This is a genomic window from Ensifer adhaerens, assembly GCF_013283195.1.
Classification (GTDB): domain Bacteria; phylum Pseudomonadota; class Alphaproteobacteria; order Rhizobiales; family Rhizobiaceae; genus Ensifer; species Ensifer adhaerens_G.
The window spans coordinates 57,672-172,539 of the sequence record NZ_JABEKT010000003.1 but is presented as its reverse complement, the minus strand read 5'-3'; the positions used below and the strand labels follow the sequence as shown (position 1 = coordinate 172,539).

Below are 114,868 nucleotides of genomic sequence, written 5' to 3'. Positions count from 1 at the left end.
GATCCGCGCAGCGCAACGGCAGAAAAGGGCGAGCGTTTCCTCGACCTGCAGGCGGGCGAACTCGTGAAACTGATCCGCAACGATGTGCTTTGGACCGCACCCGATCTCGTCTGGGCGCCCGGCCGCGGCCTCGGCACGACTGCGGGCAAAGCTGATTGACCTGCCGGCGAGACATTTGCCGGACATTTCGCATTCCATTCCCGAGGGAGGATACGTCAATGACTCTGAAATTCGCGCGGACGCGCAAGACCGTTGTTTCTCTGTTTGCTGCAACGATGCTTTCGGGCCTCGCCCTGACGCCGGCCATGGCCAAGACACTCGTCTATTGCTCAGAGGGCGCGCCCGAGGGCTTCGATGCAGCGCTCTATTCGGCCAACAGCACGTGGGACGCTTCGGCGGAAACGATCTATGATCGCCTCACCGAATTCGAAAGCGGTACGACCAACGTCGTTCCGGGCCTCGCCGAAAGCTGGACGATTTCCGACGATAATCTCGAATACACGCTGAAACTGCGTGAGGGCGTGAAGTTCCAGTCGACGGACACCTTCACGCCGACGCGTGATTTCAACGCCGACGACGTGCTCTTCACCTATCATCGCCAGCTGGACAAGACCGATCCGTGGAACAGCTATTTTCCCGGTGCGAACTGGGAGATGTTCAACGCGATGGACATGCCATCGGTGATCAAGGACATCGTCAAGGTCGATGAAAAGACCGTCAAGTTCGTGCTGAAGCAGCCGGACGCGTCGCTTCCCGCAAAGCTTGCCCTGAACTTCGGCTCGATCATGTCGAAGGAGTATGCCGACAAGCTGGCGGCTGAGGGACGGCGCGAAGACCTCGACCGCAAGCCGGTCGGCACCGGGCCGTTCCGATTTGTCGACTACCAGCAGGACGCAGCAATTCGCTTTGCGGCCAATGCGGACTATTGGGACGGCGCGCCGAAGATCGACAACCTCATCTTCGCGATCACCACCGATCCGACGACACGCATGCAGAAGCTCCAGGCGGGCGAATGCCATGTCGCGCCGTACCCGGCGCCGGCCGACATCGCTGGACTGAAGGCAAATGCGAACCTGACCGTGTTGGAACAGCCTGGTCTCAACGTCTCCTATCTCGCGATGAACACCCTGGTCGCGCCGTTCGACAAGCTGGAGGTGCGCCGCGCCATCAACATGGCGATCGACCGCAAGGCCATTGTCGATTCCGTCTATCAGGGCATGGGACAGATGGCCAAGAGCGTCCTGCCGCCGACGATGTGGGGCTATAACGGTTCGATCGACGGCTACAGCTACGATCCGGAGGCGGCAAAGAAGCTGCTCGACGACGCCGGCGTCAAGGATCTGAAGATGAAGATCTGGGCGATGCCCGTCAGCCGTCCCTATATGCCGAACGCGCGCCGTGCGGCAGAACTGATGCAGGCGGATCTTGCCAAGGTCGGCATCGGCGTCGAGATCGTCTCCTACGAATGGGGCGAATACCTCAAGAAGTCGCGGGACAAGGCGCGCGATGGCGCCATCATCCTGGGCGGCACCAGCGACAACGGCGATCCTGACAATCTGCTCAGCTACTTCTTCAGCTGCTCCGGCGTCGGCGGCAGCAACAATGCCAACTGGTGCTCCAAGCCGCTCGACGAGATCTTGCAGAAGGCGCGTACCAGCGCGGATCAAGGCGAGCGGACGAAACTCTACGAAGAGGCACAGGCCATCATCAGCGACCAGGCGCCCTGGGTCCCGATTGCCCACTCCACCGTTGTGCTGCCGATGTCGAAGAAGGTAACGAACTATGTGATGGAGCCCTTGGGCTCGCACCGCTTCGAGAAGGTCGACATCGAGGAATAAATCTCCGCAAAACGGCCCGTAGCCCCGGCTACGGGCCGAACTTCGAACAAGTCCTCCGCGTGAATCGCATTCGTGGCAACTGTGGCGATCGAGATGATGGCCGGGATCGAAACTATCAAAGGCCGATGCGAGACCCGAAAATGTTGCGCATGAATGCTGGCGGTCGGCACGAAGGAGACCACGGTCGACGCTCCCATCTGCCACTCGTTGCTGTAGAAAACATAACGAAGGCAGCAATCGCGAGCGTAAAACTATTGCAACAGACGCGCCTTTATCGCCTGCCCAACGAGGGTCAGTTGCAGCAGCGGCTCGCCATGCACGGAGCTCTCTTCGACGAGGTCCAACGTAGGTGAGGGGCGGAGAGCCGGGTTGCGTTTGGTGCGATCCCTAGCGAGATGAAGATAGACTACATCGAGGCATGTTCGCTGGATGCTGATTGGTACCTCAAGGCGCCAGAAACGCACACGGGGATCGGCAGGGTTTAGAAAACCCCACTCCGGACCATCCTGAGATTGGGACACGTGGCTGATGGAGCGTCGCCACATGACCGTCTCAGTGGTAACATGAACCAGCACGGGCGTGGTGTCAGGCCCCCGGATGGTGCATGTCGCGTCAATCGCCTGGGCTTCATGCGGCGGATCTCCTGAGGGGAGACAGCCATGGCAACTGCAAGAGCAGAGCGGCGGCTGGCCGCGATCTTGGCCGCTGACGTCGTCGGCTATTCCCGCCTCGTCGAACATGACGAGCCTGGGACGCTATCTGCCCTCAAGGTTCTGCGCCGGGAGGTGATCGATCCGCTACTGGCCGACCATCGGGGCCGTATTGTCAAGCTGATGGGCGACGGTGCGCTCGTGGAGTTCGGCTCGGTCGTCGATGCCGTCGCGTGCGCGGTCGCCGTTCAGAAGGGGATTGCCGAAAACCAGGCGGATATCCCGACGGAGCAACGCATCATCTTTCGGATCGGCGTCAATCTCTGTGATGTGATCCATGAGGTTGATGGGGATCTCTACGGCGAAGGCGTCAACATCGCGGCCCGCCTCCAGACCTTGGCGGATCCAGGCGGCATTTGCATTTCCGGCACGGCGTACGATCACCTCCAGGGCAAGCTCGACTGCGACTACGAGTACCTCGGCGAACGCGCGCTCAAGAACATGGAGCGGCCCGTGCGACTGTACCGCGCGCTTTTGGGAAGGACGACAGCAGGAACGGTATCGCTAAGGCCCGCACTTCCGGACCGACCATCCATTGCAGTGCTGCCGTTCAACGCCATGAGCCCCGACCCGGAGCAGGACTTCTTCAGCGATGGGCTCACCGAGGACATCACCACCGCGTTATCCAAGCTCAAGGGCTTCTTCGTGATCGCCCGCAACACAATGTTCACCTACAAGGGAAAGCCCGTGGATGTGCGCGCCATCGGGCGCGAACTCGGGATCCGCTATATTCTCGAGGGGAGTGTCCGCAAGTCCGGCAACCGGATGAGGGTGACCGCGCAGCTCATCGATGCGGCCTCCGAAGTCCAGCTCTGGGCCGAGAGGTACGACGGCGACCTTGGCGACATCTTCGTCATTCAGGACGAAATCACCGCAAGCGTCGTCGGTCGCATCGGGCCGGAACTCCTGGTGGCAGAGCATGCCCGCGAAAGCCCCAAGCCGCATCGTGGCCTTGATGCTTGGGAATGTGTCGTACGGGCGATGTTCCTGTGTTCGCAACTGTCTGAGGAGAGCAGCGGCAAGATGCTCCCTTTGCTCGATCGGGCAATCGGACTGGCTCCCGGTTATGCCCAGGCGCTCGCCATGAAAGGTTGGATTACCATGTGGCGCGCGTTCCAGGGGTGGGAGGACATGGGATTCGCCATGGCCCTAGCCAGGGATTTCGTCCAACAAGCCATTGCCGCGGACGATAAGGAACCGTGGGCGTACCTTGCGCAGGCGATGATAGCCTTTGCGACGCGCGACAATGTCCTGGCGATGGCAGCGATCAGCCAGGCTGTCGCCATCAACCCCAACTCCGCGTTTGCCCATGGCCAGTTGGGACTTGCGCATGCCAACGGGGGCCGCGCGGCGGCCGCCATTCCATGCATCGACTACGCCCTCAGACTGAGCCCGCGCGAGGCTTTTCTCGGCGACTTTCAGTTTTACTATGCCATGGCTTATTTCCAGGGCGGCGATTACGAACTCGGATTGAGCTACGCACGAGAGGCGCATCGCTTGCGGTCCGGCCACGCGGTCCCACTGGTCATCGGCACGGCCTGTGCCGGACTTCTGGGCAATGAGGAGGCTGCCACGGACTTGCTCGGACGCCTCAAGTCGCTCGTCCCCGACATCTCACGGCACGCTGTCGGAGCTACATCTTCTTTCGTGCGCGCCGAGGATCGGGCGCGCCTCATCGAGGGGCTTGCCCGGGCCGGCCTGAATTGACGGGTTGGATTGGCCCCGAAAACCGATCGCCTACCGCAGAAGCGCGTTCCTGGCAGCACGCCGCGACGATCTTCGAGATCGTGACTTGGTCATCCGCTGGCTTCCCCAATGCTTCTGCGAAACCCAACCCGAACTTCGTTCCGGTTGGCGTCGTGGGCGAGGCGATGACGAAGGACAGGCGCACGGGCGACCGTGATTGGCGTCATGCCTCAGCCTGTTAGGTGGACAGTCAATCGCCGGTCAACGCCATGACCTCCGCATGCGAGGCGACATAGAAGTCGCCTTCTTCGGTGACCCAGCCACGGAACATCCCGTCGGTATTGTAGGGTGCGGCGACGGTGCCGTCAGCGCCGACGGCGACCAGGCCGGCGCCGATATTATGTGGCTTCATGTCCTCGATGATGACTTTTGCCGAAGCCGTCCTCACATCCTCGCCGAGATAGGCCATGCGCGCGGCGACCTCGTGGCCGACGACATGGCGGATGAAGAATTCGCCCTTGCCGGTGCCGGAGACGGCGCAGACGCCATCACGCGCATAAGTGCCCGCGCCAATGACCGGGCTGTCGCCGATCCGTCCGTCGGGCTTGTTGTTGTAGCCGCCGGTCGAGGTCGCGGCGGCCAGGTGGCCATGCTGGTCAAGTGCAACCGCGCCCACCGTCCCGTGCTTTTCCGACTCGCTGGCGGCAACCTGGGTGCCGGCGGCAACATGTGCCTTCATCGCCGCCAGCGCCTGTTTGCGCCGCTCGGTGGTGAAATAGGCCTGTTCCTCCACTGCCAGTCCCCTGGCCTCGGCAAAACGATCCGCCGCGGGGCCGGCAAGCATGACCATGTCTCCGTGTTCGAGGACGGCGCGCGCCGCAAGCACCGGATTGCGGATGCGGCGCGACGCGCAGATCGCACCGGCGGCCAGCGTCTTTCCGTCCATGATCGACGCATCCAGCTCATGGATGGCGTTCTCGTTGAGTGCCGCACCATGTCCGGCGTTAAAATGCGGGCTGTCCTCCATGACGACGACGGCCGCCTGCACCGCGTCGATGGCGTTTCCGCCGCGTTCCAGGACAGCGTAGCCGGCCTTCAGCGCGCGCCCGAGGTCCCGGCGGGCCGCAATCCATTCGGCCTCGCTGAGGTCAAGCTTGGCCATCACGCCGCAACCCCCATGGATGGCAAGGGCGAATTTCGTCATGGGACTCTCCGATTTCTACGAGAAAGGGCACCGGCCTTTGACCGGTGCCCCAAAAGCAAGTTGACGGGATTACTGCTTGGGATGGACATCCATCGCCAGCGTGTCCTCGTCCGAGCGCGGATCGTAAGTCACCGTGTCAGCCTTGGCGCCCCAGGCGGAGAGGTTCGTGGCCAGCGGCAGATCCGGCCGGTCGCTCGCCACCAGCAGGTTCGCATCCTCGAGCATGGCACGGCGCTTACCCTCGTCCATCTCGACCGCAGCGCCCTCGATCAGCTTGTCCATTTGCGGATTGGAGTAACCGCGCACGTTGAAGGCGCCGAGCGACTTGGCCGCGTCGTTGGTGTGCATGAGGGATGACAGCATGTAGTTGGCTTCACCCGTGAGCGTGCCCCAGGACGCCATGTAGAGCGAATATTCGCCACGCGTCTTGGCCGGATTGAACACTGCCGCCGGCACGCCCTGTACATCGACAGTCACATTGATCGCCGCCAGCATCTGGGCGACGGTCGGGCCAAGCTCCGTCGGCATCCGATCGTTTGCATAGCTGAGCGCAACCTTGAAGCCATCCGGGTATCCGGCCTCGGCCATCAATTTGCGCGCCTTCTCGACGTCGAAGGCCGGCGCAGCGATCGTCTTGTTGTAGCCGAAGATGTTGGGGCTGACGAGCTGTGTGGAGACGACGCCCATGCCCTCGAGCGCAAATTCCACGATGGTTTCACGGTCGAGCGCCAGGTCGAAGGCCTCACGCACCTTCGCATCGAGGAAGGGGTTCTTGTCGAGCTTCTTGCCACCATTGTCCCATACCTGCGGGGAGTCCTTTCGGAAGTCGAACTCCAGATAGGGGATGTAAATCGATTCCGTCTTGATCACCTGCAGTGCGGAATCGGACTCGATGCTGGCGAGATCGGTCGCCGGCACCTTGGAAATAAGGTCGACCTGGCCGGCCTTCAGCTGGGCGACGCGGGCAGCGTCGTTCGGGATTTCCTTGCGCACCACCTTGTCCCAGGGCTGGGGGCCGTCCCAGTAGCCGTCGAATTTCTCGAGCACCAGGTCCTGCGTCGGCGCCCAGCTGACGAATTTGTAGGGGCCAGTGCCAATCGTCGCCTTGCCGGTGTTGAAGCCTTCGGCGGAACTGTCCTTGGTCGAGTAGTCAGCGGCGGCCTTGTGGGAAACGACGAACAGGCGAATGAAATCGTTGGGCAGCGTGGGTGCGGGACCGTTGGTCTTCACGCGCACCGTGTAGTCGTCGACGATCTCGACGGTGGCCACGCGCCGCACGTAGATGGTCGAGGGGTTCGGCCCGGTGACGTTGGGGATGCGCTCGATGGAGAACTTGACGTCCTTGGCAGTGAAGTCGGAGCCGTCATGGAACTTCACGCCCTGACGCAGCTTGAACTCCCAGGTCGTATCGTCCAGCGCCTGCCAGCTGGTGGCCAGCGACGGCTGGATCTCAAGGTTGTTGCCGGAGCGCAGGAGCGTGTCGAAGATATGCTTGGTCGCCTCGGCATTGGCGGATGTCGCGGTGAAGTGCGGGTCCATGGAGGCTGGGCCGTTCTTCGTCGCGATCACCAGGTCGGCGGCAAGTGCTGCGGCGGGTGAGGACAGGATGGTGGCCACCAGGGCCGCGCGGAGTATGGATTTTATTGGCATTGTGTTCCTCTCTCATTGTAATTTGGTTGGTGCGGACGTGTCCGTTCGACCTCGAGCCCGATCTTCTCGCTGATCACAGGTCCCCGTCCGGTTGGTCGCCATCGATCATTTGCGGCCACTGTCCCGATGCAGTGACGAGCTTGGTCAGAATTTCGGAAAGGTTCAGCCGCTCGGCGGGGCTGAGGCACTCCAGCATGCGCCGCTCGTGCTCGATCATCATGCCCTTGGTGGCGTCCACTGCTTCCCGGCCCTTTTCGGTCAGATCGAGCGTGATGCGGCGCTGATCGTCAGGGTCGGTCTGGCGATCGATCATGCCCAATCGTGTCAACTTGTTCGCCGCACGGCTCAGCGTGTTCTTCGGGAAACCGGAAGAGCGCACGACATCGGTCATCGTCGAGCTTCCGCCCAGATGGAGCGACCACAGCACCACGAAGTCGGGCCGAAGCAGGCCCAACTGCTGCTGAATATAGCCGTAGACCGGGTTGTTGAAATGAAGAGCCAGAAAGTTCAGCCGGTACGAGAACCAGCAGGGATTGTCCCAAAGCTTCGCATGCATGAGGGCGTCGATCTTCGTGTCGGGCGTGACCAAGGGTTCCTCCCGGCCGGCCCGTCCCTCAAACAGTGCCTGACGCATCGCCTCGTCCATGCCGCCATCCCATGCAAAATAGATATTGATCTCAAATGGAACCTTATTTGGCGTAAAACCCTTGCGTCAACCGTAATTTTTGATCCATAAAGAACTAATTCAGGAAGAGGCTTCCCATTTGATGGCCAGGATGGGCGACGTCCTGAGGGTGTGGCCGAGCAGCGAAAAGGACGGACTATGCGCATTCAGGACATGCATTGGAGCCAGGTGGAGGAGCGGGTGAAGGAGGATGATCGGTGCGTTCTGCCGGTTGGCTCCATCGAGCAGCACGCTTACCTCAGTCTCGCCACCGACATGATCCTGGCCGAGCGTGTCTCCGTGGAAGCGGCCGCGCCGCTCGGGGTGCCGGTCTTTCCATGCCTGCCCTACGGCATGGCCTCGGGGTTTGCCGATTTCCCTGGCACGGTGACCCTGTCGCTGCGCACCTATATCGGCGTGTTCGAGGACATGCTCGACAGCCTTTATCGGTCCGGCTTCCGACGCATCCTCGTCGTCAACGGGCATGGCGGCAACACGCCGATCAATCCGGTGATCAGCGAATGGCTGAACCGCAACCGTGACTGCTCGGTCAAGCTGCATGATTGGTGGCGTGCGCCCAAGACCATGGCCAAGGTGCTGGAGATCGATCCCGCGGCCTCACATGCGAGCTGGATGGAGAATTTCCCCTGGACCCGTCTGGAGGGTGCGCCCATCCCGAATTTCCAGAAGGAACGGATCGACTTTGCTGCCGCCGCGCGCGTCGATGCGGGCCGCAAGCGCGAGCGTATCGCTGAAGGCAACTACCACGGCGTCTTCCAGCGGCCTGACGCGGAGATGCTGGCGATCTGGCAGGTGGGCGTCGAGGAGACGCGCCACGAGATCGAGCACGGCTGGCACTGAAACCTCGGGGGCGTCCAGCTCCCTTATGCATCCACCCAGAGGCAGACATGGCATCCTTTATATTTCGCAGGTTGGGACAGGCGTTCTTCGTGCTGCTGATCATGTCCATGCTCGTCTTCATGGGCGTCTACGTCATCGGGAATCCGGTTGACGTTCTGATCTCACCCGACGTGACGCAGGAAATGCGCCAGCAGGTCATCGCGCAATATGGGCTCGATTTGCCCCTGTGGGAGCAGTATTTCCAGTTCCTGCAGCGTCTGTTGACCGGCGATCTCGGGCGATCCTTCGTCTTCAATATGCCGGTCGTCACACTGATCGCGCAGCGCCTGCCGGCGACGCTGGAGTTGACGCTGATCGCGGTGCTGTTTGCTTCCCTGATCGGCATTCCGCTCGGAGTCTATGCCGGCTACAAGCCCGACAGTCTGCTCTCCAAGGCCATCATGGCGGTGTCGATCCTGGGCTTTTCGGTGCCGAGCTTCTGGATCGGTTTGATGCTGATCATGGTTTTTGCCGTGCAGTTCGGCATTCTTCCAGCCGGCGGACGCGGCCAAACGGCGGATCTGTTCGGTATTCCGTTTTCCTTTCTTACCCTGGACGGCTGGTCGCATCTCATCCTGCCGGCCCTCAATCTGTCGCTGTTCAAGCTGTCGATGATGTGCCGGCTGGCTGCCTCCGGTACGCGCGAGGTGATGCTGACCGACACGATCAAGTTCGCGCGCGCCGCCGGCATTTCCGAGGGAACCATCCTGCGCCGACATGTGCTCAAGCTGATCTCGATCCCCCTGGTCACCGTGTTCGGACTGGAGCTCGGGTCGACGCTTGCCTTCGCGCTCGTCACCGAAACGATCTTCAGCTGGCCCGGGCTTGGCAAGCTGATCGTCGATTCCATCACCTCGCTCGACCGGCCTGTCATGGTCGCCTACCTGATGCTGGTCTCGGCGCTGTTCGTGGTCATCAATCTATGCGTGGATCTCGCCTATGCGGTGCTTGATCCACGCCTGCGGCAGGGGAGACGCTGAGATGTCGATGGAAGCCAGTGCGGTAAGATCCGTCTCGCCGCTCGCCGAGTTCTGGCGCATGTTCCGCCGCAACAAGGTTGCGGTCGCCGCCCTTGCGGTGGTGGTTGCCATCATCCTTTTGGCGATCTTCGCGCCGTTCCTCGTGCCTCAGGACCCCTACGACCTGAAGGCGCTGGTGCTGCGCGATGCCCGCCGCCCGCCGGGCTATGTCGGGTCCACCGGCATCGTGCATTTGCTGGGCACCGACAGCCAGGGGCGCGACCTGCTTTCGGCCATCGTCTACGGCCTGCGCATTTCCCTGCAGATGGGTCTGGTGGCCGGTGCCATCGCCTTCTCGATCGGGGCAGTGGTGGGGTGTTTTGCCGCTTATGTCGGCGGGCGCACAGAATCCGTCATCATGCGCATCGTTGACATCCAGCTTTCCTTCCCGGCGATCCTGCTGGCCTTCGTCGTGGCAGCGATCCTCGGCCAGGGCAAGTCGCAGTTGATCCTCGCCCTGGTCTTTGCCCAATATGCCTATTTCGTGCGAACGGCCCACGGCGCGGCGGCGGCCGAGCGCCAGAAGGACTATGTCCAGGCGGCCCTTTCCGTTCCGATGAGCGGCTGGTTCGTCATCACCCGCCACATTCTGCCGAACTCGTTGCCGCCGCTCATCGTGGTCGCCACGGTGCAGATCGCCTCCGCCATATCCCTGGAAGCTACCCTTTCTTTCCTGGGCGTCGGTCTGCCGCCGACGGAACCGTCGCTCGGCATGCTGATCGCCAACGGCTTCCAGTACCTCATGTCCGGGCGTTACTGGATCGCGATCTATCCCGGCGTCGCACTGATCGCCCTGATCATGGCGATCAACCTCGTCGGCGACCAGATCCGGGACCAGCTCAATCCGAGGCTGCGCAAATGAATGATCTTCTGGATGTCCGCAATCTGCGGACCTATTTCGAGACCGAAAAAGGCACCGTCAAGTCGGTGGATGACATCTCCTTCACGCTGAAGCGTGGCGAAGTCATGGGGCTGGTTGGCGAAAGCGGTTCGGGCAAGTCGATCACCGGCTTCTCTCTGATCGGCCTGCTGGACGAGACCGGCCGCATCCAGCCGGGCAGTTCCATCCGCTTCAACGGACGCGAACTGGTCGGCCTCCATGAAAAGGCGCTGCGCAAGATCCGGGGCAAGGACATCTCCATGGTGTTCCAGGACCCGATGATGACGCTGAACCCGGTGGTCAGGATCATCGATCAGATCGGCATGGCACTTCGTGCACACGAGAAGGTATCGGACGCCGACATACGCCGCCGCGCGGTCGAGGCGCTGGCGAGGGTCAAGATCGTCGATCCGGAAAGCAAGGTGGACCAGTACCCGCACGAGTTCTCCGGCGGCATGCGGCAGCGGGTCGCCATTGCCATCGCTCTTCTCCATCGTCCGCAGCTTGTGATTGCCGACGAGCCGACCACCGCGCTCGATGTCTCGGTGCAGGCCGAGATTTTGCGCATGGTGAAAGCGCTGGTCGCCGAGATCGGAATATCCCTGATCTGGGTCAGCCACGACCTGGCCACCGTCTCCACGATTGCCGACACCATAGCGGTCATGCGGCGCGGCAAGATCGTCGAGCAGGGCCCCGCGCGGCAGGTCCTGCACAATCCGCAGCATCCCTATACGCAAGGTTTGCTGGACGCGTTGCCGTCACGTTCGAAGCCCGGCGAGCCGCTGGCGTCCGCTGCGACCGAGGCAGCCGGCCCGATGGATTTGAGCGGGCTTGGCGGCGCTGCCATCGGTGCTGCAGCCGATACCGCCTTCTTGCGGGCGGAGGCGGTCGGAAAGGTCTTTGCCCCACCCATTGGCTACCTGCGGGCACTCGCCATGCGCTGGGGGCTGGCGCGAGACCTCCGTCCGGTCCATGCGGTGATATCCGCAGACCTCACCATCTCCCGCGGCGAGATCCTCGGCCTGGTCGGGGAATCCGGATCCGGCAAATCGACGCTCGGACGCATATTGTGCGGCATCTATGCGCCGACGTCAGGGACGATCAGCATCGGTGGCAAGCCCGTGCGCTCGGCGACGGGCAAGCTCGGCACCCACGTGCAGATGATCTTCCAGGATCCTTTCGCCTCGCTGGATCCTCGCCGTACGATCTTCCAGTCGTTGGCCGATGGGCCCATCGCGCACGGTTTCTGCACACGCAGCGGTGCCCGCGACTACGTCAACAGGTGGCTGCGCGCCGTCGCCTTCGATCCGGCGATGGCGGATCGCTATCCGCACCAGTTCTCGGGCGGTCAACGTCAGCGCATAGCAATCGCCCGGGCGCTCGCAATGCAGCCCGAGGTCATTATCTGCGACGAACCCGTCGCCTCCCTCGATGTGTCGATCCAGGCACAGGTCATCAATCTGTTGATGGAGCTGCGCCAAAAACTCAACATCACACTTCTATTCATCAGCCATGATCTGTCCGTCGTCCACCATCTGTGCGACCGCGTCGTGGTGATGCGTCATGGGGAGATCGTGGAACAGGGGACCGCGACCCGAATCTTCACCGCGCCCCAGCATTCCTATACGCAGATGCTCCTCGACGCCGTTCCGATGTTGGAGGCCCAGCCGCAGGGCGTTCGGTGAGGGGACGCTGAATATTTCAATACGGGGTATTGGCAAAATACCTGGACGCTAGGTGGACACACTGCATCGATATTAGCATCAATGATTCCGCTTTGTTCGCTGGGCGTATTTCGTCCTGCTTGCCTGCACGCGCGTGTCTCTTCGGAAGACGAAGAACGGTATGGAACTTCGCCAGCTGAGCTATTTCGTGGCGGTTGCCGAGGAGCCGCATTTCGGTCGCGCCGCGGCACGGGGGGCATATCGCCCAGCCGGCCTGTCAGATCCAGTCGCCGGAGAAGGAACGCGGCGTGCAGCTGTTCCATCGCTCGACCCCGCGGGTGGAACTGACAAGGGCAGGGGCGGTCTACTACGACCGCTGTGTCAGGATCCTCGGCGATGTCGACCTGTCGGCCGAGATGCTGCGCTCGGCGGCTGGCAAGGTTCACTTCACTTTTTTACACGTGGCGACGGGTGCGGAAAGAGCAGAATGGAGGGACAAGTGCGCAGAGGATAACCCGACGCGGCATCAGCATGACCTCGTTAACCGGTGGAGGCATAGCTCGTTGCCTTGCCGTTTCGTGTTCGTCTGGTGGCTCGGTCCTCCGTCAATGTTGCGTTAATGACACGCGATTCTAGAAAAAGACTGTGACCCCCAGGAGTGCTCACCGTCCGAAAAACCAGGTCGGATGGCTATCGAGTTGATAAACATGACAAAAAGACACATGTTTTAATCGATCGGGTATCTCCTGGCGAAACCGCGCGGTAACTAATGGTTCTTGCTAGGTAATTCGGCTTCTGGCTTAAGAAGGGCCAGTTCGAAATGTGATGATCGATGCCCAGGTCTCTGCAAATGCATTCTTACACGCAGCCAAAACCGATGCCCGAACGGCAGTGCGACGGCTCTGCGACTTCGTGCAGCCGCAACCCCGAGCCGACGTGCGGTTTCGCCTCACGGGGACGTTTCTAATTGGCCTGGGATATTCATAATCTTTTCCGGCGGCATGCACGGGAACTCGCGGGTTCCTTGCGCCGGCGCGGACTGTCGGAAGAGACGGCGGCAGACCTGACGCAGGACACGTTCGTACGGCTGATGGGCGCAAACCCCAAGGGCAATCAGAACAATCCCAGAGCGTATCTGTTCAAGATATCCCGCAATCTGGCGATCGATTACCATCGCCGCGAGCAGGCTGCACCGGTCGATCACATTCCCGATGCGGAGTTCACGGCGATTGCCGATCCCAGGCCATCGGCGGAAGCAGCGCTCTACGACAAGCAGCGACTGGCGCTTTCCGATGCGGCTCTTGCCGAACTGCCCGAGCGCACTCGGCGGGCTTTCGAACTCTACCGGCTGGAAGATCTGACGATCGCTGAAGTCGCTGAAAAGATCGGTCTTTCAACCACGCGCACATGGGCACTGATCCGGGATGCCTACCGGCATGTGCGTATCAGGCTGCAGGATCTATAGAATTCCCGGCGGCACTGTGAAAATCCTTCACGCTGCCGCGTTTTCGTATATGGGCGCGGTACAAGGGCGACCCGATGCGGTGATGGAGGCACGCAAATGGAGGATGACGTGTCCGAAGAGGACAGGCTTTTCGATGAGGCGGTGGATCTCCTGATCCGCATTCAGAGCGACCCGGAAAACCCGGTTGCCCTCGACGTTGCGCGTCGTTGGCTGTCGCGCGGCCCCGCACAGGAGAAGGCGTGGTCGGAAGCTCTGGAAATCCACGGCATGACCGGCAAGATTCTCACGGATCGACGAAGGGCCGATCGCAAGGCCGCCTTCTCGATTTCCCGGCGCGTGCTGATGGTCGGCAGCTTCGTTGGCGCCGCCGGACTTGTCGCTGCAGCCTCTTCCGGCCCACGCCTTATCCTTCAAGCGAGGGCCGACGCGATGACCGCGACCGGCGAGATCCGTCGCCTCGAATTGCCTGACGGCAGTTTCGCCACACTTGGACCGAACAGTGCTATCACCCTGACGGTTACAGCGCAGCGGCGAGAGATCGAACTGCTTCAGGGCATGGCATTTTTCGAGGTAGCGCCGGACGAAACAAGGCCGTTTCGCGTCACCTCGGCAGGCGTGACAGCCACTGCGCTCGGTACGGCGTTCGATGTGAGCAGCGATGCGGACTGTCTGACCATAGCTGTTGACCACGGCCTCGTGGGCGTGGATCTGCCGCCGGACAACGCAATCGCGCCTGCGTATCTGGCGCAAGGCGAGTGGCTGACCTTTGCCGAAGGCGATCAGTCCGTATCGATCGGCAAGAAGGATCGAAGCCAGATTGCCAGCTGGCGGCACGGGATGGTCGTCGTCGAGCGCGAGACTGTCGCGGCCGTCGTCGCACGCATCGCACGATGGAAGAAGGGCGAGGTCGTGATAACCAGCCCTTCGTTTGGCAGACGTCTCGTCAGCGGTGTCTACGATCTGCGCGATCCTGTGTTGGCGCTCGAAGCCGTTGTCCAGCCTCACGGCGGCAGGGTACGCAGCGTTACCCCCTACCTGACGGTCATCTCACCGTTTTAAAAAAACTTGAGAAAAAAGTGAAAATTTTCTGGTGGCCGCCGTTTTCCCTATCAGAGGGTGCCGGCACGTCGTTCGAATGCTCGGCCTTCTGAGCGAAAGCGTAGTGAGAAGAGGGCAGAAAATGGGGCGTTTGGGCAAGAACAACAAGCGGGCAGGCAGAGCGTTTGCCGCTGCGTTATTGATGTCGACGGCAGTGGCCGGCGGCACTGCGGTGGCGCCGCTGCCGGCACAGGCGCAGTCGACCGAGGCCAGTTTTTCGATCGCGGCCGGGCCGCTCGGTGACGCGCTCGCCAGGTTCGGTCGGCAGGCCGGCATTCAGGTCACCTATGTGCCGTCTATCGCTTCGGCCAAACACACCTCCGGCATTGTCGGTCGCGCAACGCCCGAGGTGGCGATTGCAAAGATCCTCGCCGGCTCGGGATTGACTTACACCTTCACTAATCCGCGGACCGTTGCGATCTCCGAGCCAGGCGCCGTTGGCGGCGGCGTTACCGTTGACGGGGCGACGGCGTTGCAGACGATCAGCGTGACCGGTCAAAATCCATGGGGTCCGGTTGACGGCTTTGTTGCCACCCGCGGATCGACGGGCACGAAGACAGATACGCCCTTGCTCGAAACGCCGCAGTCGATTTCGGTCATCACGCGCGATCGCATCGATCGGCAGGCCGCAAACAGGCTGGACGAGACGTTGCGCTACAGCGCAGGCGTGCGCTCGGATTATGGCGGCGCCGTGGTCGCGGCCGACAACATCTTTATCCGAGGCCAGTTCGCCAATACCTATCTTGACGGCCTTCGCAACACGCCGTTCAGCTACTTCGGTATCATGGCGGCCGAGCCTTACGGTTTGGAGCGCGTGGAGGTCCTCAAAGGTCCGGTCTCAGTGCTTTATGGCCAGAACCAGCCTGGCGGCATGATCAATATGATCTCCAAGCGTCCAACGGAAGACGCGCGCGGTGAGGCTCAGCTTTCGCTCGGTACTCAGAGCCACAGGCAGGCAGCCTTTGACGTCAGCGGCCCGCTTGATGCCGAAGGTGCAATCCTCGGACGTTTCGTCGGACTAGGTCGCCTCGCCGACGGCAACGTCGAATACACGGATGACGATCGCCTGCTGCTCGCTCCCAGCGTCACGCTGAAGCCGGACGAGGGGACGTATCTCACGGTGCTTGGCTCTTATCAGAAAAACAATGCGCTTGCCGTTACCAATTACCCGTGGGCGGCGGTCAACGGCACCAGCCCCTATGGTCGGATGCCGATGGAACGCTTCCTGGGGGAACCGGATTTTGACCGGGAAACGCAGGAGCAGATCAATTTCGGCTACGAGTTCTTCCACGAGTTCAATGCTGATTGGAGCTTCAAGCAGAACGTCCGCTATTCCAACTTCGAGAACCAGGAGAACTATCTCGCGCGCAACAGCGGCCTGCTGTTCAGCCCACAGACGGGAGGCAACACCGCCATCGCGAGAAACTGGCAGCTCCGGCATGCCTTCGGCGACACAGTCGGCATCGACAACCAACTGAACGGCAAGTTCGAGACCGGTGCGATTGGCCATGATGTCCTTTTCGGCTTCGACTATGCCTGGAGCCGGGCGACGCGTGACGAGAAATGGGGAACAGGCCCTCGGATCGAGAACATTTTTGCGCCGACCTACGGAAGCCCCATCGACTTCTCGAGATGGAACACCTGGGTCGACGCCGAGACCACGACAAACCAGTTCGGTCTCTACGCGCAGGATCAGATCGAGTACGAAAACTGGCGACTGACCCTTGGCCTTCGGCACGACTGGGTTTCGGCAAAGGTGGATGATCTGTGGAACGGCGATCCGGGTATACCGACCAATCCCAAGACGGCAACGGCCCTGCAGGACAGCGATTGGTCCGCTTTAACCGGACGCGCCGGTCTGACATATGTCTTCGACAGCGGCATCGCACCCTATGTCAGCTACTCGGAATCTTTCAATCCGGTCGTCGGCGAGGATCGTTTCGGCAAGGCGTTCGAACCGGAAAAGAGCAGGCAGTACGAGGTTGGCGTGAAGTTCCAGCCGGAGGGTTGGGACGGCTTCTTCACCGTCTCGGCCTTCGATCTCACGCGGGTCAACGTCACGACTGCCGATCCGGCCGATATCACCAAATCGGCACAGATCGGTGAAGTCAGGTCACGCGGTCTGGAGTTCGAAGCCGTTGCCGAGTTGACCGATGGCCTGAGCCTCATCGGCGCCTATACCTACCTCAACTCGGAAGTCACCAAGGCGACGGCTGAAGGGAGCTATGCGACCGAGGGCAAACAGCTCATTCGCGTGCCCGGGCATATGGCGTCCCTGTGGTTGGACTACCAGGTGGAGGCTGGCCCGCTCGAAGGAGTGGGGGTCGCCGGCGGCGTGCGTTACACCGGCGCGTCATGGGGCGATGCGCTCAACACCTTCAAGGTACCTTCCTACACGCTCTTCGATGCGGCGCTCAGCTATGATTTCGGCAAGCGCAATCCAGAGCTTAATGGCCTCAGTGCCAACCTGAACGTCACCAACCTATTCGACAAGTCCTATGTCGCGAGCTGCTTCTTCACCCTCGCCTGCAATATGGGAGAAGGGCGCACGGTGCTGGGGACCTTGAAATACAAGTGGTGAGAAAGATGCCGGGAGACCTTTGCGCGAAGGGGTCTCCCGATCTGTGCTCCAGAAAGGATCGGGCGACAGTCTTGCCGATAACCCGCCGGACATTGCTAAGGGCAGCGTCGCTCATTCCATTGGTTGCCGGCGACGTGGCTGCGCAGCCGAACGCTGTTCCTGCTCGCGTGGTTGCGCTCGATTGGGCATCGTCGGAAACGCTGCTTTCGCTTGGGGTGGCGCCGATCGCCATCACTGAGCGCGATCGCTTTCTTTCTGCCAACCCGGCTTTTGCGGCGCGGGCTCCTATCCACGATCTTGGTGCGCCCTGGGAGCCGAACCTCGAGTTGATCGATGCCCTTGCCCCCTCGATCATCTACACGAGCAGCTACACCAAAATGGTCGAACCACAGTTGCGCCGAATTTCCAACGTCGTCGTCACCGATCTTCATGGTGGCCGCCGCGATCAGCTCGCTCGGTGTGCGGGCTTTGCCCGAACCGTCGTCACGGCGTTTCCCGGCTTGGCTGACGGCAGCCTGCTGGCGGCGATGGAACAGACGCTCGCCCGCAACCGGGCTGTTTTGTCCGCGCCGCGCCACCCGCCTGTCCTCTGCGTCTACCTCCACAGCAATGGCCGCTTTGCGAATGTCTTCGGATTGAACAGTTTTGCCGGCAATGTCGTGGCCCATGTCGGGCTTGCAAACGCATGGGCCGCACCGACCAACAGCAACGGCTTCGACTATGTCGGCATCGAGAAGCTCGCGGCGATCGCTTCTGCTCGCATGCTCGTTCTCGGCGACGGAGCGAAGACGGAGCGCGCCCTGAAAACCCTGAAGACAAGCGCGCTTTGGAACGCCATTCCCGCAGTCAAGGCCGGGGAGGTCAGGCTGTTTCCCGATGTCGCCATGTATGGGGCGCTTCCGACGGCCGTGCGTTTCTCACAGATGCTTGTCGATGAATTCGCACGTGAAAAGCCCGATGCCGGTTAACATCCTTCCAACTCGCAACGACAGGGTTTTGCGCGTTTCCCCCGGTTTGCTCGTTCTATCAATGGCCGGGCTGGCACTGTTGTTCAGCGTTCGCTTGCTGACCGGTCTGGTGCCGATCGCGGAGTGGCCGGACGCGATTTGGGCAGCGGACGGAGGGGATGTTCCTTCGCTGTTGTTCGTCTATTCCCATCTGCCGCGGATCGCGATCAGTATCCTGGCGGGCGCCGCGCTCGGGCTCGCCGGGACCCTCTTGCAGCAGGTCCTGCGAAACCCATTGGCGGAGCCGACGACGCTTGGCATCTCGACGGGCGCGCAACTCGCTCTCGTCATCGCACTCCTATGGCAACCCTGGCTTCTGGATCATGGCCGGGAGACGGTCGCCATTGCAGGCGCCTTGCTTGCGGCCGCCGCGGTTTTTGCCGTAGCCCGTTCAGGCCAGAGTTCGCCACTCTCGCTTGTGATGGCGGGGCTGGTCGTCAACATGACGCTCGGGGCCATCTCAGGCGTCGCGGTCCTCTACAATCATGAATATCTCTCCGAACTGTTCGTCTGGCAGTCCGGTCGGCTCGAACAGAGCGGGTGGTCGCAGGTTCTGTTCCTCGCCCCGCGCCTGGTGTGTGCGTTCATCGTATCGCTGCTTCTCACGCGTCCGCTGGCCTTGATGGAACTCGGCGATGAGGGGGCGCAATCTCTCGGGCTGCGAATGGCTGGATTTCGGCCAGTCGCCCTTCTCGTTGCCGTGGCGCTGTCCGCCTCCGTCGTCGCAGCCGTTGGCGTCATCGCCTTTGTTGGCCTCGCGGTCCCCACGCTTGTCAGCCTCGCCGGCGCAAGGCGGCTGAAGGAGCGTTTGCTGTGGGCGCCTGCCTTTGGAGGTAGCCTGCTTTGGCTGGCTGACCAATTGGTGCAGCAGGTTGCAATCGGTAACACGACGCTGCCGACCGGGGTCGCCACCGCGTTGTTGGGCGCGCCGCTCCTTCTCGTCCTCCTTCCAGGACTGAGAAACGCTGCCGCTCCACCAGCGGTGTCGTTCGCCGCAGCCCGCAGGCTCGATCGCCCGTGGCTGGCAGTTTCGATGGGGCTGGCTGTCCTTGGGTTGGCTTTGCTCGGAGCGCTTGCTGTGGGAAAGACAATGGGCGGCTGGACGGTCGCGGGGGTCGACGCTGCCGATTTCGTTGCGCGATGGCGGGGCGCGCGCGTTCTGGCGGCGCTATCGGCGGGAACCCTTCTTGGTCTGGCCGGAACGATGATCCAACGGATGACGGGCAACGCGCTCGCAAGTCCAGAAATCCTCGGCATATCCTCCGGCGCAAGCCTCGGCGCAATCGCTCTCACGGTGGTGCTGCCCGGCTTCGGTCTTGCTTCGCTAACGGCCGCAACCACAGCTTCGGCCGGGTTGAGCCTGATCATCATGTTGGCCGTCAGCCGAACAACAGAGTTTTCGCCGCAAAGGTTGATCCTTGCCGGCGTGGCGCTCGGAACGATCGTGGCCGCGCTCAGCGAAATGCTCATTGCCACCGGCGGCTCGTCACGGACATTTCTGCTCTCCTGGATGTCCGGCTCCACCTATCGCGTGACATGGGACACCGCTATTGCCGCTGCATGTATCGCCACGGTCTCGCTGTTTGCCTCTCCGCTATTCGCGCGCTGGCTTGATGTCTTGCCGCTTGGGGAGAGTTCCGCGCGCTCGCTCGGAATGAATATCGGCCAGGCCCGTGGCTGTATCGCTGTCGCCTGCGCCTTGATGACGGCCGGTGCAACGATTGTGATCGGCCCGTTGAGCTTCGTCGGCTTGGTTGCTCCCCACCTGGCGCGTGCCGTCGGTATCAGCCGCGCCTTGCCACATCTTGTCGCCGCGGCCATTGCCGGCAGCACGATCATGGTGCTGGCGGACTGGCTGGGTCGGCTGCTGATCTTTCCCTGGCAGATCCCGGCGGGGCTGCTCGCGGCGCTGGTCGGCGGTCCGTATTTTCTCGTGCTGATGTGGAGGCGCGCATGACTGTTTGCTTGAGTGTCCGTGAGGCGTCCGGCGTCTGTGCAGCGCCCTGCTTCAAGGTCGAGGGCGTCTCATGCCTTGTGGGCGGCCGGCAGATACTCGGACCAGTGTCCCTCGCGTTGAAGGGGCCGCAGGTTCATGGGCTGATCGGCCACAACGGCTCGGGGAAATCGACGCTTCTGAAAATACTGGCGCGCCAGCAGCGACCGAGCCACGGCAGCATCCTCTACGACGGGGTTGCCCTGGACCGATTGGACAGTCGCATCTTCGCCCGCAAGGTTGCGTATCTGCCGCAGCAGACGCCGTTCGCTCCGGGCCTACTCGTCAAGGAACTGGTCGCCTTTGGGCGTTATCCCTGGCATGGGGCTCTCGGTCGCTTCGGCAGCGACGACAGGCGCAAGGTCGATGAGGCGATCGAGATGACGGGGATTACAGCCTTTGTAAACCGCGCGGTCGACACGTTGTCCGGTGGCGAGCGGCAGCGTTGCTGGCTGGCGATGCTGGTGGCACAGGACGCAGATTGCCTGTTGTTGGATGAACCGATTGCAGCCCTCGATATCGCTCATCAGATCGAGGTTCTTTCTCTTGTTCGACGACTTGCGAAAGCACGCAGCATCAGCGTTGTGGTCGTGCTGCACGATATCAATATGGCAGCCCGCTTCTGTGACGAAATCGTCGCGCTTCACTCAGGTAAACTGCTTGCGCAAGGCGGACCTTCCGAAATCATGACGCCGGACAGCCTGCGCCGCATTTACGGCATCGACATGGAGGTCTTCCGCCAGCCCGGCGGGGGATTTGCGGCGCTGCCGGAACCAGGCGCCTCAGGGCAGGGAGCGCCGCGATGAATGCGAGTTTTGCTGCAGAGGTCGTCTCGATTGAGCGGCTCTCGCCGTCGGTTGTCCGCATCGAGCTTGGTGGCGGTGATATCGCACAGTTCACATCGACCGGCTTTGCCGACGAATGGGTCCGTCTCGTCTTTCCCAACGCGTGCGGCGACATCGCCTTGCCAGGGCAGGTCGATGGCAAGTGGGGAACACCGGAAGGCGTTCCGAAGTCGCCGATGCGTCCCTATACGGTGCGGCGGTGGGACGCCGATAGGGCGCGCATGACCGTGGATTTCGTGGTCCATGATGGCGGTGTGGCGGCGAGCTGGGCAGCCGGAGCCGACGTTGGCGATAGGATTGGTATCGCCAATCCCGATGGCCGTTTTCGGCCGCCGGTGGACGCGGAATGGATACTCCTGTTGGCAGACATCACCGGCCTTCCAGCTGTCGGGCGGATCGTCGAGGAAACACCGCCGACACTGCGGACGTTTGCGCACCTCGAGGTCGCTGTCGCAGGCGACGAGCAGCCGCACATCACGGCTGCAACTGCGGTGGCAAGATGGCATACCGGATTTGGCGCCACGCCAGAAATCACACGCCTTGCCGAGATCGCCCGCTCGATCGACCTGCCAAAAGGTCAGGGATACATCTGGATCGCAGGCGAAGCGCAAGCCGTAACCGGGGCACGTGAGCATTTCCGTGATCGGATCGGGTTCGACAAAGACCGCATCACCGCCATCGGTTATTGGTTCCTGGGCAAGCCGCGCGGATAACAAATGCGCCCATTTCACGCTAGCCTATACCTGCGGCGAAACCTTCTCGCTGGTCTCGCCCGGCCATTACATTGGCTCACTTGGGCCGGTCGGCAGATCAGCGACAGAGTTTCGCTTCTTCCATTTGGCAACGGCTTCAGGTTGACGCCGTAGCGCTTGGCCAGTGATCTCAGGCTCTCTTGACTATGTTGTATCGCTCGACGGACCGCCTCTGTCATGGTGGCGCTCCCATGAAGAAGCCGGCCCATAGTGCCTCCCTCCATTCAATGGAAAATACTGCACCATCAAAGCATGGGACTAAACACCTGGATTGGCCCCTTGGTAAATCGCCAATTGATTGCTTGCTGTCTTACGCTTCCGGTCTCCCCCGGCGTAGCGCTTCCGTCGTTACAAGCCCGGCTCGCTTCCCTGTTTAGGCATCGATCGAACGCCTGCTATGAGAACTGGAGGAGAACGGTCGTAACAGCGAAGCCAGAGCTTGGACGCCTGGGCTCTCTGGTGCTTCACATGGGTATGCCGGTGGAGGCGTTTGTCCAGACTGGAGAGTGCGCCGCACTTTCATATCTCAACAAGCCGCTTGCTAATCAGATCGCACGTGCGAAGCGCGAGGAGTAACTGGATGTCCTGCGATCGAGACGAGCAATGAGCAAGAGGGTAGGTGAAGTGTACTCCGCGCTGCGGTGGACTGCACAGTTTGCGTGAAACCAATGCTTGGACACGTTCCTGGCTCCCTACGAGATTTCGTCGGCAGGCAGGAACTTCGTCTGTTCGACTGCGAGCAGGAAACGTGTGCGTTCCTCATCGGTCATATCGATGCGGCGGAGGTCCTTATCCATGAGTATTGGTGTCTTAAGCGCCCCGCAACCAAATCAAAAAAAAAGCCCGTCAGACCGAAAGGACGGTGGGCTTTTCTGCGTTCTGGAGCCAGGTATGAGACCCATCCTACGCGGGTGGCGGTTCCGCATCGTTTCCTCTTCTGTCCGGCCGAGGGGAAAATGCAAATCTCAGCCACGCTAGGCCGTGCGCCAGGAAATCGATGCCGAGCAAGAGTGCCAACATCCACAGACTTAGCTTTGGGAACTCGGACAAGATGGCGAATCCTGCCCCGGCGCCAAAGGCTCCTGACAGCATCATGGTCCATCCTGCCTGACGCCAGTGGCTTAGGCTGAGCAACATCCTGACGATCCCCGACAGGGCGAACAACAGGCCGATCACGTAGGTTTGCAACAACTCTTGTGTGCGCCCGGATCGGGCCACGATGTTTGTCAGGATCTCCATCACGCTCGAACCCACTGCATCGGTGAGCATCAGGCCCAAGGCGATGTAGAGAAGTCCCAGCAGCATCTGCCATGACAGGGCGCTCCAGCTTCTCGCCCACAAGGCGTGGACGATTTCGAATGTGCCGACCAAAATGGCAGCGGTTCCGATGAAGCCCGGAGTAACGACCGACGCAAACGCCACATCCGTCAGGACGACCAATCCGGCCAGAAGCATCACTCCGCCCAGCACGACGCGAACCGACGTCGGGGGGCCGGTCGTATCGCCACCTGCGTTGCGCGGCCTGGTGTCGTGAAGTGTCATGGGTTCTCGTCACTCCCACTACTCGTTGTGACTGCGATGCTCCGACCAGCGGAGGGGGCCTGCCCAAGAATGTTCGAATGCGCTCAGAAGCTGCGCCCACAGCGCAGCCGCATCGATCTACCGGACACAGCACGTGAGTGTGCCTTGCGCCTGCAGAGCGCATGGCGGCAACAACGCTACCGCCGTTCATTCCGGCGCAGGACGTGACCGATGATGAAAACTATCCCGATGAGCAGCAAGATCACGCCTGCCAATCCGAACCCAAAGGAGCCATAGCGGTAGCCGGACGCCACGACCAGGAAGCCAATAATGATACTGGCGAAGCCAATGAGCTTCATCTTCATCAGGTTGAAGTTTGTACCATATCCTGCCATGGATTATCCCCATTATCAGAAGTATACGCGAGTGGAATGAAAGAAACTAATCTTGGCGTCCGCTCTCTACTACATCGAAGCGCCGCGTGTTCAACGGAAAAGCCGACTGCGTCGCGTGAAAGAGGTCGTCCTGTTCTGGAGTCGCATACTAAAGACTGCTTAGATTAAGCGCAATGATAAGGTGTAATGCTCGACTTTGCTAGAGGGAATCGATTGACGGATGGCTCCGGCGGGTATCGGCGACCGCGACGGTCGTGCCTTTGGTGCGGCGATAGACGATCCAGAAAACTTTAAAGCGCCGCGCTCGGTCAACGCCTGAATTTAATCCTCCTCGCCGCCGTTCTTGGATTGCACCCAGCGCTTCACATTTGGTGACGTCACCGAACCGGAGATCCGGGCTGCCTTCTCAATGACGACGTTCGCCTTTTCCCAGCCACCGGCGCGGCCAAGGCGGCGCGGGAACAGCCGCAAAATTTCCAGAAAGACTTCGACCGTGGCGCTTGCTTACCTGAGTAGGCCGGGCGCCTTCAGTTCGGCATCCAGCCGATTGTAGGCCGCCTGGACCATGTCGATGTCATTCAGGTGGCTGACGGCGGCGACTTCCATCATCACATTTGCAACAGCCGCTTCGACCCGCAAGCGTGGGGTTTGCATGCCTTCCTCTATTAGATCGGTTGCGGTCGTATCGTCGCCGCCAAGTGCGAAATAGAGTTCGAGTGCTCGCCTCAAGAAGAGTGTGCCACGGGCATGGGGCGGTTGCGAAAAGAGATCGCCCTCGTTCTGGGTCAGAAGGGCTACCGCTTTGTTCTGTATCTCGCTCATTTCACGTTTCTCGCAGGTCAATTGTTCGAGTGGCGGCGAAAACTATCGTCCGATAGCACAACCGCCCCCTGAAACGCTACTTAGCTCGACCAACCTGAATTGAAGCTGGCGCCGTTCGAATGTGTTTCGCCATCCAGGTCGAGCCGAGCTGCCTGTTATGTGGACTGACGCTGGTTTAGGGCCTCAAGCGGCATATGACGGGTGTGCTCTCTTGCAACCCGATGCTGCAGATGAACGTTCCCGACGGCGCGTTGCTCATGTGGAAAGGGCGATGGAGGCTTCATGGGCTGGCGCGGCCCGATGGGAAGCACACAGGGTCCGTCATCGGTTGCGAGGACTCTCGCCTCGACATCGTAGATGGCGGCAACGTTTTCGGCGGTGAGCACTTCGGCGGCAGTTCCCCATGCCATCAGCCGCCCTGCCCGTAAAAGCAGGAGAATGTCCGCTGCCCTTGCCGCAAGGTTCAGGTCGTGGATTGCCATGAGCACCAGCGCACCGGTCCGCGCCACATACTTCCTGAGAATGTCGAGGACAGTGAGCTGATGGCGGATGTCGAGCGCGCAGGTCGACTCGTCGAGGATGAGGAGCTTCGGGCGCCGCATCAACCTCTGAGCGAGCAACACGAGTTGCTGCTGGCCGCCCGAGAGCGTTCCAACCTGACGGCGTGCGAGCGCCTCGAGGCCGAACTCGTGGAGCATCTCGCTGGCCTGCTGAAGCTCGCCTTCTCCGACGCGAAAGCCGAGCTGCTCGTGGCATCCGAGCAGAAGAGTTTGCAACACCGAGAGATCCGCCTTGGTGCAGCAGTGTTGCGGCATGAAACCGACGCTCCGGGCGTTCAGCGGCCCCGCGCCCCACCGCACCGATCCCGAATGGGCGAGCCTTCCGGCGATGGCGCCCAGAAGCGTGGACTTTCCGGCGCCGTTGGGACCGGCAAGGGCGACGATCTGGTTTGCGGGAAAGGACAACGAGAGCGAATCGACGATCGTCATGCGTCCCCGCCTGACGCTGACTCGATCGAGGATGAGTTCTTCCTTCATGATATTTCACTTCCTCCCCGACGAACGATAACGAGGAACAACATGGGGATGCCGGCAACGGCAGTGATGATGCCGACCGGGATGACCGAAGCTGGCGAGAGCAGTTTGCCGAAGACCGAAGCACCAATCAGGATGATCGCGCCTGCAATTGCGGCAAAAGGAAATGCAAAGCGATGATCTTCGCCCACTGCGGTGCGGGCAACATGCGGGGCGATAAGGCCGACGAAGCCGATCGTGCCGACGAAAGAGACGGCGGCCGCGGTCAATAGCGCGACCAGGACGAAGCTGCGCTTGCGCAACGCACTCACCGAAAGGCCGAGGCTGGAGGCGTTGGCCTCGCCAAGACGAAGCACTGTCAGCCTCCAGCAATCCCGCGCGACAAAGGGCAGGCAGGCCGCAAGGATCGCTGCGGTGACCGTGACCGAGGTCCAGTTCGCCTTCAGAAGGCTGCCAAACAGCCAGAACACGATCTGCTGGAGCACTTCCGGCGAGGCCAGGAATTGCAACAGCGATTGCATCGACTGAAACAGGAACAGGACTGCTATGCCCGCCAGAACGAGGATTTCTGGTGTGGCTCCCCTGAGTTGCGCCACGAAATAGACGAGCGCGCAGGCAAGGAGGGTCATGGCAAAGGCCATCGCTGGGACAACGATGAAACCCGGAAGCGGAACGAGGCCGCCGAACATGATGGCAAGCGCCGCCCCAAAGCCTGCGGCGGCGGAGAAGCCGAGGGTAAACGGGCTTGCCAGAGGATTGTCCAGGATAGTCTGCATCTGCAGTCCCGCGATCCCAAGGCAGGCCCCGACAAGCGCGCCCATCAGGGTTTGAGGCATGCGTAGCTGCCAGAGGATGGTCGCGGCCGCAACGTCGTCGCCCTTCGGGCCGGCCAGAAGGGCGGACCACACGTCGAACAGCGACATGCCGGACGGCCCGGTCAGAAAATCCACCAGGACCAGGATCAAGAGGGCTGCCAGCCCGACGCCAATGGCGCCGAGCCGCCTCGCCGTGGCTCGCCGGTAGTCGGCGACCACATGTGCCGTCTCAAAGACAGCGCCGGTCATTTGACGCTCGCTTCGTAGGGAAGGACGAACACGCCGTCTGCCTTGATCGGCATCCAGGTGTCGTAGTAGCGCCGGATGTCTGCGACAGGATCGACGTCTTTGAAGGCGTCGGGATAAAGCTGTTTTGCAATGTACTCCGCGTAGACAAAGTCGGACAGGGTACGCGTACCGCCATGATAGATGGCATGGACGCCGCCGTTCTGGACCGCCGGCAGCGTGCTCCAGCCGGGACGTTCGACATAGGCCTCCATCCGGTCGCGCACCAGTTCTTCGGAGGCGCCAAACCCGACCGAGACCGACAAGGGCTTGTTCGCCCATTCGGATCCGGCCAGGAACACCAGGTCGGGCTTCTGGGTGAGCACATATTCCGGGCTCAGCGGGCCCCAGTTCTCAACCTGGTCCTTTGCGATATTGATACCGCCGAGCTCGTCAACGAGCGCGCCCCACATCGTCTTGCCATAGCTGTTGCCGACGTCCTGCGCACCCTTCTGGGCAAGTTCGACATAGACCTTCTTGTTGCTCGGCGGAGCCGATTCAATTCGCCGCTTGATGTCGTGCATCGCGTCTTCGTACTGCTTTGCAAGCTTTTCCGCCCGCTCTTCGCTGCCCATCACCCGGCCGAGGACAAGGGTAGACTGGACGTGCTTCTCGACCGTCTGCGAATTGTAGTCGAGCGTGACAACCGGTATGCCTGCCGAGGTGATCTGGTCGACCGAGGCCCCCAGAGAATCGAAGGCCCACGCCGAGAGGATCACGAGGTCGGGCCTCGTTGCGATCACTTTTTCAACCGAGAAGGTGCCGTTTTCCGTGTCGCCAATGTCGGGGATCGTGGGCAGCGCGGGGATCGCCTTTGCGTAGGCTTCGAACTGATTGGGACGCCAGTCTTTCCAGGTCGACAGCGATAGAGCTGCGACCTTGTCCATCGCGCCGGGACCGACGACTGCAATGAAATCCTCGTAGTAGAAATTGAGGATCACGCGCTTTGCCGGTGCGTCCAGGATGACCTCCCGTCCCTTGACATCGACAACCCTGATTTCTGCGTGGCTCTGGCCGGCAAGTGCGAGTGCGGCAGTGGCGAGGAGGGCGGTGGTTTTGAGTGTATTGCGCATGTGGTTTCCTTGCGGCGGCACCGAGCACGGAATACGTGTCGTCGTGCGCCTGCCTTTGTTTTTCAACTGATTGGTGGGGAACTGAGAGCGACCGCCCACTCTGCCGTTGGCTTGACGGGCAGGATCGTGCATGGCGATGCGTTGTCGCATCGACCTGGGTCGTGGTGCCGGCTCTCGACATGGTCAGGGGGCGTTTTGCAAGCAAACCGCTCTGGTATTGATCCATCGCAGCGACGACGAAGCGCCTCGGCTGATCACGTGGCCGTTAGCGTCGGGGGCCCTCGGGCGGAAACGCCATACGCCAGCGACCGCTGCCGGAGCGTCTGGCAGGTGGTGATGAATGGGGGAGTGGCTTCCCGGAACGAAACCGGCGCGCCGATCGTGTCGGCTGGGTCGGGAAGCAATGTGTTTGCGGCCAACCGGCATGTTTCGCATCCGGCTGCAGGTTTGGACTTGTGATCCTCACCGGTGCCCAGGCATTGATCCGGCATTGAGCCGTCGGGCAGCATATAGCTTGCTTCGGCCGTGGCCTGTGAAGGCAGGTCGGCGCGCGGCGGCGCATTGTGGATGAGACCGATCGAGATCAGCGTCAGAACGCACAGGATGCGCAGGGACATCGCCCAAATGCCGCCAATCCGTTTCAAGGCGCAACTCCCCGATTCGATCCCTTGTTCGATTGGATGTTAAGCCATCCTTTCCGTTCTGATTTGCGCCAGGTCAAAGTTCGTTGGAAATTATCGTTGCCAACCAGCTGTTGACGGACCGGCATGACCCGGAAGACGCGAGCGATCTCGTTTGAATCGTCCCGGCAGGCTTTCGCAAAGCCGTGCCGCAACCGCGCCAGCATGCACGGCGAAATCCACGGTCATGCCAACTCCATCGGCGTCCCATCGCCGTATCGAGGACGGATCGGAGACTTTGGAACCGAACACGGATGGCGCCGATAAAACCTTCAAGTTTTAGTCATCTTATCGGCATTGTTTGCGCTGGCGCAAAGTCGGTCATCGGGTGATCGCCGATATCCCTTTCAACATCAGGGGTTGAAAGGACAGGGGCATGCAAAGGGTGGGCTGGCAAGCTTTAGTGATGGGCGGTGCGTTGGCGACGGGTGTGTCAAACCTCGCGTTAGCGCAATCGGCGACGCCAGGCGCCACAACGACGTTGCAAACCATAACCGTGACTGGCAGCAGGTGGGCGGATACGGCCGATGAAGCGGCGCGTCGACTGCAGGCTCTGCCTGGGGGCGTGGCGTCAGTCGACGTTGACGCGACGCCCGCGCCTGCAATACCGACCGTTGCCCAGGCGCTGGAGGCCGTGCCCGGCGTGGTGGTCCAGCGGTTTTTTGGCGGCAATGATCAGCCGCGCATCCAGATCCGGGGTTCGGGGCTTCAGCAGAACCCGGTCGAACGCGGCATTCTCGTGCTCAAGGACGGACTTGCGATCAATCGCGCCGACGGATCTTACATCGTTGGTCTTGCAAATCCTGGCGAAGCCAGCCTGATCGAGGTCTATCGCGGCTACCTTGCCAATCGCCTCGGCGCGAGCGTGCTCGGCGGCGCGATGAATTTTGTTTCGCCCATCGATGACGAAACCGTGCTTGCCACCGGTGGTGGAAGTTTCGGGCATGCGGACGCATCGGCGCGAACAGGGTTCGATGGCGAGCGCTTCGCCGCAGGTATTTATGCCGATATCAGCCGCCGTGACGGGTTCCGCGTTTATAACGGCTCGCAGCGTGTCTCCTTAGGCGGCGCGGTTGAGCTGGAGCTTTCCGATACCGTTTCGACGCGGCTCTTCGCTGGCTACACCGACCTATCCTTCGACGTCGCGGGGCCACTGAACCGCGAGGCGCTCAATGCGGATCCGCGGCAGGTTTCTTCCGGCCCGCCGTCAAGCATAGGGCCGAATGTCTTGCGCGACCGGCCGCGACGCGAAGCCAGCCAGTTTCTCATCGGTTCGCGCACCTCGATCGTGCTCGAAGAACACCTGTTCGATATCGGGCTCGGATATACCTACACCAGGGATATGTTTCGCTTTCCGATCTCGAGCGGTGTGCGCAGAACGGATGGTGGCGATCTGACGGCGCAGCTCCGTTATGCCTATCAGCCGGACGAGATTGCAGCGCTGCCTCTGTTCGAGGCCACCGCGCAATATGTGGTTGGATCATCCGATCGGACCTATGCGATCAACCGCAACGGCACGGCGGGCGCGCTCTTTGGTACGAACGACCTGGATGCCTCGACGCTATCGCTGACCGGCGGCTTCAACATACCGCTTTCAGACGCGGTAACGCTTTCTCCGTCGCTGTCCTACACCTACGCTACGAGGGACAATGACGATCAATGGTCCGCGGCGTCGCGTCCAAGGCTCGCGTTCGGTCCCGGTGGAGCGGTGAATTCCACCGTTCCGGCGGCGGACACGAGCTACGGGCGGGATTATGGCGGCTGGAGCCCGGCGCTGGCGGTAAGCTGGCGGCCGAACGAAGATCAGATGTTGTTCGCGGCACTCAGCCGCAGCTTCGAGCCGCCGACGCATGACGATCTTCTGGGCACGACCGGCGGCACGCCCAACGCGTCGCCCAGCGGTTTCTCGACGCCTGACCTGGATGCTCAGACGGCCACCACCCTGGAGGCCGGGTGGCGCGGCCAGCAGGGGGCATGGTCCTTCGACGCTGTGACCTATTACTCCTGGGTGCATGATGAATTGCTGAGCCTGCGCGATGAAAGCGGCTCGCTGCTCGCGGCGTTCAACGCTGATAGGACCACCCATTTCGGTGTGGAATTCGGGCTTTCCCGGCCGATCACCGACAAATGGAGCGCGCGTCTTGCCTATACCTACCAGGACTTCCGCTTTGATGATGATCCGCTGCGGGGTGACAACAGGCTTGCGGGCGCACCTCGCCAGGTCGTGCATGCAAGCCTTCAATACGCGGCGAACGAAGACTGGGATCTGATCGCAGCACTGCAATGGGTCCCGTCGAAAACGCCCGTCGACAACATGAACACCGTCTATGCCGATCCCTATGCGGTCGTCGACCTTAGGACTGAGTACCGCGTCAATGACGTCTTCTCGTTCTACGGCGAAATCACCAACCTCTTCGACAAGACCTACGCGTCATCGACACTGATCGTCGATCAGGCGAGCGCCAACCAGGCGGTTTACCTGCCAGGCGATGGTCGCGGCTTTTACGCCGGTCTCAAGGCGCGCTTCTAGCACAAGGAAAACACCGATGGTTGTTCTTACCCGCCGCAAGGCATTGGCCGGCCTGTCCGTCATGGCGCTTTCGGGCCTCGGTGCGCCGCCGATAGTGCGTGCCCGCGAGGTGCCGACGATTTACGGCCCACCGGCTGCGCCAAGTGCGGTGCTGGCGCATGCGATCAAATCAGGCCTGCTTGCCGATGTCATGCCGGGTGCCGTCTTTAAAGCGTGGAAATCGCCTGATGAAATGCGTGCCGCAGTGGCGTCGGGGAACATGGGTGCCGTGGTGATGCCGAGCTACGGTGCCGCAAACCTGCGCAACCGCGGCCTGGACATAGGCCTGCTCAACATTCTCAGCAATGGCCTGCTCTATATCGTCTCCAAGGACGAGACGCTGACGACGCTTGAAAGCTTGAGAGGCAAGTCTCTCGCGCTTCCGCTTCGAAACGACATGCCAGATCTCGTCATCGGCCGGCTCGTTCAGGAGGCGGGGATGGAGCCATCGGCGATCCGTCTGGAATATGCGGCGACACCGCCCGAGGCCGTTCAACTGCTCCTGACTGGCCGGGTGGATGCAGCGCTGCTCAGCGAACCGGCGGCGACCGGGGTGATCCTGAAGGCCAAATCCCTGTTCATGGATGTGCACCGGGTGATCGACGTCCAACAGGAATGGGCGAAGTTTTCGGGAAAGCCAGCCATTCCTCAGGCAGGCCTGGCATTGACACGTGAGATGTGCGACCGGATCGGTTCGTCAGGGGTGGAAGGGCTTCAATTGGCCCTGGAAAAGGCACTTGAGCAAGTGCTTGCCGATCCGCTGACGGCCACCGCCAGCGCTTCGGAAGCCCTGGGCTTCCCGCCCGAGATCATCGCTGCGTCCTTTCCCACAAGCCATCTGGTTGCTTCCCGCGCACGCGCGGCGCGACCGGATCTGGAGCATTTCTACGAAATTCTTGCGCAGACCAACCCCGCGATCATCGGCGGAAGGCTGCCAGACGACGGTTTTTATCTGCTGTGACCCTGCGCACAAACTGCCTTGCGGCCGGGAGCTGGCTTGGACGGTACCTTTGGTCCGCCTGGGCCGGCGCTGCCGGGATCTGCTGTTTTCTCGCCGCGTGGCAGGCCGGTCACGAGATCTATGGCTCTTTCATCCTCCCGTCTCCATTGGAAACGGTTTCGGCGATCATGCGGATTGCAGAGGATCCGCTGTCTCGATCCATTATCGCGCAAAGTGCCGGGCGCGCGCTGACAGGCTTCGCACTGGCGGCGGTTTTCGGAACCGCTCTCGGTCTTGCCGCAGGCTATTCCTTCGCGGCGATGCGGCTGCTGAAGCCAGTGGTCACCGTCATGCTCGGGGTTCCGCCGATCGGGTGGATCGTGCTGGCGCTGATCTGGTTCGGCTCATCCGGTGGCACCGCCGTCATGACCGTGGTCATCGCCTCGCTGCCGGTCTCCTTTGCCGGCGCGCTTGAGGGCGTGGCCAAGCGTGACCGCCAGCTGGAGGTCATGGCTAAGGCGTTCGGTGCGTCTCGCTTCTACCAGCTGCGCACGGTCACGGGGCCGCATGTCCTTTCCTATCTGTTTCCCGCCTGGACAACGACCGCCGGCAGTGCCTGGAAGGTGACTGTCATGGCCGAGCTGTTGTCGAACTCCGGCGGGATTGGAGGCGCGCTGGCGGAGGCTCGCGCGCTCTTCGACATTCCACAGGTCACGGCCTGGCTGGCGATCACCGTGGTGCTCGCACTTCTGACGGACTATGGCTTCCTGCATCTGCTGCGCGAAGCACTGGAGCGGTGGCGCGCCGCCGGTTTGCCCTGGGGGGTGAAGCGATGAAGCTGACGATGAGCCGCGTCGGACATGCATTTCTCGGACGCACGGTGTTTGAGAATTTCGATCTGTCGATCGACGGCGGAGAGATCGTAGGCCTGCTTGGCCCCTCGGGATGTGGCAAGACCACGCTTCTCCAGATTGCCGCCGGCATCGTCGAGCCGGCGAAGGGAAGGGTCGTGCGGACCTATCGGCGGCATGCGGTCGTGTTCCAGGAACCGCGCTTGCTGCCCTGGCTGACCTTGCTCGACAACATCGCTTACGGGCTGGCCGCTGATGGCGTGCGTTTGTCCGAGCGACGCAAACGAGCAGGCGAATGTGCGCTCGGTGTTGGGCTTCGCGAGACGGATTTCGGCAAGTATCCCTCGGAGCTTTCTGGCGGCATGCGCCAGCGGGCGGGTGTTGCCCGGGCGCTCGCGGTCTCTCCCGACATGATGTTTCTCGACGAGCCGTTCAGCGCGGTCGATGTCGGGCTGAGGCGACTTCTTCAGGACCAGATCATGACGGCTGCGCGCCAGCAGGGTTTCGGCGCTCTTTTCGTCACCCACGACCTCGCAGAAGCATTGCGCATCTGTGATCGCCTGCTCGTGTTGTCGGCCAGGGATGGATCCGTTCTCACGCACAAGACCATCGAGGGCCGGCCGGGCGAGCGCTCCGATCTCGAAATCTTCCATCGCCTAACCCAATGGACACAGGATCGGGACTTCGCCGAGCTTTTTTCTGCCGAGGAAAGATCGACATGAAGACGGCGCCTGTATTGAAAGAGGCATTGCGCCTTTTCTTCCCGCTTGCGGCCGCGCACGGCGCGTTATGGCCAGTGCTATGGGTCATCGTCGACGCCTACGACCTGCCGCTTGCAACCAGCATTCCTTCGTCGCAATGGCACGCGCACGAGATGCTCTTTGGGACTTACGGCATGGCTTTGGCGGGCTTTCTCGCATCGGCGGTGCCGGAATGGACGGATACGAACCCGACAAGGTCCCGCGCCCTTGTCATGTTTGCGCTACTCTGGCTGCCAGGACGTATCGTCGGTGTTGTCGGGTGGGATGCTCTAAGTCTGTTTGCCGGATTGACGGACATGGTGTTCTACTGTGCGCTTCTGGTCGTGATCATCAGGCCGATGATCGCCCGCCGAACCACCAATCATCTGTCGTTCGTGTTCTGGCTCAGCGCATTCGTGTTTGCCGAGGCGGGTATCCGTATCGCGTGGTTTCTGGGTGAGTACGAGCTTTCTGCGCGGTTTATCGATGCTGCGCTGTCCATTTTCGTGGTGTTCTTTTCCCTTTCGGCCGCGCGCATCAGCGTCGTCGTCATCAACCTCGCCCTGGACCCGACGGGGGCAAGCTCGCCCTACCGTCCGCATCCGGGTCGCCGGCATGCGGCAAGCGCCATGGTGTCGGCCTACATCGTTTTGTCATTGCTTCTTCCCCACTCCCTCGTGCCGGGCTGGATCGCCTTGGCAGCGGGAGCGGCCTTTTTCGATCGGCTGGCCGAGTGGTTCATCGGTCGCGCCGTGCTCAAGCCAGAGGTGCTGACGCTTGCAGTGGCCAATATGTTCGGGGGCTTGGGTTTCCTGGCGCTCGGCGCTGCGCGTCTTGGTGCGGATGTGCCCGTACTTGCGGGATTGCACCTGCTCGGCGTCGGCACGCTCGGGCTTGCCGTCATCGCAGTCTTCATCGTCGCAGGGCTGCGCCATACTGGCCGGGATCTCGTCGCCTTGCCGTGGCAAGCCTATGTCTCAATTGGGCTTGTGGCCGCGTCGGCCGTCCTGAGGGTTCTGCCGGAGTTCGGCTTTGTACCGGAATTCTACGGCGCCCATCATGCGGCAAGCGCCATTCTGTGGTCGGCCGCCTTCGCCATATGGCTGCAGGGCTTTGTTCCATTCCTGGTTCGGCCGGGCCTGGCGGACGGCGCCTGCCGGTAAGCTGGCGGAAACGTCGTTGAAAATGTCCAATCTACAGGTGCCTCGTGGGCAGCTTGAGTGCGTTCGGTCCGATGTTGAGACCGATCTGCAGACTCTCGGCGATCCGCCTTGCACGGTCGAGAAAGAAGTCTGCCGCCTCACCGGCGCAATGTTGGGAAACGGTTGCCTCGAACATTTTGAGCCAGTGCTCGAAGTGTTCGGGTGTAACGTCGAGGCCTTGGTGCACGACGTGAGGCTTGCCGCCATAGCGGCCCGTTTTCAGGGCGATGGACGACCAGAAGTCGACGAGCGTTGAAAGATGCAAATCCCAGTGTTCGCCGATGCGCGCGTTGAAGATAGGTCCAAGCACGGAGTCGCGACGGATACGGTCGTAGAAGTCGTGAACAATTGCCGTGATCAGGTCTTCGGATATGCTGGTTGGAAGCAGCGTCGCACCCATGATGTTTCCATCAATGTCTTCTGATGGTGCATTCCATAGGCCTCGAGAACGACGCTGTAAATCGGCGGACATGCGGCATGCTGTCGTAGCGGCGACACCGAGGTGAGACGTGGTGAACATCGAAAGCTTGCGTCAGCGCAACGAGGGCGTGTCGCTGCGAGCCTAACAAGGAACGGACAGGTACCCCGACGAACGTCCATCTGTTGGACGATCGAGCACAGCGGAGGATCAGCGTGATGATCGATATGGAAGTAAAAGATCCGACATTGTGCGATTGCACGGTCGAGGTCGCCGAACTGCTGGCGAGCATGCCAGCCGCCGGCGTCGGTGACGGTTCCTTGTTCGATCTTCTTGCCGTCCGCCTCGAGACATCACGTGACCGCCTCCACTGGACCGGACCCTTCGCGAACGAAAATGCGTTATCGGAAAGAGCTGTCCAATGCTGACATTGACAAGCCGGCGAATTCTGCGCGTCGAACGCGATGCCGGTGGCGATTTTTCCGTGCCGGCTGCAACCATGTCATCGGCGCTGCGCCTACCGCCGACGGAGCTGCGGAGCCGCCTCAACCGTGGCGAAGTCAGGAGCCAGGTTGAGATCGGTCAGGGGGAGCACCTGGGAACATTCAGGCTGACGCTGCGGTGCGGCGGTCGCCTCTGGACGGCGACGGTGTCTGCCGACGGTACGGTGATCGACGAAGTCTTCTCGTTTGATCGAGAGCGCCTGGCCAACTGGCGCCGCCGCCACGGCAACGCCGGCTAGGATCCTTCGGATATTCAGATCGTCTGCGGTTGCGATCTCTCCTGATAGAAGTTGCGTTTCAACAAAGAACGATCAGTCAAAACGGCTCAGTTTCCCAACTGATCAGCGGGTCATAATCTTGTCCCGTCTTAACTTCGCCCGCGGTTGATCACCGCCTGAGGCAGTAGGGAGAACACATTGACTGACTATAACCAGGACACTTCCGTCGGAGCGTTTGCATGCGAGCTTCCGGGGGCTGCCGAACTGCTCAGGCAGCACGGTATCAACTTTTGCTGCGGCGGCGAGGCGTCGCTTGCCGAGGCGGCGGCAGATGCCGGCGTCGATGCGGTTCACCTGCTCGCGCGTCTCCAGGCGCTCGAGCTCGCGGCAAGGCGCGAAGCGCCGGGTGAGACCAGTGAGCTTATCGCTCATATCCTGGAGCGATATCATCAGACACACCGCAACGACTTGGAATGGCTGATCCCGCTCGCCCAAAAGGTAGAACACGTTCACGGTTCGCATCGCTCGGCGCCGCTCGGCCTTGCAGAGGCGCTCGCCGAACTGAAGGATCACCTCCTTCCCCACATGGCGCGAGAAGAGCTCGCTCTGTTTCCCATGATGCGGCATGAGCCGGATCCGGATATCGGGCATTTGATCGCAGGCATGCGGGACGAGCATACAATCGAAAGTAGAAGTCTCGCCGTGATCGAGCATTTGACGCATGGCTTTGCGCTTCCGGGCGACGCATGTCGGTCCTGGACAGCTCTCTACATCGGCGTTGAAAAGTTCTGCGACGATCTTGTCACGCATATGCATCTGGAAAACGAGGTTCTGTTTCCTCGTTTTCCAGGCGTCGAAGCGGCCCAGTAGCCCGGTTCACCGACGGCAGTTCGGTTGGGAGGGTCTTCCCAACCGAACTACCCGGCAGTTTTTCTGTTTCTTCACTGGCAACGCCTAAGTCTCTGTTCAAATTCGTTAATCAACCCAATGCCTGCCTGGAGACGCCTGCATCGTGCGAAGGCGACGCCGTCAATGACCCTCTCGGGCATGGCGGCGGCCAATCTCCATAGCCAACCGTGCAGCCGGCCATCCGCTTGCAGTCACAGTATCGTGGGTGGGTAGGAGAAAAGCTCCACATCCCGCGTTCGAGTTCATTTCTTCTCGCGCCAGTTACCGGAGAAGCGACGCAAATCTTCCTCTGGGCGTCCTGAAACGCGGTGTGCGCAATGAATTTTGCTTCGGTCTCCAACTTCGGCCCGACAAGCAGCGGTTGTTTGAGCCAGATCAACGACCATCCTTCACCAACGTTCCATTGGTCCTGCAACGATTTGCGGGAAACGCCCTGGAATGAAATTCGTCCGTCTTGTCCTTCTGCTCTGCGTCAGCCTGTGCGGCGCCGTATCCGCCAGCGCGGCAACGGTGCTGCAGGAGTTTTTACCGGCCGCAACGGCCTCGGACATTGTGCCGGGGGCGGATGGCTTCGGCGCTGTGCGCGACGATCTCGCGGTGGCCCCGGTGCTGAAGGGCGGCCAGACGGTGGCTTGGGTCTTCATGACCTCGGATTTCGTCGGGACGACCGGCTACTCCGGCAAGCCGATCCATACCCTTGTGGCGGTGGACAAGGACGCGAAGATCGTCGGCGTCCGGCTGGTGAAACACTCGGAGCCCATCGTCCTCATCGGCATCCCGGATGCCAAGGTAAAGGCCCTCGTCGCCGGTTACGCCGGCCTCGATCTCGTCGCCGAGGCAAAATCCGGTGGCACGACCCATGAGGTCGATATTATCTCGGGCGCGACAGTGACGGTCATGGTCATCGACGATTCGATTGTCCGTTCCGGGCTCAAGGTCGCGCGAGCGCTCGGCCTCGGCGGACTTGCGCCGGAAAAGGCCAATACCGGCCCGCGCTTCGAAATCGATCCCGCAGCCGCCGCGCCGTCCGACTGGACCGAGGCAGAGGGTGACGGCACGCTGCGTCGCCTGTCGCTCGACGTGGCTCAGGTCAATGCTGCTTTCGCCGGCCATCCCGATGAGCGCGCCCGCGAGCGCGCCATTGCGCAAGCGCCGGAAACCACGTTCATCGAGATGCAGGCAGCGCTGGTCTCGGCGCCCCCCATCGGCAGGGCGCTTCTCGGGACAGCCGAGGAGAAGAACCTGGAGGCATGGCTCGGCGAGGGTGAGCACGCCATCGCGCTCGTGGGGCGCGGCCTCTATTCCTTCAAGGGCTCGGGCTATGTGCGCGGCGGCATCTTCGATCGCATCGTGCTGATCCAGGACGATGTTTCCGTTCGTTTTCGTGATCGCGACCATCGTCGGCTGGGAGCCATCGCGCTTTCCGGTGCGCCGGAATTCAACGAGATGGACCTGTTCCGCATCCCGGCGGGCCTCGGCTTCGACCCGACGAAACCCTTCCGCATCCAGCTCCTGGCGCAGCGTGAGGTCGGGCCGATCGAGAAGGTCTTCCATACATTCGATCTGGGCTATCAGCTTCCGCAGAAATACCTGCGCGCCATCGCGCCGCCGGCAAGGGAAGTTGCTGCTGTTGCCGACCGTGGCGAAGTGGCCGCCCAGGCCGATCTGTGGAAGCGCATCTGGGACGACTCGAAGCTGAAGATTGTGGTGCTCGGCGCCATGCTCGTTGTGCTGACGGGCGTGTTCTTCTTCCAGACCTATGCGGTCAGGAATGCGAAGGGGTTCTATGTCTTCCGCATCATCTTCCTGACGGTGACGCTGGTTTTCCTCGGCTGGTACGCCAACGCGCAGCTTTCCGTCGTCAATCTGATGGCTCTGTTCGGGAGCTTCGTCAGCGGCTTCAGCTGGCAAGCTTTCCTGCTGGATCCGCTCACCTTCATCCTGTGGTTTGCCGTTGCCGCGGCACTCCTGTTCTGGGGACGGGGAGCTTATTGCGGCTGGCTCTGCCCCTTCGGCGCCCTGCAGGAGCTGACCAACCAGGTCGCGCGCAAGCTGCGCATTCCGCAATGGACGCTTCCCTGGGGGCTGCACGAACGGCTCTGGCCGATCAAGTACATGATCTTCCTTGGTCTTTTCGGGGCATCGCTGATCAGTGTCGAGCAGGCTGAACATCTGGCCGAGATTGAACCGTTCAAGACTGCGATCATCCTGAAATTCATCCGCGCCTGGCCGTTTGTGGCCTATGCCGCAGCACTTCTCGTCGCCGGGCTCTTCGTCGAGCGGTTCTATTGCCGCTACCTGTGCCCGCTGGGTGCGGCGCTGGCGATCCCCGCGCGTATGCGCATGTTCGACTGGCTCAAGCGCTACCACGAATGCGGAAACCCCTGCCAGACCTGCGCCATCCAGTGTCCGGTGCAGGCGATCCATCGCACCGGCGAAATCAATCCGAACGAGTGCATCAACTGCCTGCACTGCCAGGTCCTCTATCAGTCCGAAAGCGTCTGCCCCGTCGTGATCAAGAAGATGAAGTCGCGGGCAAAGCTTGCGGCAAGCCCGGGCGGCGCGCCGCCCCCGCAACCCGCAGCCAAAGTTTAAACGAAGCCAAGGTTCAAACAAAAAGGAACCCGATCATGGAATCAAAGGAAAACAAGGGACTGAGCCGCCGGGCTCTCTTCAGCGCGACGGCAGGCAGCGCCATTCTGGCCGGCACGGTGGGGCCCGCCGCACTGGGCCTCGGAGCTGTCGGGCTGGCCACTCCGGCCCGTGCCGCGACAGGTGCCGACGGCTCGGTCGCACCGGGCAAGCTCGATGACTATTACGGCTTCTGGTCCTCGGGCCAGACCGGCGAAATGCGCATTCTCGGCATCCCCTCGATGCGCGAGCTGATGCGGGTGCCGGTATTCAACCGTTGCTCGGCCACCGGCTGGGGCCAGACCAATGAATCGATCCACATCCACCAGCGCACGATGTCGGAGAAGACGAAGAAGCAGCTTGCCGCCAACGGCAAGAAAATCCACGACAACGGCGACCTGCACCACGTCCATATGTCCTTCACCGACGGCAAATATGACGGCCGCTACCTGTTCATGAACGACAAGGCCAACACGCGCGTGGCGCGCGTGCGCTGCGACGTGATGAAGACCGACGCCATCCTGGAGATCCCCAACGCCAAGGGTATCCACGGCATGCGTCCGCAGAAATGGCCGCGTTCGAACTATGTGTTCTGCAATGGCGAGGACGAAGCGCCGCTCGTCAATGACGGCTCCACGATGACGGACGTGTCGACCTATGTGAACGTCTTCACCGCTGTCGATGCCGACAAGTGGGATGTGGCCTGGCAGGTGAAGGTCTCGGGCAATCTCGACAATTGCGATGCCGACTACGAGGGTAAGTGGGCGTTCTCGACCAGCTACAACTCCGAAATGGGCATGACGCTGGAGGAAATGACCAAGTCCGAGATGGACCACGTCGTCGTCTTCAACATCGTCGAGATCGAGAAGGCCATTGCGGCCGGGCAGTATGAGGAGATCAACGGCGTCAAGGTGGTGGACGGGCGCAAGGAGGCCAAGTCCCTTTTCACCCGTTACATCCCGATCGCCAACAACCCGCACGGCTGCAACATGGCGCCGGACAAGAAGCATCTGTGTGTTGCCGGCAAGCTCTCGCCGACCGTCACCGTGCTCGACGTGACGAAGTTCGACGCCCTGTTCTACGACAATGCCGAGCCGCGCAGCGCGGTGGTGGCGGAGCCTGAACTGGGCCTCGGTCCGTTGCACACGGCCTTCGACGGACGCGGCAACGCCTATACCTCGCTCTTCCTCGACAGCCAGGTGGTCAAGTGGAACATCGATGAGGCCATCCGCGCCTATGCCGGAGAAAAGATCAATCCGATCAAGGACAAGCTCGACGTTCAGTATCAGCCTGGCCACCTGAAGACGGTGATGGGCGAGACGCTGGACGCCACCAACGACTGGCTGGTGTGCCTGTGCAAATTCTCCAAGGACCGGTTCCTGAATGTCGGTCCGCTGAAGCCGGAAAACGATCAGCTGATCGACATTTCCGGCGACAAGATGGTGCTGGTGCACGACGGCCCGAACTTCGCCGAACCGCATGACGCCATCGCGGTCGCCCCCTCGGTCCTGCCGAACATCCGCTCGGTCTGGGATCGGAAGGACCCGTTGTGGGCCGAAACACGCAAGCAGGCCGAGGCCGATGGCGTCGACATCGACGAATGGACGGAGGCCGTGATCCGCGACGGCAACAAGGTTCGCGTCTACCTGACCTCGGTCGCGCCGAGCTTCAGCCAGCCAAGCTTCACGGTGAAGGAAGGCGACGAGGTCACGGTCATCGTCACCAATCTCGACGAGATCGATGACCTGACCCACGGTTTCACCATGGGCAATCACGGGGTTGCGATGGAGGTCGGGCCGCAGCAGACGAGCTCCGTCACCTTCGTCGCGGCCAATCCCGGCGTCTACTGGTACTATTGCCAGTGGTTCTGCCATGCGCTGCACATGGAAATGCGCGGACGCATGTTCGTGGAACCGAAGGGCGCCTGATCGATGCGTCTGTCCGTTCTCCTCATCGGCATCCTTATCGCCTCGCCGCTCGCAGCGGCGGAGCGCGCGGTCATGCCGGGTACGGGCAGCCTCGAAGCGGCGATCGCCGGAGCTCAGCCCGGCGATGTCCTGACACTGACGGACGGGGCCTATACTGGCCCCGTCACCATCGACCGGTCCATCACGATTGTCGGCAACCGCGCGGCAATCGTGGATGGGCTCGGGCAGGGCAGCGTTGTGACGATCACCGCGCCGGACGTGACCTTGAAAGGGTTCACCGTCACCGGCTCGGGCCGCGTGAACCAGGACCTCGACGCCGGTGTGAAAATCGTCCAAGGCGCCGACCGCGCCCGCGTCGAAAATCTGCTTGTCCGCGACAATATGCACGGCATCGACGTCCATGGCGGTCGCAATGCCGTTATCGCGGCGAACGAGATCGTCGGCACGCGGAGCGCCCGCATGAACGAGCGGGGCAACGGCATCTATGTCTGGAACAGCCCGGGCACGCTGCTGGAAGGCAATACCATTCGCTACGGTCGCGACGGCATTTTTTCGAACGCCAGCGCCGACAGTGTTTATCGCGGCAACATCATGCGCGACCTGCGCTTCGCCGTGCACTTCATGTACACCCGCAACACCGAGGTCTCCGGCAATGTCTCGGTTGGAAATCATCTGGGCTTCGCCATCATGTTCTCCAACCGTGCCAAGATTCTGAACAATCTCAGTCTCGGTGACCGTGAGCACGGGCTGATGCTGAATTATGCCAACAATGCCGACGTGTCGGGCAATCTGGTACGTGGCGGTACGAAGAAATGCCTCTTCATCTACAACGCCCACAAGAACCTGATCTGGGGCAACCGTTTCGAGAACTGCGGCATCGGCATCCATTTCACCGCCGGCTCGGAGAAGAATGTGCTGACGGACAACGCCTTTATCGCAAACCGCGAGCAGGTGAAATATGTCGGCACACGCAACATGGAATGGAGCCATGATGGCCGCGGCAATTTCTGGTCCGACCATCCGGCCTTCGATCTCAACGGCGATGGCATTGCGGATAGCTTCTACCGCCCCAACGACCTGGTGGACCAGATCCTCTGGTCGCAGCCGGCGGCAAGCCTGCTGATCGGCTCGCCCGCCGTGCAGATCGTACGTTGGAGCCAGAGGGACTTTCCCGCCACGCTGCCCGGAGGCGTGCGCGATAGCGCGCCGCTGATGCGCCCCCTGACCATCCCTGTCCCCCTCGAAATCCTTGGCCATGAGGCCGAGGCAGCCGAGCGCTGGACTGAAGGAAATTACGATGACACCGACGCTGACAATCTCCAGGCTCACTAAGCGCTTCCAATCCGTGGAAGCGCTGAAGTCCGTCTCCCTGACGCTGGAGCCGGGACGGCGCGCGGCGCTGCTCGGCCATAACGGTGCGGGCAAATCGACGATGATGAAGATCGTGCTTGGTCTCATCCCCTTCGACAGCGGCGAGGTCTCGGTCTGCGGCACGGCGCCTGGCTCGCCCGCTGCGCGGGCGCAGGTGGCGTATCTGCCGGAAAACGCCGCCTTTCATCCGGCCCTGACCGGAGAGGAGCAGCTTCGCCACTACCTCGCGCTGCGCGGCGAAAACCCGCGGCAGGCGATAGAACTTCTTGCACGGGTCGGGCTTGGCCATGCCGCGCGGCGGCGGATCGGCACATATTCCAAGGGCATGCGCCAGCGTGTGGGGTTGGCTCAGACGCTGATCGGTCGTCCCCGCCTCCTGGTGCTGGACGAACCGACATCGGGCCTCGACCCGGTGTCGCGACGGGATTTCTACGATCTGCTCGACGGGTTGGCCGCGGAGGGTACCGCCATCCTGCTCTCTTCCCACGTGTTGACCGAGGTGGAGGCTCGCACCGATCGCATCCTGATCCTTTCCGGTGGGGAACTGGTGGCGGAAGGTACGCTTGCCGATCTTCGGGCGCGCGCAGCACTCCCGGTCGCCTTTTCCGTTCGTGCCGCACCCGGCCATTCGGCGGCGCTGGCGGCAACCTTTCCTGAAGGCGCCCAGGGTGGGGACGGTCTCGTGCGCCTTTGCTGCGCGCAATCGGAAAAACTGCCGCTCCTTGCCCGCATTGCAGCGCTTGGGAACGCCGTTATCGATCTCGACGTGATCCCGCCTAGCCTCGAGGATATCTACAGCCATTTCAGTCGGAGGGACGGGCAATGAACCGCATCCTTGCCACCGCTACGAGCGAGTTCCGCATCGCTTTTCGCAATCGTTGGGTCTCTATCGCCACTGGCATGATGGTGCTGTTCGCTCTGGTGCTGGCCGCCGCCGGCTCGGCCCCGACGGGCGATGTCGGCGTTGACCGGCTCTCGGTCACGGTCGCCTCGCTCACTTCGCTTGCGGTCTATCTCGTTCCGCTGCTGGCATTGCTGATGAGTTTCGACGCGGTGGCGGGCGAGGTGGAGCGCGGCACGCTTCCGCTTCTGCTCACCTATCCCGTCTCGCGCCTGCAGATCCTGCTCGGCAAGCTGCTGGCGCATCTCGCAATCCTCGGCCTTGCCGTGACGCTCGGTTACGGTACGGCGGCCTTGGTAGCCGTCTGGTCCGATCCGGAAGCCGTCAACGGGTTCGGCGCGTTATGGCGGCTGATCTGGTCCTCCGTCCTGCTCGGCGCGACATTCCTTGGCACGGGTTATGCGCTATCAGCGCTGGCGCGGCGGCCGTCAGGCGCAGCGGGGCTGGCCATCGCCCTATGGCTGGTGGCAGTGGTGCTCTATGACCTCGCCCTGTTGGCGCTGATCGTTACGGATGGCGGTGGGGCCTTCACCACACAGGCATTGCCCGTCGCTTTGCTCGCCAACCCTGCCGACGCCTTTCGCGTCTTCAATCTTTCGGCCGCACAAGCCGTTGCTGCCGCCGGCGGCCTAGGTGGGGCTGCGGGCGCGATTCCGCTCTGGCAATCGGCAGCTTCCCTTTTCTTCTGGCCGCTTGCCGCCATTGCGCTAGCTGCCGCAGCCTTCCGGAGGGTGACGCCATGAGGAGCCGACTTCGCTTCGTCCTGCTCGCTGCCGGGCTGGCGCTGCTTGCCGCCTGCAAGGAGGACGTTGCCCAGAGCATTGCGCCCCTGGACATGACGCCCGAGACCCTCGGTCATTACTGCCAGATGAACCTTCTGGAGCATCCCGGGCCGAAGGCCCAGATCTTTCTTGAAGGAAACCCGGCGCCGCTTTTCTTCAGCCAGGTGCGCGACGCTATCGCCTACGCTCGCGGGCCGGAGCAGATTGCGCCGATCCTCGCCATCTACGTCAATGACATGGGGGCCGCAGGGGCGACGTGGGAGCAGCCCGGTGACGGCAACTGGATTGTCGCCGGCAAGGCCTTCTACGTCGTTGGCTCCACCCGGCGAGGTGGCATGGGCGCGCCCGAAGCCGTGCCCTTTTCGAACCGAGATGCGGCGGCGGCTTTCGTCCGTGTTGAGGGCGGCAAGGTGCTGGCGCTTGCCGATATTACCGACGCCATGGTTCTGACCCCGGTGGAGACCGGCTCGGAACAGGGTGCGGGCGACGACGATTATCTCGGCCGTCTGCGTGCACTGCCCCATCCAGCCGGAGGTTGATCCCATGATGCTGACCCGACGCCGCCTGATCGCAATTTCCGCAGTCCTGGCAACTGTGCCCGCTGTCGCCCACGCCAAATCGGCAGCCCGCTTCTGGACAGGTCAGGCTCTTGGCGCGCGCGCCTCTATCCGGATTGATCACCCTGATGCTGACGCCATCGTCACGCGCGTCATGGCAGAGATCGATCGCCTGGAAAATATCCTCAGTCTCTATCGTCCGCAGAGCGCGCTTTCACGGCTGAACCGCGATGCTCACCTTGATGCCCCACCCTTCGAGCTGCTGGAATGTCTGTCACTGGCCGGTGCCGTGCATCGGGCGAGTGGCGGGCGGTTCGATCCGACGATACAGCCGCTCTGGAAGCTCTGGGCAGAATCCGCCGCAAATGGGAAGCAGCCTGATGCAAGGGCCGTCGAACGTGCGCGGGCCGATACCGGCTGGGGCAAGGTGAGGCTTGAAGCTGCAGCGGTCACCCTGAACCCGGACATGGCGCTGACGCTGAACGGTATCGGTCAAGGCTATGTCGCAGATCGGGTCGCCGTGTTGCTCGAAGCCGAAGGTCTGACAGACATCCTGATCGACACCGGCGAGCTCCGTGCGCTCGGGGGACGGCCAGGGGGCGGCGAATGGCCGGTGCGATTGGAGACGGGGGAGCGCCTGGCATTGCGCCAGCGCGCACTGGCCACGTCAGCGCCGCTCGGTACAACCTTTGATCAGGCCGGAAGAGACGGTCATATTCTCGATCCCGCGACCGGGATGCCCGCGCCCGCCAACTGGCGCTCCGTCTCGATCTCTGCCCCTTCCGCCGCCATGGCCGACGCACTCGCGACAGCCGCTTGCCTCTTGCCGGATGAAGGATCGATCCTCGCTATGATCGGGCGTTTTGAGGGCGCGCGCTTGGAAGGGATATCTCGTGTCTTCTGATGCGCTGCCGCGGCAAGATCGAGCTTGAGCGCCGCCTCGCTCGGCCGCATTGACCGCGGTGCTTGGAGACCCCGTCGTTGCGAGCTCGGGATTCTGGTTTCCGCTGGTTCCGATTGCGCTGAATTCCTGCCTGCTTGTTGGGCTCGGCGTTCTGTTTCACAAGCTTGCGAAGCGCAACTACCCGCACGTCCTGATGCCCGTTTCAAACGGGCATCAGACGGTTGAGCCACCCTCGGACCGACGTGTCGCCTATCTATCGCGCTTCTGGGGGCAATCACCGGTCACAGGAGGTCGTAGCGGCGCAGAATGCCCGCGATCTGGGCGTCCTGATCCTTGTTGGGCAACAGGGCCGGCTGGCGGCTTGCGCCGACGGAGGCGTCCTGCAGATAGAGCGAGCGCTTGACCATCGCCGGCGCGAAGCCGAGGGCATAGAGATCCGTGCGGAAGGCGGAATAGATCGCCTGCTGCCTCTCGGCTTCGGCAATGTCGCCGGTGTTGAAGGCGTTCAAGATGCCCGCGAGGACGTTGGGCATGGCATTGCCAAGACCCGAGATGCAGCCGGCCGCGCCGTTCTGCAGGGCCCACAGCACCAGATGGTCGGGACCGGAGTAAACTTCGAAGCCCTCCACGTCCTTAGCCACCGCCAGATAGGCCTCCAGCGTCTCCTTGGCGCCGCCGGAATCCTTGATGCCGGCGATGTTGCCGTGACGTGACAGCGTGCGCGCGGTCTCCGGCTCGATGTGGTTCTGGGTGCGGGCCGGAATATCGTAGAGATAGACGGGTGTTTCGACCGCGTCGGCAACGGTCGAGAAGTGACGGATCAGGCCGTCCTGGGTGCAGGCGATGAAGAAGGGCGTGATTACGGCGATCCCGTCAACGCCGATGCGGTCGAATTCACGCGCGAGCTTCAGCGTTTCGAACGTGGCGGGCATGCCGGCATTGACGATAACCTTGACGCGACCGGCGACCTCATCGGTGACTTCCTCTGTCAGGCGCACTTTCTCTTCGAAGGTGAGGGCGCTGAAGTCGCCATTGGTTCCGGCGCACATGATGTTGTTGCCGGCGTCGACCTGTCGACGCACCTGCGCGCGTGTCGCTTCGTAGTTGATGGTCTCATCGTCGTTGAAGCAGGTGACGAGCGCGACAAAGGCTTGCTTGGACATTTCAGTCTCCAGGGATTGGGGGACGCCTTAGGAGGCGTATTCGAGCCGGGCGGCGCGATTGGCCGCCTGAACATCGGGGTCGGGATCAAGCCCGGCTGCCAGCAACGCGCGGGTATAGTCCTGGCGCGGGGTTTCAAACACCTCCTGCACCGTGCCCAGTTCCACGACATGGCCCTTCTGCATCACCATGACGTGGTCGGCAAAATCGCGAACGACCGGAAGATCATGAGCGATGAAGATGAAGGCGATGCCCATGTCCTTGCGAAGCCGGTCGAGCAAGGTAATGACCTGGGCCTGAACCGAGACATCAAGCGCTGAAACCGCTTCGTCGCAGATGATCAGTTGCGGCTCGAGGGCAAGCGCCCGGGCAATGGCGATGCGCTGGCGCTGGCCGCCGGAGAACTGATGCGGATATCGTCCCATGTGTTCCGGGCCGAGACCGACCTGCACCAGCAGCTCGGCCACGCGTTCGCGCCATTTTGCCTTCGGCAGGATGTCCGGATGGATCACCCAGGCCTCGGAAATCAGCTGGTAGACGGTCATGCGTGGATTGAGCGACTGGGTGGGGTCCTGGAACACCATCTGCAGGTCGCGCCGCAATTTGTAGAGTTCCGCCGGCGACAGCTGGAAAAGGTCACGGCCTTTCCACAGCGCGCTGCCGCCGTCTGGTTCGTCCAGCCTGACCAGAATGCGGGCAAGGGTGGATTTGCCCGAACCGCTCTCGCCGACGACGGCCATGGTCTCACCGGGCATCAGGTCGAAGGAGATGCCTTTCAGCGCCTCGAAACTGCCGTAGTGCTTGCGCACCTCGCGGACCGACAGAACCGGCTCGCCGCGTGCGCCTGGCGCATGCATCTTGCCTTTCCCGGGTGCGGCGGCGATCAGCTTGCGGGTGTAGGGGTGCTGCGGGTTCTTGTAGACCTCGCGGACCGTTCCGGCCTCGACCAGTTCGCCCTTTTCCATCACCACGACCCGATCGGCGATCTCGGCGACGACGCCGAGGTCATGCGTGATAATGAGAACCGCCATTCCGGTTTCCTGCTGCAATTCTTCCAGCAGTGCCAGCACTTCAGCCTGTACGGTGACATCGAGCGCCGTCGTCGGCTCGTCGGCGATCAGTAGATCGGGGCGAAGCGCAAGCGCCATGGCGATCATGACGCGCTGGCGCTGGCCGCCGGAAAATTCGTGTGGATATTTGTCGAGCGATTTTTCCGGGTCGGGTATGCCGACGCGGGTGAGCAGGCGCAGAGCCTCCGACTGTGCCGCAGCACTTGCAGCGCCATGGGTCGTCAATGCCTCGCGTATCTGCCAGCCGACCGTATAGACCGGGTTCAGGTGGCTGAGCGGATCCTGAAAGATCATCGCAATCCGGCGGCCGTTCACCTCGCGGCGCTTGTGTGCCGGCATCTTCAGCAGATCGACGCCGTCAAGCAGGATCTCGCCCGAGCTGATGCGCCCTGGTGGCATGTCGATCAGGTTCATGATCGCCGACGAGGAGACCGACTTTCCCGAGCCGCTCTCACCCAGGATCGCGAGCGTCTCGCCGCGGTCGATATGGTACGAGATGTTGCGGACGGCTTTGACGACTCCCATGGCCGTGTGGAACTCGACCGAGAGGTTGCGGACTTCCAGCAGGTGGTCAGCCATTCTTGCGGCCTTTCATTTCCAGGCGCCAGCGCTGGACGGGATCGAGCGCGATACGCATCCAGTTCGAAAGCAGGTTCAGCGACATGGTCGTCAGGATGATTGCAAGGCCCGGCCAGAAGGAAAGCCACCAGGCATTGGTGAGATACTGCCGCCCTTGAGAGATCATCAGGCCCCAGGTGATTTCGGGCGGCTGGATGCCGATGCCGAGGAAGGAGAGCGCGCTTTCGGCCAGCATCACATAGGCGAAGTCGAGCGTGGCGAGCGTCGTCAGCGTCGGCAGCACCACCGGCAGGATGTGCCGGAACAGGATACGCCGGTTCGACGCGCCCATGACGCGGGCGGCCTGTACGAACATGCGTTCGCGAATCTCCAGCACCTCGGCTCGCGTCGTGCGCAGGTAAACCGGAATGCGCGTGATCGAAAGAACCAGCATCAGGTTCAGGATCGATGAGCCGAGAACATAAAGCACGATCACCGCGATCAGGAGCGACGGGAACGACATGATGACGTCGGCCAGCCGCATGATGATCTGGTTGACGCGTGGCGAGGAAAACCCGGCGATGAGCCCGAGGGTCGTGCCGACGACGGCGGAGATCGCCACGGCGCCGGCAGCCACCATGAGCGTGTTTTGCGTTGCCACGATGATGCGGGCAAGCAACGGGCGCCCGAGCGCATCCGCTCCCATCCACCATACCCAGCCGCGTTCCCACTCGAAGGGTGCTGCATTTCGGCCGCGCAGGTTCTGCTTGGTCGCGAGATCGCCGAGCCAGCTCGGTCCGACGATCGCCAGGATGAGGACGACAATGAGGAAAATGGCGGCGCACAGGGCGAACTTGTCTGCCCACAGCATGCGGGCCATGCGAACCGCAAATCCCGGTTCTGCAGCGATTGTCGTATCTGTCGTCTGTAAGGTCATGGCCGAACTCTTCAATGACGGATGCGGGGATCGAGCAGCGCGTAAGCAAGGTCGATCAGCAGGTTCATGACGAAGATCGCGAGCGCGGTGACGAGAATGGCGGCCAGCACCACATTGAAGTCACGCTGCAGGATGGAATCGATCATCAGCTTGCCGACACCGGGAAAGCCGAAAATGGTTTCGACGATAACCGCGCCGTTCAAGAGGCTCGCCGCCTGGTCGCCTATGACGGTGATGACCGGAAGCATGGCGTTGCGCAGCGCGTGCAGGAAAATGATCGGCCCGGACTTCACGCCCTTGGCGCGGGCGGTCTTCACGTAAGCCGACGACAGCGCTGATATCATCGAGCCGCGCACCACCTGAACGATGATGCCGAACGGGCGGACGAACAGCACGCCGATCGGCAGGATCCAGTGCAGCAGTGAGCCCGTGCCGGACGTGGGAAGCCAGGCGAGGTTGACCGAGAAGACGACGATCGCGACGATGGCGAGCCAGAAGTCCGGTACGGCGGCACCGATCAGCGAGATGACGGAAGAGAGGCGGTCGAAAAAGCCGCCGGCGCGGAAGGCGGCCAGCGAGCCGACGACGATGGCAGCGCCGGTCACCAGGGACATGGTGATGGCGGCAAGCCAGAGCGTCCACACGAAAGCCTCCAGGACCACGTCCAGTGCCGGGCGTGCCTTGCGAAGGGATTCACCGAAATCACCGGTGACGACGTCACCGACATAGCGGGCAAACTGAACCATGAGCGGATCGTTGAGGCCGTGGATCTCGCGAAATTGCTGCTTCATTTCCGCCGAGGCTTCGACGGGAAGGAAGAGCGCGGCAGGATCTCCTGTCAGACGCGAGAGGAAAAAGACCATCACGATCAGGCCGACCAGCGAAATCAGGCTGGCCACGGCGCGTTTACGAATGAAGCTCATCATTGTGCCCCTGGATTGCAGAGGCGGCGAGATCGTCCCGCCGCCTTGATTGCGTCCGTCACTGGCGGTCTCCTGATGACCGCCAGAACAGTTCACCTGATGCTGATCTCCGAAAGCTGGAGCATCGAATTGGTCGCCATGGTGGGCTTGAAGTCCAGGCGTTCGGAAACGCGCGAGAAGCCGACCATGTGGAAGAGCAGCACGTCGGCTACCACTTCATCATGCACATAAGCGATGGTTTCCGACCATAGCTTGGCCCGTTCGTCGCCAGTGGCGGCCGACGCGCGCTTGATCAGATCGTCGACCTTGGGGTCGGAGAAGCCTGACTGCGTACCCTCGGTCGCGTACTTGAAGAACATGGAGAAGGACGGGTCGCCCTTGGAGTTGTCGTGCATGGCTGCGACGAGCTGCGGTCCGCGACCTTCCTTGAACGGCTTGGAATAGTAGCCTTCATGCTCTGCGACCTCGACGAACTTCAGATCGATCTTAAAGCCGACTTCCTGCAATTGCGCCTGGATGGCTTCCATGATCTCCGTCACGTTCGGGAAGTTTGCCGAGCGCGCGATGATGGTGATCGGTGTCTCGACCTTCACACCTTCCGCCTTGGCTTCCTCCAGCAGTTTTTTCGCGCCTTCCGGGTCGTACGGGAAGACCTTGACATCAGGATTCCAGCCGAGCGTCGGTGGCGGCACGATGGCCGTGGCGAGCAGCGCGCTGTCTGGAACCAGGGTGCCGAGGAACGCCTGGCGGTCGATAGCCATGTTGAGGGCACGGCGGACGCGCACGTCGTTCATCGGCTCGATATTGTGGTCAATGCGCAGGTACACGGTCTCGCTGTCGAGATAGGAGAAATCGGTCTTGGGGTTTGTCGCGTCGAGCTGCGAGATGGAGGGTGAAAGATCGGCCTCGCCGGCCTGAACCATAGCTGCACGCACGGACGGGTCTGCACGGAACAGGTAGGTTGCTTCGGTAACCTGCGGCTTCTGGCCCCAATAGTCGTCGCGTTCCGTCAGCACGATCTGCTGGCCCGGCGTCCAGTTCGTCAGTTTGTAAGGACCGGTGCCGATCGGCTCGCGGATGAATTCGAGCGGTGTTTCCTCCGGCACGATCGTGACGAGTGACATCAAGAGTGGCAGGATCGGCTGAACCGGATCGGCGCTGAAGTCGATCGTGTGATCGTCGACGACATTAGCGGTGACCGTCATGCCGCCAAAGTAGCGGCGCGACTCGCAGGCATTCTTGTCGCTCATGATGCGGTCGAAACTATGCTTGACGTCCTTGGCGTCGAAGGTCGTGCCGTCAGAGAATTTCACGCCCTGGCGAAGGTGGAAACGCCAGCTGCCGTCTTCGTTCTGTTCCCACTTCTCCGCAAGACGTGGCAGCACTCCCTTGCCGCCGCGAACGTCGAGTTCGGTCAGGGTCTCGCTGACGTTCTGCATGATGACGCGACCGATGTTCGAGCGGGTCGCCATGCACGGCTCAAGCAGATCGGCTTCCTCCGCAAGCACGATCTTGATCGGCCCCGATGCGGCAAAGACGGGCGATATGGTGGAGCCCAACAGGAGCGCACCCAGGATAAGCGTTTTCTTCATTGCATTCTCCTCCCTAGAAAGTCTGGTTCAGTTCTATTTGGCAGCGGATCCGAATTTTCCGGAACGCGCGGCAATCAAGGCGGCGCAGCATATGAGCGCGCCTCCGCCGATGGTGGTCAGGGCGACGGTTTCGCCGAACAGGGCAAATCCACCGAAGGCGACGAGCGGCAGGCGCAGGAAGTCCACCGGCGCCACGACCGTTGCCGGCGCCAACGAAAAGGCGTGCGTCATCAGCGCCATGCAGGCGGTGCCGACCACGCCCTGAAGCGCCAGAAGCCCCATTTCCCTCGGACCAGGCATGGTGAAAAAGGGGAGGGCGAACAGCAGGGCGATCGGTACGGTCAAGAGAAGGTTCCACACGACCAGTGTCGACGTCGCGTCACCCTTCGACATGGACTTCAGGATCAGCTGGATTGCCGATTGAAGCACCGCGCCCGTCAGCGCCAGCAGGATTGCCAGCGTGAAGCCAGTTCCCGACGGTCCGATCACCAGCATGGCGCCGGCAAAGCCGAGGGCGACGGCCGCGATCATCGCCGGGCCGGGTCGCTCGCCCAATGTTAGCGCTGCGCCAAGGACGACGAAGATCGGAGATGTGAAGGCGATGGCGGTAACATCGGCGAGCGGCCCCCAGCTAAAGGCGGCAAACAGCGCGATCATCGCCAGCAGTTTGAAAGCGGCGCGCAAGGCGTGCTGACGCATCGGATGGGTCGTGCGTAGAACGGATGGACGCAGTGCGATCCAGGGCAGAAGGATCAGCGCACCGAAAAAAGCGCGGAAAAATCCGATGACGAAAGGGTGCACGGCGCCGCTCAGCGCCCGTACGATCACGGCATCCGACGCGGCAAGCGTAGCTGCTCCCGCTGCAAAGATGACGGCCGTCGTAGCCTGATGGCGGCTGCTGGTGCTGTGCATGAAATTCCTCCGTCCCCGGCATCCTCGTTCCAGGTTGGCTCGACCATCCATCTTTTTAGTAATGTTGTCAAATCGTTTCGTCATGTAATTTTTAATTCAAAGCTATATGTCAATATTAAAGCAATTATATCAATCAGTTAGTAAATCATTGCGTGAAGCGCAACTCAGAAAAGTGACATTAATAAACTTGACAACTTGAAGAATTGAGCGATTTTCAAATCTGACTGGAGGACCAAATGCATCCCGATGAAATCGCTCGCAACATGACCGGCGTGCTTCAATCCGTGTCCAAGGGGCGCGACGAAGCCTTGTTGCCTTCGCCAATGATCCAGAATCATGCGGCTTTCCTGCATCTGCTCGATGAGGGCGCACTCGTGTGCGCCTGGTTCGGTGGAACGCTCGAGGGCAAGTCGGATATCTCCATCTTCGCATCGGTGCTGGTGGAAGGCTCTGCGAACTGGGGTCCGCCCCAGCGCCTGAGTGACGATCCTTCGCACTCTGAGCAGAATCCGGTGTTGTTCTCCGCGCCGGACGGCAGACTTTGGCTTTTTCATACCTCCCAGCCTTCGGGCAATCAGGATGAATGCCGCATCCGCATGGCCGAGGTGCAGCGCGACCCGTTGGATCCGCACAGGCTCGTCGCCACGCAAGGTCGTTATCTCGATCTTCCGCGTGGTTGCTTCGTGCGTGCGCCCATCATCATTCGCGATGACGGAGCATGGCTGTTGCCAATTTTCCGCTGCGTGCAGCGCCCCGGCCAGAAATGGAATGGTAGCCACGATACCGCGGCCGTGGGTGTGTCGGTCGATGGCGGCGAGACCTGGCGGCTTGATGACATCGACCAGTCCACTGGTTGTGTGCACATGTCGCCCGTGGCTCTCGGAGAGGATCGGCTTGTTTCTTTCTTTCGGCGCCGGCAGGCCGATTTCGTCTACCGCAGCGACAGCAGCGACGGTGGGCGGACCTGGTCCGTACCTCACGCCACGGATGTGGCGAACAACAATTCATCGCTTGCCGCCGCCCGCCTTCGCGACGGCCGGATCGCCATGATCTGCAATCCCATCAATGCGCTGTCGTCGACCGACCGACGCGCTTCGCTCTACGACGAACTGGGCGAGGAGGATAACCGGCCGGATGCGGATCCAACCGGAGGGTGCGTTCCTGTGTGGGGGGTGCCGCGAGCACCCGTCGCGCTCTGCCTCTCCGAGGACGAGGGGCGTTCCTTTGCCATGCGCCAGGTCGTCGAAGATGGTCCAGGCACCTGCCTGTCCAACGATTCAACCGACGGCCGCAACCAGGAAATGTCCTACCCGTGGCTGCTCGAGGGTCCTGATGGCACCATGCATCTCGCCTACACCTATCATCGGCGTGCGATCAAATATGTCCGCCTGGCTCCCGGCTGGGACAGCGCGGCTCGACGGAGTGTTTCATGAGCAATATCATCGGAATAACCATGGGTGACCCATGCGGGGTCGGGCCTGAGATCGCGGTCCGCGCCTTGGCTGAAATGTCGCCTGCAGATCGGGATCAGACGCGGATCTACGGCAATCTGACCACGCTCGAAACGGCTCGATCCGCACTCGGCATCGATATCGATCTTGCGCCTTTCGTCGTCGATCTGCCGATCGAGGGCGCGCCGCTTCCCTGGGGGCAGTTGAGCGCGGTGGCCGGCGATGCCGCCTTCCGATTCATCGAGAAAGCGGTACGGGATGCCGAAGCCGGCGCGATCGGCTGCATCGTCACCGCCCCGATCAACAAGGAAGCACTGAACCTTGCCGGCCATCACTATGATGGCCATACCGGCATGCTGCGCAGCCTGACCGGTTCGAAGGCGGCCTATATGCTGCTCGCTTCCGAACGGTTGAAGGTCATCCATGTCTCGACCCATGTCTCGCTGCAGGAGGCCATCAGGCGAGCGACGACCGAAAGGGTACTGGCGACGATCAGGGCCGGCGACGCGCATCTGAAGCGCATCGGCTACGCCGCGCCGAAAATCGCGGTCGCCGGCATTAATCCGCATTGTGGCGAGAACGGCCTCTTCGGCACCGAGGATGACGACCAGATCGCGCCTGCGGTCGCAGCTGCACGTGCGGAAGGGATCGACGTCCAGGGGCCCATTTCGGCCGACACGGTATTTTACCGCGCCTATTCCGGCGCATTCGATCTGATTGTTGCCCAGTACCACGATCAGGGACACATCCCCATCAAGCTTGTTGCCTTCGACACGGCGGTGAACGTCTCGGTGGATCTGCCGATCGACCGCACGTCCGTCGACCACGGGACGGCCTTCGACATCGCCGGAAAGGGGATCGCCAACCACGGCAATATGAACTCCGCCATCGCCTATGCGCGCAAGCTCGTCAACGGCCGCGCCAAGCAAGGATGACCAAGCCATGACCATCGCTCAAATCACCCTTCATCAACCCCGCCGCCTGGCGGTCGGGGCCGGCCTCATCGGCGAGGTCGGCGCCTGGGCGGCAGATGTGCAGTCCACGCTCGTGATAGCAACGCCGATAACCGCCGGATTTGTCGATCGGCTGAAGCTTTCCGGCCGCGTTACCGTGTTTGATGCAATTCCGGGCGAACCGGATATCGCGACGCTGGAGGCGGCGATTGAGGCGGCGCGGAGGTGCAAGCCGGACCTGATCGTCGGGCTCGGCGGCGGTTCGGTGCTCGACGTGGCAAAGCTGGCTGCCGTGCTCTGGGATTCGGATCAGACGCTCGGCGACGTCGCGGGGCCGAACCGTGTCGCGGGTCGCCGCACACGCCTGGTTCAGGTCGCGACAACGGCGGGAACAGGTTCCGAGGCGGGTATTCGCTCGTTGATCACCGACCCGGCAAAGGGCAACAAGGTCGCCGTGGAAAGCCCGCACATGATCGCGGACTTTGCCGTTCTCGATCCCGAGTTGACCTATTCGGTGCCGCCGGCGGTCACGGCAGCGACCGGCGTCGACGCTATGGCTCATTGTGTCGAGGCTTTCACCAACAAGCGGGCGCATCCGATGATCGACGGGTTCGCGCGCATGGGCTTCCGTCTCGTCGGCAAGTATCTGGCGCGGGCGGTCAGGGACGGCTCCGATACCGAGGCGCGGGAAGGCCTGATGCTCGCATCCTACTACGGTGGCATCTGCCTTGGCCCCGTCAACACGGCCGCTGGACACGCCATTGCCTATCCTCTCGGCACCCGGCTCGGTTTGCCGCACGGGCTCGCCAACGCCATCATCTTTCCCCACGTGCTCGCCTTCAACCAGCCTGTTGCGGCAAAGAAGACGGATGAGGTCGCGCTTGCGCTCGGCTTCGGCGGCGCACTGTCCGAAACCGAGCTTTTGAGCGCGGCGCAGGGTTTCTGCAGGAACCTGGGCATCGAGATGTCGCTTGCCGCTCATGGTGCGGCTGCGGATGATCTGCCTCTCTACGCGAGTGAAGCGCATGCAAACCGCCGCCTGATGGACAACAATCCGGTCGATATGACCGTTGAGGATGTGCTGTCGGTCTATAAGGCAGCCTTCTAGCCGGTCGGATCGGTATTCGCGCTTCCCGACAAAAATGCCTCGGCTGTTGGCCGAGGCATTTTTCTTTGTATGCAAGGTAAACCTCCATCTCTGGTGGAGGTCATGACTTCCAGATCGTCCGGCCTATCTGGTCGCCTGAAAGAGGCGCTCACGCGAGCCGGTCAGGTGATCAAGCATCAGTTGCTTTGCCCTCGTGCCATCGCCTGAGGCGATCGCTTCGGCGATTGCCTCATGTTCGGCAAAAACACGGGTAAGGCCGGCCGCCTCGCGCTTGACCGATGCGCCGTGAAATTTCATGCCGACGGCAATATGGTCCTTGAGTGCTTCCATCGCGGTCGAGAAGTAGCTGTTGCGGGCCGCGCGCGCGATCGCCAAATGAAACTGGAAGTCTGCGTCTTCGCGGTGCGACTGGCGATTGGTGGCATCCCGCATCAATTCGAGCGCCTGACGAATGGCGCCAAGGCTTGCGGTATCGTGGCGGGCGGCTGCGGCCGCGGCTGCGGCCGGTTCGACGGTCAGCCGGAACTCGTAGCAGTTCAAGAGATCCGCAACATTCTCCAACTGTCCGAAGCCGAGCGGCTCTTTCATGCCAAGGGCGCGCACGAAACTGCCGGCGCCCCGGCGCGAATAGATCAAGCCCTGGTCCCGCAGGCGTTGAAGCGCCTCGCGGATGACCGGACGCGACACTTCGAATTCCGCCGCCAGTTCGTGCTCGGTCGGCAAGCGCTCATCGGGCTGATATGCGCCGGACTTGATCGCGCGGTGCATCCGTTCGAAGGCGAAGTCGGCCAGGCTCTTGCGTGTTGTTCCGTTCTCCAGTCCCATCTGTCATCCCATACTGCGGAGGATCCTGTCCGCAATCTCCCTCAACGTTCCCGGTTGGCCGAATCCCCCGGACTTGGCAATGATGCAACGGCCGTCCGCGTGGGCCAAGCCCAGTCCGGGCAGGCACTCACCAACCAGTCTGAAACGGGTGATCCCCATTTTTTCTAGCACGGCTTCGGCGGTTGCGCCGCCGGAAAGAAGCAAGGTGGAAGCGGCCCTGGTCAGTGCCGGAAATACGCTTTCTGCCAGAAGACGCGATACGTCCTGCGAACTCGTCGGTGCGCTCCCGGGAACCGCCTGTACCAGCGTTATCAGGCTCTCATCTGCGGTCGCGTCGGTCAGCCGGCCGTTTGGTGCGGGCATGTAGCGCGGCTTGCGCGTGGCCCGCAACTCCTCGATCTGCGCCAGGGTAATCGGGTCTCGCGAGCCGATGACGAAAAGTCCGGGGCCCGGCGGGACCTCCGCAGCGCGCGGATCGGCCCCGCCGCTCATTTGGTGCGCGAGTGCCTCCGCCAGTCCGCGCGCCCCGATAAGCAGGTCCACGCCTCGCTCCTGTGATGCAAGCAGCCAGCCGTTCATATCTTCCAAGGTCGCGACATCGGGCACAGTGATTTGGCCCACGTGCCTGCCGAGCTTCTCCGCAATCGATATCGGTCTGTCGACGCCGAACCCCTGCACATGGCCGTCATTCACTATCCGCCCGAAATCCGGAATGGCCGGTGCCATCAGCGCCGAGCGATAAGGGGTGACGTCGAGCTCGGCGGCAATGTGGCCCTTGAGGCGCGAGTCGACCTTCTTGAACAGGCGTGTGCCAGGCGGCAATGCGGCGAGCGCCGCCGTCGTTGCGCTCTGCGCGCCTGCGAGGTCCAGTTCTCGCGAAGCAACATTGATTGAAATTACCTGCGGGTTCTCGCTCAGGGCCGCAGCGATCGCCCCGACGGTGAGCGCAATCTCCGTATGAAGGCCTCTGCTGGCAAATGGAGCAGCTGCATCCAGGGCGCCTGTCAGATCATCGGCGACAATGGCGAGCATGACACGAACTCCAAGAATTTGTTGTTATCTTTAGTTCCGGCATTTTTGATTGAAATGTCAAGAAAATTTGAGAGGTGAGTTACAAATATGATGATGAAATGGAGCATGTCATGCGCACCGGAAAACATCCTGTCACTCGCGATCACCGTCATTCTCTTCGCCGCAGCAGGTGCGCAAGCGGCGCTGACCGTTACATTCGTCAATCCCGAGCACTATCGCGACCGCGGGAGGTCGCCTGCGGTCGCGGATACCGTCAACGCGGACGCGAATTCGGCTCATCGTCTTGCGAATGCCGTACGCCGACTTGCGCCTAGCCAAATCATGAGGTGACTGGCGCAGTCAGGTCGTTGCCTGAGCAAGGAATGCACGCTCCATAGCGAAACGATAATATGATATTGAAACTCAAGTTTATCTTCTTTAAGACGCGCTCACAGGCGGGGGCGAGCTCGGCGCTGTATCAGGCCTTGCAGTTTAACGGTTCCATCGCGGATGCCCCCCAACCCTAAGAAGACGATCCTGCAGGTGCTGACGGAAAGCTACGGCGATCTCGTCCGGCATGTGGCCCAGCGTTTCAAGGGGCGGGCAGATGCTGATGACGTGATCCAGGATACCTATCTGCGGGTCCGCAATATGCCGCCAGACACACCGATCCAAAACCCGCAGGCCTATCTGTTTCGAATGGCAAACAATGTTGCGGTTGACCATGTGCGTCGCCGTAACGCGCAAGAGCGCCACATATCTCCGATTGAATTTCCCGACGTCGGGTCGGGGGAGGTATCTGTCGATCGGGTGATCGACTATCGCCAGCGCCTCACGGCTCTGGAGCGCGTCGTTGCAGATCTGCCTGCGCGTCAGCGCGAAGTCTTTCTGATGCACAAGTTCGATGGTCTCAGCCATTCAGAAATCGCCGCCGAACTCGGCATTACACGCAGCGCCGTGGAGAAGTTGATCATGAAGGCGCTGGCCACCTGCCGTGATCGGCTCGACGGTTTGCTGGATTGAGGCGGATGCAAATGAAACGAGGGGTGAGGTACTCACACGCGAAATCCGTCTATATAGCGACCGTTGATAGCAGGAAACTTCATCGTGGCGTTCCTGTCCATGCAAAGAGCCGGTGTTGGTGATGGCAGAAGCCAGGGATCCCTCGAAAGAACAACCGAAAGACGAGGCGCTCGCCTGGTTCGTCCGCCTGACCTCCGGTGAGGCGACGGCCGCCGAGCGATCGGCGCACGCGACATGGGTGGCTGCGTCACCGTCGCACCGCAAGGAGTATGAGAAGCTTGCGGGCATCTGGTCCGATCTGGACATTATTGGCGATCCCAGGGGGCAGCGCGGGCTGCCGATTGCCAGTCGTTCCGCAGCCTTTGGCCGCCGCAGCTTTTTGGCAGGCGGCGCTGCCATGCTCGGGGTCGCAGGCTATGTCGGGCTGAACGGTTTGCCTGATTTTCTGCTGAGCGATTATGAGACAGGGACCGCGGAACTACGAGAGCTTGCACTGGCAGACGGATCAAGAGTGAGCCTTGACGCGGATACGGCGATTGCCGTGGACTTCATCGAGAGCAGGCGCTCCGTGCAGCTGTTGCGTGGCCGAGCGTTCTTCGATGTCGCGAAAGATGCGCGGCGTCCGTTCATAGTCGAGGCGGGGGCCGGCACGACAACCGCGCTTGGAACGCGTTTTGTCGTGCATCGATGGTCGGACACGGTAACCGTCTCGGTCGAGGAGAGCGCCGTTTCCGTGATGGCACCGGACCACTCTTCCGCGATCCTTCAGGTCGGTCAAAACGTCTCCTACGGCGAAACCGGTCTCGGCGACGTCGGCGATGTCGATGTTCAGAGCGAGACGGCTTGGCGGCGCGGCAAGCTTATCTTCAAGGACCGGCCGTTGCGGCAGGTTATCGCCGACGTTAATCGCTATCGCGCCGGCACCATCCGCATCGTCGACAGCGAGCTCGATAATCTTCGCGTTAGCGGGATATTCGAGATTGCCAATCCGGACGGCGTGCTCGGTGCACTTAGCGCGGCCTTGCCCGTCCGGGTCCTCCGCCTGACCGATTACCTGGTGCTTTTGCGCGCAGCCTGAAGGCTGGAGAGCAAAAAGAAATATTCCTGACAAATATATTCAACTTCAGGGGTGAGGAGGCTCACGCCGAGATCCGTCTTTGAGACGAGTGCCCTTGAGGCCTTTGAATTATTTGCAGGAATGGAGTGACGTCAGGGTATGGCGAGAGGATCGAGGGAACGTGCCGCATGGGGTACGGGGGTCGTTGTTTCGGGGCTGGCATGCGCGTTGATGGCATCCGTTGCCATCACGCCGGCATATGCCCAACAGACGACACCGAAGAGCATACGGCCCGCCGCTGCCGGTTTCAGCATCCCCGCAGGCCCGCTTGACGCGGCGATCATGCGCTTTGGAGATGCTGCCGGCCTGCAAATGCTGTATCCGGCGGACGTCGTACGTGGACTGCGCAGTGCTGGACTTTCGGGCAGCTTTACCACCGATGCCGCTCTTGCCAGGCTTCTTTCCGGCACCGGCCTGGTCTACCGCTTCACCGGCACCAACACGGTGACCATCTCGGACCCGCGTCGCACCAGCTCGGGTGAAGGCGCCGTCACCCCAGACGGGGCCACGGCTCTGCAGAAGATCGAGGTAAGCGGCCTGGGCGCTGCAACCGAAGGGACCGGTTCATATACAACAGGTGAGATGGCGACCGCGGCGGGCCTGCCGTTGTCGATCAGGGAAACGCCGCAGTCGGTGACCGTTGTCACCCGGCAGTTGCTTGATGATCGACAGGCAACGACGATTGCCGATGCCCTCGGCAGCGCCACGGGTATCAGCATCCAGCGTTACGACAGTGACCGTACCGAATTCTTTGCGCGCGGTTTCGCCCTGACCGAGTTTCAGTATGACGGCGTGCTCGCCAAGACCGACGGGGTTTACGATTATGGCCTGAGCAACGCCGACATGACGATCTACGACCGGGTCGAAATCGTGAAGGGCGCCAACGGCTTGCTGCAGGGGGCAGGGAGCCCCGGCGCCGCCGTCAATCTGGTGCGCAAGAAGCCGACCGACACGTTCCAGGCCTCGCTGACAGGGACTGCCGGTTCCTGGGATACGTATCGTTCGGAGATGGACGTCTCCGGTCCGCTGGATGCAGATGGCTCCCTGCGTGGACGCTTCGCCGGCGCCTACGAAGACGGCAAGTCCTATCTGGATCACTACGAGAAACGCAAGTTCACGCTCTACGGCGTGCTCGAAGCCGACATCACAGATGATACGACACTGACCGTCGGTGCCGACTACCAGCGCAATCTTCCGCGCGGGTCGAGCTGGACGGGCCTGCCGATGTTCTACAGCGACGGCTCGCGTACCGATTGGGATGTCTCCAAGAATCCGGCCACGGAGTGGAGCCGCCGCAACACCTATGCAAACAACTATTTTGCAACGCTCGTGCACGAGTTCGACAACGGCTGGAACCTGGATGTGACGCTCAACCATCGTCGCAACGGCCATGACAGCGTGCTCGGGTCGGCCGGCGGCGGTTGGCCAGATCCGGTGACGGGTGCCGGTGTCTTCCAGTATGTCGGGCGTTACGGCGGCAATGTCGTTCAAAACACCGCCGATGTCAGGGCTTCCGGTCCGATCGAGCTGTTTGGCCGGGACCATGATCTGATGATCGGCGCCACGGCATCGCGCACTTCCGACAAAGGTCCCTGGTACGGCTATGGCGGCGTCGGTTATGACCCGAACGTGCCCAACTTCTTCGATTGGGACGGCAAGACGCAGGAGCCGGGGTTCGATCTCGTCGGCAAATATCAAACGAAGACGACCCAGTACGGCGCCTATGCCGCCATTCGCCTGAAGCCGACTGATGAGCTCTCCGTCATCGCTGGAAGCCGCATAAGCTGGTGGGACACGAACGACTATGGCACGTACGACAATGCCAGCGGAACGTGGGCAGGCGCGGCGGCCTACTCGGTCAAGGGCGAACTCACGCCCTATCTCGGCGTCGTCTATGATCTGACTGACAGCTATTCAGTTTATGCAAGCTACACGAGCATTTTCAAACCGCAAAAAAGCCAGGATGTTGCAGGTGCCTATCTCGATCCCGAAATGGGCAATAGCTACGAAGCCGGCGTGAAGGGGGCGTTCTTCGACGGTGCCTTGAACACGACCGCTGCCGTCTTTCTGACCAGGCAGGACAATGTCGGCGAACAGGCCGGGACCGATCCCGTGACGGGCGATCCCTACTACACCGCCGCCGACGGGGTGACGACGAAGGGGTTTGAACTGGAGGCGTCCGGCGAGGTGCTGCCTGGCTGGAACGTCTATGCGGGCTACACATACGCCCATGCCCGCAAGGCCGACGGCGACCGGGTCTATTCCTTCATCCAGACGAGCGCACCGGAAAACGTCGTCAAGCTCTTCACCACCTATCAGCTGCCCGGAGAGTGGGAGAAGCTGACGGTCGGCGGCGGCATCCGCTGGCAGGACGAGATCTATGGCAAGGTGTGGAGCCCGGCCTCGGAATACGCTGTTCTCAGCCAGAAGAACGTCTTCCTGGTGGATCTGATGGCCCGGTACAGCTTCAACGAGAAGGTCGATCTCACCTTCAATGCGAAGAACCTCCTGAACGAGAAGTACTATGCGGGCTTCGGTAATTTCGACACCGGGTTCTACGGTGAGCCGCGCAGCTTCAGCGTTTCCACGAAGTTCAAGTTCTAAAGGTGGCGTCGGCGCAAGGCGTGCCGGCGGCAACGGGAGGGCGACGTTGACGGCAACACGGCTGACATCGGCAATCGGCGACGCGACAGGCGGTTTCCTGTCGCGCCGCGCCGTGCTTGCCGGAGGCTTCGCATCATTGCTGGCCTCAAGGGCGGGTGCGTCCATGAGGCAAACGCCAAGCTTTCCCGTGACAGTCGACCATGCGCTCGGCGCGACGGTCGTGCCGGCGCGACCAAAACGCATTGTCACAGTCGGCTGGTGCGACGAGGACAGCGTGCTTGCTTTCGGTGAAACGCCGATCGCCATGGTTCGTCGCGGCATGTTCGAAAGCGGCATCGCCCCCTGGTGCGAAGAAAGGCTCGGGTCCGCTCGGCCGCACCTGCTCCACGGCGGGCAGGCCGATTACGAAACGATCCTCGGCCTGGCGCCCGATCTGATCGTCAACGTCTTTTCGGACATGGACGCTCGCAGCTACGAGCGGTTGTCGACTATCGCTCCGACGATCGGCTACGCGAGCGGACCGTGGCGGGCCGATTGGCGCGAGCAGACACGGCAGATCGGCAAGGCCCTGGGCCGACCGGCGGAGGCCGAAGTACTTATCGATCGGACGAAATCGTTCCTGGCTCGGCTTGCCCGGCAAAATGAGAGCCTGATCGGGCGCAGCTTTACCTTCGGCACCTATTTCCCGGGCTCCGGTTCAATGGTCGTCTATTTGCCCGGCGAGACGCGGGTCGACTGGCTGGTCGACCTCGGCATGCGCATCGCCCCCGGCGTAGAACGGCTTTCCCGGCAAAACCCGGGCAGAAGTTCTCTCGACATCAGCCTTGAGCAACTCGACACGGTCGAAAGCGATGTCCTGATCATGTGGTACGAAGGCGATGCCAGAGGTTCGATGGAGAACCAGCCGCTGTTCCGGCTGTTTCGACCCGTCAAAGCGGGCGCCTATGTGGTGCTTGAAGATCCGGTTTCCGTCTGGTCGGCCTCCTGGCCGAGTGTTCTCGCCATCCCTTACGGATTTCCAGGCTTGGTGCCGCGACTGGCCCAGGCGATCGAATTGGCTGACAGCCGCGCCGGCAAGGAGCCCTGATGTATCACGAAGACTATTTCTTCTCCCGCGTTCGCACGGCCGAACGTTTGACCCCCTCGATGATCCGGGTGGTTCTCGACGTGGACGGGGCAGATCGGCTGGTGGAGACCGGGCATGCGGACGAGTGGATCCGGTTGGCCTTCGCCCCGGATGACGACACGCCGGTGACGCTCCCTGTCTTTGCCAATGGAAAGTGGGGGAGACCGGATGGCTCCAAGCCCTGCCCGAACCGGCCCTATACCATCCGGCGCTGGGATCCTGCCCACGGCGAAATGGTCGTCGATCTCGTCGTGCATGACGGCGGTGTCGGCGCGAGCTGGGCGCTCTCGGCAAAACCGGGCGATGTGGTCGGTCTCTGCAATCCGGAAGGCCGCTATCGCCTTCCATCCGACGCCCAATGGATCGTGCTGCTTTCTGACATCACCGGCCTGCCGGCGGCGGCGCGGATCCTTGAGGAACTTCCCGAAGGTATCGCGGCGAAGGTGCATGTCGAACTGCCCGACATGGCCGACCGCCAGGAGTTGACGTCCAAGGCAGATATCAGCGTTTCCTGGTACGACAGTTTCGGCAAGCACGGCCGTGCCAGCGGGCTGGAGCAGATTGCGCGCGGCATCCCGTTGCCGGATGGCCCCGGCTATATCTGGATCGCCGGCGAAGCGACGTCCGTCAGCGAAAGCCGCAAGCATTTTCGCGATGCGCTCGGCTTCGACAAACAGCGGATCACCGCAGTCGGCTACTGGATCCTAGGGCAGGCGCGGGTATGAGCATGGGCGTGACGCTCGGCATCCCGGCAACAACGCGCGCCCAACGGGCGGTGCGGTCGCGCGGCCGGAGCAAGGTGCTTGCCCTCGTTGCTGGCACGGTCCTGTTGATCGTGGCGATGGTCGCGAGCCTGCTCGTCGGCGTCAGGACCATCGCGCCCGAGATTGCGCTTCAAGCGTTCCTTGGGTTTGATCCGACATCGGTCGAGCACGTGATCATCCGTGACTACCGCTTGCCGCGCACGCTGCTTGGCCTGCTTGCAGGCAGTGCCTTCGGTGTCTCCGGCGCGCTGATCCAGGCGGCCACACGCAATCCTCTTGCCGACCCCGGCATCCTCGGCGTCAACGCCGGTGCCGCCTTTTTCGTGATCGTGGCCGTCGGGCTTCTCGGCCTCAGGACTATCGACGCCTATCTCGGCTTTGCCATGCTGGGTGCCGTTGCCGCGACGGCGGTTGTCTATGCTGTCGGCGCCTCGGGGCGAGATGGTGCGACGCCGATGCGGCTCGTTCTGGCGGGGGTCGCGCTTTCCGCGGTCCTGTCAGGCATTGGCTCTTCGATCACGCTTCTGAACCCGCAAGCCTTCGACCAGATGCGTCACTGGTCGATCGGTTCGATCGCCGGCCGGGACATGCATATTGTCGCGACAGTCGCTCCGGTGATCGCTACCGGGCATTTGCTGGCGCTTGTTCTTGCGCGACCGTTGAATGCGGTTGCGCTTGGCGACGAGTTGGCGAGCACCCTCGGTGCCGGCCTCGGTCTCACCAGGGTCGGGGTGGCAATAGGCGTCACGCTTCTGGCCGGTGGCGCGACGGCGGCGGCCGGTCCGGTCGGCTTCCTCGGATTGATGGTACCGCATGCCGTGCGCTGGTTCAGCGGGCCGGACCAACGTTGGATCGTGATCCTGACGGCTGTGTTTTCAGCGATCCTGATCCTGGTTGCCGACGTTGCCGGTCGCCTGCTGATCGCGCCCGACGAATTGGAGGCCGGAATCTTGACGGCCCTGATCGGTGCACCGGTTTTGATCCTGCTTGCGCGCCGCCGAAAGGCGACCGGCCTGTGAGCGGGCCGCCGGGAAATCCAGCCACTGGACAGGTCGTCAGACCCGTTCGCTGCTTGAGCGAGCAGGTCTCATTTCGCCTGAATTTACGTGCGGCCATGCTGTTTGCGGTACTGGTGGGGCTCGCGCTGGTGTTGATGCTTGTGTCGCTGTCGAGCGGAAGACTGCCTGTTGCCGCTACCGATATCTGGGCGGCGCTGGTGGGCGGGGCTTCGCCGAACGTGCGAATGGTCGTGGTGGAATGGCGTCTGCCGCGCGTGCTGCTGGCCTTGCTGCTGGGCATGGCTCTCGGCCTCAGCGGCGCCATCTTTCAGTCGCTCACACGCAATCCGCTTGGCAGCCCTGACGTCATCGGTTTTTCCACGGGCTCCTATTCCGGTGCGCTCGTCGCGATGCTGATCCTTGGCGGCGGGCCGCAGGAGATGGGGGTTGGTGCGGTCATCGGCGGCTTGGCGACGGCGATGATTGTCTATGCGTTTGCCTGGAAGAATGGCATCCAGGGCTTCCGACTGATCGTCGTCGGGATCGGTGTTTCCGCGATGCTCGGCGCTTTCAATCTCTGGCTGATGCGCCAGGCAGACTTGCCGGCAGCACTTGCTGCGGCGATTTGGGGGGCGGGGACGTTGAACGGTCTCGGTCAATCCGATGTCAAGCTCGTCGCAGCCGTTCTCCTTGCGTTAATGCCCCTTACTATCGCTCTGGCCCGCCCAATGCGGCAGCTCGAACTTGGCGACGATCTCGCAGTTTCCACCGGTGTTTCCGCCAGCGCCACACGCCTTGCCCTCCTGGTGCTGGGTGTGGCCCTGATGGCAACCGTTACCGCAGTATCGGGTCCCATAACCTTCGTTGCACTCGCCGCGCCCCAGATCGCCCGACGGCTGGCGCATGCGCCCGGTGTTCCGCTGGCATCGTCTGCGCTTGTGGGCGGGCTCATGCTGCTTGCGGCCGACTGGCTGGCTCAACATGCGTTTGCATCCCCGCTGCCGGTCGGCACCATGACGGTCAGCATCGGCGGGCTTTACTTTGTCGGGCTTTTGCTGCGGGAGATCAGAAGGTCATGAGCAATAATCCTCGGCTTCGCGCAAGGGCCGTCACGCTGGCATACGAGCGGCGGATCATCTCCGCCGACCTTTCGGTCGACATACCCGATGGTTCGTTCACGGTCATCGTTGGCCCCAATGCCAGTGGCAAATCCACTTTGCTGCGGGCACTGGCGCGCCTTCTGTCGCCCAGTTCGGGGCAGATCGTTCTTGATGGCAAGGAGATCGGCAAATACGCAGCAAAGGCCGTGGCGAGCAGGATCGGACTGTTGCCGCAATCATCAGTGGCGCCGGAGGGGATTTCGGTTTTCGATCTGGTGTCGCGGGGGCGTTATCCGCATCAGTCCTTCCTGAGGCAATGGTCGAAGGCGGATGAAGCGGCCGTATGGGAGGCTATGGAGCTGACAGGAGTCGCCGATCTCGCAGATCGACCGGTGGACGAACTCTCCGGCGGTCAGCGTCAACGTGTCTGGATCGGCGTGGTGTTGGCGCAGGAAACGCCGATCCTTTTGTTGGATGAGCCGACAACCTTCCTCGATATCGCCCACCAGATCGAACTGCTGGATCTCTGCCAGCATCTCAGCCGTCACCGTGGCCGAACGTTGGTGGCGGTGCTTCACGACCTCAATCACGCCTGCCGTTACGCCACCCATATGATAGCGATGCGCGATGGCGCCATCGTCGCCGAGGGTGAGCCGGCCAAGATCATAACCCCGGAGCTGGTGGAGGACGTCTTCGGGCTCTCATGCATGATTATTGACGACCCGGTTTCCGCAACGCCGTTGATCGTGCCACGACCAAAGCTACGCTGACGACAGCGACCGGAGTTTGGTCGAAAACGTCCGCATCAGACGGCCCAGAGGCGGCTACCCTATGGATCAGCGCCTTCGAGGCGGCCTGCAACGGTTCTGCCGAGCGTTAGGATGCCTGGGCCGGACCTTACCTGCCGGCTCTCCGGCCATCTTGACACTGCCTGCCCGTTGCCGAGGGCCTGTGCGCCGGGCAGGCGTTGCCGGAGCCCGAGCCCAATGTGCGGCTCAAGACCGGCGCGGAGGACGCAAACTTGCCGCAGGGTGGGTGGGCTTGCAAATCCGGGGGACTCGATGACATTGAGTGCATGAGCACCTCCGAACCATCAACAAATGCGGCCCGGCGCAGCACTGACCGGCGCCGGATCCCGATCGCCGCGCTCATGGCGTTGAGCTTCGGCGCGCTGGTGTTTGTGTCTGTGGGGGGCGTTCTGGCGTTGTCGGTAGGCGCTAACGTGCGCAATACCTTGGATCTGCTCGGCGCTCAGTCGACGCTTCTGGTCGATGCAATGGAAGACCTTCTGCGCGCCGAAATGGGACGCGCAGAGAATGCGGTGGCCGGCGTCGCGCAGCTTTACGCGCAGAGCGATTTTGAGATCGACGATGCGAAAATGTCGGCAGCCCTTGCCGGTGCGCTCTCGGCGACGCCCGGCGCAAATGCGATGCTGGTGTGCACCGCCGACTTGAAATGCAGAGGTGCTGCCCGTGGCGGGCGCGACTTTCCCGCCAATGAGATCCGGCATCTTCCGGCTGCTCCCGAGAAATCTCCTCAGGTCCGCGCCGCCCTTGAAGGCCGGCGTCAGCTCGATGGGCGTCAGTGGGGCGCATTCGTGGCCAACGAGTACGGCCTGTTCGCCAATGTCTCGACCCCGCTTCAGCGTGATGGAGAAACACGAGGCTGGGTGATCGCCGCCGTGGAGCTGCGCAAGCTGTCGGAAATCACCCGAGAATTGTCGTCGCGCTTCGGTACACATGCCTTCATCCTGGATGGCGACGGAACCGTCCTGGCAGACCCTCGCCTAGCCGATCCAAATTCGGTCACGCGGCCGCTGACGCCACTTGTCGCATTCGGCGACCCGGTGCTTGCGCGATATGGTGAGAGGACGACAGAGACGGAATTCAGCGCGAAGCGCGGTCGCGATATCGAGGTCGCCGAGATCAGCATCGACGATCAAGCTGCGTCTGCCTCACTGTCGGGAGCGGACAGCTACATCGCTATCACGCGCAGGATCGCTGGTTACGGTGAACGGCCATGGACCATCGGGGCGTATTTCGAGGCCGGACAGATAGGCGACGAGATCGAACGTGTCATGGGGTCGGCGCTGCTGGGCCTTGGCGCCATGGCCGCAGCGGTCGTGGTTGCCGTCCTGTTGGGGCGGCGTCTATCTCGTCCTATACAAGCGATCGCCGGCCAGGCGTCGCGCGTTGCCAACTTCGAACTTGACGATGTAACGCCGCTGCCGCGCAGCAGGGTTCTGGAACTGGATGAGCAGGCCTCTGCCTTCAATGCGATGCTTGTGGGTCTTCGCGCGTTTTCCACCTACGTGCCGCGCTCTCTTGTTTCCAAGCTGGTGCGCAGCGGACAGATGGGGATTGCCGAACCGCGCGAAGCAGTCGTCACCGTCATGTTCACCGACATCGCCGGCTTCACGACGTTGTCGGAGCAGATGGATGCCGCCGCTGCAGGGCGGCTCCTCAACCACCATTTTGCCATTCTTTGCCGCGCGGTCGATGCGAACGGCGGCGCCGTCGACAAGTTTCTCGGCGACGGCATGCTGGCATTTTTCGGCGCCCCGGATCATCTGGAGGATCATGCCGCTGCCGCAGTCCGTGCGGCCGCAATCATCCGCGAAGAACTGGAGAACGACAATATCAAGGGAGCGGCGGAAGGTCGGCCACCGCTTCGAGTGCGCATCGGCATCCACACGGGCCTTGTCATTGTCGGCAATATCGGCGCGTCCGACCGGGTCAATTACACGATCGTGGGCGATACGGTGAACATCAGCCAGCGGCTCCTGGAAGTGGGCAAGATGGCGATGCCGGATGCACCCGCCTGCATTGCCCTTTCCAGAGAGACCGCCTCAAGGCTCGACGACAGCTTTTCTACGATCCCGATGGGCGAGCATTGGCTGCGCGGACGTGGTGAGGCGACCGAGGTTGTCCAACTTGGCAAAGTTGCGTCGCTTGCGCCGATTAACCGAGATCTTACTTCTGCGGAATCTCCGACGGTTCAGTAGCGGTTGGCCTGGCGTCACTTGCTGGCAACGAGGCACCGACGCGCTGATCGCGTAGCCAATCGTGTGCTGGATTTCAGGCCCGCGCCGGGCGTTAAGCCCACCGAAAGAGACAGCGATCAGCGGCGTGAGTGACCGATGTACCAGATGCGGCCGAGGGATCATGTTTTAAATCATCGCTACTCTACAAGTTCCATAATAGCAGCTTGCGCCGCAAAAAGGCCGGCTTAACAGGAGCGTAGCAAACCGTGCCGGGGGCGTAGCGGTTCGGTTCCTTTCAAGGCGAGGGATAGGACACATCCGTGCTGCCGGTCTGCGGTCGTCGAGCGGAGAGTTCGCGTTCCTACCCATGATCTGAACACCCGAAGAGTGTCAGGAGCGGATCCTTGGCCAGTGTGACCGAGCGTCTCAATTGGGGCCGGGAGCAGGCCGAGTGCCGTATTCGCAGGTCTTCCCGTGGCACCCGGTAATAGGCGGCCCGGCGCGGAACACCAAGCCTCCTCGCTTCCGAAGCGACACCCGAGACCACCGATTGCGGGCGATGAAATCTCGAGGAGATCACTTGCCATACGCATACGGGCCACACGCATGTTACGGGTTCGGCCAATCTTAGCGCGCCAGCGTCGCCACGCGGTCAAGCGCAGTACCGAAACCTTGCAAGGAGATCGAGAGCGGAGCCGCTGCCCCGCCAACAGCGACGGCCTTGACCCTAAGCGCCGCGCCGGCGCGCAGCGCGACCAGCGTTGGGGTGTCGAAGGTCACTGAAACGAGGCATCCGACCGGGAGGCAAGTGTGGAAGTGCACGGGCTGCATCGCCGGCTTGTCGTCGATCTGGAAGGTGACGCCGGGCTCGAGCGCCAGACCGAACGGCAGGACCAGTGTGCCCGACACAGAGTTTGCCGACGGTGCATTCAGTTCGATCGCCAGCAGGCGTTGTCCGTTCTGCTGCGCCTGGACCTGCGACAGCACGCAGCGCTTTGCGCTCGTATCCTGTACGCAGGCCACGCTCCAGTCCTGATAGGTCTCGTTCAGCGACGATGCCCCACCCGGCAAGGACGATGCTGCTTTACCACCGGCGGTTCGGCTCTCAGTCTGCGCCTGAGCCAGCTGGAAACGCTGTGGAGCCGGGTCGTCGTGGCCGGCGGTAACGGGTGCTGCACCGCTCGGCGTCGAAGAGGCGAGCTCCGGTACGAGATACAGCGCCACGCCCACGGCAATCGCGAGCGATGTGGAAGTGAGCCTAAGGTGACGAATGCTGTTGCGCGTCATGCAAGCGCCTTTCGCTCGGTCGTGCGCTGCGGGCGATGCTTGTCTTTGGTCACAGTCAATTGGATTCACCTTCAGAACTTGACGTTGAGGCTGATGCGGGCGGACTGGTCGGCGATGTCTGAGGCAAACTGGCCGGCATAGGTCACGCCGATCGTTGCGTTTGGCGACAGCGCATAGTCGAGGCCGGCTTCGACCACCGCAACGTTGCGAGCAATCGGAACACCCGCGGTCAGGAAGACGTCGCCGCCTCCGGCAAAGCGCATCGTCGAAAGCGGCACCGTATCGCCGAAGGCGTGGCGCCAGCCGGCCATGCCGTTGACCGTTACGGCCGCGCCGTTGAGGTCGAAGGTGGTCGAGGCGCGAAGACCCAGTGTCGTCAACGTCGATTCCGCCGTGTCGCCCTTGCTGCCGAGTGCCGCCGACCCACCCCTCTCGGCGAAGTCATCCGTATGAACGCTGACGTGAGCGAGATTGGCGAAGGGCTCGAGCCGAGCCGTGCCCATGGCGAAGCCATAGCCGAGTTCGCCGAAGACTTGCGCCGTGCTGGCGTCGTAATCGCTGCTCAGAGTGTCGCTGAACCCGGGGATCGGGACCTTCCGCGACGTCGAGACATCGTGCCAGGTGTAGGCGGCACCGGTCCGCAAGGCGAGATCGCCCCAGCTGGCGCCGCCATAGAGGCCGGCGTGATAGTTTTCGCTCGAACCGGAGGAGGAGCGTTCCTTCACGTCGAAACTGGTGTGGCTGTAGCCCGCGATCGCGCCGAAGCGCCAATTGTCGAACGCCGGGACGTCCGCGCCAGCGAAGAATCCACCCGTCGAGCGGTTGAGACGTGCTGCGTTGCCGTCGCCATCCGTGTGCCCCCAGGAACCGAAGCCCTGGCTCCAGAACGCCAGACGATCGGTTGTCGCCTCGACCTCGACCGGGTTGCCGCCGACATAGCTCGTAACCGTGCCGTTCGAAGCGCCGGCACTGTCGAAGGCCGCGCGAAGGCGTTCGTTGATAGCATTGCGGGCGAAGCGACTGCCTTCGATGAGCGCCGACTTCGCCGAAGCGTGGATCTCGCCCGAGAGCTGGTCGAAGGCGTTTCGTGCCTGTGGTGCCGACAGGTTTGTGATGGCGTTGTAGACCGGATTGCCTCTCCCAAGGCTTTCGACTCCGTCGCCGGTGGCGATCTGGTTCGGCGTTGCACCGACGCTGGAGAAGTCGATATTGTTGCGGGTCAGCTTCAGATAGACGTTGCTGGCGTCGTAGCTGAGCGAAGGATCGAGGAAGGCGAGGTTCGAGTTCACGCCGCTGAAGCTGCCGCTCCGACCGCCATTGGCGGTCACGATTGTGTACTTTGTCTCCGGCGCATAGCTGCCCGTGTCCGCCAGCACCTTGACCGAGCCGCCGGCGATGGTCGCCGTGCCGCTGGCAACGATCCTGTCCGACTGGCCGGCCGCGTTCACTTCAACCTCGTAGATCGAGCCGGAGTTGAGGGTGAGATTACCGGCGACGTTGAGCGTGCCGATCGAGTTGCCCGGGGCGATCGTGCCCGAAACGCGCACGTTGCTCGCCGCACCGCTGCCTTGAAGGCGGCCGTCGGCCAGGACGTCAACGGTGCCGCCAAGTGAGCCGTTGACCGCCAGCGTGCCGTTCTCGACCGTTGTCGCCCCGGAAAAAGCGGAGGAATTGCCCGTCAGGGTGAGAAGGCCCGCGCCAGCCTTTGCGAAGCTGCCACTGCCGGAAATCACACCGCCATAGCTGGTGTTGACGGCCTGGTCGAACGTCAGGGAAGCGCCCGCGGCGAGGGCTGTGTTGCCGCCGAAGCGCTCGGCCGACGTAACGAGCCTTCCCGCCTGGACCGTCCAATCGAGTGACGACATGCCGGTCAGGCTCAGAGCACCGGCGCCCCGCTTGATCATCCGGCCGCCGGAGCCATTGAGTGCTCCTATGTCGCCGGCAAAGGCGGCGTTGGTCGTCTGATCGAAGACGACCGTTCCGGCGTTGCCGATCTTGCCCGAGATCGAGTCGGCATTGCCGATCAGCGTACCGGCCGCAACCAGCGTGTTGCCGTAGGCGTTGGCGCCGTTGTCGAGCCGCAGCGTGCCGTTGCCCTGCTTGATCAGGTCGCCGTTGCCCGACAGGCCGCCCGTCAGCCCGAGTTCGGTTCCGGCGGCGATGTCGAAGCGCCCCGCCTGCGTCAGGGCGATCGAGCGAGCAGTGTCGAAGCTCGCGGTGGTCGCAAGCGCACCGCCGGTGAAGGAAACGCCGCCCGAAGCTGCACCGAGATTGGCATCGCGCGAGATCGACAGCACACCGCCCACGATCGTGGTGCCGCCCCTATAGGTGTTGTCGCCGCTAAGAGTGAGCGCACCGGCGCCGGCCTTGGCCAGCGACGTGCCGTTCCAGCCAAGCAAGGGATTTGCCGTCTGGTCGGCGAGCGCCGTTCCGACTGTGAAGGTGTCGGCCGCATCCGTCAGCGTGAAGGTGCCATGGGCGAGATTGTTGCCGGCGGTCCAGCTCAGCCCATAGCTTGCGAGGTACTGCAGGCTGTCTGCCGATTTGCGACCGGATACGGTGAGATAGTCCACCGTGCCGGTGAAACCACCTACGGTGACGCTGGCGAAGTCGCCGCTTATTCCAGAGCGGGTGTCTATCAGCACCTTGTCGAGTTGGCTCGCATCGTTGATGCCGCCGATGTTGAAGGCGACGCCATTGCCGATCGTGACGTGGTTGGCGGTCAACGTGGGGCTGTTCGTGCCGGCGACGATGGACAGCGCGGTGTTGTCGGCGAGGGTGACTGCCCGCTCGACGGTCAGGGTCGCCGGCGTCTGGATCGCCAGCGTGCCACCGGTCACGGTCAGGTTTCCGCCCAGAGCGTTGCTACCGCCGGCGCTGCCGTCGCCGAACTGCAAGCGCCCACCGGAGACGGTGGTGTCGCCCATATAGGCATTGTTGCCGGTCAGGACCGTCGTACCTGAACCGATCTGCCGCACAGCGCCGCTGCCCGAGATGGCGCCGGCGAAGGTGACCGCGTCGCTGCGGTTGAAGGCGAGCACGCCATGGTTGACGACGTCGCCGATGATCGAGCCGGCCGCGCCGCCGTTGCCGAGTTGCAGCGTCCCACCCGCGACCGTGGTGCCGCCAGTATAGCTGTTGTCGCCGGTCAGGACCGTCGTGCCGGAACCGTTCTGCCGCACCGCGCCGTTGCCGGAGATGGTGCCGGCGAAAGTGACCGCATCGCTGCGGTTGAAGGCGAGCACGCCATGGTTGACGACGTCGCGGACAATTGAGCCGGTCGCGCCGCCGTTGCCGAGTTGCAGCGTACCGCCTGAAATCGTCGTTCCGCCGGTATAGCTGTTGTTGCCCGTCAGGATCGTGGTGCCCGTACCGATCTGCCGTACCGTACCGTTGCCCGAGATGGCGCCGGAGAAAGTAACTGCATCGCTGCGGTTGAAGGCGAGCACGCCATTGTTGACTACATCGCCCAGGATCGAGCCGGCCGCACCGCCGTTCCCGAGTTGCAAGACCCCGCCCGAAATCGTTGTGCCGCCGGTGTAGCTGTTGCTGCCCCTCAGGATCGTGGTGCCCGTACCGATCTGCCGCACCGCTCCATTGCCCGTGATGGCGCCCGAGAATGTGACCGCATCGCTACGGTTGAAGGCCAACACACCGTCGTTGACGACATCGCCCAGGATCGATCCGGTCGAACCGCCATTGCCGAGTTGCAAGACGCCGCCCGAGATCGTCGTCCCGCCGCCATAGCTGTTGGTGCCGGTCAGGGTGAGCGTGCCCATGCCGGCCTTGGTCAGTGACGTGCCGTTCCAGCCCGTCGCGGGGTTCGCCACTTGGTCGGAAAGTGCCGCGCCCACCGTGAAGCTGTCGGTGGCATTGGTCAGCGTGAAGGTACCGTGGGCGAGATTGTTGGCGGCGGTCCAGCTCAGACCGTAGCTGGCGAGATATTGCCGGTTGTCAGCTGATTTGCGGGCGGACATGGTGAGATAGTCCACTGCGCCGCTGAAGCCGCCGACGCTGACGTTGGCGAAGTCACCGCTGATTCCAGAGCGGGTGTCTATCAGCACCTTGTCGAGCTGGCTCGCGTCATTGATGCCGCCGATGTTGAAGCCGACGCCATTGCCGATCGTGATACTGTCGGCCGACAGCCCGGAGTTGTTCGTGCCCGCGACGATGGATAGCGCAGTGTTGTCGGCAAAGTTCACGGTCTGTGCGACGTCCACGGCCGCCGGCGCCTGGATCGCCAGCGTGCCGCCGGTCACGGTCAGCTTGCCGCCGAGCGTGTTGCTTCCGCCCGCGCTGCCGTCGCCGAACTGCAACTGGCCGCCCGCGACAGTGGTGTCGCCGGTATAGCTATTGCTGCCGGTCAGGACGGTCGTACCTGATCCGATCTGTTGCACAGCGCCGTTGCCCGAGATGGCGCCGGAGAAAGTGAACGTATCGCTGCGGTTGAAGGCGAGCACGCCGCCGTTGACGACATTGCCGGTGATCGAGCCGGTTGCGCCGCCATTGCCGAGTTGCAGCGTACCGGCTGAAATCGTCGTGCCGCCGGTATAGCTGTTGCTGCCGGTCAGGATGGTGGTGCCCGTACCGATCTGTCGTACGGCTCCACTTCCCGAGATGGCGCCTGCGAAAGAGAAGGCATCGCTGCGGTTGAAGGCGAGCGCGCCGTCATTGACGACATTGCCGATAATCGAGCCCGACGCGCCGCCGTTGCCGAGTTGCAGCGTGCCGTCTGAAATCGTGGTGCCGCCGGTATAGCTGTTGCTGCCGGTCAGGATGGTGGTGCCTGAACCGATCTGCCGCACCGCGCCGCTGCCCGAAATCGCGCTGGAAAAGGTGAGCGCGTCGCTGCGGTTGAAGGCGAACGCGCCGTCGTTGACCACATCGCCCAGGATCGAGCCGGTCGTGCCGCCATTGCCGATCTGGAGCGTGCCGCCTGAAACCGTCGTGCCGCCGGTGTAGGTATTGGTGCCTGTCAGGGTGGTGGTGCCTGAACCGGTTTGCCGCACCGCGCCATTGCCCGAGATGGCGCCGGAAAAGGTGACCGCGTCGCTGCGGTTGAAGGCCAAAATGCCGTCGTTGACCACATCGCCCAGGATCGAGCCGGTCCCGCCGCCATTGCCGAGTTGCAGCGTGCCGCCCGAAATCGTCGTGCCGCCGGTATGGGTGTGGCTGCCGGTCAGGATGGTGGTGCCCGTACCGATCTGCCGCACCACGCCGCTACCCGAAATGGCGCCGGCGAGGGTGACCGCGTCGCTGCGGTTGAAGGCCAAAATGCCGTCGTTGACAACATTGCCGGTGATCGAGCCGGTCGCGCCGCCGTTGCCGAGTTGCAGCGTGCCGCCTGAAATCGTGCTGCCGCCGGTGTAGCTGTTGCTGCCCGTCAGGATCGTGGTGCCCGTACCGATCTGCCGTACAGCGCCGCTGCCGGAAATGGCGCCGGCGAGAGTGAACGCATCGCTGCGGTTGAAGGCGAGCACGCTGTCGTTGACGACATCGCCGGCAATCGAGCCCGCCACACCGCCATTGCCGATTTGGAGCACGCCGCCCGCGACCGTGGTGCCTCCCGTGTAGCTGTTGTTTCCGGTCAGGACCGTCGTACCTGAACCGATCTGCCTTACCGTGCCGCTGCCGGAAATGGCGCCGGCGAAGATGACAGCATCGCTGCGGTTGAAGGCGAGAACGCCGTCGTTGATGACGTCGCCGACGATCGAGCCGATTGCACCGCCATTGCCGATCTGGAGCGTGCCGTCCGCGATTGTTGTTCCGCCGGTATAATTGTTGCTGCCCGTCAGGATCGTTGTGCCCGTTCCGGTCTGCCGTACCGCGCCGCTGCCCGAGATGGCGCCGGAGAAGGTGAGCGCGTTGCTGCGGTTGAAGGCGAGCGCGCCGTCATTGACGACATCGGCCAGGATCGAGCCGGTCGCGCCGCCATTGCCGAGTTGCAGCGTGCCACCTGAAATCGTCGTTCCGCCGGTATAGGTGTTGATACCGGTCAGGCTCAGCGTACCGGTGCCAGCTTTGACCAGCGAGCCGCCGGTGCCACTGATCGTCCCGCTGACTTCGGTCGACAGGCCGTTCGAGCCGACAGTCAATTCGTTGTCACCAAGCAGATAGGAGCCGCCGCCAGCGATCGAACCGGCGGTGAGTTTTTTGTTGACGGCGGAACCCGTCGAGCCCGAGAAATCGACAATGCCAGCCGCGCCATTGGCGATCTCGGCATTGCCGGCATTGCTGTTGTGGAGGAACGCCAGGCTGGCGTTGTTGGTGATCCTGGCGCTGCCGGCCGTGGTGGTCGAGCGGAACGTCAGGGTGTCGTTGTTCGTGATCCTGGCGCTGCCTGCTCCGCTCGCATCATAAAAGGTAAGATCCCGATTGTTGGTTATCTCCGCGCTGCCGGCCGTGCTGCTGTCGTAGAAGGACAGCAAGGCGTCGTTGGTGATGCGGGCGTTGTCTGCGGAACTGGTGTTGTGGAAATTCAGAAAACTGCCGTTGTTGTTGGCAATCGTGGCCGTTCCAGCGCGGCTGTTGTCATAGAAAAGGAGGTTGCTGTTGTTGGTGATGTTGCTGCTGCCAGCCGTGCTCGTGTCGTAGAATTCGAGGAAATTGTTGTTGGTCACGATAGCACTGCCAGCATTGCTGGCATTGTAGAAATAGAGCTCGCCGGTGTTGGCGATGGTCGCACTGGCTGCGCTTGAGGAATTGTAAAGATACGTTCTTCCGGCATTGGTGATACCGGTAATGCTCGTGGCGTCGGCATTGGTGAGAGTGAGAGTACCGGCGCCGTTCACGTTGACCTGACCCCGGATCGAGCCGGCGGCGCCGGCGGTGCCGAGTTGCAGTTCGCCGGCATTGACCGTGGTTCCGCCGGTATAGGTGTGGTTGCCCGTGAGGATTGTCGTCCCGGGACCGCCTCTCGTCAGATTTGCCGCACCTGCGAGTGTCGCGCCGACCGTACCATTGCCCCAGAGATTGAAGGCGCCCGCAGCCTCGATCGTGCCGGTGCCCGAGATGGTGCCGCCATTGAAGGCAAGGGTCACCAGGCTGAGCTTGCGGCCCGCAGCAAGGTTCAGCGTCGCCGTGTCGGAGTTTGTGAGTGTAGACACGCCGAACATGTCGCCACCGATGAGCGACACCAGGCCATTGCCTTGGTTGTTGATGTTGCTCATCCGCACATCGACGTCACCGCCGACAACTTTGATCTGGCCGCTGTTGTTGACGTTGCCGGTTCCAGGGGAAAGTTGCGCTGTACCGCCTGGGCCATTGAAATTGATGATGCCGGCGGCATTGTTGTTGATGTCGCCATTGTCCATGACGACACCGTCGGTGCCGACATCGATGGTGGCATCGTTGTTCAACGTGTTGCCTGTGCCAAAGAGGACAGCACCAGCGCCTAAGGTGATCCTCCCTCCCCAAAAATTGGAGATTGTCCCGGCCGAAAGCGTGTTGCCGTCGCCGATACTGATCGTGCCACCGGCATTGCTGAGGCTCGTGAAGCCGGTCGCGTCGCCGGCCGCGCCCAGGGCGAGCGTTGCGCCGCCGTTGACCTGGACTCTGTCATTGAAAGCGCCGGCAAGGGTCGTCGCGCCGCCATTGAGATCAATCGCGCCGATATTGCTGCCGCTGAGAGCCGTGATGGTGTTGATACCGCCGGTGATGACGATGGCCGATGAAAGATTACCGGACAGGCCGCCAGCCCCGCCGCGGGCACCACCTGCAATCGTTCCGCTGTTCGTGATGGTCAGGTTTTGGCCGATGATGCCGTAGCCGCCGGCTTGTGGGCGATAGGGCTGGACGTTGTGGTAGTCGGTTCCGCCGCCGCCGCCCTGGATTGTACCAGAATTGTTGATTGTCAGTCCGATGGAGGCGGTGGCGGTGATGCCGTTTCCACCATTGCCCCCCACGCCGTTGCCCGAGGGGTTGGCGAATGAGTTGGGGATACCCGGCCCAGTGACGTCCGCGCCGCCGCCGCCATTGCCGCCCGATATCACGCCTGAATTGGTAAGGCTGGTTCCCGTCGTGACGACAATGCCTGACCCACCACCACCTCCGCCGCCGCCGCCGGCATAGTTCCAGGTCTGCGCCCAATTGGCGGACCCGTAGCCTCCGTTGCCTCCGTTGCCCCCTTTGATTGTCGCATTGTTGACCAGGTCGGTGTTCAGCGTCAGGCCTGCACCACCCGCGCCGCCGCCGCCGCCCCCCGCGCCAAGTCCGTAGCCGCCACCGCCGCCGCCGCCGCTGTCCGAAGCGCCGCCCGACCCGCCGCGGTTGCCCGAGCCGCCCGTCGAGCCTCCACCTCCGCCGGTGCCGGTCGCCGAGCCATCGCCGGCAGCGCCAGCGCCGCCCCCGCCGGCAGCATTCATGTAATTCGGCGCACTTCCGCCGGCAGCACCGTTCTGGCCGATGCTGTCCGCCAGTGCGGGCCCAGACGCGACGATCAGCGCAAGCGGTGCGACGGAGTTCGCAAGGGTCGCAGCCAAAGAGGCGACGACACCCAATGCGGGGACACGCAGCGCGGAACGGTTTGCGCGCGCCTCATAATTCCTGGCAGTTCTCACGAAATTGCTCCGCATGCTTTGGCGCCGGTGTTGAAATCGCTGCTGCCGGGAGAGGCTAGCCAACGCGCGTTCTGCGCCGACGCGAAAAGCACTCGTGAAGACATAGGTTCCCTCCGCCTGGATCAGGGCTCACATTGCCGCAGCGCATCCAGGCCTCTGCCTTTTCTGTGCTTGCAGGGAATCGTGTTCCTCGCGATCGTGTTCATTGTGTTCCTGTGCCGTATGTCAGTGCGGACCAGGGAAAGTCCTGAAAGGGCGTCGGGGAAATTCTGAAATTTTGTTGAATTTCGCCTTTCCCGCAGGAAATCGAATGGCTTAATCATCAATCTTCTTGTTCTTGGCAGAATGCCGGAGTTCCGGGGATATCATCGCGGGAGACGGAGGCCCGGTGCTCAGATTTGTTGGATATGAACTCGATCCCCAGCGGTCCGAACTGCGTGGGCCCGGCGGCGAAACAATCAAGCTCAGGCCCAAGGCTTTCGATTTGCTGCAACTATTTGCCGCCAACCCGGGCAGGGTCATCGGCAAGCACGAGCTGATGGCGGCGGTCTGGCCGAACGTCCATGTCGGCGAAGACAGCCTGTTCCAGTGCGTTCGCGAAGTTCGCGCAGCGCTGGGCGATGACAGTCGGCAGTTGATCAGAGCGGTCTCGGGTCGCGGCTACCTGTTCGAGGCCGAGGTATCGACGGCGCCGGACACGGTCGTGCCGGAAAAGCCTCTGCCGCAGATCGATCCTGAAGCGGAAAGTGGATCGGCAGGGCGCTGGCTCGACGTCAAGATGCGCCGCCGCGCCGCACTCGTCGCTGTGGCCGGGCTCGGCTTGACGGCTTTGGCGGCCGCTGCGACGCGGCTTCCCCGTTTCGTGACGGGTGCGCCCCTTACCGTTGCCGTGGTCCCCATGACGGCTGCAAGCAACGATCCGCTGGCTGTGCGGATGGCGGCGGGCGTCAACCGCGACCTGACCGACGGCCTGGCGAAAATCGAGACAATCCGGGTGGTCGTTCCACCAGGCGGCGCTGTGGCGGCCGCCGATCTCGTCGTGAGCAGCGAACTGGAGAGAACAGAAACAGGGTGGAATTTGCGCGCGCGCATGACCGAACCGGCGACCGGCGCGGTCAAGTGGACCAGTTCGGTCTCGGTCGGCCTGGCCGGCGCCGACGAGCAACTGCAGCAAACGCGGCTGACGGCCGGCATGGGCCACGCGCTGGCACTGCGTATCAACGTGCTCTTGAACGCTGGTGAACGATCGGCGCTCGGCTTGCCGGCGGGCAGCACCAAGGCGGCGATCGAGCAGGCAACGGCCTCGATCAACCAAACGACGCCGGAGCGCTTTCGCGCCGCGCAGGCGATGCTCGAACAAGCGCTCGCCGACGACCCGGAAAATATCGACCTTCAAGTCGCGCTCGCGGCATTTCAGCTGCGCGGGATCCAGATGGCCTGGTTTCCCGCTGCGGAGCGCGAAACGGTCGAGAACCGCGTCGGCGAGATTCTTGAGCGCGCCTTGCGCGCGCAGCCGAATTACATCCCGGTGCTCGAAATGCACTGCCGGTATCTGTCGGCGACCAACCGCTTCGTCGAAAGCCTGGTGGCCTGTGGCAAGGTACTCACCCTCGATCCATGGAACGGAACCGTGTTCTATCTCATCGGGCTTTCCCAGGTCTTCCTGGGGCGTTTCGACGAGGCCCTTGCAACGTTCGAGCAAGCCGACCGGTTCGATACGCCCCAGGTCGCCCGCTGGACATGGGCGATCGGAGCCGGCTGGGTCCACATGTTGACGGGCCGGGCCGAAGAAGCACTGCCCTGGCTGCAGCGATCGATCGCGATCACGCCGGCCAGCGGACGCACGCATTTCCTGCTGGCAGCGGCCTATCAGCAGTTGGGCCGAACCGACGAAGCCAGGGCGGCCTTGGCGCAGGCCATGACGCTGAGGCCGGGTTCGACAGCGCGCAATCTGCCACCGCCCACCAAGAACACCAGTCCGGTTTATCTCGACGCGACCGAACGCCTCGTGGGTTTGATGATCGCGGCCGGGTTGCCTGAGGATTGACCCGCGTCCGAGCAGGATGGTCGGGCCGATGGTAGGCACCAACTTTTCTGTGCCGGCACGCTACCGGATCCGCCGTGGGCCAATGCCAAGGACGTGATCTTGGATTTCTGACGGCCGAGTAAACCCACGGACAATTTGCTCGTCGAGAGCGGCATATTGGCCGTCCGCGTCAATACAGCAGGTCGGAGTTGCAAGAGAGCGTCGCTGCCGCGTGGGTATCAGGCGCTCCGATTTCGGCCTTTCGCCGCCCGTGCGGCGAGCCGTCGGCCGATCCAGGAAAGGTAGGAGCAGGAGATGAGGAACCAGACGCCAACGAAGACATAGGCCTCGAGCGCCTGATTGCCCCAGGCGACATCGCTGAAGGCCATGCGAGCGGTGGCGCTGAGATCGTGCAGGCCGAGGATCACGACAAGGGATGTATCCTTGTAGGCGCCGATGGTGCTGTTGACGAGGGCGGGCATGGCCCGCTCGATGGCCTGTGGCAAAAGCACGAGGCGGGCGGTCTGCCAGAAGCCGAGACCGAGCGAAGAGGCTGCCTCATGTTGACCGGCAGGCAGTGCCATGAGGCCGCTACGCACATCCTCGGCGAAATAGGCGGCATGGAAGAAGACGAGAGCGATGAGGACCGCGATGATCGGATCGATGGCCGTGCCCTTGGGGAGCGTCAGCGGCAGCACGAACACACCGACAAAGAGCAGCGTCACCATCGGCACCCCGCGCATGATCTCCACATAGGCGCCGGCGGCGCGGTGCAGCAGCCGATGACGTGTCTGATAGCGGGCGAGCGCGAGCAGCACTCCGACCGGCAGGGCCAGGGCGAGCGCGATGGTGGACAGGATGAGGAGGATCGGCAGGCCGTTCCACCTGGTGGCATCGACCGGAACGAGACCGAGAATGCCGCCGCCCATCAGGGCGAAGGACGCGGCGATGCCCGCCAGCCAGAGTCCGGCGGTGAGCTTAATGTTCAGCCAGCGCCCACTTACAGCCATCTGGCCGGTGGCGATGGAAAGACCGATCAGCAGGAGCGAGACGAGCATCGGCCGCCACTGCTCGTCGAACGGATAGGTGCCGAACAGGATAAAGCGGGATTTCTCCGCCCAGAAAGGCCAGCAGGCGCCCGCGGCCTCGACACAGGCGGACGGATCGGCAAGGGGCGGCACGGCCGAGAAGACGAGCCAATCGGCAATGGCCCATAGGAGGGTGAGGACGAGGCCACCGCTTGCGAGGGACAGGAGGCTTGCGCCGGGTCGGGAAAGCTGCCTCAGCAGCCAGGCGGAAAGTCGGCCGAAGCCGATCGATTGTGTCGCTCCGCTCATCGTCCATCCCTCCCTTCCCGCGCGCGGATACGGGCGCTCCAATGGTTCAGCACTCCGGTGAGTACAAGGCAGAGCAGCAGGTAGATCGACATGGTGATCAGCATGGTTTCCAGCGGCCGGAAGGTCTGGTTGATCGCGGTGCCGGCGACCGACATGAGGTCGGAATAGCCGACGGCGATGGAGATGGAGGTGTTCTTCAAGAGGTTTGCGAACTGGTTGTTGAGCGGAGGAACCACGGTGCGCAGCACCTGCGGTACGACGACGAGACGGGTTGTCTGGCCGCTCCTGAGGCCGAGCGCCGCCGCCGCCTCGATCTGGCCGCTCGGAACGGCCTCGATCCCGCCGCGCAGCACCTCGGCAATCTGCGCGCCGTGATAAAGGCCGAGCGCGACCGCCACCGTACAGAACTGGATGGAAAGCGCGATGCCACCCTCGACCGAGAAGCCTTCGAGCGTCGGCCACGAGAGACCGAGCGGCGCTTGCAGCGCGGTGGCGAGTACCCCGGGGACGACGATGAAAAGCGCAAACGCGACCGGCAGAACGGGCAGGCGCCGGCCGGTGAGGGCCTGACGCCGGGCGGCGCGGCCTGCCCAGAGCCAGATGAAGGCAGGGACCAGAACAAGGCTGGCGAGGAGCAAGGTCGTGTTGCGCGGATCGTCGGAAAGCCAAGGCAGGTAGATCGCCCGGTTGGAGATCGTGAAGGGGCCGAGGACCAATGCCTGTCGGATCGCGGGCAGGCCGTTCACCGCGGCGATGAAGATGACGAGCAGGACAAGGATCTTCGGTAAGTTGCGGAAGAGTTCGACGTAAGCAAGCGCGAAGAAACGGGCGAGCGGCGCGGTGCTGACGCTGAGAAGCCCAAGCAGCAGGCCGGCGATGCAGGCGATGACGAGACTGGCGAGGGCTACGGCGATGGTGTTGGCAAGGCCCGCAAGGATCGCCCGCAGATAGCTGTCGCTCGCGCCATAGGGAACGAGCGTTTCGCTGAGATCGAAGCCCGCCTGCTGGGTGAGGAAGCCGAAGCCCGGCTGGATGCCGGCCGCCGTCATGTTGGAATGCACGTTGAAGGCGACAAGGGCAAAGGCCGCGAGGATCGCAAGGCCGACACCGATATCGGAGAGAGAAACGGCAGGGCCTGTCTTGGGAGGACCGTCGTGCGCGGCGTGAGGAGGGGGCAGCTTCCGGTCCATGGGGCGCTCAGGAGTTGGTTTCGGCAGGTAGGGCGAAACGGGTAACCAGTGCCTTCTGCGCTTCGGTCTCCGGCCCGGAGCCGCAGCTGGCGACAAGTGCGGTGGCCTCCGCGGTATCGAGGCCGAGTGCGCGAAGGATGCAGATGGCGAAGGTGCCGGTGCGGCCGATGCCGGCCGCGCAATGCACGAAGACCCGGCCGCCGGCGGCAAGCGCCCGCGCCGTGTCGCCGGCGATGGCGAAGAGCCCGGCCTCGTCCGCGGGGACGCCGAAATCGGTGATCGGGAAGCGGGCGACGGGAATGTCGATCTCCCCGGCGAGGGCGGCGGCATAGCCGGGCGCCTTCTCCTCGATTTCTGCGAGTGGAGTGAGGCTGACGATACGGGTGATTTTTTGCGCGTGCAGATCGGCGAGGTCGTCGTCAAACGGGCGCAGCCGGCCGGGCATCGGGCCGAGCCAGAGCGTGCCGGCAGTGCCGGATGGCAGCCGGAGAGGGCGAAGGAACGCTGCTTCGGTCATGCGGTTTCCGCTGCGAGCTCGGCGAAAAGGGCGGCCGGCGTCTGCGCGGTCGCAACCGCTGCGACGGTCGTGCGCAACGCCGAAAAGGCGGCTTGGATATCCGCATGCGCAACCTGGATGCGCCAGCGGATGACCCGCCAATGCAAGGCGGCGTGTGCCTCGGCGGCGATCGGATCTAGTACCAGGCCGGAGACGAGATCGAGGAATAGGGCACGGATGGTGAAGTAGCTCTCGAGGGGAGCATCACCGGGATTGGCGGCAAGTTCGGCAATCGTGGCGAGCTGGATGCGGGAAGGCATTGCAAAGGCCGGGGCGCAGCAGCGCGTGCAAAGCCGCAGCATGTCCGACAGCATGGAGAAATGCAGGTCGCGTTTGGCGGGATCAAGCGCGCTAACCATCGTGCCGACGCCCGAGCGGGTTTCCAGGAGATGCTCGAAGGAGAGCCGCTGCAGAACCTGGCGGATTGGCGTGCGGCTGACGCCGAATTCCTGCGCCAGCTTGCCCTCGTGCAGCATCATCGGCGTGTCGGGACGGGTCATGCAGATGCGGAAGCGCAGCTCCTGCAGCATTTCCTCCGAACGGGGTGGACCGGATCTCGATGTTTGCGGCAAGCTCACGCTTTCCCCTCTCCATTGCTTTGGTGCGCCAGCGCGCAATTGTTATTCCGGATATGCAGCCAGTTTTCCTGAGGCGGGCTTTCGACCGATTCCGGAAAGCTTTGGCGCACCGTCGACAGGGCCTCCTCGACCGAAAGGCCCTGTCCATTGAGAATATGAGCGGCGACCATGCCGCTGCGCCCTGCGCCGTAGCTGCAGCAGAGCGCAACGGCCCTGTCCTGCGCAAGCAGCGCCGAAACCTGTCCTTCCAGCCGTTGCCAGGCCCGCATCCACGCCGCGCCGGGCGCGGAAAAATCGTCGATCGGCAGGGCGGCAAAGGCCATGCCCGTCTGCTTCACGCGTTCGCGCAGCAGGAGGCGGAAGCCGGACGGGCAGTCGCCGTCGCGCGCCAGGAAGAGGAAAAGAGCGGTCCCGCAGGCGACGAGCGCCTGGAGTGTCTCGTCGATGCCGTCCGGATCGATCCAGATCTCGCCGCGATGATCGATCGTGACGCCCGGCGCGCCGAGGGTCACGAGGCGTCCGCCGCCGGGGCAGTCGACGATGGCGCGGATGAATATGGGATCGTCGATATCCGCCACGCCGCCGTTCCTCGTTCTTGCCGCTCGCTTCACCGTATCGGATAGGCGTACATCAAGCCACCTTTGCTGGCCGATGCGTTCTGGCTGCCTTCGCGCTTCAGCTTGAAGGGCGTCTCCGGGCCGAGATGGCGGTCGAACACTTCTCCGTAGGAGCCGACCTGCTTGATAACCTGGTAGGCCCAGTCGGCTGGCAGCTTCATCTTGGCGGCCATGTCCGCGGTCGCGCCATCCTTGGCGAAGAGACGCTGCACCGCCTTCGGCTGCTTGTCGAGATCGGCGATGGCGGCATCGACATTGGTCGAATTGATGCCGAGCTCGTCGGCATTCAACATGATCTGGAAAGCCCAGCGCATGGCCTTTTCCAGTGTTTCGTCCGGCTGGGCCACCAGCGTCAGCGGCTCGGCGGAGATGATTTCGGGCAGGAGCTCGTAGTCGTCGGGATTTTTGGCAAGGCGGCGGTCGGCGGCGAGTGCCGTCATGTCGGAGGCGTAGGCGTCGCACTTGCCGGCGAAGAAGGCCTGCAGGCGCGCCGTCTTGTCAGCAATGTTCTCGACCTTGTACTCGAAGCCATGGGCGGCGAACCAGTCGGCGATGTTGAGCAGCGTCGTCGAGCCGTCCTCGGCGCAGATCGTCGCACCCTTCAATTCCGTGGCGGATTTCACGCCCAGCGCCTTCGGCACCATGAAGCCTTGGCCGTCATAGAATGTGGTCGCGACGAAGGCGAGGCCAGGATCGGCCGAGCGTGTCCCAGTTTCCGTGACCGAGCGAGAGGCAATGTGCGCTTGCCGGGAGACCAGGCTCTTCAGCGAGTCGGAAAATCCGATGCCGCGAATATCCGCCTTGCTCGCATCACCGAGGATGGCAGCGGCCGCCATGCGGCAAAAGTCGGCATTGAAGCCTTGGAAGACACCGGAGCTGTCAGGCACGGAAAAGCCCGGCGCACTGGGGCTGACCAGGCAGACGAGCTTGCCGCACGAGACCACCTCATCGAAAACCGGACCAGCCTGAGCATGGGACGTAAGGGCAAGGCCGGCGGCGCAGGCGAGCGCTGCCGCGAGATAAGACCGAAGCATGATGTTTCCCCTCCTTAACAAGGCATAGACAGCTATACCTGTATACAGCTATACCTGTATACAGCTATACCGTAGAAGTGGTTTTCCCTGCTGTCAACGGGGTAATAACCTGGAACGAATTTGTGGAATGGCAGCTGCGGGACGCCCAGAACCGATCCTCGAAGGAAGTGCAGAGGGCGCCATGAAGGGCCACAGATTGTGACGCTGCGCAGCGAGCGGACGGCCCGTCGCAAGGTCCGCTCATGACTATTACGCTTTGCGCGCCGGCCGGCCAACGCTGGTCGATGATCTGCTTTGCGGTCCCGCTTGGGACGATCTGCATTGGTGATGCGGTGAATGTAGAACCAGCAGATCCTGGTCGAATCCGTCCTCGGCATGCAGATGTTGAAGGCATCGGCGATCGAGCCTGTCGTCCGCCCCGCGGTTACCGGCATGTCGGAAGGGCGCATCGTCGAAGTCGGCAATCATGATCAGTTGCAGGCGCAAGGATGGTTTCCATGCCCATCCGTGGCGGCTGCAGAGCGGTCGGCCTTTCTTAAAAAACGGCTTGCCTGCAAATTTCGGGGGGGGGAGCGGTTTCGGAAGCGGCAGGAACGCGACAATTGCTCGGCAACCCCAGGAAATGATCCCGATCAAAATGGGCATGCTCTACCGGCGGGCCGCATGAGGCTCCGAATGCCTCTGTGTGCAGCTTAACGCCCTCAATCCTTTGTCAATTCTCCACGCTATGCCGACACGTCCTTGACCGTTCTGCCTACAACCTCAGCGCATCCGTTCTTGTAAGGATCATCATGTGCTCAACCGTGAGCGAGGCCAGAAAAGTGCATTGGGGAAGACCTCAGAGACGACGCGTTTCCTTGGTCCGGTCCATCCGCGCACCACAGTGTCGTTGGGATGGTCATGCTTTGGCCGTTTAGGCCCATCCACTCCCAGAGAGAAGCGTCGTCTGTGGTTGGGCATACTCCGATCGCCAGTGAGTACGCTACGCTGGCTTGAAAAGCTCCATGTGATCAGCGAGCAATCTCTCGTCGAGACTATACCGTTCGATTTGGTGGCCAAGCCTGCACGCAGATTTTTGCTAAACCGGCTCCGACCTGCGCAACGTTCTCGACTGCTTGCCTCTCACTACGACGTCCTCCTCGACACGCTCGGACCCGAAGATGTCCGAGCGTTGCTGACGGACGGTGGGCTCATCCTTTCGACACTCGTCGGGCGAACCGGTACTCGATATGAGCTCAGGCTGGAGCGGAGTTCCAGGTGGCTTGCCAAAGAAGGTGAGTTGAGTTGTCGATTGCTTACGGTGGACGGCGGAATCACCGTTGCCACGCTCAGCTTCACTATCGGAACGATTGTGGAGGCAGGCCCAGTCTTCCTATGGGTGGGAGGACTGCAGGGCTGCCCCAAGAAGTACGGCAAACCGTTTACAATCCAAGTGACGCGCGATCTTTTCGGACTGAGACCGAAAGACCTGTTGATCCATGCACTATACCAACTGAAAGTATCTTTCGCTGCCAAGAGCATCATGGCGGTTTCTAACGTCGGTCACGTCAGTTTCGACGTCCGGAGCGGAAGAAGATGGATGGCGGATTACGACCAATTCTGGGTCGAGCTTGGTGGTGTTGCGCGTGACCGTTACACTTTCGAATTGCCTTCATCTCGCAGCAGACGATCTATCGAGGAGGTCGCCCCATCGAAGCGTTCGGCTTGGCGGCTACGTCAGGCTCTAATCGATGAGGTGCGCAGTGACATCAGCAATTGCACTTCAAGTCGGCTGAGCAGTGTAAAAAGATCGCTCAGCGGTAGCGAAAGCTAGCCGTCGCTGTGTTTAAGCATGGCACGTTGGCCCCTCTGGCGGGCGTAATACGATTGCCTGTGTCCGGCGGGCCTTCCATGTCCAGGGCTGGTCGATGAAGAAGATCACAGACAACCGACTGTCTGATACGCCCCAGCTTTCGTGGACCGCTTCGCTCAGCTTTAAGCAGCCGCGGGCCGATCGAATGCACCGTGTCTACTGATATCGAGGATTGCCGCAATCTGTCTTTGGCCGCGTTCAAGGCGCGCGTCGAACGACTGGCACTCGTGCAGCCGGGACGAACGTCGCCATCGTCAAGCCTTCATCGATAGCCGCAATCTATTGCGGCTATAGAGACTATGAATTTGCCCTATGCCTGACGGCGTGGCAATTGCTCCGACCGAAGGGGCGGAAACGAACGCGTCCCACGGAAGTAAACGACTGCAAGGAGCCGTACCTTCGCAGGTTTGGAGCGGCGCGACTGGGATCGTGCCGCTTCTTTTTTTGAGAACCCCAATCTGACGGCATCACATGAATCTGTATCTATCCATCGTCGAGCAGAACCTTCTCTCGGCACCCGTACTGTTCTTTTGTCTCGGTTTCGGTGCCTCGCTTCTGGGCGCGTCGATCGCCTTGCCAAGCGGCGTTTCAAAGATGATCGCGATCTACCTGATGCTGGCGATCGGTTTCAAAGGAGGGGCCGCGGTCAGCATGGGTGTACTGTCGAGCGAGGTGCTTCTGTGCCTGTTCGTCGGAGTGGTTCTGTCGGGGGCGACGCCGTTTGCCGCTTTTCGCTTTCTCGGATACGTTTCGCCCCTGCCGGCAACCGAGCGCGCGGCGATCGCCGCGCACTACGGGTCGATTTCGATCGTCACCTTCACGGCCGCGACCGATGCCTTGATCCGATTGGGCCTCGAATTCAGCGCCACGATGGCTGCGGTGGCTGCCGCCATGGAAGCGCCCGCCATCATCAGTGCCGTCTATCTCTTGCGAAAGGCCGGATCGGAAACCCGCTCCGACGGTCAATTGGCCAAACAGTCCGTCATACGAGAAGTCTTCTTCAATGTGACGATCATTGTCCTGGTCGGCGCCTTTGCCATTGGCGCGGTGACAGGCAAGAATGGCCTCTCGGACGTCTCCGGGTTCCTGGTGGATCCATTCAGGGGTGTTCTTTGCCTCTTCCTCCTCGACCTGGGGGCTGTGGCAGGGCAGGGACTGCGCACCGGTTGGCGCTCCCTCAGTTGGCCGCTCATGTTGTTTGCAGCCTGGATGCCGGCGCTGTCTGCTGCTCTCGCGTTCCTGTCGGCATTGGCTCTTGGTCTGTCGCATGGCAACGCGGCATTGTTGATGTCCCTTGCGGCCAGCGCCTCCTATATCGCGGCACCCGCCGCGATGCGAATGGCAGCGCCAGATGCGAGGCCCGAGATCTACCTGACCATGGCACTCGGCGTTACGTTCCCACTCAATTTGCTGGTTGGAGTGCCACTTTACATCTCGATAGCCAGTATTCTTGCCCTCTAAGATGCCGCAACCAGGAGGCCTGATGGACACGCCAGGCGCAGGTCGCGCACCAATCAGGCAATGCCCTTCTCGCGGGCGACTGCATCCGCTTCGCGCGCGAGGATCTCATAGTGGCGCTGTCGCCCGCTGTTCTCGCGCCAGTAAAAGCCGACTTCGCGACGGGCCGCCCAGTCCTCGATCTCAATCAGCCTGACATCGTCGTCCTTGCGAAACTCGGCACGCGCATAAAGCTCCGGAAACAGCGAGCAGCCCATGCCGATGGAGACCATCTGCCGGATGGAATCGAGACTCGTACCTTCGTAATCATCGATGACGCGGGCATCGGCAGCCGCCGCGAGATGGCGCACATTCTCAAGCAGCCGGTGACCACTTCCAAGCGCCAGAAGCGTCTCTCCCCGCAGCGCTCTTGTCTTGACGGTCGTCTGTGACGCCAGCCGGTGCTCGGCGGGAACACCGAGAAAGATCTTCTCGTCCCCTATGCGCCGGAACCTCAGGCCCGAACGTTCCGGGGCCGGCCCCAGGCCGCAATCGACCGTGCCTTCGGCGACTGCCGCTTCGATCCATGCCGGCCGATCCTCCCGGATATAGATCTTCAGGGCTGGGAACTTCCGATGAATCCCTGGCAGGAACCCTGGAAGAAAGTAGGGACCAAACGTCGGCGCCGTGGCCATTCGAACCAGGCCGCCAAGACTTTGAGTGTCCTTCAATGCACCTTCGACAAGATCATCGACCGTCGCGAGCGCCATGCGAGCGCTTCGCGCGACGTCCTGGCCCGCCGGGGTTGTGACCACGCTTGTCGAGGTGCGTTCGAACAGCGTTACCCCGAGGGATTTTTCAACGAGCCCAATCTGGACCGACAGGGTGGGCTGGGAAACGTGGCAGCGCTTGGCGGCTTTGCCAAAGTGCCGCAGCTCGTCGAGGGCCGCAATGTATTCGAGCTGGCGCAGGGTCGGTCGATAAGACATGCGTCATTGATAAACACTATCGCCGTGATTTCAACAATGAATTGGAGCTATCGAGTGATCTCGTCCAGTGTCGCGAGGTCAAACAAGGGCTTTTGCAATGGATCAGTTTCTGAAATCTCTCCGCAACCGCAAGGCGATCGTCGAGGCGCGCATTGTCGAGGAGCGGGCGCGGCCAGCGCCGGATCGGTTTCGTCTGCACACGCTGAAGAAACTCAGGCTGCAGTTCCGGGAGCAGATCGCATTCCTCGAACGGACGAACCGGTTGCTTCCGATCTAGGGCGCTTGCGTCCGGACCAGGCTCGTTCGAAGCCAAAGGCGGAGCGGGCCCGAGGGGGAAGAGGTCGATGCGCCTCGCACCGATCACAGTCACAATGGCCGCGATTGACCATGCGATCATCGCACGCGCTTATTTCAGATTGTCGACAAGTTTGAGAATGCGGCGTTCCCGGACTTCTGCGGTCTTGGCCTCGTTGATGGCGTTGACGTGCTTTTGCCGAAGCCCAAAAGGCAGGCGATCAAAAGCCATTCGGGCTTGCGGAGAGTTATTGAGCGCCTCGGCGAGCTCGGTGGGTTCTGCCACTTCCCTGGGCGCCTCGTCGAGCTCGATATCGATCTCGACGATATCGCCTTCGCTGATCCTTGCTGCGGCGCGATGGGCAGCGCTGATCCCTATCAGCCGCTGTCCCCGCATGGCCGCCACCCGCGTGCGCCAACTAAAGCCATTGATCGTCACAGTCACCGGCGGACGACCTTCGGGACCGAGAATTTTCATCACTGCGTCGGGGACCTCGACACCTGTCGCATTGCCGGAAGGGACTACCCTCGCCTGGAACGTTCCTGATCCCCTGCCTGCATTTTTGTTCTGCTCGTCGCTGGATGACATCGTCCAAATCCAATTTCATTTCAGCTATCCATAGCAGACCAACCGATGGCCGGTGGAAGTTTCCCATGGAAAATCGACATCGTGCGGCCTGGTGGCGCTAACATTCCGTCTTGGCGCTAAGCGGTGGCTTTCTTCTCGCTGCCTAGCCGCCCTTGATCGTTTCGAGCCTGCTTGATTTAACAGGCGTGCTTTCAGCTGGCTGGACGTTGCTTGTATCGCACTTGCAGTCATCCTGGCCATGCGCCGCACGGGTTATGCGGCCATCTTGTCGAACGCGCGCCCAAGTCTGTCGAGATCTGCAGATTACAGAGAATGGCATCCCGGGGGCGGTGGGGCCGGGCTTCAGTGCGGAAAATGATGCAGCAAAAACCTCGTCGGATGACGCACATCGTCAAAGCTGCCGGAGCTGATCGAGCGTCCGCTCCCTTCGTCCGGCATGGTCGCAAAGACGCTCGGTGTGACGGTCCCGATCTGCTAGAGGGCGCGCTTTTCTTCACGCCATGCGCGGATTGCTTCCGCGCCGGCCTTGCCGCCGCGCGGACCATGGATCGTGACTGAGCGCGAGGCGGCGGCGATGGAAAAATCCAACGCTTCGGCGAAGGGCTGGCCCTGGGCCAGACACCAGGTCAATGCTCCGCCGAACGTATCCCCAGCGCCGGTCACGTCGACGACCTCGACCGGGTAGCCGGCTGCCTGCAGGCGCGTCTCGCCGTCGTGTGCCTCCGCACCTTCAGCGGCCAGAGTGCGCACCACCCAACCGATCTCGTGTTCCCGTATCCACTCAGCGATGCGCGAGAGGTCATCATGGCCGAAGGCGGCGCGGAAGCCGACCTGGTTGAAGATGACGACGGCAGCGCCCTTGAGATAGGGCAGGTCATCGGGCGTGCAGCCGCCGACATCGAGATCGAAGATTGCGCGGCGGTCGTGGCGCCTGAGATCGGCAACCAGATCGGCCTGCTTGAGGACGCCCCCGTCGATCTCGGCATGGAGCCGGCGCACGCGGTAAAGGGTGGTGTAGAGGAAGCCCGGCTGGCGCAGGGACACCAGCGTTGCGGGCGAGAGCCACATCGGCTGTTCTCCCATCTCCACTGTCAAAACCACGTGTTCACCATCGATGAGGAAGATGAGATTACGCGATTCCGCGACGGCCCGATCGATCAGCATATGATCGGTGGCGACGCCATTCTCCCCGAGGTCGGCGATCAGGCGACGCGAGAGCGGGCTGTCGTTGAGCAGGGAAATGAACTGGGTGTCACCTCCGAGTGCCGCGTGCACGACGGCGGCGTTGGCAATGGAACCGCCGATTTCTGCCGGCAGTTCCCGAACCATGCCCTTGTCAGCCCGGCCGGGCCAGCGGTCGGCCGTGTAGTATTCGTCGAGAGCGACATCGCCGATGAAGAAGGCAGTCATGCGAGCTCCCCTTGCATGACCTGCACCCGGCGCGATCCGCGCTCGACCGGCACCCATGGGCTCTCGCCCAGGCCGCAGACCGCCATCCAGTAATAGGGCGTCGGGCCGGCGGCACCCCGGCAGGCGTCGTGCCAGACACCCCGGTTCATCACCACCGCCTTGCCCGGTGTGATGATGAACGCCTCGATCTCAGCGGCAACAGGGGCATTGGCGGACGATGCCGGTGCCACCGCAAGAACGATCGCTTCGCCTGCGCAGAAGATCGCCTCTTCGGTCAGCAGATGCCGCTCCATGGCCGTGCAAGACCAGGGCGCTCCTGGCGCGCGCGTGATGCCGAGGCGCGGCGAACCTTCTACCAGCGGGATACGGGTGAACCCATCACGCCATCCGTCACCTGTCGTCCAGATCACCTGCCGGTCCTGATCGTCCATGAGGTCATAGACCTTGCCGTAGCGGGCAAAGTTCTCGGCTGTCACCGGGCTTGCCCAAACGGTGTCGGTGCTCATGTTGCGCTCCGTGCGGTGCGCACAACGCGCATCAGCCGCGCGACATGGCCGGCCTCGACCCTGCCGGTATCCTTGTGATCGTGCTTGAACCAGCTTCCGACAACGGCGCCATCAGCATGCGCGAGCTGCTCGACCGCGTTCGCTTCGGTCAGGCCAGCGCCGATGAGCAGCGGCACGGTTCCGCCGGTTGCGGCGCGGAAGCGCGCGACCTTGTCCATGTCCGTCGGCTGGCCGGTGGCATCCGACGTTACCACAAGGCCGTCACAGCGCGCCGCGCCCAGGCGTACGTCGTCTTCCTCGGATCGCCCGGAGAGAACCGGTTGATACTTGAACCGTACGCCACCGAGCAGCAACGCCGGCACACCGGCCCGCCGTCCCGCAAGGTCGGCCGCAAACGAGGCATCGCTTTCCGGCGGCAGATGGCCGGCGACGGAATCCACCTGAATGAAGGAGACGGGGAAGCGTCTGGCAAGCGCAAAGGCGCGCGCATCGTCGCGCAGCACGTTGACGCCGATCCGTGCGCCGAGATCGAGGGTGCAAAGCCGTTCGAGCACGCGCTCGACATCGTCGGCATCGCCAAAGTAGTTTTCGACCACCAACCCGTCGACACCTTCGCCGGCCATGATGCGGGCCTCCTCTTCGGCCTGAGCGCATTTTGCGGCAGGTCCGTCGCCGGTCAGGTGCAGCATGCCGAGGATGGGTTTCGGGGTTGTGAAAGTCTCGCCAAAACGGCTCATGTCAGTTCTCCTGGGTCGCGCCGCTGTCATGCGGGCGCGGTATCGCGCCCCCAGCGCGTTGCGAATTTCATCTGGACGGCCGGCGAGTAGACGATCGACGTGCGTTCAACCAATTGGTCGTCGGCATCGAGCACGTCCCCGCTGGCGCAAAGATAGCCCGGCACGGAAGGCGCCGGGGCAAAGACCTCCCGAAGACGATCGGACGGCGGCACGACGGTGAGCAGCAGTTCCGAGCGAAGGGGATGGCGATCGTAATCGCGGCGCAGCACCTCATAGAGGGATTGCGCGCCGAAATCGTAGGCATCGATGCCGGGGTAGAGGGCAAGGTCGAGTTGCGACGTGTCGACATTCAGCCAACTGATCGTCTCGCCGTTCGCCAGACCTCGGGCACGCACCAGGAGGAGTTCGCCGTTTTCCACCCGGTGCTCCAGAACCCGTGTCACCGGGCGCTGGCCCTGACGCCTGGCCAGTTCGGTGAAGCTTCCGAAGTTCCAGATGTTGTGGCTGATCGGCCGGTGCGAGACGATGGTGCCGCGGCCGCGCACCTGCTGAACCAATCCTTCCGACACCAGCAGCGCCATTGCATTGCGGACCGTGGTCCGGGCAATGCCGAACTGGTCGCGCAGCTGGTTCTCCGAGGGGATGGCTTCCCCCTCGGAAAAGTCGCCGCTCAGAATGGCGGCACGCAAGGCCCGGTATAGCTGCCGATAGAGCTGCTCGCTCGAAAAGGAATCGAGGCGAAAGCGCGACAGCCGGTCATCCGGGCTTTCGGTGGTTGCGTTTGCGTCTGGCGTGGAAGGATGGGTCAAGGCAGGCTCCGGCAAGTGGTTACTTCGTGGCTCCGTTTATCTTGAACTCCTCGACGCCAGCCTCTTTCAAGCCGTGGCGGTCGAGGATCTGTGCATAAGTGCCATCGGCCTTCAGCACATTGAGCGTTGCATGCACCGCGTCGCGCAACTCGCCATTCGCCTTGGCGAAGGCGATGCCGTAGTGGTTGATTTCTCCGACGTCGCCGATCTGGTAGAACTTGCCCGGCTCCTGCTTGATCAGGTCGAGAAGTCCCTCGAGGCCGATGACCGAGGCTTGGGCACGGCCCTGGCGGATCTGCATGATGTGTTCGGCCTGGGTCGGGATCTGGATGACGGTGATCAGCTTGTCGGCCGGGCAGATCGACTTTCCAAGCTCCTCCGCCCACGTGACCCAGCTCGTGCCTGTCGCCACCGCGACGGTCTTGCCGCAGAGGTCGGCCTCGGTCTTGATCTCGCCCTGATGGTCAACGCTGGAGTAGAAGACGTTGCCGGTCTTGAAATAATCGATGAAGTCGAGCTGGGTCTGGCGCTCGACCTTGTCGGAAAAGGCGGTGATGATCATATCCGAGCGGCCGGTGACGACCTGCGGGATGAGCTGCGGGAACTCGACGTTCTGGAATTCTGCCGTCAGGCCAAGGCGCTCGGCGATCGCCTTGGCAAGATCGATGTCGAAGCCCTTCAGATCGGTCGAGCCGGCGTCGCTGTACTCCATCGGCGGATAGGCGAGGCTGATGGTGAAGTTCAGCTTGCCAGCCGAGCGAACCGCTTCGGGCAGGGCTGCCGCGAGCTTTTCGTCGGCGGCATGGGCGGCCACGCCAGATGCAAGACTGATGAATGTGGCAGAGGCGAGCCCCAAGACCATCGGCAGCAGTTGTTTCATTTCCGTTCTCCCTTTTTTGAACTTTGTTGATCAGGCCAGCACACGACTGAGGAAACTGCGCACGCGCGGGTCGCCGGGGTCGCTCAGGACTTGCTGGGGCGCACCCATTTCGCGGATCTCGCCGTCAATCATCACCACGACGCGGTCGGCGACCTCGCGGGCAAAGCCGATCTCGTGCGTCACTACGATCATGGTCGTGCCGCCGCGTGCCAGATTGCGCATCACTTCCAGCACCTCGCCGACGAGTTCCGGGTCGAGGGCGCTGGTCGGCTCGTCGAACAGCATGACGCGCGGTTCCATCGCCAGGGCTCTGGCAATCGCGACGCGCTGCTTCTGGCCGCCGGAAAGTTGCGAAGGGTAAGCGGACGCCTTCGCTGCCATGCCGACCTGCTCGAGCAGGCCCATGGCACGGGCTTCAGCCTCGTCACGGCTGAGACCGCGCACAACCATCGGTCCCTCGATGACGTTTCCGAGCACCGTCCGATGGGCGAACAAATTGAAATGCTGGAACACCATGCCGAGCTGGCTCTGCTGGGCGCGCAAGCGCTTGACCGGCAATTCCTGAAGCGCGCCGCGGTTAAGCTCATAGCCCATGATCGCACCATCGACCCAGACATAGCCGCCATTGGGCGTTTCCAGGTGGTTGATGCAACGCAGGAACGTGCTCTTGCCGCTGCCGGATGGACCGAGAATGCAGAGCACTTCGCCATAGGCGACTTCCAGATCCAGGCCCTTCAGGACCTCGTGGCTGCCAAAACTCTTGCGGATACCCACCGCCTTGACTGCGAGGCTCATGCTTCCCCCCTTGCGGCCGGCCGCCGCGCCCAGGCCCAGAACCCGCGGCGATCGCTGGTTGCGGTGGCGGCATCGCGGCCGAAGTGACGTTCGAGATAATATTGGCCAATGGAAAGGACGGTGGTTCCGGCCAGGTACCAGACGGCGCAGACGAACAGGAGCTCGATCACGGCACCGTTGATGAAGTAGATGCGCTGTGCGGCGTTCAGCATTTCGCCCATGGCGATCGTGGCGGCCAGCGAGGAGAATTTCAGCATGCCGATGGCGCTGTTGCCGAGCACCGGCAGGATCAGGCGCACCGTCTGAGGCAGGATGATGCGTCGCATGGTCTGGCCCGGCGTCATGCCGAGCGTGTGGGCCGCTTCCTTCTGACCGCGGTCAACGGAACCGATGCCACCGCGCACCACCTCGGTGAGATAGGAGCCTTCATTGACGCCGAGCCCGAGAACGGCAGCCACGAACGGCGTGACAACGTCGACCATGCGCTCGTCGACGAGGCCCGGAATATAGAGGCGCGGAAAGACCAGCGCGATGTTGAACCAGATGAGCAGCTGCAGCAGCACCGGCGTGCCGCGGAAGATCCAGACATAGAGCCACGCGGCAAAGCGCAGGATCGGGTTTTCCGAAAGCCGCATGATACCGAAGGCGAAGCCAAGGGCGACACCGAGCGCCAGCGCACAGGCCGAAATCAGCAGCGTCCAGCCGAAGCCGGTGACGATCACGCCGGCAGTCAGGAATTGTCCGACCACCGTCCACTGGATTTGTCCGACGGCGAAGGCTCGGACGATGATGGCGAGCAGCAGAAGGACGATGCCGCCGCTGATCCAGCGACCGGGGTGGCGCAGGCGACGGACGGTCACATCCGGGCCGGGCAGGTCGATCAGCGGTAGGGCTGCGGGTGAATGATGAGGCAAATGAGGCATGAAATCCACTTGTAGGGTTAGGCCTACAACTTACTATGGGCGGTTTCGCCCGGTGTCAAGCCGCTTTGTCAGCGCTTGCTCAAAGAAGGGTGCGACGCTCCAGGATCCGGAAACACGGGGCTCCGGACATCAGCGCGGCTTGCTCCTGCTTTCCGTGATGGTCTGCGCCAGCGTTTCGGCAGCACGCGAAGGCTTGTTGCGCGGATAGGCGATGTGGAAAATATCCTCGAAGGTCAGGCGCTCGGGAGCGAGCACCCGCAGGCGGCCGGTGCGAACCCATTCGTCAGCATAGTGATCGGGCAGGAAGCCGATATAGGCGCCGGACAGGAGGAGCAGCAGCGTTCCCTCCATGTGCGGTGTCGCGGCTGCCCAGTTGAAGTTCACGCCGCAGATCGTTTCGTTGAGCATGTAGGTACGGCCGGCGAAGGATTGGGATTCGAGTTCGCCGTCGGTCAGCTCCGCGTCCGGCCGGGCAAAGAGCGGATGGCCCACGGCGCAGTAGAGTTTCTGCACTTCGGAAAAGACCGCCTGGCTGCGGAAATGCGCAGTAACGTTGCCGACCGACGGCATCAGCACGATCTGATAGGAGCCGTTCAACAGGCCCTGGTTCAGCACCTGTGGCGCGGCAACGTCGATTTCCAGATGCACGCGCGGCGCCTTGGCGTGGAAGGCGGCAAGCGCGCCCTGGAGGTCTAGTTCGCGATTGGTGATCATCGCATCGACGGTGCCGAAGCTCAGGCTGCCTGTCAGCTCCCCTTGCGCCTCGCCGATGCGGCTTTGAAACTTTTCCAGCGAGCCGAACAGTTCGAGCGTGGCATCATAGACGAGCCGTCCTTCGTCGGTGAGTTCGAAGCCGCTGCGCCCACGACTGCAGAGGCGCAGGCCCAGCCGTTCCTCCAGATGGCGCATATGGGTGGAGATGGTCGCCTGCGTCATGCCAAGTGCCGATTGCGCGGCGGAAAAGCCGCCGTGCTGAACGACGGAGGCAAAGACGCGCAAAAGTCTGAGCTCGGCATCGCCAAGCGAGAGATTGAGGACGCGGTGCCGAACCTTGTTGATCATGCATTGATAAATGCACAAGTGAACATGTAATCATAGATACTTTTAAATGTTTCCGCCTTTGGCACACTCCCTCCCACCTTTGGAGGAGGGGACATGACCAGCAATTCCTATGAAACCGGACGTCTGAACCTGCCGTTTGTCGGCATCTGCACCTTCGGCAAATATCCCTACCAACCGGACTGGGACGCGATCGACGCCGACGTGGCGATCCTCGGCGCCCCCTTCGACTGCGGCACCCAGTGGCGCGCCGGCACCCGCTTCGGGCCGCGCTCGATCCGCGAGGCCTCCACCCTCTTCTCCTTTGGTCATGGCGGCGCCTATGACCACGAGGACGACGTCACCTATCTTCCGAGCGGCGAGGTCTCCATCGTCGATATCGGCGATGCCGACATCGTCCACACAGATACGATGAAGAGCCATGCCAACATCGAGTTCGGCGTGCGCAAGATCTTGGAGGCCGGCGCGTTGCCGGTGGTGCTGGGCGGTGACCATTCCATCAACATCCCCTGCGTCAACGCCTTTGCCGAGGACTGCGAAAAGAACGGTCCGATCCATATCGTGCAGATCGACGCCCATCTCGATTTCGTCGACGAGCGTCATGGCGTGCGCTACGGCCACGGCAACCCGATGCGGCGAGCGGCGGAAAAGCCCTATGTCAGCGGCCTGTCGCAGCTCGGCATCCGCAATGTCTCTTCCACCGCCAGGGAAGGCTACGAGGACGCCCGCAAGATGGGCTCCGACATTCTGTCTGTGCGCCAGATCCGGGCGCTGGGCACAGATGCGGTGGTCGAACGCGTGCCGGCCGGCGCCCGCTATTACGTCACCATCGACATCGACGGCTTCGATCCGTCGATCGCGCCGGGCACGGGAACCCCGTCCCATGGCGGCTTCATCTACTACGAGGTGCTGGAGATCCTGGCCGCGCTCGCCAAGCGCGGGACCATCGTCGGTATCGATCTGGTGGAGGTCGCCCCTGACTACGACCACACCGGTGGCACCTCCATTCTGGCCGCGCAGGTTCTCATGAACCTCATCGGCCGCGTCATGCAGGCAAGAGCTGAAAAACGCTGATCGAAGACCCGAGGAGGGCCGGTACGCCCAAAGGCTGCCGACGAGGAGGAAAAGACATGGACGAAAGCGTCCGCAACTATCTGGATCATTATGGCGTCAGCGATGCGACGCGGCGGTTTCTGGCCAAACCCCAGAAGATGTTTATCGGCGGCGCCTGGGTCGACAGCGGCAATGGCGCAACCTTCGACATTTTCGAACCGTCCACCGGCGGCATGATCACCCGTGCTCCTTCCGGCACCACCGATGATCTCGACCGTGCCGTCCGCGCCGCCCGTGCCCAGTTCGACGGCGGCGCCTGGCGCCTCCTGAAGCCGCTCGAGCGCGAACGCCTGCTGCACCGCCTTGCCGACCTCATCGAGACGCATGCCGACGAACTGGCGGAGATCGAAGCCATCGACATGGGTAAATCCGTGACCTTTGCCCGGGAGATCGATATCCAGGGCACGGTAGATACGTTCCGCTATTTTGCCGGCTGGCCGACAAAGCTGCATGGCCGCACCGTCGAGCCTTCCATTCCCGGCAATTATCTCGCCTATACGCGCAAGCAGCCGCTTGGCGTCGTCGCCGCGATCGTGCCGTGGAACTTTCCGCTGCAGACCATGGCGTGGAAACTCGCGGCTGCCCTTGCGGTCGGCTGCACAGTCATCGTCAAACCGGCGGAACTGACCTCGCTCTCCACCCTGCGCTTTGCCGAACTGGTGCAGGAGGCGGGCATTCCCGATGGCGTGGTCAACATCGTCACGGGCAAGGGCAGTGTCATCGGCGCGGCCATGTCGACCCATCCGGGCATCGACAAGGTCACTTTCACCGGCTCGACCCCGGTCGGGCAGGAAGTTGGCCGCACGGCTGTCGGCAATCTCAAGCACGTTACGCTGGAACTCGGCGGCAAATCGCCGGTGCTTGTGCTCGACGATGCCGACCTGCAGAGTGCTGCGCTCGCGGTGGCGAACGGCGTATTCTTCAACTCGGGCCAGGTCTGCGATGCGGGCACCCGCGTCTATGTGCAGCGGTCGGTGCATGACGCTTTCCTCGATGAGCTGGTCGCCGTCACCCGCACGCTGAAGCTCGCGCCGGGTCTCGACCGCAATTGCTACATCGGTCCCATGGTGTCTGCACAGCAGAAGAAGGTCGTGTCCGACTATATCGAAGCCGGCCGTCGTGAAGGCGCCGAGCTGATCCATGGCGGGGGCAGTCCGGACCGGCCGGGCCATTTCGTCGAACCGGCAATCTTTGCCCATTGCAGGCCGGAGATGAGCATCGTGCGCGAGGAAATCTTCGGGCCGGTGCTGGTCACGAGCCCCTTCGAGACGCTGGATGAGGCGGTTTCGTTGGCGAACGACACGCCCTTCGGCCTTGCCGCCGCGATCTACTCGAACGATCTCGCGCGCGTGCACACGCTCATCCCGCGCCTGCATGCGGGCTCCGTCTACGTCAACGCGCACAGCACGATCGACCCGTCCATGCCCTTCGGCGGCTTCAAGGCCTCGGGCTTCGGCAAGGACCTGGGCCCCGAACAGCTCGACTACCTGATGGAGACAAAGGCGGTGTGGATCACGCTGCCGTAAGCGCCGGGGCGGCTTGCGAAAACATTTCGGGTCGCCGCCCATGGGCGGCCCGGTCAAGAGACCGGCGGCTGATGGAGCCGCATGTGTTCGCGGAAAGACGCCAAAGGCGCGACGCGATAGGGGAACGAAACATGGAAAACGATGTCGCCTGGCAGAACGAACTGGGACGCCGCGCCCGCATCTATGAAGACATCGAGGCGGGGCGCCGCTTCGAAGGCACGATGAGCAAACTCGATTATGCCGGCATGACCGTGCTGACGCTCGCGCTGGTCCTCGGTTCCTGGTTCTGGGGGGCGTGAGATGACTGATCACGTCGCCAATGGCGGGCTTGCCGCCGCAGAAATCCTCCGGGAGGAAGCCTCCGCCAACCGTGCCGCCGCCGAACGCGGCGATGCACCGCTGCTGCCGTCGGAAAGGCTCTGGGGTTTCTGGGAGTTCACCTACGCCAATTCCGCGCTCGCCATCGCCACCTGGGCCTTCCTGATCGGCGGCTCCGTCGGTCTGTTCGTCGGACCGAAGGAGGGCATCGCCGCCATCATCATCGGCAACATCGTCGGGGTCATGCTGACGGCGCTGGCCACGACGCCGCTTTCCGGCCGCTACGGCATCGAGCAGTTCGTCGCACTGCGCAGCCAGTTCGGTTACAACGGCAGCCGCGTCGTCTACGTGCTGGCCGTCGTGGTGCTGACCATGGGCTGGCTCGCGGTGCTGGCCATGATGTTCGGCCGCTCGATCGACGGGTTGACGGCGCTGAGCTCCGGCGAGGCTGCCAATCCCACCGGCATCAAGATGATCATCGCCGCCGTGGGCGCCATCCTCGTCACCTGGTTCATCGTCGCCAGGGGGCCGACCTCGATCAAGTTCTTCAACATGGTCGTCTCGCCCGCCCTGGTGATCCTGATGATCGTGATGCTCTACCTCATTCTTCAGCATCGTTCCTTCGCGGAACTGCTGGCGATGCCGGCGCTCTCGCCACCCTTCGAAGACAACACGCTCAACTTCATGATCGCCGTCGAGGTGAACCTCGCCGCCGGCTTCTCCTGGTGGCCCTATATCGGCAATCTCGCCCGCCTCACCAAGAACGAACGCACCGCCTTCTGGCCGAACATCCTCGGCATCTTTGGTGCCGCCGCACTCGGCGAAATCGTTGGTCTTCTCGCAGCCGTCGCCCTCGGCGACAGCGACCCGACGATCTGGATGACCAAGATTGCTGGCCCGATCATCGGCATCATCGCCCTGCTGTTCGTCGCCTTCGCCAACATGACCTCGATGGCGAACATTCTCTACACGTCCATCGTCGGACTTCGCCAGGTCGGAACGGCCACCGTGCGGGCCATCTCGTGGGGCGCGATCCTCTTTCTCTTCTGCGTCATTCCGCTCGGCCTGGTGGTCTTCTATCCGCAGATGTACGACGGCTTCTTCATCTTCCTCGTCTGGACCTCGGCCCTCAACTCTGCGCTCGCCGGCATCGGCATCGCCGATTACTTCTTCCTGCGCGGCCAGAAGCTCGACATGCGCAGCCTGCATGGACCGCAGGAGAAGGGTCCCTATCGCTTCTGGGGCGGCTTCAATCCCATCGGCCTCTTTGCACTTGCCGTCGGTTTCGGCGTCTACGTGCTCGTGTTCAATCCACAGACGCTCGAAAGCCTTCCTGTCTTCAAATACCTCACCGCCTCCGTGCCTTCCTGCCTTGCAGCCGGCGCGGTGCACTATGTCCTGACCCGGCTCCTCGCCCGCGGGCGCGGCTGGGGCCTCTATCCGTAACATCGGGATATCAGCCATGAACGAGACCTACGACTTCATCATCATCGGCGCCGGATCGGCCGGCTGCGTGCTCGCCAATCGCCTTTCGGAAGATCCGGCCACGAAGGTTCTGGTTCTCGAATATGGCGGCAGCGACAAGTCGATCTTCATCCAGATGCCAACGGCGCTGTCCATTCCGATGAACGGCACCAAGTACAACTGGAAATACATGACGCTGCCGGAGCCCGGTCTTGACGGTCGCCGGGTCCATTGCCCGCGCGGGAAAGTCATCGGCGGTTCCTCCTCGATCAACGGGCTCGTCTACATGCGCGGCCACGCCCGCGATTTTGATGAGTGGGAGGAGTTGGGCGCACGTGGCTGGCGCTATGCCAATTGCCTGCCCTATTTCCAGCGCGCCGAAAACTGGCAGGACGGGGGCGACGCCTATCGCGGCGCTTCCGGCCCGCTCGCCACGAACGCCGGCAACAGGATGAAGAACCCGCTCTACAAGGCCTTCGTCGATGCGGGCCACGAAGCGGGCTACATCACGACGCAGGATCCGAACGGCCATATGCAGGAAGGCTTCGGCCCCATGCACATGACGGTCAAGGACGGCGTGCGCTGGTCGACGGCCAATGCCTATCTGAAGCCGGCGATGAGCCGGCCGAACCTCACCGTCGTCACCCATGCCATGACGCGGCGCGTGCTGCTGGAAGGCAAACGCGCCATCGGCGTCGAGTACGAACTCGGCGGGCAGCGCGTCGTGGCGAAGGCGAGCCGGGAGGTGCTGATATCCTCCGGCCCGATCGGCTCGCCGCACCTGCTGCAACGCTCCGGCATCGGCCCGGCTGCGGTGCTGCAAAAGGCGGGCGTCGAGCTGCTGCATGATCTGCCGGGCGTCGGCGAGAATCTGCAGGACCACTCCGAAGTCTACATCCAGTACGCCTGCAAGGAGCCGATCACGCTCAACGGCAAGATGGGTCTCCTCAGCCGCGCCCTGATCGGCGCCGAGTGGCTGCTGTTCAAGAAGGGTCTGTCGGTCTCCAACCATTTCGAGAGCGGCGGCTTCATCCGTTCCGATGCGTCGCTGCAATGGCCGGATATACAGTTCCATTTCCTGCCCGCCGCCATGCGCTACGACGGCAAGAAACCGCTCGACGGTCACGGGTTCATGGTGCTGACCGGACCGAACAAGCCGAAGAGCCGCGGTCATGTGCGGCTGCGCTCGCCGGAGGCGCACGAGCAGCCGGATATCCTCTTCAACTATCTTGACCGCGAGGAGGACCGGGAAGGTTTCCGCCGCTGCTTGCGACTGACGCGGGAGATCATCGCCCAGCCGGCCTTTGACCGCTTCCGCGGCGAAGAAATCGCCCCCGGGACGAATGTTCGCACGAATGACGAGATCGACGCCTGGGTGCGCGAGACCATGGAAAGCACCTACCACCCCTGTGGCTCCTGCCGCATGGGTGAGGACGAGATGGCCGTCGTCGACAGCGAACTACGGGTGCGCGGCATTGGCGGCCTGCGGGTCATCGACAGCTCCGTCTTCCCGGCAGAGCCCAACGCCAACCTCAATGCGCCGACGATCATGCTCGCCGAGCGTGGCTCGGACATGGTGCGCGGCAAGCCGCTGCTTGCTGCCTCCAATGCACAGGTCGGCATGGCGCCCGGTGTCGGCGTCTCCCAACGCAGCGGCAAGCCGCTGCGTGCCGTCGGGCAGTGAGGCGACCGCGATGTTGCGCGGCATCGGTCATGTTGTTGCCCGTCGGGATCCTGATGATCCCGAAGAGCCGCGCAAATGGGCGCTTGTCATAGAGGCGCTTGTTCGCGGGATACTGGCCCGCCTTACCGGCGGGCGCCCTTTGCCGCGACGTCGCCCGCGTCACGGCCGGGACAGCGCCTCGGCGAAGCGGCCGAGATAGGACCGCATACGCTCCGCCGGCACGCCGGCATAGCCGAGGATGAGTGCGCCAGGCCTTCGGGTCGCAATGGCATAGTCGGAGAGCGGGTAGCATTGCAGGCCGGTCTCCAGCACATCGCGCTGGACTGCCCGGTCTTCGCGCCCGTTCGCAAGCCACGCCAGCGCGTTGAGACCGCTTTCGGAACAGTCGATCTGGGCGAGCCCGGCAAGAGCGGACTGTCCCGCCTCGATAAAGGCGCTGCGCCGCTCGCCATAGAGGCTGCGCATGCGCCGTAGGTGGCTGGCGAAATGCCCACCACCGATAAATTCGGCAAGCGCGAGCTGCGCTTCAACCGGCACGCTGCGATGGATCAGGCCCGAAAGATTGCGGAAGGTGCCGACGAGTGGCTGCGGCAGCACGAGATAGCCAATGCGGATGCCGGGATAGAGCGCCTTGCTGAAGCTGCCCGCGTAGATCACCCTGCCATGACTGTCGATGGAGCGTATTGAGGGGAGGGGCGCCCCGTCGTAGCGAAACTCGCTGTCATAGTCGTCCTCGATGATCCAGCTGTCGTTCGCCCGCGCCCATTCGAGAAGGGCAAGTCGACGCGGCAGGGAGAGCGTCACGCCGAGGGGATGATGACGCGACGGCATGACGAAGGCGAGCCGCGCATCCGGATGACGCGCCATGGCGCCCGCGACGTCCATGCCGTCCGCATCGACATCGGCAAGGCAGAGATTGAGGCCCAGCGTGCGGAACAGGTGAGAGGTAGTGACGGGGCCGGGGTCTTCGAACCAGACACCGTCACCCGGATCGGCCAGTGCCAGTGCGGCGAGCGTGAAGGCGGCATGTCCGCCTGGCGTAATGACGATCTGCTCGGGATCGCAAGGATCGCGCCGGTGCAAGGCGAGGTATTCTGCGATCCGCTGGCGCAGAACCAGCTCTCCCGCGACATCACCGTAGCCCATGCCCACCCGGCCGCCGCGGGCCGCGGCGTTCCAGCATTTGCGCCAGATGGCGAAAGGAAACTGGTCGAGCGCCGGCTGGTTGGGCAGGAAGGGTTTTGGTTGCACGCGGCCGATTTCCGCCGAAACCCCGCGCGACAAGGCGCCGATCCGCGACAGCCTGGGCGATGCATCGCCATCTGCCTGCGCCGACCGTGCCGGTTTCGGCCGAAGAGGAAGGGCAGCCGAAACAAAGGTGCCCGCTCCCTGCCGCGCCTCCAGATAGCCCTCCGCTTTCAGATTTTCCAGCACGCGTACGAGGGTCTGGCGCGACAGGCCCAGCTCTTCTGCAAGAATGCGGCTTGCCGGCAATCGCGTGCCGGCACGCAAGTGCCCCTGCAGGATCGCCATGCGCAATTGGTCCTGCACCTGTCGGAATTTTGGCAAGGCGATGCCCGCGTCCAGGCGAAGGAAGGGCAGGATAGGGCCCTCGAGCTGTTTGGCCAAGGCTTGTCTCCGAAATTGGTACAGTCGAATGCATGATAATGGACGTTTGATTGTTGTCCAATTGTTACATGCTCCGCCTACACGAAACGCACCGATGCCGCCCCTGAGGATGCAGACAGAGTGCGGGGGAACCGGAATGCAGCGAACCCGATCGCGGCCGACTGCCGATTAACGACTGCAAGCCAACGCTCAACGGCCGTCACGGACGGCAAACAGGAGGACTTCATGAAGACGCGCCTATCTTACGCCGCCCGCTCGGCCTTCGTTTCCACGCTTGCCATCGCCGCCGCGCTGCCGGGCCTTGCCCGTGCGGAGGCGCCGCAGGCCCTCGTCGATGCCGCCACGAAGGAAGGCATGCTCACAGTCATCGCCCTGCCGCATGACTGGTGCAATTACGGCGGGGTCATCGAAGGCTTCAAGGCAAAGTATCCCGGCATCACCGTCAACGAACTCAACCCGGATGCCGGCACGGCCGACGAACTGGAGGCCATCCGCTCCAACAAGGGCAATACGGGTTCGCAGGCGCCTGACGTCGTCGATCTCGGCCTCGCCTTTGCGCCCGCGGCCACGAAAGAAGGCCTGTTGCAGCCCTACAAGGTGGCAACCTGGGACGAAATCCCGGACAATATCAAGGATGCGGACGGCTACTGGTATGGCGACTACTATGGTGTCATGGCCTTCGGCATCAACAAGGACCTGGTCCAGACTCCGCCGGCCGACTGGTCCGACCTGACCAAGGCGGAATACTCCGGCTCCGTCGCGCTCACGGGCGATCCGCGTTCATCTGCCCAGGCGATCCTGGCGTTGATGTCGGCGGGCATTTCGCGCGGCGCGGAGCCGGGCGCCCAATCCGGAGCCAAGGGCCTGGAACTCTTCGCGGAACTGAACAAGGCCGGCAACTTCGTGCCTGTGCTTGGCAAGGCCGGCACCATCGCACAGGGCCAAACGCCGATCATCGCCGCCTGGGATTACAACCTGCTCGCCTGGCGCGATGCGCTCAACGGCAACCCGCCGATGGATGTCATCGTGCCGACGACGGGCGTCGTCGCCGGCGTCTATGTCCAGGCGATCTCGGCCTATGCGCCACACCCGAACGCCGCCAAGCTCTGGATGGAATACCTCTATTCCGATGAAGGCCAGACCGGCTGGCTGAAGGGCTATTGCCACCCTGCGCGCTTCAACGCCATGCTTAAAGCAGGAAAATTCCCGCAGGACCTGCTCGACAAGCTGCCGCCGGCTGAAGCCTATGAAAAGGCGGTCTTCCCGAGCGTCGAGGCGCTGGACGCCAACAAGGGCGCCATTGTCGAAGGCTGGGACAAGGTGGTCGGCGCCAACGTGAAGTAACGCCGCATCCGTCCGAAGGTTTCGCGCCTCTCGCGGGGCCTTCGGACACAATACACCCGGGAAACAATCCGATGACGACAAGCGCCGCTATCCTGCCGGCGGCCTTGCGGCCGCGACACCTCCTCAGCTGGATCGGAGTCGCTCCGTTCTTCCTGTTCGCCACGCTGTTCCTGATCTTGCCGACACTCAACATCGTCATCGGCGCCTTCCGCAATCCGCAAGGACAGGTGACGTTGGACAACCTTGGCAAGCTCCTGTCACCTTCCATCCGGTCTGCCTTCTGGATTTCTGTCGAACTCAGCCTGCTGACAGCGGCGCTCGGCTGTCTTCTCGGCTTCCTCATCGCTGCCGCGATCACGCTCGGCGACCTGCCGCGCTCGCTCCGCAACAGCATCCTCACCTTCTCGGGCGTCGCATCGAATTTCGCCGGCGTGCCGCTCGCCTTTGCCTTCATCGCCACGCTTGGCCGGCTCGGCTTCGTGACCATGCTGCTGCGCAACTGGTTCGGCATCAATCTCTACGGCTCCGGCTTCAGCATAGTCTCCTTTCTGGGGCTGGCACTCACCTATCTCTATTTCCAGATCCCGCTGATGGTGCTGATCATCACGCCTGCGCTGGAGGGCCTGCGCCGCGAATGGCGCGAGGCGGCCGAAAGTCTCGGCGCCACCGGCGCCCAATATTGGCAGCTGGTGGCGCTGCCGGTGTTGTGGCCCTCGCTGCTCGGCACGCTGGCGCTGCTCTTTGCCAATGCCTTTGGAGCGGTCGCAACCGCCATCGCGCTCACCGGCTCCTCGCTTTCCATCGCGCCGATCGTGCTCTTCGCGCAGATCCGTGGCGACGTGCTCAACGATCCGCATCTCGGCTATGCCATCGCCTTTGGGATGATCCTTCTGACCGCGATCGCCAATGGCATCTACATCCTCTTGCGCATGCGTGCCGAACGGTGGGTCAAATGACGGGAAAACGCATCTGCTCCTGGCTCGCCGTCGCCCTTGGCGGTCTCTATTTCCTGTTGCCGCTTGCCGGCATGTTTGATTTCTCGATGCGCATGAAGCGCGGCGAATACAGCTTCGAAGCGTACCGGATCGTGCTCGCCGACCCGCAGTTCCAGCAGACCTTCGGCTATTCGGTCTTGCTGGCCTTGCTGACCATCGTGCTCGGTATCCTCCTTGTCGTGCCGACGGCCTATTTCGTAAGGCTCAAGCTTCCCGGTCTGCGGCCGATCATCGAGTTCATCACGCTCCTGCCGCTGGTCATTCCGCCCATCGTGATCGTCTTCGGATATATCCGCATCTACAACACCTCTTCGGTCCTGCCGCTGACCGGCACCTGGTTGGGCACCAATCTCCTTTTGCTTTTCGGCTATGCGACGCTGGCACTGCCTTACATGTATCGCTCGGTGGATACGGGCCTGCGCACCATCGACATCGCCAGCCTCACAGAGGCGGCACAGTCGCTGGGGGCCGGCTGGGCGCGGGTCCTTGCCGTCGTCATCCTGCCGAATGTGTTCGTCTCGGTGCTGTCGGGTGCGTTCCTGACGTTTGCGATCGTCATCGGCGAATACGTCTTCGCGGCCCTGCTGAATGTCAATTCCTTCGGCCCCTACATGGTCTGGATGGGCGGCAATCGGGCCTATGAGCCCTCGGCGCTCGCCGTCGTCGCCTTTGCCATCACCTGGGCCTGCATGGGGCTGATCCAGCTCGTCACCCGCTTTTCCAGATATTCCACCGTGAGACGCTGACCATGGCCTTTCTCGACATTCACCACCTGCAAAAATCCTTCGGCGCCCACCGCGTCGTAAAAGACTTCACCCTCGGCATCGAAAAAGGCGAGTTCGTCTCGTTCCTCGGCCCCTCCGGTTGCGGCAAGACGACGGTGCTGCGCATGGTGGCCGGCTTCGAGACGCCGACATCGGGCGCGATCCGCATCGGCGGCCGGGATGTGACCAACTTTCCCGCCAACCGGCGCAAGATCGGCATGGTGTTCCAGGCCTATGCGCTTTTCCCCAACCTGACGGTTGAGGAAAACATCGGCTTCGGCCTCAGGGTGGCCGGTGAAGGGAAGGCAGCGATTGCTCGGCGTGTCGGGGAAATGATGGAGCTGATCGGCCTGCCTCAGCTTGGCAGCCGCTATCCGTTCCAGCTCTCCGGCGGCCAGCAGCAGCGCGTGGCGCTCGCCCGGGCGCTCGCGCCGCGCCCGCAGGTGTTGCTGCTCGACGAACCGCTCTCGGCACTCGACGCAAAGATCCGCGTCAGCCTGCGCGAGGAGATCCGCCGCATCCAGCAGGAACTCGGCATCACCACAATTTTCGTCACGCACGATCAGGAAGAAGCGCTGTCCATATCGGATCGCATCGTGGTCATGCACCAGGGCATTGCCGACCAGATCGGCACGCCCTTCGAAATCTACAATCGCCCGGCGACGCGTTTCGTGGCGGAGTTCGTCGGCACACTCAATCTCGTGGATGCCGACGTGGTCGAGGCGGCGAGCGGCAGGGTGCGGGTGGGCGAGGTCCCCGTCGCGCTGAACCGCCCCTTGGCTGCCCGCGCCGGCGAGCGCATCAGCCTGGCGCTACGGCCGGAAACAGTGGCGCTCGGCCGCGCAGAGGGACACGACGTCGTGCTCTCCGGTCGCATCGCCGAAGTGCATTTCCTCGGTTCGGTGATCCGTATCCGCGTGGCGATCGGCGGCCAGGTCATTTCCCTCGACACGTTCAACCAGCCCGACCGGCCGCCGCCGGACGTCGGCGCACCCGTCGAGGTTAGTATCTCGGACCGCGACCTTCTCGTGCTCGCCGCCTGAAAGATGGCGCATCGTAATCCTCAAGGAGGAACCGGCATCGTGACGGAAATGCCATGGGTTCATGAACCGCAGTCCGATTGGCGCGCAAGGGCGGCCGCGCTGCCTTCGGTGAAGCGCATCCAGCTTGTCGCTCGTGCGCGCGCCGCGCCGCTCTTTGCCCATGCCTATGCCTTTCATCTCAACATGCGTTTCGGTGGCATGGCGCCGCGCGATCTTGTCGAATTTGCCGCCACGCAGCGTCTGGCCGGCCTCAAACTGCATGTCGACGATGGCGAACAGGCCAGCCTCAGTCGAATGGGTGACGATGCACTCACCGCTTTCGCCGGGCAGGTGGAGGCGCGACGGCTAGAACTTCATGTCGAGACCAGCACGACGGAGGCAGCCGGTCTTGCCGATGCGGTACGTGTTGCGCTTGCCACAGGGGCTACCTCCCTGCGCTGCTATCCGCGCTACGAGGGACGGGTATCGCAGATCATCGCCTGGACCATCGCCGATCTCAGGCGCCTGGCCGATTTCGATCCGCAAGGCCGGTTGCGTTACACGCTGGAACAGCATGAAGACCTCAAATCGGAGGAACTGGTCCGCATCATCGAAGCCGTCGACAATCCGCGCCTGAGCCTGCTGTTCGACTTCGGCAACATGATCAACGCCTACGAAATGCCAATGCCGGCCCTTGCGCTCCAGGCACCGCATATCACCGAGGTGCATATCAAGGATTGCCTCGTAAAACCGGATCGCGGCGGCTGGGCCCATCTCGCCTGCCTTTCCGACGAGGGGCATCTGCCGCTCAAGGCGATGCTCGTGGACCTGCTGCTGCTCGGCGACGACCGGCCGCAGGTTGTCTCCTTCGGGCTGGAGGAGGAGGAAGGCTATTTCGCGCCAGCCCTGCGTTTCCCGGGGGAGGAGGCCGATCCGTTCATTCCTTCCCGCTCTGCCAGTTTTACCGATTTGGGAGGCGGCGAGCTCGCGGCGCGCCTGCGGCAGGAAGCCACTGCCGCCCATCAACAAGTCGAAACCCTCAGGGCGATGCTCGAAGAGATCGCCTCCGAAGCCGAAAGGGCAGAAGGATGACCCAAGCAGATGCCTGCCCTCCGGCCTTTCTCGCCCTGGCCCATGCCATCGCTGATGCCGCCGCTGAAACGATCCGTCCCTGGTTCCGCAAGCGGATCGCCATCGACGCCAAGGCCGATGCCAGCCCGGTGACCATCGCCGACCGCGATGCCGAAACGGTCATGCGCGGGATGATCGAGGCTGCGTTTCCGCAACACGGTATCCGTGGCGAGGAATTCGGCGCCTGCCGGACCGATGCGGAGTGGGTCTGGGTGCTCGACCCTATCGATGGGACGAAGTCCTTCCTCTCCGGCTCGCTAGCCTTCGGCACGCAGATCGCGCTGCTTCATCGGGGCAAACCTGTTCTCGGCCTGATCAACCAGCCGATCACGGGCGAGCGCTGGCTCGGTACAGGCATCATCGCGACGCTCAACCAGGAGCCGATCCGCACCAGCGAGAACACCCGGCTCGATGAAGCCATCCTCTACACCTCTGCACTCGAACAGTTCGATCACGCGCGCCACAGCCGCTTCGCAGCACTCGCGGCAAAAGTCCGTTTCACCCGCTTCTCGCACGATTGCTACGCCGCTGGCCTCCTGGCCCTTGGTGGCATTGATCTCCTCGTCGAAAGCGACGTCTTCGACTACGACATCCTGCCGCAACTCCCCATCATCGAGGCAGCAGGTGGGATCGTGACCGACTGGGATGGGAAGCAGCTTGTCGACGCGTCTCGATATGCCGCCGTCCTTATGGCGGCGAATGAGGAGCTTCATCAAGCAGCGTTGGCGGTCCTGCGTCGAGATTGACCGCCCGGACAAGACAAGTTCGCGCAATCAATCCAAAGCTTACTTGGTATGCACGTTTAAAGCCCGCAGTTCGTATCCCTCCAAGGCGACAGATTACAGGCAAGGCCATCGTTCTTGGCACGCGATGACGTCGAAAATTGCAGTGTCATCACAATTTCTCTTGACCTCGGCCCCAAATTGCGTGAAATTGTAGTCACAGCACAATTCTGGGAGGGATTCATTGTGGACCAGACGATTGGCTCCGGCGCGACGCCGCTTACCGAGCGGTTGCGCCGCCGCCGCAAGGAGCTGAAGCTTACTTTGAAGGAGGTTGCCGAGAGGTCGGGACTTTCCTTCAGTTTCATTTCCCAGATAGAGCGCGGCATGACGATGCCGTCACTCACATCGCTGGTCGCGTTGTCGCGCGCACTCGATAGCCCCATCAATATGTTTCTGGAGCAGCCGACGGGGAACTCTGCCGAGACCCGCCACAACAGGCGGGTCCCCTATGCGATCGGTCCGAACTCGGCGACGTACGAGCGTCTCTCCACCAAGTTTCCCGGAAGTGTGTTGAGCAGTGCGCTTATTACCGAACCGCCAGGGCGCCGCACCGAGCCGATGTCCCACGAAGGTGAGGAGTTCATCTTCATGGTCGAGGGGGCGCTGACGGTCGAAGTGGAGGGAGCCGTGTATGTGTTGGAGCAGGGTGACTCCCTGCACTATGCGTCGACGCGAACGCACACGACCTGGAATCATACGGACCGCGTCGCGGTGATGCTCCATACTTGCACGATGGAGTATTTCGGAGACGGTGCGGAAGGCACCGACTGATCTCCGGCGGACACCTTTGCGCTCACTGAGTAAGCGCGCGCGAAATTAGACAATTCAGATCCAAAGTAGTCGCCCTATCCGCCGGTATCCACCGACGGAAGACGATCCCTCGTTGGCTCAAGAAGGCAGGCGAGTGGGTCCAACCGGTTTGCGCCAGCGCCAACCCAAACTGACAGTGAGAGGCTCATGATCAGAAGTGTGCTGAGTTTGAGGCCAAAGCCAGGCCATAGCCAAGACTTAGTCCAGTTTTTCGAGACTCGAAAAATTCCAGAGCGGGCCTTGGCGTCACCGGGCTGTCTCGGCGTCGAGGTTCAGAATCTTCTGCCTGGCGGCGAGGAGGTGCTCGTCACCGCTCTCTGGGCGTCTATCGAGAGCTACCAGATATGGCTCAGCTCTCCTGGACGCCACGAGGACGGCGTGCAGATGCAGCCCCTGCTCGCCGAACATGGCGAAGCGGTGGGACCGGCAAGACTCTACCTGGTCGCACGCTGCGCCAATCACCAGAACACATCCGTATCGCGCTAACCGGTGGTCGCCGCCAGTAAGCGCAGCGCTTTGAATATCTATAGAACTGGAGGAAGAAATGAGTTTGCCCCATCTGCGTGTCGGGGTCGATATCGGAGGAACGTTCACCGACA

The 114,868-nt window shown here is 62.4% G+C and carries 97 protein-coding genes and 5 pseudogenes (2 of these 102 only partly in view); 63 read left to right on the top strand and 39 right to left on the bottom strand.

Annotation, left to right across the window (positions count from 1 at the left end; translation table 11 throughout):
• The 3 genes from LPJGGPFB_RS23750 to LPJGGPFB_RS23740 all read left to right on the top strand — a co-directional run.
• Positions 1–159, top strand: partial view of a creatininase family protein gene (locus tag LPJGGPFB_RS23750; RefSeq protein WP_173422441.1) — the 3' portion only. 666 nt of this gene lie to the left of the window's left edge; 159 of the gene's 825 nt are visible here — the last part of the coding sequence; its start codon lies beyond the left edge, outside the window; its stop codon occupies positions 157–159.
• A 59-nt stretch (positions 160–218) separates the two neighbouring features.
• A complete protein-coding gene (locus tag LPJGGPFB_RS23745) occupies positions 219–1,838 on the top strand; it encodes an ABC transporter substrate-binding protein (RefSeq protein ID WP_427858343.1) in 1,620 nt (539 codons plus the stop codon).
• A gap of 659 nt (positions 1,839–2,497) precedes the next feature.
• On the top strand, positions 2,498–4,255 hold the full coding sequence (locus LPJGGPFB_RS23740; RefSeq protein ID WP_173422440.1) for an adenylate/guanylate cyclase domain-containing protein: 1,758 nt from the start codon (positions 2,498–2,500) through the stop codon (positions 4,253–4,255).
• Positions 4,256–4,484: 229 nt separating this feature from the next.
• Here LPJGGPFB_RS23740 and LPJGGPFB_RS23735 read toward each other — a convergent pair whose 3' ends face one another.
• From LPJGGPFB_RS23735 to LPJGGPFB_RS23725, 3 genes are all read right to left on the bottom strand, one after another.
• The gene (locus LPJGGPFB_RS23735; protein WP_173422439.1) at positions 4,485–5,438 is read right to left on the bottom strand and encodes an isoaspartyl peptidase/L-asparaginase family protein; all 954 of its coding nucleotides are present in this window, start codon (positions 5,436–5,438) and stop codon (positions 4,485–4,487) included.
• A gap of 69 nt (positions 5,439–5,507) precedes the next feature.
• A complete protein-coding gene (locus tag LPJGGPFB_RS23730; protein WP_173422438.1) occupies positions 5,508–7,088 on the bottom strand; it encodes an ABC transporter substrate-binding protein in 1,581 nt (526 codons plus the stop codon).
• A gap of 73 nt (positions 7,089–7,161) precedes the next feature.
• Entirely contained in the window at positions 7,162–7,734 is a 573-nt protein-coding gene (locus LPJGGPFB_RS23725) for a MarR family winged helix-turn-helix transcriptional regulator (RefSeq protein ID WP_173422437.1), read from the bottom strand.
• A 177-nt stretch (positions 7,735–7,911) separates the two neighbouring features.
• On the opposite strand from LPJGGPFB_RS23725, the gene LPJGGPFB_RS23720 reads away from it, so the two are divergent.
• The 12 genes and pseudogenes from LPJGGPFB_RS23720 to LPJGGPFB_RS23670 all read left to right on the top strand — a co-directional run bounded on the left by LPJGGPFB_RS23720 (position 7,912) and on the right by LPJGGPFB_RS23670 (position 21,917).
• Positions 7,912–8,613 (top strand): creatininase family protein, encoded by a 702-nt coding sequence (locus tag LPJGGPFB_RS23720; protein ID WP_173422436.1) that lies wholly within the window; start codon positions 7,912–7,914, stop codon positions 8,611–8,613.
• Positions 8,614–8,660: 47 nt separating this feature from the next.
• A complete protein-coding gene (locus LPJGGPFB_RS23715; protein ID WP_173422435.1) occupies positions 8,661–9,632 on the top strand; it encodes an ABC transporter permease in 972 nt (323 codons plus the stop codon).
• A 1-nt stretch (position 9,633) separates the two neighbouring features.
• Positions 9,634–10,533, top strand: coding sequence for an ABC transporter permease (locus LPJGGPFB_RS23710; protein ID WP_173422434.1), 900 nt, complete (start codon positions 9,634–9,636; stop codon positions 10,531–10,533).
• Entirely contained in the window at positions 10,530–12,236 is a 1,707-nt protein-coding gene (locus tag LPJGGPFB_RS23705) for a dipeptide ABC transporter ATP-binding protein (RefSeq protein WP_173422433.1), read from the top strand. Before LPJGGPFB_RS23710 ends, LPJGGPFB_RS23705 begins: the two co-directional genes overlap by 4 nt.
• A 160-nt stretch (positions 12,237–12,396) precedes the next feature.
• A pseudogene (locus LPJGGPFB_RS33190) lies at positions 12,397–12,655 on the top strand (LysR family transcriptional regulator); the annotation flags it as partial.
• A 527-nt stretch (positions 12,656–13,182) separates the two neighbouring features.
• A complete protein-coding gene (locus tag LPJGGPFB_RS23700; protein WP_173422432.1) occupies positions 13,183–13,680 on the top strand; it encodes a sigma-70 family RNA polymerase sigma factor in 498 nt (165 codons plus the stop codon).
• Between the two features lie 96 nt (positions 13,681–13,776).
• Positions 13,777–14,739 carry a FecR family protein gene (locus LPJGGPFB_RS23695; protein ID WP_173422431.1) on the top strand — a complete coding sequence of 321 codons (963 nt, stop codon included), beginning with the start codon at positions 13,777–13,779 and terminating at the stop codon, positions 14,737–14,739.
• A gap of 121 nt (positions 14,740–14,860) precedes the next feature.
• Entirely contained in the window at positions 14,861–17,359 is a 2,499-nt protein-coding gene (locus LPJGGPFB_RS23690; protein ID WP_173422430.1) for a TonB-dependent siderophore receptor, read from the top strand.
• Positions 17,360–17,430: 71 nt separating this feature from the next.
• A complete protein-coding gene (locus LPJGGPFB_RS23685; protein WP_173422429.1) occupies positions 17,431–18,327 on the top strand; it encodes an ABC transporter substrate-binding protein in 897 nt (298 codons plus the stop codon).
• On the top strand, positions 18,317–20,323 hold the full coding sequence (gene fhuB, locus LPJGGPFB_RS23680; protein WP_173422428.1) for a Fe(3+)-hydroxamate ABC transporter permease FhuB: 2,007 nt from the start codon (positions 18,317–18,319) through the stop codon (positions 20,321–20,323). Before LPJGGPFB_RS23685 ends, fhuB begins: the two co-directional genes overlap by 11 nt.
• Positions 20,320–21,165, top strand: coding sequence for an ATP-binding cassette domain-containing protein (locus LPJGGPFB_RS23675; protein WP_173422427.1), 846 nt, complete (start codon positions 20,320–20,322; stop codon positions 21,163–21,165). Before fhuB ends, LPJGGPFB_RS23675 begins: the two co-directional genes overlap by 4 nt.
• On the top strand, positions 21,162–21,917 hold the full coding sequence (locus LPJGGPFB_RS23670) for a siderophore-interacting protein (protein ID WP_173422426.1): 756 nt from the start codon (positions 21,162–21,164) through the stop codon (positions 21,915–21,917). Before LPJGGPFB_RS23675 ends, LPJGGPFB_RS23670 begins: the two co-directional genes overlap by 4 nt.
• A gap of 72 nt (positions 21,918–21,989) precedes the next feature.
• Here LPJGGPFB_RS23670 and LPJGGPFB_RS23665 read toward each other — a convergent pair.
• Positions 21,990–22,165: pseudogene (locus tag LPJGGPFB_RS23665) on the bottom strand (IS481 family transposase); the annotation flags it as partial.
• Between the two features lie 226 nt (positions 22,166–22,391).
• Here LPJGGPFB_RS23665 and LPJGGPFB_RS33185 point away from each other — a divergent pair.
• Positions 22,392–22,532, top strand: a pseudogene (locus LPJGGPFB_RS33185) (HlyD family type I secretion periplasmic adaptor subunit); the annotation flags it as partial.
• Positions 22,533–22,859: 327 nt separating this feature from the next.
• On the opposite strand, the gene LPJGGPFB_RS23660 reads toward LPJGGPFB_RS33185, so the two are convergent.
• The 7 genes from LPJGGPFB_RS23660 to LPJGGPFB_RS23630 form a co-directional block, all read right to left on the bottom strand.
• Entirely contained in the window at positions 22,860–23,498 is a 639-nt protein-coding gene (locus LPJGGPFB_RS23660) for an HdeD family acid-resistance protein (RefSeq protein ID WP_234903014.1), read from the bottom strand.
• A 176-nt stretch (positions 23,499–23,674) separates the two neighbouring features.
• Positions 23,675–23,872, bottom strand: coding sequence for a hypothetical protein (locus LPJGGPFB_RS23655; RefSeq protein WP_173422425.1), 198 nt, complete (start codon positions 23,870–23,872; stop codon positions 23,675–23,677).
• A gap of 504 nt (positions 23,873–24,376) precedes the next feature.
• Positions 24,377–24,694, bottom strand: a complete 318-nt coding sequence (locus LPJGGPFB_RS23650) for a hypothetical protein (protein ID WP_173422424.1) — start codon at positions 24,692–24,694, stop codon at positions 24,377–24,379.
• 155 nt (positions 24,695–24,849) lie between these two features.
• Entirely contained in the window at positions 24,850–25,731 is an 882-nt protein-coding gene (locus tag LPJGGPFB_RS23645; RefSeq protein WP_173422423.1) for an ABC transporter ATP-binding protein, read from the bottom strand.
• Positions 25,728–26,792, bottom strand: coding sequence for a FecCD family ABC transporter permease (locus LPJGGPFB_RS23640; protein ID WP_173422422.1), 1,065 nt, complete (start codon positions 26,790–26,792; stop codon positions 25,728–25,730). The genes LPJGGPFB_RS23645 and LPJGGPFB_RS23640 overlap by 4 nt, the downstream gene beginning before the upstream one ends.
• Positions 26,789–27,901 carry an ABC transporter substrate-binding protein gene (locus LPJGGPFB_RS23635; protein WP_173422421.1) on the bottom strand — a complete coding sequence of 371 codons (1,113 nt, stop codon included), beginning with the start codon at positions 27,899–27,901 and terminating at the stop codon, positions 26,789–26,791. The genes LPJGGPFB_RS23640 and LPJGGPFB_RS23635 overlap by 4 nt, the downstream gene beginning before the upstream one ends.
• A 254-nt stretch (positions 27,902–28,155) precedes the next feature.
• Positions 28,156–28,518, bottom strand: coding sequence for a hypothetical protein (locus LPJGGPFB_RS23630; protein ID WP_173422420.1), 363 nt, complete (start codon positions 28,516–28,518; stop codon positions 28,156–28,158).
• A 559-nt stretch (positions 28,519–29,077) separates the two neighbouring features.
• Here LPJGGPFB_RS23630 and LPJGGPFB_RS23625 point away from each other — a divergent pair.
• The 5 genes from LPJGGPFB_RS23625 to LPJGGPFB_RS23605 all read left to right on the top strand — a co-directional run bounded on the left by LPJGGPFB_RS23625 (position 29,078) and on the right by LPJGGPFB_RS23605 (position 34,844).
• Positions 29,078–31,111 carry a TonB-dependent receptor family protein gene (locus LPJGGPFB_RS23625; protein ID WP_345791064.1) on the top strand — a complete coding sequence of 678 codons (2,034 nt, stop codon included), beginning with the start codon at positions 29,078–29,080 and terminating at the stop codon, positions 31,109–31,111.
• Between the two features lie 16 nt (positions 31,112–31,127).
• Complete coding sequence (locus LPJGGPFB_RS23620) at positions 31,128–32,111, top strand: ABC transporter substrate-binding protein (RefSeq protein ID WP_173422418.1); 984 nt, start codon at positions 31,128–31,130, stop codon at positions 32,109–32,111.
• 167 nt (positions 32,112–32,278) lie between these two features.
• On the top strand, positions 32,279–32,926 hold the full coding sequence (locus LPJGGPFB_RS23615) for an ABC transporter permease (RefSeq protein WP_234903013.1): 648 nt from the start codon (positions 32,279–32,281) through the stop codon (positions 32,924–32,926).
• Positions 32,923–33,663: an ABC transporter ATP-binding protein gene (locus LPJGGPFB_RS23610; protein WP_173422417.1), complete on the top strand. Its 741-nt coding sequence runs from the start codon at positions 32,923–32,925 to the stop codon at positions 33,661–33,663. The genes LPJGGPFB_RS23615 and LPJGGPFB_RS23610 overlap by 4 nt, the downstream gene beginning before the upstream one ends.
• Positions 33,660–34,844 carry an NnrS family protein gene (locus LPJGGPFB_RS23605; protein WP_173422416.1) on the top strand — a complete coding sequence of 395 codons (1,185 nt, stop codon included), beginning with the start codon at positions 33,660–33,662 and terminating at the stop codon, positions 34,842–34,844. The genes LPJGGPFB_RS23610 and LPJGGPFB_RS23605 overlap by 4 nt, the downstream gene beginning before the upstream one ends.
• Positions 34,845–34,875: 31 nt before the next feature.
• Here the strand turns inward: LPJGGPFB_RS23605 and LPJGGPFB_RS23600 are convergent, their stop codons facing one another.
• Positions 34,876–35,283 (bottom strand): group III truncated hemoglobin, encoded by a 408-nt coding sequence (locus LPJGGPFB_RS23600; protein ID WP_173422415.1) that lies wholly within the window; start codon positions 35,281–35,283, stop codon positions 34,876–34,878.
• Between the two features lie 236 nt (positions 35,284–35,519).
• On the opposite strand from LPJGGPFB_RS23600, the gene LPJGGPFB_RS23595 reads away from it, so the two are divergent.
• The 11 genes and pseudogenes from LPJGGPFB_RS23595 to LPJGGPFB_RS33180 form a co-directional block, all read left to right on the top strand.
• Positions 35,520–35,729 (top strand): hypothetical protein, encoded by a 210-nt coding sequence (locus tag LPJGGPFB_RS23595; protein ID WP_173422414.1) that lies wholly within the window; start codon positions 35,520–35,522, stop codon positions 35,727–35,729.
• Entirely contained in the window at positions 35,723–36,043 is a 321-nt protein-coding gene (locus LPJGGPFB_RS23590) for a DUF6522 family protein (protein ID WP_173422413.1), read from the top strand. Before LPJGGPFB_RS23595 ends, LPJGGPFB_RS23590 begins: the two co-directional genes overlap by 7 nt.
• 177 nt (positions 36,044–36,220) lie before the next feature.
• Positions 36,221–36,892, top strand: coding sequence for an iron-sulfur cluster repair di-iron protein (ric, locus tag LPJGGPFB_RS23585; RefSeq protein ID WP_173422412.1), 672 nt, complete (start codon positions 36,221–36,223; stop codon positions 36,890–36,892).
• 477 nt (positions 36,893–37,369) lie between these two features.
• Positions 37,370–39,526 carry a NosR/NirI family protein gene (locus LPJGGPFB_RS23580; protein WP_173422411.1) on the top strand — a complete coding sequence of 719 codons (2,157 nt, stop codon included), beginning with the start codon at positions 37,370–37,372 and terminating at the stop codon, positions 39,524–39,526.
• 35 nt (positions 39,527–39,561) lie between these two features.
• The gene (gene nosZ / locus LPJGGPFB_RS23575) at positions 39,562–41,490 is read left to right on the top strand and encodes a TAT-dependent nitrous-oxide reductase (protein ID WP_173422410.1); all 1,929 of its coding nucleotides are present in this window, start codon (positions 39,562–39,564) and stop codon (positions 41,488–41,490) included.
• 3 nt (positions 41,491–41,493) lie between these two features.
• On the top strand, positions 41,494–42,822 hold the full coding sequence (locus LPJGGPFB_RS23570; RefSeq protein ID WP_173422409.1) for a nitrous oxide reductase family maturation protein NosD: 1,329 nt from the start codon (positions 41,494–41,496) through the stop codon (positions 42,820–42,822).
• Positions 42,788–43,687, top strand: a complete 900-nt coding sequence (locus LPJGGPFB_RS23565; RefSeq protein WP_173422408.1) for an ABC transporter ATP-binding protein — start codon at positions 42,788–42,790, stop codon at positions 43,685–43,687. Before LPJGGPFB_RS23570 ends, LPJGGPFB_RS23565 begins: the two co-directional genes overlap by 35 nt.
• Positions 43,684–44,505, top strand: a complete 822-nt coding sequence (locus tag LPJGGPFB_RS23560; RefSeq protein ID WP_173422407.1) for an ABC transporter permease — start codon at positions 43,684–43,686, stop codon at positions 44,503–44,505. The genes LPJGGPFB_RS23565 and LPJGGPFB_RS23560 overlap by 4 nt, the downstream gene beginning before the upstream one ends.
• Positions 44,502–45,083, top strand: a complete 582-nt coding sequence (locus LPJGGPFB_RS23555) for a nitrous oxide reductase accessory protein NosL (RefSeq protein ID WP_173422406.1) — start codon at positions 44,502–44,504, stop codon at positions 45,081–45,083. The genes LPJGGPFB_RS23560 and LPJGGPFB_RS23555 overlap by 4 nt, the downstream gene beginning before the upstream one ends.
• A 4-nt stretch (positions 45,084–45,087) precedes the next feature.
• The gene (locus LPJGGPFB_RS23550; protein ID WP_173422405.1) at positions 45,088–46,005 is read left to right on the top strand and encodes an FAD:protein FMN transferase; all 918 of its coding nucleotides are present in this window, start codon (positions 45,088–45,090) and stop codon (positions 46,003–46,005) included.
• Between the two features lie 31 nt (positions 46,006–46,036).
• A pseudogene (locus tag LPJGGPFB_RS33180) lies at positions 46,037–46,258 on the top strand (HPP family protein); the annotation flags it as partial.
• A 28-nt stretch (positions 46,259–46,286) separates the two neighbouring features.
• On the opposite strand, the gene LPJGGPFB_RS23545 reads toward LPJGGPFB_RS33180, so the two are convergent.
• The 6 genes from LPJGGPFB_RS23545 to LPJGGPFB_RS23520 all read right to left on the bottom strand — a co-directional run bounded on the left by LPJGGPFB_RS23545 (position 46,287) and on the right by LPJGGPFB_RS23520 (position 53,158).
• Positions 46,287–47,168, bottom strand: a complete 882-nt coding sequence (locus LPJGGPFB_RS23545; protein WP_173422404.1) for a dihydrodipicolinate synthase family protein — start codon at positions 47,166–47,168, stop codon at positions 46,287–46,289.
• A gap of 27 nt (positions 47,169–47,195) precedes the next feature.
• Positions 47,196–48,815 (bottom strand): dipeptide ABC transporter ATP-binding protein, encoded by a 1,620-nt coding sequence (locus LPJGGPFB_RS23540; protein ID WP_173422403.1) that lies wholly within the window; start codon positions 48,813–48,815, stop codon positions 47,196–47,198.
• Positions 48,808–49,731, bottom strand: coding sequence for an ABC transporter permease (locus LPJGGPFB_RS23535; protein ID WP_173422402.1), 924 nt, complete (start codon positions 49,729–49,731; stop codon positions 48,808–48,810). Before LPJGGPFB_RS23535 ends, LPJGGPFB_RS23540 begins: the two co-directional genes overlap by 8 nt.
• A gap of 11 nt (positions 49,732–49,742) precedes the next feature.
• Complete coding sequence (locus LPJGGPFB_RS23530; RefSeq protein ID WP_173422401.1) at positions 49,743–50,657, bottom strand: ABC transporter permease; 915 nt, start codon at positions 50,655–50,657, stop codon at positions 49,743–49,745.
• An 89-nt stretch (positions 50,658–50,746) separates the two neighbouring features.
• Complete coding sequence (locus LPJGGPFB_RS23525) at positions 50,747–52,246, bottom strand: ABC transporter substrate-binding protein (RefSeq protein WP_173422400.1); 1,500 nt, start codon at positions 52,244–52,246, stop codon at positions 50,747–50,749.
• A gap of 33 nt (positions 52,247–52,279) precedes the next feature.
• The gene (locus LPJGGPFB_RS23520; RefSeq protein ID WP_173422399.1) at positions 52,280–53,158 is read right to left on the bottom strand and encodes a DMT family transporter; all 879 of its coding nucleotides are present in this window, start codon (positions 53,156–53,158) and stop codon (positions 52,280–52,282) included.
• Between the two features lie 236 nt (positions 53,159–53,394).
• Between LPJGGPFB_RS23520 and LPJGGPFB_RS23515 the strand changes: the two genes are divergently transcribed.
• The 3 genes from LPJGGPFB_RS23515 to LPJGGPFB_RS23505 are packed head-to-tail and all read left to right on the top strand — an operon-like array spanning position 53,395 to position 56,670.
• A complete protein-coding gene (locus LPJGGPFB_RS23515; protein WP_173422398.1) occupies positions 53,395–54,591 on the top strand; it encodes a sialidase family protein in 1,197 nt (398 codons plus the stop codon).
• Positions 54,588–55,544, top strand: a complete 957-nt coding sequence (pdxA, locus tag LPJGGPFB_RS23510; protein WP_173422397.1) for a 4-hydroxythreonine-4-phosphate dehydrogenase PdxA — start codon at positions 54,588–54,590, stop codon at positions 55,542–55,544. The genes LPJGGPFB_RS23515 and pdxA overlap by 4 nt, the downstream gene beginning before the upstream one ends.
• Positions 55,545–55,551: 7 nt before the next feature.
• The gene (locus tag LPJGGPFB_RS23505) at positions 55,552–56,670 is read left to right on the top strand and encodes an iron-containing alcohol dehydrogenase (RefSeq protein WP_173422396.1); all 1,119 of its coding nucleotides are present in this window, start codon (positions 55,552–55,554) and stop codon (positions 56,668–56,670) included.
• A 123-nt stretch (positions 56,671–56,793) separates the two neighbouring features.
• Here LPJGGPFB_RS23505 and LPJGGPFB_RS23500 read toward each other — a convergent pair whose 3' ends face one another.
• The gene (locus LPJGGPFB_RS23500) at positions 56,794–57,495 is read right to left on the bottom strand and encodes a FadR/GntR family transcriptional regulator (RefSeq protein WP_173422395.1); all 702 of its coding nucleotides are present in this window, start codon (positions 57,493–57,495) and stop codon (positions 56,794–56,796) included.
• 3 nt (positions 57,496–57,498) lie between these two features.
• The gene (locus tag LPJGGPFB_RS23495) at positions 57,499–58,527 is read right to left on the bottom strand and encodes a four-carbon acid sugar kinase family protein (protein WP_173422394.1); all 1,029 of its coding nucleotides are present in this window, start codon (positions 58,525–58,527) and stop codon (positions 57,499–57,501) included.
• Positions 58,528–59,049: 522 nt separating this feature from the next.
• On the opposite strand from LPJGGPFB_RS23495, the gene LPJGGPFB_RS23490 reads away from it, so the two are divergent.
• The 9 genes from LPJGGPFB_RS23490 (at position 59,050) to LPJGGPFB_RS23450 (ending at position 70,242) form a co-directional block, all read left to right on the top strand.
• Positions 59,050–59,529 (top strand): RNA polymerase sigma factor, encoded by a 480-nt coding sequence (locus LPJGGPFB_RS23490; protein WP_345791063.1) that lies wholly within the window; start codon positions 59,050–59,052, stop codon positions 59,527–59,529.
• A 121-nt stretch (positions 59,530–59,650) separates the two neighbouring features.
• Positions 59,651–60,607, top strand: a complete 957-nt coding sequence (locus LPJGGPFB_RS23485) for a FecR family protein (RefSeq protein ID WP_173422392.1) — start codon at positions 59,651–59,653, stop codon at positions 60,605–60,607.
• A gap of 210 nt (positions 60,608–60,817) precedes the next feature.
• On the top strand, positions 60,818–63,250 hold the full coding sequence (locus LPJGGPFB_RS23480; RefSeq protein ID WP_173422391.1) for a TonB-dependent siderophore receptor: 2,433 nt from the start codon (positions 60,818–60,820) through the stop codon (positions 63,248–63,250).
• A 46-nt stretch (positions 63,251–63,296) separates the two neighbouring features.
• Positions 63,297–64,337: an iron-siderophore ABC transporter substrate-binding protein gene (locus LPJGGPFB_RS23475; RefSeq protein ID WP_173422390.1), complete on the top strand. Its 1,041-nt coding sequence runs from the start codon at positions 63,297–63,299 to the stop codon at positions 64,335–64,337.
• On the top strand, positions 64,337–65,101 hold the full coding sequence (locus LPJGGPFB_RS23470) for a siderophore-interacting protein (RefSeq protein WP_173422389.1): 765 nt from the start codon (positions 64,337–64,339) through the stop codon (positions 65,099–65,101). Before LPJGGPFB_RS23475 ends, LPJGGPFB_RS23470 begins: the two co-directional genes overlap by 1 nt.
• Entirely contained in the window at positions 65,098–66,159 is a 1,062-nt protein-coding gene (locus LPJGGPFB_RS23465) for an iron chelate uptake ABC transporter family permease subunit (protein WP_234903012.1), read from the top strand. Before LPJGGPFB_RS23470 ends, LPJGGPFB_RS23465 begins: the two co-directional genes overlap by 4 nt.
• A 95-nt stretch (positions 66,160–66,254) precedes the next feature.
• Positions 66,255–67,217: a FecCD family ABC transporter permease gene (locus tag LPJGGPFB_RS23460; protein WP_173422388.1), complete on the top strand. Its 963-nt coding sequence runs from the start codon at positions 66,255–66,257 to the stop codon at positions 67,215–67,217.
• Positions 67,214–68,008 carry an ABC transporter ATP-binding protein gene (locus tag LPJGGPFB_RS23455; RefSeq protein WP_173422387.1) on the top strand — a complete coding sequence of 265 codons (795 nt, stop codon included), beginning with the start codon at positions 67,214–67,216 and terminating at the stop codon, positions 68,006–68,008. Before LPJGGPFB_RS23460 ends, LPJGGPFB_RS23455 begins: the two co-directional genes overlap by 4 nt.
• A gap of 218 nt (positions 68,009–68,226) precedes the next feature.
• Positions 68,227–70,242, top strand: a complete 2,016-nt coding sequence (locus LPJGGPFB_RS23450; RefSeq protein ID WP_327795895.1) for an adenylate/guanylate cyclase domain-containing protein — start codon at positions 68,227–68,229, stop codon at positions 70,240–70,242.
• Between the two features lie 606 nt (positions 70,243–70,848).
• Here the strand turns inward: LPJGGPFB_RS23450 and LPJGGPFB_RS23445 are convergent.
• Complete coding sequence (locus tag LPJGGPFB_RS23445; RefSeq protein WP_173422386.1) at positions 70,849–71,508, bottom strand: invasion associated locus B family protein; 660 nt, start codon at positions 71,506–71,508, stop codon at positions 70,849–70,851.
• Between the two features lie 71 nt (positions 71,509–71,579).
• Positions 71,580–80,066, bottom strand: coding sequence for an autotransporter-associated beta strand repeat-containing protein (locus LPJGGPFB_RS23440; RefSeq protein WP_173422385.1), 8,487 nt, complete (start codon positions 80,064–80,066; stop codon positions 71,580–71,582).
• A gap of 388 nt (positions 80,067–80,454) precedes the next feature.
• Between LPJGGPFB_RS23440 and LPJGGPFB_RS23435 the strand changes: the two genes are divergently transcribed.
• Positions 80,455–82,113, top strand: coding sequence for a tetratricopeptide repeat protein (locus tag LPJGGPFB_RS23435; RefSeq protein ID WP_173422384.1), 1,659 nt, complete (start codon positions 80,455–80,457; stop codon positions 82,111–82,113).
• 218 nt (positions 82,114–82,331) lie between these two features.
• On the opposite strand, the gene LPJGGPFB_RS23430 is transcribed toward LPJGGPFB_RS23435, so the two are convergent.
• The 6 genes from LPJGGPFB_RS23430 to LPJGGPFB_RS23405 are packed head-to-tail and all read right to left on the bottom strand — an operon-like array spanning position 82,332 to position 87,404.
• Positions 82,332–83,429, bottom strand: a complete 1,098-nt coding sequence (locus LPJGGPFB_RS23430) for an amino acid ABC transporter permease (protein WP_173422383.1) — start codon at positions 83,427–83,429, stop codon at positions 82,332–82,334.
• Positions 83,426–84,619 (bottom strand): ABC transporter permease subunit, encoded by a 1,194-nt coding sequence (locus LPJGGPFB_RS23425; RefSeq protein WP_173422382.1) that lies wholly within the window; start codon positions 84,617–84,619, stop codon positions 83,426–83,428. The genes LPJGGPFB_RS23430 and LPJGGPFB_RS23425 overlap by 4 nt, the downstream gene beginning before the upstream one ends.
• Before the next feature lie 7 nt (positions 84,620–84,626).
• Entirely contained in the window at positions 84,627–85,136 is a 510-nt protein-coding gene (locus tag LPJGGPFB_RS23420) for a protein-tyrosine phosphatase family protein (protein WP_210264587.1), read from the bottom strand.
• Complete coding sequence (locus tag LPJGGPFB_RS23415) at positions 85,133–85,753, bottom strand: GntR family transcriptional regulator (RefSeq protein ID WP_173422381.1); 621 nt, start codon at positions 85,751–85,753, stop codon at positions 85,133–85,135. Before LPJGGPFB_RS23415 ends, LPJGGPFB_RS23420 begins: the two co-directional genes overlap by 4 nt.
• Positions 85,750–86,331 (bottom strand): protein-tyrosine phosphatase family protein, encoded by a 582-nt coding sequence (locus LPJGGPFB_RS23410; RefSeq protein ID WP_173422380.1) that lies wholly within the window; start codon positions 86,329–86,331, stop codon positions 85,750–85,752. Before LPJGGPFB_RS23410 ends, LPJGGPFB_RS23415 begins: the two co-directional genes overlap by 4 nt.
• Positions 86,332–86,360: 29 nt before the next feature.
• Positions 86,361–87,404 (bottom strand): transporter substrate-binding domain-containing protein, encoded by a 1,044-nt coding sequence (locus LPJGGPFB_RS23405; protein ID WP_173422379.1) that lies wholly within the window; start codon positions 87,402–87,404, stop codon positions 86,361–86,363.
• Between the two features lie 122 nt (positions 87,405–87,526).
• Here LPJGGPFB_RS23405 and LPJGGPFB_RS33170 point away from each other — a divergent pair.
• The 3 genes and pseudogenes from LPJGGPFB_RS33170 to LPJGGPFB_RS23395 all read left to right on the top strand — a co-directional run bounded on the left by LPJGGPFB_RS33170 (position 87,527) and on the right by LPJGGPFB_RS23395 (position 90,717).
• Positions 87,527–87,732 (top strand): annotated as a pseudogene (locus LPJGGPFB_RS33170) (type II toxin-antitoxin system prevent-host-death family antitoxin).
• Between the two features lie 465 nt (positions 87,733–88,197).
• Positions 88,198–89,217, top strand: coding sequence for a DUF535 family protein (locus tag LPJGGPFB_RS23400; protein WP_345791062.1), 1,020 nt, complete (start codon positions 88,198–88,200; stop codon positions 89,215–89,217).
• A gap of 510 nt (positions 89,218–89,727) precedes the next feature.
• A complete protein-coding gene (locus tag LPJGGPFB_RS23395; protein ID WP_173422377.1) occupies positions 89,728–90,717 on the top strand; it encodes a sodium-dependent bicarbonate transport family permease in 990 nt (329 codons plus the stop codon).
• A 53-nt stretch (positions 90,718–90,770) separates the two neighbouring features.
• On the opposite strand, the gene LPJGGPFB_RS23390 is transcribed toward LPJGGPFB_RS23395, so the two are convergent.
• Positions 90,771–91,682, bottom strand: a complete 912-nt coding sequence (locus tag LPJGGPFB_RS23390) for a hydrogen peroxide-inducible genes activator (protein ID WP_173422376.1) — start codon at positions 91,680–91,682, stop codon at positions 90,771–90,773.
• 97 nt (positions 91,683–91,779) lie between these two features.
• Between LPJGGPFB_RS23390 and LPJGGPFB_RS23385 the strand changes: the two genes are divergently transcribed.
• A complete protein-coding gene (locus LPJGGPFB_RS23385) occupies positions 91,780–91,959 on the top strand; it encodes a DUF465 domain-containing protein (protein ID WP_173422375.1) in 180 nt (59 codons plus the stop codon).
• Positions 91,960–92,088: 129 nt separating this feature from the next.
• Here the strand turns inward: LPJGGPFB_RS23385 and LPJGGPFB_RS23380 are convergent, their stop codons facing one another.
• From LPJGGPFB_RS23380 to LPJGGPFB_RS23340, 9 genes are all read right to left on the bottom strand, one after another.
• Complete coding sequence (locus tag LPJGGPFB_RS23380) at positions 92,089–92,565, bottom strand: YdeI/OmpD-associated family protein (RefSeq protein ID WP_173422374.1); 477 nt, start codon at positions 92,563–92,565, stop codon at positions 92,089–92,091.
• 474 nt (positions 92,566–93,039) lie between these two features.
• Positions 93,040–93,975: a carbohydrate kinase family protein gene (locus LPJGGPFB_RS23375; RefSeq protein ID WP_173422373.1), complete on the bottom strand. Its 936-nt coding sequence runs from the start codon at positions 93,973–93,975 to the stop codon at positions 93,040–93,042.
• Complete coding sequence (locus LPJGGPFB_RS23370) at positions 93,972–94,481, bottom strand: ureidoglycolate lyase (RefSeq protein ID WP_173422372.1); 510 nt, start codon at positions 94,479–94,481, stop codon at positions 93,972–93,974. The genes LPJGGPFB_RS23375 and LPJGGPFB_RS23370 overlap by 4 nt, the downstream gene beginning before the upstream one ends.
• Positions 94,478–95,218 (bottom strand): BtpA/SgcQ family protein, encoded by a 741-nt coding sequence (locus tag LPJGGPFB_RS23365; protein WP_173422371.1) that lies wholly within the window; start codon positions 95,216–95,218, stop codon positions 94,478–94,480. Before LPJGGPFB_RS23365 ends, LPJGGPFB_RS23370 begins: the two co-directional genes overlap by 4 nt.
• Positions 95,219–95,244: 26 nt before the next feature.
• A complete protein-coding gene (locus LPJGGPFB_RS23360) occupies positions 95,245–96,027 on the bottom strand; it encodes a GntR family transcriptional regulator (protein ID WP_173422370.1) in 783 nt (260 codons plus the stop codon).
• 19 nt (positions 96,028–96,046) lie between these two features.
• Positions 96,047–96,907: an ABC transporter substrate-binding protein gene (locus tag LPJGGPFB_RS23355; protein WP_173422369.1), complete on the bottom strand. Its 861-nt coding sequence runs from the start codon at positions 96,905–96,907 to the stop codon at positions 96,047–96,049.
• Between the two features lie 30 nt (positions 96,908–96,937).
• Positions 96,938–97,702, bottom strand: a complete 765-nt coding sequence (locus tag LPJGGPFB_RS23350; protein ID WP_173422368.1) for an amino acid ABC transporter ATP-binding protein — start codon at positions 97,700–97,702, stop codon at positions 96,938–96,940.
• Positions 97,699–98,625, bottom strand: coding sequence for an amino acid ABC transporter permease (locus LPJGGPFB_RS23345; RefSeq protein ID WP_173422367.1), 927 nt, complete (start codon positions 98,623–98,625; stop codon positions 97,699–97,701). The genes LPJGGPFB_RS23350 and LPJGGPFB_RS23345 overlap by 4 nt, the downstream gene beginning before the upstream one ends.
• 129 nt (positions 98,626–98,754) lie before the next feature.
• Entirely contained in the window at positions 98,755–99,687 is a 933-nt protein-coding gene (locus tag LPJGGPFB_RS23340) for a LysR family transcriptional regulator (RefSeq protein ID WP_173422366.1), read from the bottom strand.
• A gap of 93 nt (positions 99,688–99,780) precedes the next feature.
• On the opposite strand from LPJGGPFB_RS23340, the gene speB reads away from it, so the two are divergent.
• The 5 genes from speB (at position 99,781) to betA (ending at position 105,789) form a co-directional block, all read left to right on the top strand.
• A complete protein-coding gene (speB, locus tag LPJGGPFB_RS23335; protein ID WP_173422365.1) occupies positions 99,781–100,758 on the top strand; it encodes an agmatinase in 978 nt (325 codons plus the stop codon).
• A 56-nt stretch (positions 100,759–100,814) separates the two neighbouring features.
• Entirely contained in the window at positions 100,815–102,323 is a 1,509-nt protein-coding gene (locus LPJGGPFB_RS23330; RefSeq protein WP_173422364.1) for an aldehyde dehydrogenase family protein, read from the top strand.
• A 131-nt stretch (positions 102,324–102,454) separates the two neighbouring features.
• Positions 102,455–102,622 carry a hypothetical protein gene (locus tag LPJGGPFB_RS23325; RefSeq protein WP_173422363.1) on the top strand — a complete coding sequence of 56 codons (168 nt, stop codon included), beginning with the start codon at positions 102,455–102,457 and terminating at the stop codon, positions 102,620–102,622.
• A 1-nt stretch (position 102,623) separates the two neighbouring features.
• A complete protein-coding gene (locus LPJGGPFB_RS23320) occupies positions 102,624–104,087 on the top strand; it encodes a cytosine permease (RefSeq protein WP_173422362.1) in 1,464 nt (487 codons plus the stop codon).
• Positions 104,088–104,103: 16 nt separating this feature from the next.
• Positions 104,104–105,789, top strand: coding sequence for a choline dehydrogenase (betA, locus tag LPJGGPFB_RS23315; protein ID WP_173422361.1), 1,686 nt, complete (start codon positions 104,104–104,106; stop codon positions 105,787–105,789).
• Positions 105,790–105,948: 159 nt separating this feature from the next.
• On the opposite strand, the gene pdxR is transcribed toward betA, so the two are convergent.
• Positions 105,949–107,418 (bottom strand): MocR-like pyridoxine biosynthesis transcription factor PdxR, encoded by a 1,470-nt coding sequence (gene pdxR, locus LPJGGPFB_RS23310; protein WP_173422360.1) that lies wholly within the window; start codon positions 107,416–107,418, stop codon positions 105,949–105,951.
• Between the two features lie 225 nt (positions 107,419–107,643).
• On the opposite strand from pdxR, the gene LPJGGPFB_RS23305 reads away from it, so the two are divergent.
• The 9 genes from LPJGGPFB_RS23305 to LPJGGPFB_RS23265 form a co-directional block, all read left to right on the top strand.
• Positions 107,644–108,762 carry an ABC transporter substrate-binding protein gene (locus tag LPJGGPFB_RS23305; protein WP_173422359.1) on the top strand — a complete coding sequence of 373 codons (1,119 nt, stop codon included), beginning with the start codon at positions 107,644–107,646 and terminating at the stop codon, positions 108,760–108,762.
• Positions 108,763–108,833: 71 nt separating this feature from the next.
• Positions 108,834–109,718 (top strand): ABC transporter permease, encoded by an 885-nt coding sequence (locus LPJGGPFB_RS23300; RefSeq protein WP_173422358.1) that lies wholly within the window; start codon positions 108,834–108,836, stop codon positions 109,716–109,718.
• On the top strand, positions 109,715–110,503 hold the full coding sequence (locus LPJGGPFB_RS23295) for an ABC transporter permease (RefSeq protein ID WP_173422357.1): 789 nt from the start codon (positions 109,715–109,717) through the stop codon (positions 110,501–110,503). Before LPJGGPFB_RS23300 ends, LPJGGPFB_RS23295 begins: the two co-directional genes overlap by 4 nt.
• Before the next feature lie 2 nt (positions 110,504–110,505).
• Entirely contained in the window at positions 110,506–111,564 is a 1,059-nt protein-coding gene (locus LPJGGPFB_RS23290; RefSeq protein ID WP_173422356.1) for an ABC transporter ATP-binding protein, read from the top strand.
• 48 nt (positions 111,565–111,612) lie between these two features.
• Positions 111,613–112,635: a sugar phosphate isomerase/epimerase family protein gene (locus tag LPJGGPFB_RS23285; protein ID WP_173422884.1), complete on the top strand. Its 1,023-nt coding sequence runs from the start codon at positions 111,613–111,615 to the stop codon at positions 112,633–112,635.
• The gene (locus tag LPJGGPFB_RS23280) at positions 112,632–113,420 is read left to right on the top strand and encodes an inositol monophosphatase family protein (RefSeq protein WP_173422355.1); all 789 of its coding nucleotides are present in this window, start codon (positions 112,632–112,634) and stop codon (positions 113,418–113,420) included. The genes LPJGGPFB_RS23285 and LPJGGPFB_RS23280 overlap by 4 nt, the downstream gene beginning before the upstream one ends.
• A gap of 114 nt (positions 113,421–113,534) precedes the next feature.
• Positions 113,535–114,230: a helix-turn-helix domain-containing protein gene (locus LPJGGPFB_RS23275; RefSeq protein ID WP_173422354.1), complete on the top strand. Its 696-nt coding sequence runs from the start codon at positions 113,535–113,537 to the stop codon at positions 114,228–114,230.
• A gap of 186 nt (positions 114,231–114,416) precedes the next feature.
• Positions 114,417–114,755 carry an antibiotic biosynthesis monooxygenase family protein gene (locus LPJGGPFB_RS23270; protein ID WP_173422353.1) on the top strand — a complete coding sequence of 113 codons (339 nt, stop codon included), beginning with the start codon at positions 114,417–114,419 and terminating at the stop codon, positions 114,753–114,755.
• 58 nt (positions 114,756–114,813) lie between these two features.
• A protein-coding gene (locus LPJGGPFB_RS23265) for a hydantoinase/oxoprolinase family protein (protein WP_173422352.1) crosses the window boundary here: on the top strand, positions 114,814–114,868 show its 5' end (the start). 1,958 nt of this gene lie beyond the right edge of the window; the window shows 55 of its 2,013 coding nt (coding positions 1–55); its start codon is at positions 114,814–114,816; the stop codon falls past the right edge of the window.

What these genes read in the sequence shown, in the direction of transcription:
- LPJGGPFB_RS23745 (WP_427858343.1), top strand. Translation starts at nt 219, where the DNA reads ATGACTCTGAAATTCGCGCGGACGCGCAAGACCGTTGTTTCTCTGTTT.
- LPJGGPFB_RS23740 (WP_173422440.1), top strand. Translation starts at nt 2,498, where the DNA reads ATGGCAACTGCAAGAGCAGAGCGGCGGCTGGCCGCGATCTTGGCCGCT.
- LPJGGPFB_RS23735 (WP_173422439.1), bottom strand. Translation starts at nt 5,438, where the DNA reads ATGACGAAATTCGCCCTTGCCATCCATGGGGGTTGCGGCGTGATGGCC.
- LPJGGPFB_RS23730 (WP_173422438.1), bottom strand. Translation starts at nt 7,088, where the DNA reads ATGCCAATAAAATCCATACTCCGCGCGGCCCTGGTGGCCACCATCCTG.
- LPJGGPFB_RS23725 (WP_173422437.1), bottom strand. Translation starts at nt 7,734, where the DNA reads ATGGACGAGGCGATGCGTCAGGCACTGTTTGAGGGACGGGCCGGCCGG.
- LPJGGPFB_RS23720 (WP_173422436.1), top strand. Translation starts at nt 7,912, where the DNA reads ATGCGCATTCAGGACATGCATTGGAGCCAGGTGGAGGAGCGGGTGAAG.
- LPJGGPFB_RS23715 (WP_173422435.1), top strand. Translation starts at nt 8,661, where the DNA reads ATGGCATCCTTTATATTTCGCAGGTTGGGACAGGCGTTCTTCGTGCTG.
- LPJGGPFB_RS23710 (WP_173422434.1), top strand. Translation starts at nt 9,634, where the DNA reads ATGTCGATGGAAGCCAGTGCGGTAAGATCCGTCTCGCCGCTCGCCGAG.
- LPJGGPFB_RS23705 (WP_173422433.1), top strand. Translation starts at nt 10,530, where the DNA reads ATGAATGATCTTCTGGATGTCCGCAATCTGCGGACCTATTTCGAGACC.
- LPJGGPFB_RS23695 (WP_173422431.1), top strand. Translation starts at nt 13,777, where the DNA reads ATGGAGGATGACGTGTCCGAAGAGGACAGGCTTTTCGATGAGGCGGTG.
- LPJGGPFB_RS23690 (WP_173422430.1), top strand. Translation starts at nt 14,861, where the DNA reads ATGGGGCGTTTGGGCAAGAACAACAAGCGGGCAGGCAGAGCGTTTGCC.
- fhuB (WP_173422428.1), top strand. Translation starts at nt 18,317, where the DNA reads ATGCCGGTTAACATCCTTCCAACTCGCAACGACAGGGTTTTGCGCGTT.
- LPJGGPFB_RS23675 (WP_173422427.1), top strand. Translation starts at nt 20,320, where the DNA reads ATGACTGTTTGCTTGAGTGTCCGTGAGGCGTCCGGCGTCTGTGCAGCG.
- LPJGGPFB_RS23670 (WP_173422426.1), top strand. Translation starts at nt 21,162, where the DNA reads ATGAATGCGAGTTTTGCTGCAGAGGTCGTCTCGATTGAGCGGCTCTCG.
- LPJGGPFB_RS23660 (WP_234903014.1), bottom strand. Translation starts at nt 23,498, where the DNA reads ATGACACTTCACGACACCAGGCCGCGCAACGCAGGTGGCGATACGACC.
- LPJGGPFB_RS23655 (WP_173422425.1), bottom strand. Translation starts at nt 23,872, where the DNA reads ATGGCAGGATATGGTACAAACTTCAACCTGATGAAGATGAAGCTCATT.
- LPJGGPFB_RS23650 (WP_173422424.1), bottom strand. Translation starts at nt 24,694, where the DNA reads ATGAGCGAGATACAGAACAAAGCGGTAGCCCTTCTGACCCAGAACGAG.
- LPJGGPFB_RS23645 (WP_173422423.1), bottom strand. Translation starts at nt 25,731, where the DNA reads ATGAAGGAAGAACTCATCCTCGATCGAGTCAGCGTCAGGCGGGGACGC.
- LPJGGPFB_RS23640 (WP_173422422.1), bottom strand. Translation starts at nt 26,792, where the DNA reads ATGACCGGCGCTGTCTTTGAGACGGCACATGTGGTCGCCGACTACCGG.
- LPJGGPFB_RS23635 (WP_173422421.1), bottom strand. Translation starts at nt 27,901, where the DNA reads ATGCGCAATACACTCAAAACCACCGCCCTCCTCGCCACTGCCGCACTC.
- LPJGGPFB_RS23630 (WP_173422420.1), bottom strand. Translation starts at nt 28,518, where the DNA reads ATGTCCCTGCGCATCCTGTGCGTTCTGACGCTGATCTCGATCGGTCTC.
- LPJGGPFB_RS23620 (WP_173422418.1), top strand. Translation starts at nt 31,128, where the DNA reads ATGGTTGTTCTTACCCGCCGCAAGGCATTGGCCGGCCTGTCCGTCATG.
- LPJGGPFB_RS23615 (WP_234903013.1), top strand. Translation starts at nt 32,279, where the DNA reads ATGCGGATTGCAGAGGATCCGCTGTCTCGATCCATTATCGCGCAAAGT.
- LPJGGPFB_RS23610 (WP_173422417.1), top strand. Translation starts at nt 32,923, where the DNA reads ATGAAGCTGACGATGAGCCGCGTCGGACATGCATTTCTCGGACGCACG.
- LPJGGPFB_RS23605 (WP_173422416.1), top strand. Translation starts at nt 33,660, where the DNA reads ATGAAGACGGCGCCTGTATTGAAAGAGGCATTGCGCCTTTTCTTCCCG.
- LPJGGPFB_RS23600 (WP_173422415.1), bottom strand. Translation starts at nt 35,283, where the DNA reads ATGGGTGCGACGCTGCTTCCAACCAGCATATCCGAAGACCTGATCACG.
- LPJGGPFB_RS23595 (WP_173422414.1), top strand. Translation starts at nt 35,520, where the DNA reads ATGATCGATATGGAAGTAAAAGATCCGACATTGTGCGATTGCACGGTC.
- LPJGGPFB_RS23590 (WP_173422413.1), top strand. Translation starts at nt 35,723, where the DNA reads ATGCTGACATTGACAAGCCGGCGAATTCTGCGCGTCGAACGCGATGCC.
- LPJGGPFB_RS23580 (WP_173422411.1), top strand. Translation starts at nt 37,370, where the DNA reads ATGAAATTCGTCCGTCTTGTCCTTCTGCTCTGCGTCAGCCTGTGCGGC.
- nosZ (WP_173422410.1), top strand. Translation starts at nt 39,562, where the DNA reads ATGGAATCAAAGGAAAACAAGGGACTGAGCCGCCGGGCTCTCTTCAGC.
- LPJGGPFB_RS23570 (WP_173422409.1), top strand. Translation starts at nt 41,494, where the DNA reads ATGCGTCTGTCCGTTCTCCTCATCGGCATCCTTATCGCCTCGCCGCTC.
- LPJGGPFB_RS23565 (WP_173422408.1), top strand. Translation starts at nt 42,788, where the DNA reads ATGACACCGACGCTGACAATCTCCAGGCTCACTAAGCGCTTCCAATCC.
- LPJGGPFB_RS23560 (WP_173422407.1), top strand. Translation starts at nt 43,684, where the DNA reads ATGAACCGCATCCTTGCCACCGCTACGAGCGAGTTCCGCATCGCTTTT.
- LPJGGPFB_RS23555 (WP_173422406.1), top strand. Translation starts at nt 44,502, where the DNA reads ATGAGGAGCCGACTTCGCTTCGTCCTGCTCGCTGCCGGGCTGGCGCTG.
- LPJGGPFB_RS23550 (WP_173422405.1), top strand. Translation starts at nt 45,088, where the DNA reads ATGATGCTGACCCGACGCCGCCTGATCGCAATTTCCGCAGTCCTGGCA.
- LPJGGPFB_RS23545 (WP_173422404.1), bottom strand. Translation starts at nt 47,168, where the DNA reads ATGTCCAAGCAAGCCTTTGTCGCGCTCGTCACCTGCTTCAACGACGAT.
- LPJGGPFB_RS23540 (WP_173422403.1), bottom strand. Translation starts at nt 48,815, where the DNA reads ATGGCTGACCACCTGCTGGAAGTCCGCAACCTCTCGGTCGAGTTCCAC.
- LPJGGPFB_RS23535 (WP_173422402.1), bottom strand. Translation starts at nt 49,731, where the DNA reads ATGACCTTACAGACGACAGATACGACAATCGCTGCAGAACCGGGATTT.
- LPJGGPFB_RS23530 (WP_173422401.1), bottom strand. Translation starts at nt 50,657, where the DNA reads ATGATGAGCTTCATTCGTAAACGCGCCGTGGCCAGCCTGATTTCGCTG.
- LPJGGPFB_RS23525 (WP_173422400.1), bottom strand. Translation starts at nt 52,246, where the DNA reads ATGAAGAAAACGCTTATCCTGGGTGCGCTCCTGTTGGGCTCCACCATA.
- LPJGGPFB_RS23520 (WP_173422399.1), bottom strand. Translation starts at nt 53,158, where the DNA reads ATGCACAGCACCAGCAGCCGCCATCAGGCTACGACGGCCGTCATCTTT.
- LPJGGPFB_RS23515 (WP_173422398.1), top strand. Translation starts at nt 53,395, where the DNA reads ATGCATCCCGATGAAATCGCTCGCAACATGACCGGCGTGCTTCAATCC.
- pdxA (WP_173422397.1), top strand. Translation starts at nt 54,588, where the DNA reads ATGAGCAATATCATCGGAATAACCATGGGTGACCCATGCGGGGTCGGG.
- LPJGGPFB_RS23505 (WP_173422396.1), top strand. Translation starts at nt 55,552, where the DNA reads ATGACCATCGCTCAAATCACCCTTCATCAACCCCGCCGCCTGGCGGTC.
- LPJGGPFB_RS23500 (WP_173422395.1), bottom strand. Translation starts at nt 57,495, where the DNA reads ATGGGACTGGAGAACGGAACAACACGCAAGAGCCTGGCCGACTTCGCC.
- LPJGGPFB_RS23495 (WP_173422394.1), bottom strand. Translation starts at nt 58,527, where the DNA reads ATGCTCGCCATTGTCGCCGATGATCTGACAGGCGCCCTGGATGCAGCT.
- LPJGGPFB_RS23485 (WP_173422392.1), top strand. Translation starts at nt 59,651, where the DNA reads ATGGCAGAAGCCAGGGATCCCTCGAAAGAACAACCGAAAGACGAGGCG.
- LPJGGPFB_RS23480 (WP_173422391.1), top strand. Translation starts at nt 60,818, where the DNA reads ATGGCATCCGTTGCCATCACGCCGGCATATGCCCAACAGACGACACCG.
- LPJGGPFB_RS23470 (WP_173422389.1), top strand. Translation starts at nt 64,337, where the DNA reads ATGTATCACGAAGACTATTTCTTCTCCCGCGTTCGCACGGCCGAACGT.
- LPJGGPFB_RS23465 (WP_234903012.1), top strand. Translation starts at nt 65,098, where the DNA reads ATGAGCATGGGCGTGACGCTCGGCATCCCGGCAACAACGCGCGCCCAA.
- LPJGGPFB_RS23460 (WP_173422388.1), top strand. Translation starts at nt 66,255, where the DNA reads ATGCTGTTTGCGGTACTGGTGGGGCTCGCGCTGGTGTTGATGCTTGTG.
- LPJGGPFB_RS23455 (WP_173422387.1), top strand. Translation starts at nt 67,214, where the DNA reads ATGAGCAATAATCCTCGGCTTCGCGCAAGGGCCGTCACGCTGGCATAC.
- LPJGGPFB_RS23445 (WP_173422386.1), bottom strand. Translation starts at nt 71,508, where the DNA reads ATGACGCGCAACAGCATTCGTCACCTTAGGCTCACTTCCACATCGCTC.
- LPJGGPFB_RS23430 (WP_173422383.1), bottom strand. Translation starts at nt 83,429, where the DNA reads ATGAGCGGAGCGACACAATCGATCGGCTTCGGCCGACTTTCCGCCTGG.
- LPJGGPFB_RS23425 (WP_173422382.1), bottom strand. Translation starts at nt 84,619, where the DNA reads ATGGACCGGAAGCTGCCCCCTCCTCACGCCGCGCACGACGGTCCTCCC.
- LPJGGPFB_RS23420 (WP_210264587.1), bottom strand. Translation starts at nt 85,136, where the DNA reads ATGACCGAAGCAGCGTTCCTTCGCCCTCTCCGGCTGCCATCCGGCACT.
- LPJGGPFB_RS23405 (WP_173422379.1), bottom strand. Translation starts at nt 87,404, where the DNA reads ATGCTTCGGTCTTATCTCGCGGCAGCGCTCGCCTGCGCCGCCGGCCTT.
- LPJGGPFB_RS23395 (WP_173422377.1), top strand. Translation starts at nt 89,728, where the DNA reads ATGAATCTGTATCTATCCATCGTCGAGCAGAACCTTCTCTCGGCACCC.
- LPJGGPFB_RS23390 (WP_173422376.1), bottom strand. Translation starts at nt 91,682, where the DNA reads ATGTCTTATCGACCGACCCTGCGCCAGCTCGAATACATTGCGGCCCTC.
- LPJGGPFB_RS23385 (WP_173422375.1), top strand. Translation starts at nt 91,780, where the DNA reads ATGGATCAGTTTCTGAAATCTCTCCGCAACCGCAAGGCGATCGTCGAG.
- LPJGGPFB_RS23380 (WP_173422374.1), bottom strand. Translation starts at nt 92,565, where the DNA reads ATGTCATCCAGCGACGAGCAGAACAAAAATGCAGGCAGGGGATCAGGA.
- LPJGGPFB_RS23375 (WP_173422373.1), bottom strand. Translation starts at nt 93,975, where the DNA reads ATGACTGCCTTCTTCATCGGCGATGTCGCTCTCGACGAATACTACACG.
- LPJGGPFB_RS23370 (WP_173422372.1), bottom strand. Translation starts at nt 94,481, where the DNA reads ATGAGCACCGACACCGTTTGGGCAAGCCCGGTGACAGCCGAGAACTTT.
- LPJGGPFB_RS23365 (WP_173422371.1), bottom strand. Translation starts at nt 95,218, where the DNA reads ATGAGCCGTTTTGGCGAGACTTTCACAACCCCGAAACCCATCCTCGGC.
- LPJGGPFB_RS23355 (WP_173422369.1), bottom strand. Translation starts at nt 96,907, where the DNA reads ATGAAACAACTGCTGCCGATGGTCTTGGGGCTCGCCTCTGCCACATTC.
- LPJGGPFB_RS23350 (WP_173422368.1), bottom strand. Translation starts at nt 97,702, where the DNA reads ATGAGCCTCGCAGTCAAGGCGGTGGGTATCCGCAAGAGTTTTGGCAGC.
- LPJGGPFB_RS23345 (WP_173422367.1), bottom strand. Translation starts at nt 98,625, where the DNA reads ATGCCTCATTTGCCTCATCATTCACCCGCAGCCCTACCGCTGATCGAC.
- LPJGGPFB_RS23340 (WP_173422366.1), bottom strand. Translation starts at nt 99,687, where the DNA reads ATGATCAACAAGGTTCGGCACCGCGTCCTCAATCTCTCGCTTGGCGAT.
- speB (WP_173422365.1), top strand. Translation starts at nt 99,781, where the DNA reads ATGACCAGCAATTCCTATGAAACCGGACGTCTGAACCTGCCGTTTGTC.
- LPJGGPFB_RS23330 (WP_173422364.1), top strand. Translation starts at nt 100,815, where the DNA reads ATGGACGAAAGCGTCCGCAACTATCTGGATCATTATGGCGTCAGCGAT.
- LPJGGPFB_RS23325 (WP_173422363.1), top strand. Translation starts at nt 102,455, where the DNA reads ATGGAAAACGATGTCGCCTGGCAGAACGAACTGGGACGCCGCGCCCGC.
- LPJGGPFB_RS23320 (WP_173422362.1), top strand. Translation starts at nt 102,624, where the DNA reads ATGACTGATCACGTCGCCAATGGCGGGCTTGCCGCCGCAGAAATCCTC.
- betA (WP_173422361.1), top strand. Translation starts at nt 104,104, where the DNA reads ATGAACGAGACCTACGACTTCATCATCATCGGCGCCGGATCGGCCGGC.
- LPJGGPFB_RS23305 (WP_173422359.1), top strand. Translation starts at nt 107,644, where the DNA reads ATGAAGACGCGCCTATCTTACGCCGCCCGCTCGGCCTTCGTTTCCACG.
- LPJGGPFB_RS23300 (WP_173422358.1), top strand. Translation starts at nt 108,834, where the DNA reads ATGACGACAAGCGCCGCTATCCTGCCGGCGGCCTTGCGGCCGCGACAC.
- LPJGGPFB_RS23295 (WP_173422357.1), top strand. Translation starts at nt 109,715, where the DNA reads ATGACGGGAAAACGCATCTGCTCCTGGCTCGCCGTCGCCCTTGGCGGT.
- LPJGGPFB_RS23290 (WP_173422356.1), top strand. Translation starts at nt 110,506, where the DNA reads ATGGCCTTTCTCGACATTCACCACCTGCAAAAATCCTTCGGCGCCCAC.
- LPJGGPFB_RS23285 (WP_173422884.1), top strand. Translation starts at nt 111,613, where the DNA reads ATGCCATGGGTTCATGAACCGCAGTCCGATTGGCGCGCAAGGGCGGCC.
- LPJGGPFB_RS23280 (WP_173422355.1), top strand. Translation starts at nt 112,632, where the DNA reads ATGACCCAAGCAGATGCCTGCCCTCCGGCCTTTCTCGCCCTGGCCCAT.
- LPJGGPFB_RS23270 (WP_173422353.1), top strand. Translation starts at nt 114,417, where the DNA reads ATGATCAGAAGTGTGCTGAGTTTGAGGCCAAAGCCAGGCCATAGCCAA.